At 66.6% G+C, this 115,343-nt stretch carries 64 protein-coding genes, 9 pseudogenes and 1 riboswitch (2 of these 74 only partly in view); of the genes and pseudogenes, 46 read left to right on the top strand and 27 right to left on the bottom strand.

What is annotated here, in order from left to right; translation table 11 throughout:
* A protein-coding gene (locus G6N68_RS21560) for an alpha/beta fold hydrolase (RefSeq protein WP_163716695.1) crosses the window boundary here: on the top strand, window positions 1-471 show its 3' portion. The gene continues 432 nt to the left of window position 1, outside the view; only the last 471 of its 903 coding nucleotides appear in the window; the start codon falls outside the window, past its left edge; the stop codon is at window positions 469-471.
* The gene (locus G6N68_RS21555) at window positions 468-1,709 is read left to right on the top strand and encodes a WS/DGAT domain-containing protein (protein WP_240355555.1); all 1,242 of its coding nucleotides are present in this window, start codon (window positions 468-470) and stop codon (window positions 1,707-1,709) included. Before G6N68_RS21560 ends, G6N68_RS21555 begins: the two co-directional genes overlap by 4 nt.
* A 1-nt stretch (window position 1,710) precedes the next feature.
* Here the strand turns inward: G6N68_RS21555 and G6N68_RS21550 are convergent, their stop codons facing one another.
* Together G6N68_RS21550 and G6N68_RS21545 are read right to left on the bottom strand one after the other, a co-directional pair.
* Complete coding sequence (locus G6N68_RS21550) at window positions 1,711-2,316, bottom strand: MarR family transcriptional regulator (protein WP_163716690.1); 606 nt, start codon at window positions 2,314-2,316, stop codon at window positions 1,711-1,713.
* The gene (locus tag G6N68_RS21545; protein WP_240355554.1) at window positions 2,313-3,884 is read right to left on the bottom strand and encodes a pyruvate, phosphate dikinase; all 1,572 of its coding nucleotides are present in this window, start codon (window positions 3,882-3,884) and stop codon (window positions 2,313-2,315) included. The genes G6N68_RS21550 and G6N68_RS21545 overlap by 4 nt, the downstream gene beginning before the upstream one ends.
* 182 nt (window positions 3,885-4,066) lie before the next feature.
* Between G6N68_RS21545 and G6N68_RS21540 the strand changes: the two genes are divergently transcribed.
* The gene (locus G6N68_RS21540; RefSeq protein ID WP_163716687.1) at window positions 4,067-4,576 is read left to right on the top strand and encodes a DoxX family protein; all 510 of its coding nucleotides are present in this window, start codon (window positions 4,067-4,069) and stop codon (window positions 4,574-4,576) included.
* Between the two features lie 123 nt (window positions 4,577-4,699).
* Here G6N68_RS21540 and G6N68_RS21535 read toward each other — a convergent pair whose 3' ends face one another.
* From G6N68_RS21535 to G6N68_RS21520, 4 genes and pseudogenes are all read right to left on the bottom strand, one after another.
* Complete coding sequence (locus G6N68_RS21535; protein ID WP_163716685.1) at window positions 4,700-4,960, bottom strand: PE family protein; 261 nt, start codon at window positions 4,958-4,960, stop codon at window positions 4,700-4,702.
* Entirely contained in the window at window positions 4,884-7,442 is a 2,559-nt protein-coding gene (locus G6N68_RS32395; protein WP_163716681.1) for a PE family protein, read from the bottom strand. Before G6N68_RS32395 ends, G6N68_RS21535 begins: the two co-directional genes overlap by 77 nt.
* Window positions 7,443-7,784: 342 nt before the next feature.
* A pseudogene (locus G6N68_RS32205) lies at window positions 7,785-9,251 on the bottom strand (PE family protein); the annotation flags it as partial.
* A 223-nt stretch (window positions 9,252-9,474) separates the two neighbouring features.
* Window positions 9,475-12,741: a helix-turn-helix transcriptional regulator gene (locus tag G6N68_RS21520; RefSeq protein ID WP_163718847.1), complete on the bottom strand. Its 3,267-nt coding sequence runs from the start codon at window positions 12,739-12,741 to the stop codon at window positions 9,475-9,477.
* Window positions 12,742-13,002: 261 nt separating this feature from the next.
* Between G6N68_RS21520 and G6N68_RS21515 the strand changes: the two genes are divergently transcribed.
* Window positions 13,003-14,802: a PPE family protein gene (locus G6N68_RS21515; RefSeq protein ID WP_163716675.1), complete on the top strand. Its 1,800-nt coding sequence runs from the start codon at window positions 13,003-13,005 to the stop codon at window positions 14,800-14,802.
* Window positions 14,803-14,903: 101 nt separating this feature from the next.
* On the opposite strand, the gene G6N68_RS21510 is transcribed toward G6N68_RS21515, so the two are convergent.
* The gene (locus G6N68_RS21510) at window positions 14,904-18,170 is read right to left on the bottom strand and encodes a helix-turn-helix transcriptional regulator (protein WP_163718846.1); all 3,267 of its coding nucleotides are present in this window, start codon (window positions 18,168-18,170) and stop codon (window positions 14,904-14,906) included.
* Between the two features lie 361 nt (window positions 18,171-18,531).
* Between G6N68_RS21510 and G6N68_RS21505 the strand changes: the two are divergent.
* From G6N68_RS21505 to G6N68_RS21495, 3 genes and pseudogenes are all read left to right on the top strand, one after another.
* Window positions 18,532-19,038 (top strand): annotated as a pseudogene (locus G6N68_RS21505) (PPE family protein); the annotation flags it as partial.
* A gap of 8 nt (window positions 19,039-19,046) precedes the next feature.
* The gene (locus G6N68_RS21500) at window positions 19,047-20,171 is read left to right on the top strand and encodes a PPE family protein (RefSeq protein WP_163716669.1); all 1,125 of its coding nucleotides are present in this window, start codon (window positions 19,047-19,049) and stop codon (window positions 20,169-20,171) included.
* 168 nt (window positions 20,172-20,339) lie between these two features.
* Window positions 20,340-21,527 (top strand): PPE family protein, encoded by a 1,188-nt coding sequence (locus G6N68_RS21495; RefSeq protein ID WP_163716666.1) that lies wholly within the window; start codon window positions 20,340-20,342, stop codon window positions 21,525-21,527.
* A gap of 27 nt (window positions 21,528-21,554) precedes the next feature.
* Here the strand turns inward: G6N68_RS21495 and G6N68_RS21490 are convergent, their stop codons facing one another.
* Together G6N68_RS21490 and G6N68_RS21485 are read right to left on the bottom strand one after the other, a co-directional pair.
* The gene (locus G6N68_RS21490; protein WP_163716662.1) at window positions 21,555-22,925 is read right to left on the bottom strand and encodes a flavin monoamine oxidase family protein; all 1,371 of its coding nucleotides are present in this window, start codon (window positions 22,923-22,925) and stop codon (window positions 21,555-21,557) included.
* A 131-nt stretch (window positions 22,926-23,056) separates the two neighbouring features.
* A pseudogene (locus G6N68_RS21485) lies at window positions 23,057-23,149 on the bottom strand (short-chain fatty acyl-CoA regulator family protein); the annotation flags it as partial.
* 41 nt (window positions 23,150-23,190) lie between these two features.
* On the opposite strand from G6N68_RS21485, the gene prpD reads away from it, so the two are divergent.
* Both prpD and G6N68_RS21475 read left to right on the top strand, forming a co-directional pair.
* Complete coding sequence (gene prpD, locus G6N68_RS21480) at window positions 23,191-24,699, top strand: 2-methylcitrate dehydratase PrpD (protein ID WP_163716660.1); 1,509 nt, start codon at window positions 23,191-23,193, stop codon at window positions 24,697-24,699.
* Window positions 24,700-24,819: 120 nt separating this feature from the next.
* Window positions 24,820-26,325 carry a cobyric acid synthase gene (locus tag G6N68_RS21475; RefSeq protein WP_163716657.1) on the top strand — a complete coding sequence of 502 codons (1,506 nt, stop codon included), beginning with the start codon at window positions 24,820-24,822 and terminating at the stop codon, window positions 26,323-26,325.
* A 4-nt stretch (window positions 26,326-26,329) separates the two neighbouring features.
* Here the strand turns inward: G6N68_RS21475 and G6N68_RS21470 are convergent, their stop codons facing one another.
* Window positions 26,330-26,545, bottom strand: a complete 216-nt coding sequence (locus G6N68_RS21470) for a hypothetical protein (protein WP_163716655.1) — start codon at window positions 26,543-26,545, stop codon at window positions 26,330-26,332.
* Window positions 26,546-26,667: 122 nt separating this feature from the next.
* Here G6N68_RS21470 and G6N68_RS21465 point away from each other — a divergent pair, with 122 nt between their 5' ends.
* Window positions 26,668-28,431 carry a DUF3556 domain-containing protein gene (locus G6N68_RS21465; protein WP_163716653.1) on the top strand — a complete coding sequence of 588 codons (1,764 nt, stop codon included), beginning with the start codon at window positions 26,668-26,670 and terminating at the stop codon, window positions 28,429-28,431.
* Between the two features lie 136 nt (window positions 28,432-28,567).
* Window positions 28,568-35,155 (top strand): PE family protein, encoded by a 6,588-nt coding sequence (locus G6N68_RS21460; RefSeq protein WP_163716650.1) that lies wholly within the window; start codon window positions 28,568-28,570, stop codon window positions 35,153-35,155.
* A 99-nt stretch (window positions 35,156-35,254) separates the two neighbouring features.
* Here the strand turns inward: G6N68_RS21460 and metE are convergent, their stop codons facing one another.
* Window positions 35,255-37,546: a 5-methyltetrahydropteroyltriglutamate--homocysteine S-methyltransferase gene (gene metE / locus G6N68_RS21455; RefSeq protein ID WP_163716646.1), complete on the bottom strand. Its 2,292-nt coding sequence runs from the start codon at window positions 37,544-37,546 to the stop codon at window positions 35,255-35,257.
* A 138-nt stretch (window positions 37,547-37,684) separates the two neighbouring features.
* Window positions 37,685-37,922, bottom strand: a riboswitch (cobalamin riboswitch).
* Window positions 37,923-38,213: 291 nt separating this feature from the next.
* Here metE and G6N68_RS21450 point away from each other — a divergent pair.
* Window positions 38,214-42,863: a PE family protein gene (locus G6N68_RS21450; protein ID WP_163716643.1), complete on the top strand. Its 4,650-nt coding sequence runs from the start codon at window positions 38,214-38,216 to the stop codon at window positions 42,861-42,863.
* A gap of 29 nt (window positions 42,864-42,892) precedes the next feature.
* Here G6N68_RS21450 and G6N68_RS21445 read toward each other — a convergent pair whose 3' ends face one another.
* The 5 genes from G6N68_RS21445 to G6N68_RS21425 form a co-directional block, all read right to left on the bottom strand.
* The gene (locus G6N68_RS21445; protein WP_163716640.1) at window positions 42,893-43,534 is read right to left on the bottom strand and encodes an SDR family oxidoreductase; all 642 of its coding nucleotides are present in this window, start codon (window positions 43,532-43,534) and stop codon (window positions 42,893-42,895) included.
* Between the two features lie 46 nt (window positions 43,535-43,580).
* Complete coding sequence (locus G6N68_RS21440; protein WP_163716637.1) at window positions 43,581-44,837, bottom strand: TetR/AcrR family transcriptional regulator; 1,257 nt, start codon at window positions 44,835-44,837, stop codon at window positions 43,581-43,583.
* Window positions 44,838-45,028: 191 nt separating this feature from the next.
* The gene (locus G6N68_RS21435; RefSeq protein WP_163716634.1) at window positions 45,029-45,958 is read right to left on the bottom strand and encodes an SDR family NAD(P)-dependent oxidoreductase; all 930 of its coding nucleotides are present in this window, start codon (window positions 45,956-45,958) and stop codon (window positions 45,029-45,031) included.
* Complete coding sequence (locus G6N68_RS21430; RefSeq protein WP_163716630.1) at window positions 45,955-47,046, bottom strand: acyl-CoA dehydrogenase family protein; 1,092 nt, start codon at window positions 47,044-47,046, stop codon at window positions 45,955-45,957. Before G6N68_RS21430 ends, G6N68_RS21435 begins: the two co-directional genes overlap by 4 nt.
* Window positions 47,043-48,182 (bottom strand): acyl-CoA dehydrogenase family protein, encoded by a 1,140-nt coding sequence (locus G6N68_RS21425; protein ID WP_163716626.1) that lies wholly within the window; start codon window positions 48,180-48,182, stop codon window positions 47,043-47,045. The genes G6N68_RS21430 and G6N68_RS21425 overlap by 4 nt, the downstream gene beginning before the upstream one ends.
* A gap of 129 nt (window positions 48,183-48,311) precedes the next feature.
* Here G6N68_RS21425 and G6N68_RS21420 point away from each other — a divergent pair, with 129 nt between their 5' ends.
* From G6N68_RS21420 to G6N68_RS21390, 7 genes are all read left to right on the top strand, one after another.
* On the top strand, window positions 48,312-49,994 hold the full coding sequence (locus G6N68_RS21420; RefSeq protein WP_163718845.1) for a nitric oxide reductase activation protein NorD: 1,683 nt from the start codon (window positions 48,312-48,314) through the stop codon (window positions 49,992-49,994).
* Window positions 49,995-50,005: 11 nt separating this feature from the next.
* Window positions 50,006-50,818, top strand: a complete 813-nt coding sequence (locus G6N68_RS21415; RefSeq protein ID WP_163716624.1) for a CbbQ/NirQ/NorQ/GpvN family protein — start codon at window positions 50,006-50,008, stop codon at window positions 50,816-50,818.
* A 92-nt stretch (window positions 50,819-50,910) separates the two neighbouring features.
* A complete protein-coding gene (locus G6N68_RS21410; RefSeq protein ID WP_163718844.1) occupies window positions 50,911-52,023 on the top strand; it encodes an ABC transporter substrate-binding protein in 1,113 nt (370 codons plus the stop codon).
* Window positions 52,024-52,037: 14 nt separating this feature from the next.
* Entirely contained in the window at window positions 52,038-53,171 is a 1,134-nt protein-coding gene (locus G6N68_RS21405) for a spirocyclase AveC family protein (protein WP_163716621.1), read from the top strand.
* A 9-nt stretch (window positions 53,172-53,180) separates the two neighbouring features.
* Entirely contained in the window at window positions 53,181-54,173 is a 993-nt protein-coding gene (locus tag G6N68_RS21400) for an SDR family oxidoreductase (RefSeq protein WP_163716618.1), read from the top strand.
* Between the two features lie 12 nt (window positions 54,174-54,185).
* A complete protein-coding gene (locus G6N68_RS21395) occupies window positions 54,186-55,403 on the top strand; it encodes a cytochrome P450 (protein WP_163716615.1) in 1,218 nt (405 codons plus the stop codon).
* Window positions 55,404-55,549: 146 nt separating this feature from the next.
* The gene (locus G6N68_RS21390) at window positions 55,550-57,034 is read left to right on the top strand and encodes an aldehyde dehydrogenase family protein (protein WP_163716612.1); all 1,485 of its coding nucleotides are present in this window, start codon (window positions 55,550-55,552) and stop codon (window positions 57,032-57,034) included.
* Between the two features lie 100 nt (window positions 57,035-57,134).
* On the opposite strand, the gene G6N68_RS21385 is transcribed toward G6N68_RS21390, so the two are convergent.
* Together G6N68_RS21385 and G6N68_RS21380 are read right to left on the bottom strand one after the other, a co-directional pair.
* Window positions 57,135-57,611, bottom strand: coding sequence for a DoxX family protein (locus G6N68_RS21385; protein WP_163716610.1), 477 nt, complete (start codon window positions 57,609-57,611; stop codon window positions 57,135-57,137).
* A 37-nt stretch (window positions 57,612-57,648) separates the two neighbouring features.
* Window positions 57,649-57,957 carry an Rv3488 family transcriptional regulator gene (locus G6N68_RS21380; protein WP_163716609.1) on the bottom strand — a complete coding sequence of 103 codons (309 nt, stop codon included), beginning with the start codon at window positions 57,955-57,957 and terminating at the stop codon, window positions 57,649-57,651.
* 240 nt (window positions 57,958-58,197) lie between these two features.
* Between G6N68_RS21380 and G6N68_RS21375 the strand changes: the two genes are divergently transcribed.
* Complete coding sequence (locus G6N68_RS21375; RefSeq protein ID WP_163718843.1) at window positions 58,198-58,896, top strand: hemerythrin domain-containing protein; 699 nt, start codon at window positions 58,198-58,200, stop codon at window positions 58,894-58,896.
* 250 nt (window positions 58,897-59,146) lie between these two features.
* Window positions 59,147-61,105: a PE domain-containing protein gene (locus tag G6N68_RS21370; RefSeq protein ID WP_163716606.1), complete on the top strand. Its 1,959-nt coding sequence runs from the start codon at window positions 59,147-59,149 to the stop codon at window positions 61,103-61,105.
* On the opposite strand, the pseudogene G6N68_RS21365 reads toward G6N68_RS21370, so the two are convergent.
* A pseudogene (locus tag G6N68_RS21365) lies at window positions 61,106-61,335 on the bottom strand (WS/DGAT domain-containing protein); the annotation flags it as partial.
* 231 nt (window positions 61,336-61,566) lie between these two features.
* On the opposite strand from G6N68_RS21365, the gene G6N68_RS21360 reads away from it, so the two are divergent.
* From G6N68_RS21360 to G6N68_RS21350, 3 genes are all read left to right on the top strand, one after another.
* Window positions 61,567-62,715, top strand: a complete 1,149-nt coding sequence (locus tag G6N68_RS21360; RefSeq protein ID WP_163716603.1) for a thiolase family protein — start codon at window positions 61,567-61,569, stop codon at window positions 62,713-62,715.
* Window positions 62,712-63,515, top strand: coding sequence for a crotonase/enoyl-CoA hydratase family protein (locus G6N68_RS21355; RefSeq protein WP_163716601.1), 804 nt, complete (start codon window positions 62,712-62,714; stop codon window positions 63,513-63,515). The genes G6N68_RS21360 and G6N68_RS21355 overlap by 4 nt, the downstream gene beginning before the upstream one ends.
* Before the next feature lie 154 nt (window positions 63,516-63,669).
* Window positions 63,670-63,879: an excalibur calcium-binding domain-containing protein gene (locus tag G6N68_RS21350; RefSeq protein WP_163716598.1), complete on the top strand. Its 210-nt coding sequence runs from the start codon at window positions 63,670-63,672 to the stop codon at window positions 63,877-63,879.
* 195 nt (window positions 63,880-64,074) lie between these two features.
* Here G6N68_RS21350 and G6N68_RS21345 read toward each other — a convergent pair whose 3' ends face one another.
* The 3 genes from G6N68_RS21345 to G6N68_RS21335 are packed head-to-tail and all read right to left on the bottom strand — an operon-like array spanning window position 64,075 to window position 66,656.
* Entirely contained in the window at window positions 64,075-65,091 is a 1,017-nt protein-coding gene (locus G6N68_RS21345) for an NAD(P)/FAD-dependent oxidoreductase (protein WP_163716595.1), read from the bottom strand.
* Window positions 65,088-65,588 (bottom strand): isoprenylcysteine carboxyl methyltransferase family protein, encoded by a 501-nt coding sequence (locus G6N68_RS21340; RefSeq protein ID WP_163718842.1) that lies wholly within the window; start codon window positions 65,586-65,588, stop codon window positions 65,088-65,090. Before G6N68_RS21340 ends, G6N68_RS21345 begins: the two co-directional genes overlap by 4 nt.
* A gap of 18 nt (window positions 65,589-65,606) precedes the next feature.
* Window positions 65,607-66,656 (bottom strand): type III polyketide synthase, encoded by a 1,050-nt coding sequence (locus G6N68_RS21335; protein ID WP_163718841.1) that lies wholly within the window; start codon window positions 66,654-66,656, stop codon window positions 65,607-65,609.
* Window positions 66,657-66,799: 143 nt separating this feature from the next.
* On the opposite strand from G6N68_RS21335, the gene G6N68_RS21330 reads away from it, so the two are divergent.
* The 3 genes from G6N68_RS21330 (at window position 66,800) to G6N68_RS21320 (ending at window position 69,289) form a co-directional block, all read left to right on the top strand.
* Complete coding sequence (locus G6N68_RS21330) at window positions 66,800-67,324, top strand: gamma carbonic anhydrase family protein (protein WP_163716592.1); 525 nt, start codon at window positions 66,800-66,802, stop codon at window positions 67,322-67,324.
* Window positions 67,325-67,430: 106 nt separating this feature from the next.
* Entirely contained in the window at window positions 67,431-68,570 is a 1,140-nt protein-coding gene (locus tag G6N68_RS21325) for an NAD(P)H-binding protein (protein WP_163716589.1), read from the top strand.
* Window positions 68,567-69,289 carry a CPBP family intramembrane glutamic endopeptidase gene (locus tag G6N68_RS21320; RefSeq protein WP_163716586.1) on the top strand — a complete coding sequence of 241 codons (723 nt, stop codon included), beginning with the start codon at window positions 68,567-68,569 and terminating at the stop codon, window positions 69,287-69,289. Before G6N68_RS21325 ends, G6N68_RS21320 begins: the two co-directional genes overlap by 4 nt.
* A gap of 4 nt (window positions 69,290-69,293) precedes the next feature.
* On the opposite strand, the gene G6N68_RS21315 is transcribed toward G6N68_RS21320, so the two are convergent.
* On the bottom strand, window positions 69,294-70,094 hold the full coding sequence (locus G6N68_RS21315; protein ID WP_163716583.1) for an enoyl-CoA hydratase: 801 nt from the start codon (window positions 70,092-70,094) through the stop codon (window positions 69,294-69,296).
* Between the two features lie 463 nt (window positions 70,095-70,557).
* On the opposite strand from G6N68_RS21315, the pseudogene G6N68_RS21305 reads away from it, so the two are divergent.
* From G6N68_RS21305 to G6N68_RS21295, 3 genes and pseudogenes are all read left to right on the top strand, one after another.
* Window positions 70,558-72,284, top strand: a pseudogene (locus G6N68_RS21305) (IS1634 family transposase).
* Between the two features lie 121 nt (window positions 72,285-72,405).
* Window positions 72,406-73,488 (top strand): CaiB/BaiF CoA transferase family protein, encoded by a 1,083-nt coding sequence (locus G6N68_RS21300; RefSeq protein WP_163716580.1) that lies wholly within the window; start codon window positions 72,406-72,408, stop codon window positions 73,486-73,488.
* A 42-nt stretch (window positions 73,489-73,530) separates the two neighbouring features.
* Window positions 73,531-74,283: a 3-hydroxyacyl-CoA dehydrogenase gene (locus G6N68_RS21295; protein ID WP_163716577.1), complete on the top strand. Its 753-nt coding sequence runs from the start codon at window positions 73,531-73,533 to the stop codon at window positions 74,281-74,283.
* A 167-nt stretch (window positions 74,284-74,450) separates the two neighbouring features.
* Here the strand turns inward: G6N68_RS21295 and G6N68_RS31605 are convergent, their stop codons facing one another.
* On the bottom strand, window positions 74,451-74,582 hold the full coding sequence (locus tag G6N68_RS31605; RefSeq protein WP_263992004.1) for a hypothetical protein: 132 nt from the start codon (window positions 74,580-74,582) through the stop codon (window positions 74,451-74,453).
* Between the two features lie 1,029 nt (window positions 74,583-75,611).
* On the opposite strand from G6N68_RS31605, the pseudogene G6N68_RS32475 reads away from it, so the two are divergent.
* The 14 genes and pseudogenes from G6N68_RS32475 to G6N68_RS32380 form a co-directional block, all read left to right on the top strand.
* Window positions 75,612-76,409 (top strand): annotated as a pseudogene (locus tag G6N68_RS32475) (PE family protein); the annotation flags it as partial.
* A 656-nt stretch (window positions 76,410-77,065) separates the two neighbouring features.
* The gene (locus G6N68_RS21290; RefSeq protein WP_240355552.1) at window positions 77,066-80,899 is read left to right on the top strand and encodes a PE family protein; all 3,834 of its coding nucleotides are present in this window, start codon (window positions 77,066-77,068) and stop codon (window positions 80,897-80,899) included.
* Window positions 80,900-81,571: 672 nt separating this feature from the next.
* On the top strand, window positions 81,572-83,890 hold the full coding sequence (locus G6N68_RS21285) for an MMPL family transporter (protein ID WP_163716574.1): 2,319 nt from the start codon (window positions 81,572-81,574) through the stop codon (window positions 83,888-83,890).
* Window positions 83,883-84,602, top strand: a complete 720-nt coding sequence (locus G6N68_RS21280) for a TetR/AcrR family transcriptional regulator (RefSeq protein ID WP_240355551.1) — start codon at window positions 83,883-83,885, stop codon at window positions 84,600-84,602. The genes G6N68_RS21285 and G6N68_RS21280 overlap by 8 nt, the downstream gene beginning before the upstream one ends.
* Window positions 84,599-85,237, top strand: a complete 639-nt coding sequence (locus G6N68_RS21275) for a class I SAM-dependent methyltransferase (RefSeq protein ID WP_163716571.1) — start codon at window positions 84,599-84,601, stop codon at window positions 85,235-85,237. The genes G6N68_RS21280 and G6N68_RS21275 overlap by 4 nt, the downstream gene beginning before the upstream one ends.
* Before the next feature lie 955 nt (window positions 85,238-86,192).
* Window positions 86,193-87,911 carry a PE family protein gene (locus G6N68_RS32200; RefSeq protein WP_371871642.1) on the top strand — a complete coding sequence of 573 codons (1,719 nt, stop codon included), beginning with the start codon at window positions 86,193-86,195 and terminating at the stop codon, window positions 87,909-87,911.
* Between the two features lie 2,012 nt (window positions 87,912-89,923).
* Window positions 89,924-93,204 (top strand): annotated as a pseudogene (locus G6N68_RS32390) (hypothetical protein).
* Window positions 93,205-94,389: 1,185 nt separating this feature from the next.
* Window positions 94,390-96,330, top strand: coding sequence for a PE family protein (locus G6N68_RS21260; RefSeq protein ID WP_163716565.1), 1,941 nt, complete (start codon window positions 94,390-94,392; stop codon window positions 96,328-96,330).
* Window positions 96,331-96,481: 151 nt separating this feature from the next.
* Complete coding sequence (locus G6N68_RS21255) at window positions 96,482-97,618, top strand: phosphotransferase family protein (RefSeq protein WP_240355548.1); 1,137 nt, start codon at window positions 96,482-96,484, stop codon at window positions 97,616-97,618.
* 2 nt (window positions 97,619-97,620) lie between these two features.
* On the top strand, window positions 97,621-97,977 hold the full coding sequence (locus tag G6N68_RS31030) for a DUF6285 domain-containing protein (protein ID WP_240355812.1): 357 nt from the start codon (window positions 97,621-97,623) through the stop codon (window positions 97,975-97,977).
* A 272-nt stretch (window positions 97,978-98,249) separates the two neighbouring features.
* Complete coding sequence (locus G6N68_RS31865) at window positions 98,250-99,305, top strand: PPE family protein (protein WP_163716562.1); 1,056 nt, start codon at window positions 98,250-98,252, stop codon at window positions 99,303-99,305.
* A gap of 52 nt (window positions 99,306-99,357) precedes the next feature.
* Complete coding sequence (locus G6N68_RS31860) at window positions 99,358-102,789, top strand: beta strand repeat-containing protein (RefSeq protein WP_163716559.1); 3,432 nt, start codon at window positions 99,358-99,360, stop codon at window positions 102,787-102,789.
* A 146-nt stretch (window positions 102,790-102,935) separates the two neighbouring features.
* Window positions 102,936-105,089 (top strand): annotated as a pseudogene (locus G6N68_RS32385) (beta strand repeat-containing protein); the annotation flags it as partial.
* Between the two features lie 336 nt (window positions 105,090-105,425).
* Window positions 105,426-106,448: pseudogene (locus G6N68_RS32380) on the top strand (PPE family protein); the annotation flags it as partial.
* A gap of 940 nt (window positions 106,449-107,388) precedes the next feature.
* Here G6N68_RS32380 and G6N68_RS21230 read toward each other — a convergent pair.
* Entirely contained in the window at window positions 107,389-108,018 is a 630-nt protein-coding gene (locus G6N68_RS21230; protein ID WP_163716554.1) for a TetR/AcrR family transcriptional regulator, read from the bottom strand.
* Window positions 108,019-108,227: 209 nt separating this feature from the next.
* Here G6N68_RS21230 and G6N68_RS21225 point away from each other — a divergent pair, with 209 nt between their 5' ends.
* A complete protein-coding gene (locus G6N68_RS21225) occupies window positions 108,228-111,209 on the top strand; it encodes a protein kinase domain-containing protein (protein ID WP_163716551.1) in 2,982 nt (993 codons plus the stop codon).
* Between the two features lie 492 nt (window positions 111,210-111,701).
* Here G6N68_RS21225 and G6N68_RS21220 read toward each other — a convergent pair whose 3' ends face one another.
* Window positions 111,702-113,924 (bottom strand): fatty acid desaturase, encoded by a 2,223-nt coding sequence (locus tag G6N68_RS21220; protein WP_163716548.1) that lies wholly within the window; start codon window positions 113,922-113,924, stop codon window positions 111,702-111,704.
* A gap of 74 nt (window positions 113,925-113,998) precedes the next feature.
* On the opposite strand from G6N68_RS21220, the gene G6N68_RS21215 reads away from it, so the two are divergent.
* Window positions 113,999-115,015: a helix-turn-helix domain-containing protein gene (locus G6N68_RS21215; RefSeq protein ID WP_163716545.1), complete on the top strand. Its 1,017-nt coding sequence runs from the start codon at window positions 113,999-114,001 to the stop codon at window positions 115,013-115,015.
* Between the two features lie 185 nt (window positions 115,016-115,200).
* On the opposite strand, the gene G6N68_RS30275 is transcribed toward G6N68_RS21215, so the two are convergent.
* Window positions 115,201-115,343 carry the 3' end of a hypothetical protein gene (locus G6N68_RS30275; protein WP_205351401.1) on the bottom strand. It continues 169 nt past the right edge of the window, so only the last 143 of its 312 coding nucleotides appear in the window; its start codon lies off the right edge, out of view; it ends in the stop codon at window positions 115,201-115,203.

Genomic DNA, 115,343 nt, shown 5'->3' with positions numbered 1-115,343 from the left:
CGACTGGCCCGTGAACTGCCCCGTCAGCTGCTGCGCAGCTGGTACATCTTCTACTTCCAATTGCCCGGGCTGCCGGAGCGGTCCGCCTCCTGGGTGGTGCCGCGGCTGTGGCGGCGCTGGTCACCCGGCTATCACGCCGAGGAGGACCTGCGCCACGTCGACGCGGCGATCGGCACACCGGAGGGCTGGCGGGCGGCGCTCGGGCCGTACCGGGCCACTATCCGCAACACCCGCCCGCCGGCTCGTTACGCCGAATTGCACCGCTGGTGGACCGAGCCGCCCCGGCTGCCGAGCCTGTACCTGCATGGGTACGACGACGGTTGTGCCTCACCGGCATTCACGCACTGGACCGAACGGGTGTTGCCGCTGGGTAGCGACGTGGCCATTGTCGGCCGCGCCGGGCACTTCCTTCAGCTGGAGCAGCCCGAGAAGGTCGCCGAGCTGATATTGAAGTTCATCGGCTCCCAGTGACCGGGCACCGGATGGCGGCCGTAGACGCCCAGTTCCTCTGGACGTCGGCCAAGATCCCGAGCGACGAGTTTCTGCTCTACGCTTTCGCCGGCGAACCCGCCGATCTGGCGCGCGCAGTGGAGCAGGTCTGCGACCGGGCCCGCACCTGCCCCGACCTGAGCATGCGGGTCCAGGAGGGGTGCGCACTGACCTACCCGCGCTGGGTGCCGACGGTGGTCGGGCCGGACTGGGTGCGCCGGCACACGCTGTCTGACGGCAGTTGGCGCGACTGTCTGGCGGTTCTTGCGGGCCTGGCGGCCGACCAGGTGGACGTGCGCGAGACGCCCTGGCGGCTGCACGTTTTCACGCCGGTGTTCGGCATCCCGGAGGTCAGCGACCCCGGCACCGTCGCCGTCCTGCAGATTGCGCATGCTGTGGCCGACGGTGCGCGCGCTTCGGCGATGGCGGCATGGCTGTTCGGACGGGACATCCCAGTTCCCGAAATCCACTGGCAACGAAGGGGTTTCCTGCCATGGCGGGCCCTGCAGGCTGCGCGCGCCCACCGCGATCTGGTGCGCGACATTGAGGCCGGACTGGTTACACCCGGGCCCCAGCCGCGACCGCCGCAGGCCACCAACAACCGACCCGAAGGTGCGCGCGAGATGCGGACGCTGGTGCGCAAGCGCTCACAACTGTCGGGCTCCACCATCACCGTCCGGGTGTTGGCCGCGGTGTCCGAGGCGCTGTCGGGCCTACTGGGTGGGCCTATCGAAACGCTGGGCGCCGAGGTTCCGATGGCTAAATCCGGTGTGCCGCATGCGTATAACCACTTCGGCAATGTGGTGGTAGGGCTCTACCCGCAGCTGTCCTACGAAGAGCGGATGCGACGAATCGCCGACGAGTTGGCCAATGCCCGCCGTCGCCTCGGACATCCGGCAAGCTACTCGGGTAGCAGGGCCTTCGCGGCGGTCCCCGCCGCCCTACTGCGTTGGGGTGTTTCGCAATTCGACGCCGAAGCCCGGCCCACCCAGGTGGCCGGCAATACCGTGGTGTCCAGCGTCCACCGCGGGGCCGCCGATCTGAGCTTCGGCGAGTGCCCCGTGGTGTTGACGGCCGGATATCCGGCGCTGTCACCGTGTATGGGCTTGACCCACGGCGTGCACGGCATCGGTGACACCATCGCGATCAGTGTCCACGCGGCCGAGTCGGTTGTGCCCGATGTCGACGGCTACCTGCAACTCCTGGACGCGGCACTGTAAATCATTGGGCGTCACCGGATCTCGCGGCTTCCTCCCGTGTCAGGCCCACCGCCAGGATCAGCTCCTCGTGCAGTTCGAACCACACGGTGTGATACGAGTCGATGAGGGGGCGGGTCAACCAGGCGCGGTCACCGGCCTTCACCTTGTCTAGCGCCGCGCCCAGTTTCGTTGCGTAAGCGCCCAATCTCGGCAGCTGGGCGGCGGCGGCATGAATGATCGACCCCGCCCGCTGGTGCACGGATTCCAGCCGGGCCAGCACCGCCGCGTCGTAGTCGGGGTCATCGTGGGCGTTGGGCTTGCCGTCCTTGAGTTGCCAGTCCGTCACCAACTCTTTGAAATCGGCATTGACAGAACGGAAGTCGTCGTAGACGGCGGTTAATGCGGCCGGGTCGGCCGCGCGGCGTTCCTCGGCCAGCAGTTCGGCCAGCCTGGCGCGCCCCTCGGGTGTGATGCGCACGGTGGTCGCGTCGATCAGCAGTCCGGATGTGGTGAGCCCGTCAACGGTTTCGGCGATCTCGGCGGGGTCGGTGCCCAACGTCTTGGCCAGGTCGTCGCGACTCACCCGGCCCTTGAGCCGGACGGCCTGCAGGACCGCCAACTCGCTCACGGGGCGTCCTCTCGGGCCATTCGCAACGCTGTCAGCATGATGCGCAGCGGGCTGTCCGACACGACGTCGGTGGTCCCGGCGGTCATCGCAGAGCGCACCGCGGACTCCGAAGGATCGTCGAGGCTCGGGTAATCGCCGGCGGTATGTGCGCGCAGCGGACTGATCCGTCGCGCGATGTCGGCGAGCTCCCGCAGTTCGGCTGTATCGCTCTCCGACCAGGCCGACAGGGGAAGGCTGCCTTCGCGCACCTCACCTTCGTACCCGTCGACGGTGATCTGCTTGCCCTCCAGTGCGGTTACGACGCCCTGACCGCAGCCCACCACCGCAACCCGGCCGAGCTCGCGGCTGACCACGGCCGCATGGCTGGCTGCGCCGCCGACCTCGGTGACGATGCCCTGCGCGGCCAGCATGCCCAGCACGTCTTCGGGCCGGGTGTGGTCGCGCACCAAGATGACCGGTTCACCCCGGTCGGCGGCGTCGAGCGCCTGGTCCACGTCGGTGTATGCCGTTCCGTGCGCCACCCCGGGGCAGGCCGGTAAACCTTTGGCCAGAAGCTTTGCCGCCACCCGGATTTCCGGCTGCAACACGGGCACCAGCAGCGCCTGCACGTGCGCCGGGGTCAGCCGGCGCAGTGTCTCGTGGTCGTCGATAAGTCCCTCGTGTCGCAGCTGCAGCGCCAGTCGAACGGCGGCCTGGGCCGATCGCTCCGCCCCTCGGGTCTGCAGCAACCACAGCTTGCCGTCCTCGACCGTGAACTCGATTTCCTGCACATCGCCGGCCAGCTTTTCCAGCCGGCGGGCGGCGTCCATCAACTCGTCGTAGACGGCCGGTTGTTCGTCCCGCAGCGCGGTGATCGGTTCGACGTCGACCAACCCGGACACCACGTCGTCGCCCTGCCCGCCGGGCAGCCAGTCGCCGAACGGTTGGTTGGCTCCGGTGATCGGGTTGCGCGACGACAGCACCCCGGCGCCGGAGTTGGCGGCCTGGTTGCCGAACACCATCGCCTGCACGACCACCGCGGTGCCGCCCGGTTCGTTGCGTCCGTAATGCTCGCGATAGGTGATCGCGCGCGGCGAGTTCCACGAGCCGAAGACGGCCGCGATGCTGGCGCGCAACTGTGCGTACGGGTCGTCGGGTGGGTCTTCGTCGCCAACGATGCGGCGAAACATGCGGGTAAACCTGTCCCGGGTGTCCCGGGCGAATTCGGGGGAGGTGGCGACGGCGAGGGCCGCTTCGACGTCGTCGTTCATGCCCACGTCCAGGATCGTGTCCATCATCCCCGGCATGGACTGTGTGGCTCCCGAGCGCACGCTGACCAGCAATGGGCTCGGACCCTTGCCGAAGGTGCGGGACGTCTGTCCTTCGAGCCAGCTCATTCGGGACAGCACGTCGGCCCAGATCGCGTCCATCGTCGATTCCGGGTCGGTGAGAAAACGCGTGCCGACCTCGGTGGTGATGCAGAACGCGGGCGGTACCGGCAAGCTATTCCGGCGCATCGTGTCGATGCCGTGGCCCTTGTTGCCCAGGATCTCCCGCGGGTGATTTCCGGTGCCGTCCAGCAACACCACGGGACCTCGCGTAAAACGAGTCGTGGTGCACCTCCTCACGATCTTCGGGCACTTTTCGGGCGGTCGTCGGGCGGGGCCGCGGGGGCTGGTCGGAACGCCCGCTATGGTCCCACATGGACCATTGGAATCACGCGGCTCGCCGCTCCTGTTCGTAGATGCTTCGATGATCTAGGTTTGCATCCATGACTCCGTATGACGTCGGATTGCTGATTCTGCGGCTCGTCCTGGGCCTGACGCTCGCCGCACACGGCCTCAACAAGTTCTTCGGTGGAGGTCGTATACCCGGTACCGCGCGCTGGTTTGAAAGCATCGGCATGAAGCCCGGCAAGTTCCACGCCACCGTCGCCGCAGCCACGGAGACGGCCGCCGGGTTGGGCTTGGCTGCCGGCCTGCTCACACCCATTCCCGCCGCGGGCTTTGTCTCGTTGATGATCGTCGCGGCCTGGACCGTGCACCGGTCCAACGGCTTCTTCATCGTCAAGGAAGGTTGGGAATACAACCTCGTGCTGGCGGCCAGCGCCGTCGCGGTAGCCACGGTGGGCGCGGGCAGGCTCAGCCTGGATTGGCTGATCTTCGGCAAGAACTGGTTCGACGGCTGGCACGGGCTGGCGATCTCGCTGGGTCTGGGGCTTGCCGGCGCGATCGGCCAGTTGCTGATCTTCTACCGGCCGCCGGTCAAAGAATCCGCGTAGTCGGAAGCCGCTTGTCCATCGGGCGTTAGCGTGCGCCCACGAACGTCACGCCAGAGTGGCGCTCGCCCGCGAGCGTCAAGACAGCGTGACGCTGACGCGCGAACAATGCGTAGGCACCGGGGATTACGGCTGGCCGTCGTTCCCGTCAACGCCCAGCAGCGCTCCACCGGTGCCACCGGTGCCACGCCCGCCCGACGGTGTGCCGGTTCCGCCATTGCCGCCATTTCCGCCGTCGCCAATCAGTACGGCGTTCCCGCCGTTACCGCCGCCGCCACCGGCGCCCGTGCCGGCCCCGCCGGCGCCGCCATCACCGCCGTTCCCGATGAGCCCAGCCTTGCCGCCGGCTCCGCCGAGGGCCGCCGATGGTGTTCTGGTTCGGGCCACCCACACCACCGGCGCCGCCGGAGCCGCCGGAGCCGAAGAGCAGACCGCCGTTGCCGCCGGCGCCACCCGCGCCACCGTGGGAGTCGAACGAGCCCTCGCCACCGTTGCCGCCCGCCCCACCGGAGCCGAAGAGCACGCCGCCGTTGCCGCCCATGCCGCCGGTCCCCCCGGTTCCGTTGTTGGCGCCTCCGCCGCTACCGCCCGAACCCCCGGAGGGGCCCGCGGCGAGGAATCCGGCGTTGCCGCCGTTGCCGCCGGTGCCGCCGATGGTGAGGCTGTAGCCGCCGGCTCCGCCGTTGCCGCCGGCGCCGAAGAGGCCGCCGTTGCCGCCGGCGCCGCCGGTTCCGCCGGTCAGCGTGCTGAATCCGCCGACACCGCCGTCGCCGCCGGCGGCGAACAGGCCGCCCGCGCCGCCCGCCCCACCGGCTCCGCCATTGCCGCCGAACCCGCCATAACCGCCGACGCCGCCGCTGGCGAACAGCCCGCCGTTGCCGCCGGCCCCACCGGCACCGCCCGTTCCGGGGCCACCACCGGCCCCACCGGTTCCGGCGGCGCCGGAGAAGAACCCCGCGTTGCCGCCGCGCCCGGCGGCACCCCCGGTGAAGGGGCCGGGGGTGCCGGCCGGAGCCACCGCCGTGCCACCGGCGCCGCCGCTACCGCCGGAGCCGCTCAGGAAGGCCGAGCCGCCTGCGCCGCCGACGCCACCGGTGGTGCCGCCGGGCCCGCCGGCGCCGCCGGTCCCACCGGAGCCGAACAAAATGCCGCCACCGCCACCGTTTCCGCCGGGCCCGCCGGTGGCGCCGGCCGCGCCGGAACCGCCGATCCCGCCGTTGCCGAACAGCCACCCACCGTCTCCGCCGGCCCCGCCGGTGCCCGCAATTCCGTTGGCGCCGTTGCCAATCAGCGGGCGCCCGGTGATCGCTTGGATGGGTGCGTTGATCGCGTTGAGTGCTTGTTGCGCCATGGTGTGCGCGGGCGAGGTACTGGCCGGCGCGTTGAAGCCGTCCAGACCCAATAGCTGACCGCTGACGCCGCCGGCACCCGCCTTGCCCGGGGTGGTGCCGGTCCCGCCATTACCGCCGTTGCCGCCGTCGCCGATCTGGACGCCGTTCCCGCCGACGCCTCCCGCTCCGCCGACCTTGCCGCCCGCGCCACCGCTGCCGCCGTTGCCGCCGTTGCCGATCATCCCGGGGGCGCCACCGCCCCCGCCTGCCCCGCCATTGAGGACTCCGCCTTGACCGCCGGTTCCGCCCGCGCCGCCGTTGCCATTGAGCAGGCCGGCGTTGCCGCCAGCCCCGCCCTTGCCGCCGTTCATCGCGCCGAACCCACCGGCACCGCCGGCGCCGCCGTCGCCGAAGAACATGCTGCCGTTGCCGCCAGCCCCGCCTGGCCCGCCTATGCCGCCGGCCGTGACGCCTTCCCCGCCGATGCCGCCGGCGCCACCGGCGGCCCCGAAGCCGAACATGCCCGCGTTTCCGCCGGATCCTCCGGCCCCGCCGGCAGTTGCGCCGTGTCCGCCCGACCCGCCGGTGCCGCCCGCGCCGAGCATGCCGCCGGCTCCACCGGCCCCTCCGTGTCCGCCGGCGGTGCCGATGCTGTTTCCGCCCGCTCCGCCGGTGCCGCCCGGCCCGAACACGCCGCCGGCGCCGCCGTCACCGCCCGCCCCGCCGTCGCCAAAGCTGAAGCCGCCCACCCCACCGGCCCCGCCGGCGGCAAACACGCCCCCGGCACCACCGGTGCCGCCGGCCCCGCCGAGCGCGGTCAGGCTTTGGGTGGATCCGCCGTTGCCGCCGGTCCCGGCCGCTCCGAAAAGCATGCCGGCACTGCCGCCGGTTCCGCCGGCCCCGCCGGCGCCGCCAACCGAGTTCCCGCCGGCCCCGCCGGCGCCCCCAGCGCCGAACATGCCGGCGGCCCCGCCCCGGCCACCGGCCCCGCCGGCACCCGTCGTACCGGCCCCACCGGTCCCGCCGGCGCCGCCGCTGCCCAGGAACCCGCCGGCTCCGCCGTTGCCGCCGGGCCCGCCGGTGGTGCCGGCTTTCCCGGAGCCGCCGGCGCCGCCGTTGCCGATCAACCACCCGCCCGGCGTCCCGTTTTGTCCGGTCCCCGCCGCGGCGTTGGTGCCGTTGCCGATGAGCGGACGCCCGGTGGCGGCCTGGACTTGTCCGTTGACGCTGTCGAGCAGCCCCTGTAGGGGAGATACGTTGGCTGCCTCTGCGGCGGTATACATCGCCCCACCCGCTCTCAACGCCTGCATGAACTGCTGATGAAACAGCTCGGCCTCGGCGCTGAGGGCCTGGTATGCCTGCGCGTGACCGGAGAACAGCGCCGCCAACGCCGTCGACACCTCATCCTCGGCCGCGGCGAGCAAGGACGTGGTTGGGGCTGCCGCAGCCGCGTTGGCGGCGTTCAACGCCGACCCGATGTTTTCCAGATCCGATGCTGCCGCCGCCAGCATCTCGGGACCCACTACTACAAACGACATCGCTGCCCTCCCGTCGTTACGGAATCGCTACCCCCCAAAGTTCGTTTGGGAACTGAGTTGAGGATCTGGCGCGACGGGGGGAAGAACTTCGGTCAAAGGTCGTAGATGCCGCGCGGCGGGGTCGTAGTTCCTGCGTGCGCTCGTACTCGACGCTCACCGCCTACCCCAAACCGTGTGCCCGTTCAGGTCGGGCAACTGCTCGACGGTGTCGCCCGGGTCGGCGTCTCGCGAAGGGACGCGTCCAACGTGGGCAATCCACCAATCGAATTGCGTTGGGGCGGCCCACCAGGAAGTAGCGGGTATCGCCTAAGGTCCATGCAGGCCAAGCGGTTACGGTAGCCCGTTCATTCCGTCCTGGCCCAGCAACACGCCCCCGGTACCTCCTGCGCCCGCTTTGCCCGGGGTGGGTCCAGTCCCGCCGTTACCGCCGGTACCGCCGTTGCCGATCAGCCCGGCGTCGCCGCCGCGACCGCCATCACCGCCACCGGTCGCGCCGATGCTCTGCCCGCCGGCCCCGCCGGCGCCGCCGTTGCCGATCAATCCTGCCTGGCCCCCATTGCCGCCGGCGCCACCAAAACCGGCGAAGGCGAACCCGCCTGTGCCGCCGGCGCCGCCGTCGCCAGACAGCATGCCGGCCTTACCGCCGGCTCCACCCGTCCCAGCGGCGCCGAAGCGGGACATCCCGCCGGTGCCGCCGGCGCCGCCGTCGCCGTTGAGGACGCCCGCGTTGCCGCCGGCACCGCCGGCGCCGCCGGCCGCGGCGGAGGTGGCGCTGGTCCCGCCGGTTCCGCCGGCCCCGCCGTTGCCGAACACACCGCCGGCTCCGCCGGCCCCGCCGTCGCCGCCGGGCCCAGTCCCGCCGGTGCCACCGCTGCCGCCCAGCCCGCCAGTGCCGAACAGCCCAGCGGCCCCGCCGGTCCCGCCGGCTCCGCCGCTGCCGCCCAGGGACAACTCGCCGGTGCCGCCGGTGCCGCCGGTGCCGCCGGTGCCGAACAACAGCCCACCGGCTCCGCCTGCCCCGCCGGTACCGCCCGAGGCTGTCGCGCTCCCACCGGCACCTCCGGCCCCGCCGTTGCCGAACAGGCCGCCGGCTCCGCCTGCTCCGCCGGTCCCGCCATTGGCGCCGTTGCCGAAGCCGCCGGTGCCGCCTTGCCCGCCGATGCCGAACATCCCGCTGGGGCCGCCGGCCCCGCCGGTCCCACCGCTATACCCGCCAGTTCCGCCGGGCCCGCCGTTGCCGAACAGCAACCCGCCGGCCCCGCCGGCCCCGCCTGCCACGAAGCTGCCGATTCCCCCCGTGCCGCCGGCACCACCGGTGCCAAACAGCCCGGCGGGCCCGCCGTCACCGCCTTTTTGACCGGCGCCCCCCGACCCGCCGGCGCCACCGTCGCCGAGCAACCATCCGCCCGGTCCGCCGTTGGCCCCGGTGAGGGGGGCGCCGTTGGCGCCGTTGCCGATCAGCGGGCGTCCGGTCAGCGCCTGGACAGGAGCGTTGATCCCGTCAAGCAGGCTCTGCAACGGCGTGGCGGCGGCGCCCTCAGCGGCGGCATAGGACCCTGAACCGGCGGTCAGGGTCTGCACAAACCGGTCATGAAACGCCGCCGCCTGCGCGCTGAGCGCCTGGTAACCCTGGCCGTGGGCGGAAATCAGCGCTGCGACCGCGGCCGAGACCTCATCGCCGGCGGCGGCCAGTACACCTGTGGTTTGAGCCGCCGCGGCGGCGTTGGCCGCGTTGAGTGTTGCTCCGAGACTGGCCAAATCCGTTGCTGCACTTTGCATTAGCTCCGGTGTCGCGATCAAGAAAGACATCGCAGACCCTCCCCACAAGGCCCCCCGCGACCTAGCTTACGCCCATGATCGCCCCGCGATTTACCTAATCAACCAAACGTAGCCCTTTGCGGGGTAGGGCACACCAGTTTTGGCGAAAGCTCCCAATTCTTGCGCGCTGCGTGCTGCGCGACCTACGTCATCAAGTTCAGATACCTTGCGCACCAAGTTATTACACGAGAATTCGGTTCGGCCGGCCGTTAAGTCAGAAGTGGCGGGCTCCCTCGTGAACGAGCTGCACGCGCGAGTTGAAGCCCAGCTTCGTGTACACGTGCGTGAGATGGGTTTGTACCGTCCGCCGGGAAATGAAGAGCCGGGCAGCGATCTCGTTGTTGGCCAGGCCATCGACGACCAACCGCACGACATCACGCTCGGTGGGCGTCAGCGATGCCCACCCGCTGGTCGGACGCCTACGTTCGCCACGCCCGCGCCGGACGTATGCGATCGCCTCTTCGACCGACAAACCGATGCCCTCGTTCCATGCGTCCTCGAAGGCCTTTGGACCCATGGCGTCGCGAACCGCCGCGACCGCTTGTTCGTGTTCGGCGTCATAGACCTTGAACCGAACGGCACCCATGTCTTGCCGAATTCGTTGTGCCGCACCGAACAGCCGGGCCGCGTCGCGATAGTTCAGGCCGTCGAGGGTCAACCGGCCGAGGCACTCGAGGATGTCGGGGACGGCCAGGTGCGCCTCGTGTTCCGCCGCACACGCGAGCGCCCTATGCGCGTCCCGTTCCGCATGGTCGGGCTCGGCTCCGGCGATCGCGATGCGGGCGCGCGTAGTCAGGGCCCGAGCCAGGTGCCAACCGGCGGATGCCGCAACTTCTTGGTCGGCCCAACGTCCTGCGGTAGCGAGATCACCACGAGCCAAGGCGATTTCGGCCATCGGGTTGGTATTGGCTCCGGCCAGTTCGTCCTGCACCATGAGCCGCTGTTGGGCGGCTTCGCTCGCTTCGGCCGCCGCTGCTACGTCACCGGCGGCAATGGCCGCGGTGGCCAACACCGCGTAGCTGAAGCCCTCGTTGTACGACCACAGGTCGGCCGCGGCCGCCAACGACGCCAGGGCCGCGGCCCGGGCCCCGTCGGTGTCACCGTGAAAAGCGAGCGCATCGCTCAGTGCCAGCCGGCTGCCCCAGCGAAACAGCACATCATGTGCGGCGTCGGCGTCGGCGGTCACCGCGCGAAACTGGGCTGTCGCGGCCGGAAGATCACCTTTCATCAACTGCGCCAGCCCGAGAGTCCAGCGGCACGAGCGGGCATTGAACTGGTCGCCAATGACCTTGGCGAGATCGAGTCCCCCCTGGGAGGCCGTGTATGCGGCAATCGGGTCGCCGGCGTAAAACGCACCGTAGGCCTGCCAGGTCAGGATCTGGGTGAGTCGCCAGTGGTCGCCGAGTTCGCGCGCGATGCCGAGGGCTTCGGCGAGGTACGGGCGCGCGGCGTCTGCGCAGTAGGAAGTGATTGCGCCGCAAGCGGTCAGCGCCCGGGCCAGCAGAGCCGGGTCGTCGAGCTCGCGCGCAATCGCGACGGCTTGGTGCGCCTGGTCCAGGTTGTCATGGATGCTGCGCGACGCGTCGAGCGTCGCCTTGTCGGCGAGCGCCCGGCCACGCACCACCGCTGAAACCGCGGGAAGCTGGGCACGCTCATCCGTCAAGACCGCGTTGAACCAGGTCAATCCTTCCTGGATGCGGCCCCGCGTCAGCCAGAGCGGCTGCAACGCCGACGTGAGTTCCAGTGCCCGCTGAATTTCGTTCTTTTCGCGGCTGTACAGAAACGCCGCTCGGAGGTTGTCGATCTCGAGCTCCACCTGCTCAATACGGCGTTGCTGGTCGGTGTCGGCGGGACTGTCGAGCAACGCCGCCAGGTGTAGGTAGTGGTCGCGGTGGCGGGCACGGACGTGATCGGCTTCTCCCGACTGACGAAGCTTTGCCAAGGCGTAATGGCGCACCGTCTCCAGCATTCGGAAGCGCGTGCGGTCCGCCGCGGACTCGGCAACCACCAGCGACTTATCCACCAGCTGGCCGAGGCGGTCGAGGACCTGGTGTCGCTGGGGGTCGTCGCCGCAGATGCTGCGCGCCGCGTCGAGGTCAAAGCCGCCGCTGAACACGGCGAGCCTGCGAAACACAATGCGTTCGGGTTCACTCAGCAGCGCGTGGGACCAGTCGACCGATGCTCCTAGCGTGCGGGTGCGGCGTACTGCCGTCGGCGCATCGTCGGTCAGCAGCCGGAAGCGGTTGCGCAGACCGTCGTCGATCTCGGCCAAAGACATCAGCCGTACCGCCGCCGCGGCAAGCTCGATCCCTAGCGGCAGGCCGTCGAGTCGACCGCAGATGTCGCGGACGAGGGCGGTTTCGGCCGCCGTGATGCCGAAGTCCGGTCGGGCCAGCCGCGCCCGGTCGAGGAAGAGCTCGATCGCTTCGTCGGCAAGCGACAACGACGGCACCCGCCAGATCAGCTCGCCGGGCAACCCGATTGGCCCACGACTCGTGGCCAGGATCGTCAGCCGCGGACAAGCACCCAGCAGTTCGCCGATCATCGTCTCGCACGCAGCCGTCAGGTGCTCGCAATTGTCCAGTACCAGGAGAACTTCCCGATGGCCCGCGAACCGAACAATCGTGTCCATCGGCGAGCGCCCAGGCTGATCCGGTAATCCCAGGGCGCGAAGTACGGCAAGCGGCACCACCTCTGGGTCGCTCACCGGCGCGAGATCGACGAACCAGACCCCACCGACGAACTCCGCCACCACCTGCGCGGCGATCTGCGCGGCCAACCGCGTCTTACCGACGCCGCCGACTCCGACCAGGGTCACCAACCGGTTGTCGCCCAGGAACTTCTGTACATCGTTGATCTGCGCGGCGCGTCCGACGAAACGCGTTAGCTGCAGCGGAAAGCCTTGCAACACAATGGCATTGAAGGATCGTAGGGGAGGGAAGTCGACCCGGAGGTCGGCGTGGCAGAGTTGCGCAACGCGCTCGGGGCGCTGCAAATCGGGCAGCTGATAGGTACCCAGATCGGCCAGCCAGACGTCGGTTTGGAGTTGATCAATGACCAGCTCGTGCGTGGTGCTCGACACCAGCACCTGGCCGCCGTGCGCCAGATTAAGCAGCCGCGCGGCCCGATTGAGGGTGGGCCCGGCAAAGTTGCTTGCCTGGCCCAGCGGCACCTCGCCGGTGTGCAGTGCGACGCGTAACTGGATGGGCGCGAGTGGCGCGCGCTGGAGCGCTATGGCGCACTCCAGCGCGTCGGTCGCGCAGGGGAACATGGCTACAAAGCCATCTGCGCGGAGGTCGGCGCCTTGCCACAGCGGCCCGACACCGGCGCTGGCCGCGATGATGCCAGTCACCGTGCGATCTAGGTGCGCGACGGCGGGTGTCATGGCGCTGGGCTGGGCTTCCCATAGCTCGTTCGTGCCCGCGACGTCGGCGACTAGCAGGGTCACCGTTCCCGTCGGCAAAAACTCGCCTACGCACATGTCGATCCGATCCACGGTGATGATTCCGTGACTAACTCAGTGTCACGCACGCGGGCGGGTAACGGTTCAACACGAGTACAAAAATTTGCCGCCAATGCCGCGTGCCCACGGCTACGACCCCCCGTCCGGCGCAAATACGACCCCCGCCGAGCTGAGGTACGTGCCCTGACCGACGTTCGCGGGCCTGCCCAGACCGCATCCTCGACCCAGTTTGACGGAGCGTCGGTTCCGAGCAGCCACGCGTGACGAGGGACGGTTGTGATGAATTTCTTGGTGATGCCGCCGGAGATCAACTCGGCCCGGATGTACCTGGGGGCAGGGCCGGGGCCGATGCTGGCGGCCGCGGCGGCGTGGGATGCATTGGCAGGCGAACTGGGATCCGCGGCGGACGCGTTCGAGTCGGTGACGTCGAACGTGGCGGGTGCGGTGTGGCAGGGTCCGGCGGCGGCGGCGATGGCCCGCGCCGCCGTCCCATATGTGGGATGGCTGACCGCGGCGGCGACTCACGCAGAAGGAGCGGCCGGGCAGGTGCGGGCGGCAGCGTCAGCGTTTGAAGCGGCGGTCTCGGCAATCGTGCACCCAGGGGTGGTAGCGGGTAATCGCAGCCAGTTCGTGTCGTTGGTGATGTCGAACCTGTTTGGGCAGAACGCGCCGGCGATCGCGGCCGCCGAAGCGGACTACGAGCGGATGTGGGCCCAGGACGTGGCGGCGATGGTGGGCTACCACGGCGCTGCATCAGCGGCGGCTGCGCGATTGACACCCTTTGGTCTGCCCCAGATGCTGCAGAGCCTGACAGGGCAGGTCGGTCAAGCGCAGACGGCCGTCGCAAACGCCCTCGGCAATTTCAACCTCGGAACCGGCAATGCCGGTAACGGCAATGTCGGCGGCGGGAACCGCGGCAACGGCAATCTGGGCAGCGGCAACCACGGCAACCAAAACGTCGGCAGCGGCAATATCGGCGACACCAACCTCGGTAACGGGAACAACGGCATCAGCAACGTCGGCAACGGCAACCGCGGTGACCTCAACCTGGGCAGCGGAAACGCGGGCAGCAACAACACCGGGACAGGAAACTCCGGCCTTGGGAACGTCGGCGTCGGAAACCACGGCAACGGCAACCTCGGCAACGCAAACTTAGGAAACTCCAACTTGGGCAACGGAAATCGCGGTGACTCCAACATGGGTGCCGGCAACCGCGGTACCGGCAATACAGGCTTCGGCAATACCGGCAACAACAACTTCGGCTTCGGCAACACGGGCAACAACAACATCGGCTTCGGCCTGACTGGCGACAATCAGATGGGTTTCGGTGCGCTCAATTCGGGTGTGGGCAACATCGGCTTCGGGAACTCCGGCACCGGCAACATCGGCTTCTTCAACTCGGGTACCGGCAATATCGGCTTTTTCAACTCGGGCAACCACAGCTTCGGGTTCGACAACTCCGGAAGCCTCAACACGGGGTTCGCCAACTCGGGTGCGGGAAACACCGGCTTCGGCAACGCCGGCATCAGCAATTTCGGTTTCGGTAATGCGGGTGCCAACAACATGGGCTTCGCGAACGGCGGATCCCAGAACGTGGGCTTCGGAAACTCTGGCTTCCAGAACACCGGCAGCTTGAACGCGGGTTCGGTCAACACGGGCGACCTCAACGCGGGCGACATCAACACGGGTTGGGCCAATTCCGGTTCAAGCAACACCGGAGGTTTTGACTCGGGCAATCTGAACACCGGTTTCGGCAGCGTGATCACCCCTGCCGGGGTGCTGAACTCGGGCTTCGGCAACACCGGGATGGGTAGCTCCGGCTTCTTCAACGCGGGCGGGATCACCTCCGGATTTCAAAATTCCGGGCTCGTCGAGGAGTCGGGCTTCGGGAATTCTGGCAACGGCAACAACGCCGGGTTCAACAACTCGGGCAGCTTCCTGGCCGGCATCGCCAACATCGGCTTCGACAACATTGGGATCGGCAATTCGAACGTCTTCAACTCGGGCGTCGGAAATTCGGGCAACAGCGACTCGGGGTTCTTCAACCGGTCAGATGCGCAGTCGGGATTGTTTCGTTGAGTCCCCGCCGAACGTCACGCTGGCGCGACGCTGGGGTGCGACTGCAACTCTGGCGTGACGCTCGACGCGAGCGTGAGGCGACCGACGAGCGCCCGGCCGCCTCAGCTGTGACCAGCCCCTTCGGTGGCGAGTTGCACCCGGGAAGTGAGGCCGAGTTTCGCGTAGACGTGCGTCAGGTGCGTCTGCACGGTTCGTCGGGAGACGAACAGCCGTGCGGCAATCTCGTTGTTGGCCAACCCATCTCCGACCAGCCGTACGACGTCGCGTTCGGTGGGGGTCAGCGACGCCCAACCGGTGGTCGGGCGTTTCCGCGTCCCACGACCGCGTCGCGCGTACGCGACGGCTTCGGTAATCGACAGGCGCGCCCCCTGGTCCCACGCCTCGTCGAATTTGCGGGACCCCATGGCCCCGCGAAGCCCGGCCACGGCCGCCTCGTGCTCAGCGTCGTAGATCTTGAACCGGGCCGTTCCGAGCCCCCGCCGGATCCCGCTCGCCGCCCCGAAAAGCCGTGCGGCGTCGCGACTTCGGCCATCCTTGGCGGCCAGCACCGCCAGGCACTCGAAGATGTCGGGGACGGCCAGGTGCGCATGCACCTTCGAGGCGCAGGCCAGCGCCTTGTGCGCGTCGCGCTCGGCCGGCACCGGCTCGTCGCTGGCGATGGCAACCCGGGCGCGCATCGTCAATGCCCGCGCCTGATGCCAGCCCGACATCACCGAGACCTGCTCGTCGGCGAATCGCCCGGCCTCGACCAGATCGCCGCGCGCCATGGCGACCTCGGCCACCGGGTTGATGTTCACCATCGCGAGTTCGCGCTGCGCGCCCAGTCGGTGTCGGGCGGTCTCGCTCGCCGCGGTCGCACCTTCGACATCGCCGGCGGCAATGGCCGTCACCGCCAACGCCCCATAGCTGAAGCCTTCGTTGTACCGCCACAGATCACCAGACAGCGTGACCGCCTCGGTGGCGGCGGCCCGAGCCGCATCCACCTCGCCGCGGAAGGCGAGCACCTGGGCAAGGGTGAGCCGGCTGACCCAGCTGAACACCAAGTCGTGCGCCGCGTCCGCCTCGACGATCACCGCGCGAAACTGGGCGGCCGCGTCAGCGAGGTCACCCTTCATCATCTGCGCCAAGCCAAGGTTCCAGCGGCATGCCCGGGAATGGAACTGGTCACCGATCGCGGCGGCGAGTTCGCTGCCCTCTTGCGCCGCCGCGCCGGCGGCCACCGGATCTCCGGCGAAGTAGGCCCCGTACGCCTGCCAGTTCAGGATCTGCGTCAGCCGCCACTGGTCGCCGAGCGTGCGGGCGATGCCGATCGCCTCAGTGAGATAAGGCAGCGCGGTGTCGGCGTTGTAGGAGGCGACGGCTCCGCAGGCCGTGAGCGCACGCGCCAGCAACGCCGGGTCGTTGATCTCGCGAGCGATCGCCACCGCTTGCTCCGCCTGGTCGAGGCTGTGGTGAAAGCTGCGCGTCGCGTCCAGGGTCGCCTTGTCGGCCAACGCCCGGCCTCGGGCCAGCGGCGAGATGCCGTCGGGTTGGTCGTCCTGGTCGCCCAGGGCCGCGTCGAACCACGCGAGCCCCTCCTGCAGGCGGCCGCGGGTCAACCAGAGCGGCTGCAGTGCCGAGGTGAGCTCCAGCGCCCGCTCGATCTCGCCGTTCTCCCGACTCCAGGCGAAAGCCGTTCGCAGGTTGTCGATCTCGATCTCCGCCCGCTCGATCGGGCGTTGACTGCCGTTCGCGGCCTGCCTGTCCAGCCGGGCGGCCATCGCCGCGTAGTGGTCGCGGTGACGAGAGCGAACCTCCGCGGCCTCGCCGGACTCCTCGAGCTTCTCCATCGCGTAGTGGCGCATCGTTTCCAGCAGCCGGTAACGCGTGCGGTCGCCGCAGCGTTCGGCGATAACCAAAGACTTGTCAACCAGCAGCGTCAGCTGATCGATGACCTGGTGCTTCGGCAGATCTGCGCCGACCGCGATGGCATGCACCGCGTCGAGGTCAAAGCCGCCCCGGAAGGCGGCCAGGCGGCGGAACAGGGCGCGTTCGGGGTCACTCAGCAGGGCGTGGGACCAGTCGATGGAGGTGCCCAGCGTCTTGTTGCGACCGGCCGCGGACGGGGTGGCATCGGGAGTCAGTCGGAGGCGACTGCGCAGTCCGTCCAGGATCTCGGTCAGCGACATGACGCGCACCCGCGCCGCCGCGAGCTCGATGCCCAGCGGTAGACCGTCGAGGCGGCGGCAGATCTCGTTGACCGTATCGGCGTCGTCAGGGCCGATGTCGAAGTCCGGCCAGGCCAGCCGGGCGCGGTCGAGGAACAGCTCGATCGCCTCGTCGGTGAGCGACAGCGACGGCACCCGCCAGGTCAGCTCCCCGGCCACGCCGATCGGCTCACGGCTGGTCGCCAGGACCGTCACCCGCGGACAGGCGCCCAGAATCGTGGCCGTCAGTTGATTACACGCGTCGAGCAGGTGCTCGCAGTTGTCCAGGACCAGCAGCATGTGTCGGTGGGCGACGAACCGCAGCAGGGTGTCCATGGCAGAGCGACCCGGCTGGTCCGGGACACCCAGCGCGCGGATCGCGGCGACGGGCACCACCTCCGGATCGGTCACCGGCGCGAGGTCGACGAATGCCGCCCCGTCCGCGAACTCGCTGGCCAGCTGCGCGGCGATCTGCAAAGCCAGCCGCGTCTTGCCGACTCCGCCCGCCCCGGCCAGTGTCACCAGCCGGTTGTCGACGAGGACTTTGCGGACGTCGTCGATCTGCCCGACGCGGCCCACAAATCGCGTCAATTGCATCGGAAGACCATGCGACGCAACGGTTTTGGATGCTCCGTGCAGGGGAGGGAACTCGACCCGAAGATCGGGATGGCACAGTTGCGCGATCCGCTCCGGCCGCGGCAGGTCGCGCAACTGGTGGGTACCCAGGTCGGCCAACCAGAAGCCGGCCGGCAACTGGTCAACGACCAAATCGTGGGTGGTGCCCGAGACCACCACCTGTCCGCCGTGGGCGAGTTCGTGCAGCCGCGCCGCCCGGGCCAACGTGGGATCGGCCTGGTCGGCCCCGTCAGTTGTGTCGGTGAGCGTCATCTCACCGGTGTGCACTCCGACGCGCAACTGGATGGGTGCCAGTGGTGCCCGCTGCAACTCGACCGCGCAGGCCAGCGCGTCGGTGGCACGCGCAAACATCGCCACGAAACCCTCATCGGTCCCCTGCTTTACCGGTCCTATACCACCGTGAGCACCAATAATGTTGAATACCAAGCGATCCAGGCGCGTCAGGGCCGCGGCCATTGCTTCGGGCTGGGTCTCCCAAAGCAGGTTGGAACCTTCGATGTCGGCGAACAGCAAAGTCACTGTTGTCGTCGGCAGAAACTCGTTCACGCCCACGTCACTTCCGTTTCAAGGCGAATGCATCCGTGTCTACCCGGGTTCACGCGCGCGAATCGGCATTGGTTCGACACGGGTTCAGCAGAACCGAAAGTCCTAACGGGTGCCCCGCCGGCTGGCGACCGCACACCCGACCGCAGACTCAGGCCGAATGCACGACAGCTTGCACCATCCGTAGCACGCGCTGACGATGCGCGAAAGCTACGACCCCCAAGCCTTCCCTTTCTACGACCCCCGGTTCCTGCATTTGTACGCCTTATGACCGACGTTCGTCGGCCGGCAGCGACGCATCCTTGCAACGACGGAGTTGGGGAATGTCTTCCCGACCACCTGCTGACGACAAGGGACGGTCACGATGAACTACTCGGTGTTGCCGCCGGAAGTGAATTCGGCACGGATTCACCTGGGCGCCGGAGCGGGCCCGATGCTGCGGGCCGCGACGGCCTGGGACGGGGTCGCCGATCAGCTCGACGCCGCGGCCAGCTCCTTCGGATCGGTGACGTCGGGCCTGGCTAGCGGCGCGTGGCAGGGACCGGCGTCGGCGGCGATGCTCGGGGTGGCTGCCCCGTACGCAGGCTGGTTGGGGGCCGCATCGGCCCAGGCCCAGGGCGCGGCCAGCCAGGCCCGCGCCTCGGCGTCGGCGTTCGAGTCGGCGTTGGCGGCGACGGTGCACCCGGCGGTGGTGACGGCCAACCGCAACGCATTCGTGCACCTGGTGTTGTCGAATCTGTTCGGCCAGAATGCGCCGGCGATCGCCGCGGCCGAGGGCGACTACGAAGAGATGTGGGCGCAGGACGTGGTTGCGATGGCGGATTACCACAGCGGGGCTTCGGCGGTTGCCGCACAGCTGACGCCCTGGCAGAAGGTGCGATGAGCTTTATTGCTTTTCCGCCCGAAATCAACTCGGGCTTGCTGTACGGCGGAGCCGGCGCCGCTCCGCTGCTCGCGGCCGCGTCGGCATGGGACGGCGTGGCCACTGTGCTGCAAGGTTTGGCGCAATCGTTTAATTCGGTGGTCACCGGCTTGACGGCCGGACCGTGGACGGGTCCGGCGGCGGTGGCGATGGCGTCCGCCGCGGTTCCTTACGTCGGTTGGTTGACCGGCGCGGCCGGACAGGCGGAGTTTGCTGGGGCACAAGCTCGGGCGGCGGCGACCGCCTTCGAGACGGCGATGTTGGCCACCGTTCATCCGGCTGCGGTGACGGCGAATCGGGTCTCGCTGGCAGCGCTGGTGGCGACCAACCTCGTGGGCCAGAACACGCCGGCGATCGCCGCCACCGAGTCCGACTACGTGGAGATGTGGGCCCAGGACGTGACCGCGATGATGGGCTACCACGCCGACGCGGCCGCGGTGGTGTCGCCGATGTCATCGTTCGCGGTGCCCCCGGTGAGTCTGTCGGGCATGGCGGCGAGTGTGTCGAGTGTCGTAGCCGGGGTTCAGGGTCTGGCCGGGCAGGCGCAATCGGCGCTCTCCTCGGTGGGCTCGGCGGTGCCCATCGAGTCGTTGGCATCCGTCGGGCAGTTTGCGACGTTGCCAGTCAGCATGCTGATGTCGCCGCTGCTCAGCCTGGCCTCGCAGTCGGCGAATGCGGGCACGGCCGGCGTGGCCGGTACCGCGTCCACGCTGGCTGCCGGCGTGCCGAATCTGGTGGACGCGGTTCCCCTGGCCAATACCGGGGGAGCGGTAGCGGCCGGTGTGGGTAAGGCGAATCTGGTTGGGTCGCTGTCGGTGCCACCGGCGTGGGCCAGGACGGCGCCCGCCGCGGCCGCCGGCTCGGCGCTGACGGGACACCCGGCAGGGCTCGCCGGTGCCTCGGCCGCCGCAGAAATGGCAGGAATGACCGGCGCATCCGGTGGCATGCCGATGATGCCGATGCCGCTGGGCGCCGGGGCCGGAGGTGGGATGCCGCCAGGCATGCTGGGGCGCGGCGGCGGAGGCGGTACGCAGGTGGTGCAGTCGCGGCCGACCGTGGTGCCGCGGGTGGGAATCGGGTGACAGCCGCCCGAACCGGACAACCTTGCCGAAACCTGCCTCGTTCCTGGGGATTTCCTGGACGCGGGCGCTTTATGGCGGTTTTCCTGATGTGATTTTGGTTTGAATCCGACCTGACGGGAAGGTGGGGTTGGCAGTGCCGCCTCGGCGGCTGGGCTGGTTGGGGTTGCGATGTTCTTGGATTACGCGTGGTTGCCGCCGGAGATAAATTCGGCGCGGATCTTCGGTGGTGTGGGCTCGGGTTCGTTGGCGGCGGCCGGGGCAGCCTGGGAGGCGCTGGCGGCCGATTTGCGGACCTCGGCGTCGGCGTTCGAGTCGGTAATCACCGGTCTGGCGAGTGGACCATGGGCGGGTCCGTCGGCGGTGTCGATGGCCGCGGCGGCGATGCCATATGTCGGATGGTTGAGTGGCGCTGCGGCACAGGCCGAGGCGGCGGCGAGTCAGGCTCAGGCGGCCGCCATCGCGTTCGAGACGGCTTTGGTGGCCACGGTGCATCCCCTCGCGGTGACCGCGAACCGAGTGTCGTTGGTGTCCTTGGTGGCCACGAATTTCTTGGGGCAGAACACGCCCGCTATCGCGGCGACCGAATTCGACTACGTGGAGATGTGGGCCCAGGATGTGGGCGCGATGGTGGGATACCAGACGGGTGCGCAATCCGTTGCGGCGGCGCTGGTTCCGTTCAGCTTGCCGCCGCTGGACTTGGCCGGCCTCGCCGCGACGGCCAGTGCCGGAGTGGCCGGGATAGCCGATGGGGTGACGTCCGCGGTGTCACCGGCGGTTCAGGGTGCGTTGGTGGCGGGTTCGGGTGTCGTTGCGGGAGTGCAGTCGTTGGCTTCGGCGGTACCGCTGGACACGTTGATGTCGGTGGGCCAGGCGGCGGCGATGCCGGCGAGCATGCTGATTGGGCCGCTGATGCAGGTGGGGCAGTCGGCGAGTGCCAACACGGCAGCGTTAGCGGGTGCCACGGCGGCGGACGTGCCGAAGTTTGTCGGTGACACCGCTCCCGCGGTCAGTGGACTGGGCGGCGGTGGCGGGCTGGGGGCAGGGATGTCGGCGGGGCTGGGTCAAGCTCGGTTGGTGGGTGCGATGTCGGTGCCGTCGACCTGGCCGGGATCCACGCCGGCGGCCATGGGTAGTTCGGCAGTGCGTGGCTTGGGAGCCGTGAACGCTGCTGAGATGGCGCAGGCCGCTGCCGCCGCCCCCACGACCGGCGGTGGAATGCCGATGATGCCGATGCCGATGGGCGCCGGTGCGGGTGCCGGTGCCGGCATGCCTCCCGGAATGATGGGCGGCCGCGGCGGGGGCAATCCGCATGTGGTGCAACAACGCCCGAGCGTGGTGCCGCGCACCGGAGTTTGACCGCGGGCGCGCTAGGCCGCCAAGGCGCTAAGCGACCACGGCCGAGGCGGTTTCGGCTGCGATCACTTCGGACGCTGCGCGCTCACCGGAGCGAATCGCCCCATCGATCCACCCGCACATCGTGGCCGAGGTTTCACTGCCCGCCCAGTGCAGGCGTCCGCAGGGCGCCCGCAATGCCGGACCATATTCGGTGAGCACGCCGGTCGGGGTGTGGCTGATCATGCCGCCGCCGGAATACTTTTCGACGGTCCAGTTCTGCTCGTGGTATTCCAGCGGGTGCGCGGCTTTGGCGCCGAAGCGGTCGATCAGTTCGCCGGTGATCGCGGCCCTGCGCTCGGCCTCGTCGAGACGGGTCAGCGCACGCGCCGCGGGGCCTTCGGTGATCGCACACATGATCCCGGGAGTACCGGTGTCCGTGCAGGCATCGATGGTCAGCGTAGCCGGAGTTCCCGGCGCGGCCGACTGGCCGGAAAGTCCGTCGGCACGCCAGAACGGTTCGTCATAGACGACCGAGGTCTTGATGACGGCCCCGCCCGGCATCCGCTGGTTCAGGAAGGCCCGATCCGCGGGCAAGGCCGGCTCGTAATCGATCGAGCCGGCGATCGCCATGGGAATCGTCACGACGGCCCGGCGTGCTCGTACCGTCAGGCCATCGGACTGGATCGTCACCCCGTCGGCGTCCTGGCTGATCCGTCGCACCGGACTGGACAGGCGCAACGCATCGCCCAGTTCGGCGACGATCGGGCGATAGATGGCGCCCATTCCCCCGACGGGACGGGCATCTTGGGAACCGCCCTTGCCGCCGAGCACGAAGCCGGGGCCGCCGCCGGAGGCCATCTGCAGCAGCATCCACAGCACAGACGTTTCGGCGCCCGCGCAGGTGTAGACGCCGCCCAGTGCCAGCTCCAGCATTTCGCGGGCGGCCTTGGACGGCACGTTGCGCTCCAGCCAATCACCGAGGCTGATCCGGTCCCATTCGGCGGCATCCCTTGCTTCCCAGGGGCTTTCACGCGGAACTGACTTGCACATCTGCTCCACGGACATCAAGGCCAGCCCGAGATTGGCCGTCGCCCAAGGGCTCATCGTCCACGGGATCTTCCCGGAGTATCGGTGCTTCTTGGCGCCGAGGACCATCATGGCGGCACCATCGTTGTGCTGCTTGTACTCGGCTACGCCGAATTCCTGCATCAGCGCATAGATTCGGTCTTGTCCCGGTCCAATCCAGGCGCCGCCGCGGTCGATCCATACCCCGTCGTCGCGGGTGAAGGTGTATGTGCGTCCACCGACCCGGTCGCGGGCCTCCAACAACGCCACCGAGTGGCCGGCTTGCTTGAGTCGCAACGCGGCGGTCAAGCCCGCGAATCCCGCTCCGACTACGCAATACTCCACATCGGTCACGCCAATCTCCTCAGTCGACCCCTCGGGTCCCACCAACAAGCTACGCCGATTGCCCTGCTTGCGATCGGATTCGACAGATTGACGGGTTGTTCAATTAGTGGTCCTCCCGGGTCAGAAGTGGTGCTCCCGTCCACCACCCAAAGGGGGCAGTTGCCGCCCACCCTGGAGAGGTGAAACGCTCTGGCGGACTGACGTTTAAAGATGTTCTCGGCACTGTCGGCACGAGGCATTTGCGCCTTTTCGCCGGTTGCGTACTCTGCCGGTTATGCAGATCCACGAGGTTCGAGCGCGGCGTAGTGCCGAGGACTTTCCGCGCACCGAACACCTGGCCTGGAAGCTCGCCGAAGTCGCCGTCGATCCGGTGGCCGTGCCCGCGGAGACAGAGTCCATGGTGATCAACCGGATCATCGACAACGCCGCCGTGGCCGCGGCAGCCATTCTTCGTCGGCCGGTGGCGACGGCACGGGCGCAAGCGCTGGCGCATCCCCGGACGACCGGCGGCGCAAAGGTTTTCGGAGTTCTGGGCGACTACTCACCGGAGTGGGCGGCTTGGGCCAACGGTGTCGCGGTGCGCGAACTGGACTTCCACGACACGTTTTTGGCCGCGGAGTACTCCCACCCGGGGGACAACATCGCGCCGTTGATCGCGGTCGCTCAGCAGCTCGGCGTCGGAGGTGCAGACCTGATCCGCGGGCTCGCCACCGCGTACGAGGTTCAGATCGGTCTGGTCAAGGGAATTTGCCTGCACGAGCACAAGATTGACCACGTCGCGCATCTCGGTCCGTCGGTGGCGGCCGGCATCGGGACGATGCTGCATTTGGACACCGAGACCATCTACCAGGCCATCGGCCAGGCGCTGCACCTGACCACCAGCACCCGCCAATCGCGCAAAGGCCTGATATCGAGTTGGAAGGCGTTCGCACCGGCATGGGCCGGCAAGGTCGCCATCGAGGCCGTTGACCGCGCGATGCGCGGGGAGGGCGCCCCCGCACCCATTTATGAAGGCGAGGACGGGGTGATCGCCTGGCTGCTTTCCGGTCCCGGGCACACCTATCGCGTCCCGCTCCCGGAGCCGGGCGAGCCGAAGCGCGCCATCCTGGACAGCTACACCAAAGAGCACTCCGCGGAATATCAGAGCCAGGCCCCCATCGATCTTGCCCGCCGGATGCGAGAGAAGATCGGCGCACTGGACCAGATTGCCTCGATCGTGCTGCACACCAGCCATCACACGCACCACGTGATCGGCACCGGTTCCAACGATCCGCAGAAGTTCGACCCGGACGCCTCGCGGGAAACGCTGGACCACTCGCTCATGTACATCTTCGCCGTCGCCTTGCAGGACGGCAGTTGGCATCACGAGCGCTCGTATGCACCCGAGCGGGCACACAGGCCGGACACTGTCGAGCTGTGGCGCAAGATCTCCACGGTCGAGGATCCCGAATGGACCCGGCGCTACCACGCGGACGACCCCGGGCAGAAGGCATTCGGTGCCCGCGCGGAGGTCACCCTGAAAAGCGGCGAGGTGATCATCGACGAACTCGCGGTGGCCGACGCTCATCCGTTGGGAGCCAGACCTTTTGGGCGAGAACAGTACATCGCCAAATTCACCGAGTTGGCCGACGGCGTGATCGACGGCGACGAGCAGCGGCGGTTTCTTTCGGTGGTCGAGCGGTTGGCGGAATTGGAGCCGGGAGCGGCAGGAGCACTCAACGTCGTCGTCGACCCTGGCCTGTTGAAGAAGGCGCCAACCATCCCATCCGGAATCTTCGGATAAGCGAGACCCCGAAAGGGGACACACGGTCCGCGGCGTGCGCTCGTCTCTACCCGACAGCGCCCTCAATCGGGCACCGGCCATTCCGGGCCATATCGTTGGCTCCATGGGTGCGCACGACTGATGGCGGGTCTGTTGGTCGCCGGCACGACGAGCGATGCCGGCAAGAGCACCGTCACCGCCGGGTTGTGCCGCGCACTGGCCCGGCGCGGGGTGCGGGTCGCGCCGTTCAAGGCGCAGAACATGTCCAACAACTCGATGGTCTGCCCCCCGGCGCATGGTCCCGCCGGGGGCGGTACAGACGGCGCTGGCGTGGAGATCGGGCGGGCGCAATGGGTGCAGGCCCTGGCGGCCAGGGCCACACCCGAGGCCGCGATGAATCCGGTGCTGCTGAAGCCGGGCAGCGACCACCGCAGCCACGTGGTGTTGCTGGGTAGGCCGTGGGGGGACCTCGAGTCGTCGGACTGGTTCGAGGGGCGGCAAGCCCTCGCCGAGGCTGCCCACCGGGCCTTCGACGACCTGGCCGCGCGCTACGACGTGGTGGTAGCGGAGGGGGCCGGTAGCCCCGCCGAAATCAACTTGCGCGCAGGCGATTACGTCAACATGGGACTGGCTCGTCACGGCGGGCTGCCGACCGTCGTCGTCGGCGACATCGACCGCGGCGGGGTGTTCGCCGCATTCCTGGGCACCGTCGCGCTGCTGTCCGCCGAGGATCAGGCGTTGGTTGCGGGCTTCGTGGTCAACAAGTTTCGCGGCTCCCTCGACCTGCTGGCCCCCGGTCTTACCGACCTGGAACGCCTGACCGGCCGACGCGTGTACGGCACCCTGCCGTGGCATCCCGACCTGTGGCTGGACTCCGAGGACGCGCTCGATCTGGCGGGCCGCCGCGCGTCTGGTTCGCTGGCCAAAAAGGTCGTTGTGGTGCGACTGCCGCGGATCAGCAACTTCACCGACATCGACGCGCTGGGCCTGGAACCCGACGTGGACGTCGTGTTCGCCTCCGATCCACGGGCACTGGGCGATGCCGATCTGATCGTGTTGCCGGGCACCCGCGCGACGATCGCCGATCTGGCCTGGCTGCGGGAAAGAGGACTGGACCGTGCGCTGCGAGAACACGTGGCGGCGGGCAAGCCGGTGCTCGGCATCTGCGGCGGCTTTCAAATGCTGGGTCGCACGATCAGCGACCCCCACGGTGTCGAAGGCCCCGCCTGCGACGTCGACGGCCTGGGGGTGCTCGACGTACACACCACGTTCGCCGTCCAGAAGGTGCTGCGGTTACCGCACGGTGAGGGACTGGGGGTGCCGGCGTCCGGGTACGAGATTCACCACGGGCGGATCACCGTCGGCAACGGCGCCCAGGAGTTCCTCGGCGGCGTGCGCGACGGATTGGTGTTCGGCACGATGTGGCACGGCGCGCTGGAAGGCGACCCGTTGCGCGAGGCGTTCCTGCGGGAGGCGCTAGGCCTGGCTCCGTCGGGCATATCGTTCTCGGCCGCCCGCGAGCGTCGTCTGGACCTGCTCGGTGATCTCGTGGAAAAGCACCTCGACGTCGACGCCCTGCTCGACCTGGCACAGCACGGTTGTCCGACCGTGCCGTTCCTCCCGCCGGGAACGCCGGGAGCGCCGTGACGGTCTAGCCCGGACCGCCGTACTGCCACACCAGGCTGTGGTCACCGGTCATGGTGGGGTTGCACCACAACGTCCGGCCGTTCACGTCGTCGGTGGTCGCGTGAAACACCGTGCAGGGGTCGCCCGGCGATGGGGGGTCGGCAGTGGCGGCCGGGCCGGCGACGGTGCTCGCGATGACGAGGCCGATGGCCGTCAGCAACAAAAACCGAAGTCTGGCCATGTGCGCCTCCTCAGCCCGGCAAGACTCCAGCGTATCCGTCCAGGTGGCCGGCAGCGGGCGGATGAGTAAACCATTCGCTACCCGACTGCGCGGGCCCAGCACGCGTCCTAATCTGTCAAACCATGGGATTTCTGAAGCCGCAGTTGCCCGAGGTCGACATCGACGAGTGGAGCAAGGGCACCCGCAGCGAGAAGATCCGTCCGATGGCCAGGCACTGGGCCGAGGTGGGATTCGGGACGCCGGTCGCAATGCACCTGTTCTACGTCGCCAAGATTCTGCTCTACGTCCTCATCGCGTGGTTGATCGTCATAGCCACCAAAGGCATCGACGGCTTTACCAACGTCCGAGCCTGGTACGCCGAGCCGATCGTCTTCGAGAAGGTCGTGCTGTTCACGATGTTGTTCGAGGTGGTCGGACTGGGCTGCGGCTTCGGGCCGCTGAACAACCGGTTCTTCCCGCCGATGGGCTCGATCCTGTACTGGATGCGGTTCGGCACCATCCGGCTGCCACCGTGGCCGGACCGCGTGCCGGGGACGTACGGCACCAGGCGCAAGCCGATCGATGTCGCGTTGTACGCATTGCTGCTGTTCATGTTGGTGACGGCGCTGTTCACCGACGGCGGCGCCCCGGTCCCTGAGATCGGCGCGACCGCCGGGCTGTTGCCGACGTGGGAGATCGTGGTGATCCTGCTGCTGCTGGCGGTGCTGGGCCTGCGCGACAAGGTGATCTTCCTGGCCGCCCGCGGCGAGGTTTACGGATCGCTGACGGTGACCTTCCTGTTCGGCGGGGTGGACATGATCATCGCCGCCAAGCTGGTGTTCCTGGTGATCTGGATGGGCGCGGCCACGTCAAAGCTGAACAAGCACTTCCCTTTTGTCATCTCCACGATGATGTCCAATAACCCGCTGTTCCGGCCGCGGTTCATCAAGCGGTTGTTCTTCGAGAAGTTTCCCGAGGACTTGCGGCCCGGGCTGTTGTCGCGGATCTTCGCCCACGTCAGCACCTTCATCGAGATGTGCGTTCCGGTGGCGCTGTTCCTGGCGCACGGCGGGTGGCCGCTCACCGTGGCCACCATCGTGATGATCTGTTTTCACCTGGGCATCTTGACCGCGATCCCGATGGGCGTGCCGCTGGAGTGGAACGTGTTCATGATCTTCGGCGTGCTGGCGCTGTTCGTCGGCCATGCCGACATCGGCCTGAGCAATGTGGAACACCCTGTGTCGGTGGCGATTCTGTTCGCGCTCCTGGCCGGAACCGTGATCTTGGGAAACCTGTTCCCGCGCAAGATCTCGTTCCTGCCGGCGATGCGCTACTACGCCGGCAATTGGGACACCACGCTGTGGTGCATCAAGCCGTCGGCCAGCGACAAGATCAACCGGGGCCTCGTCGCCATCGCCAGCATGCCGCAGGCGCAGCTGGAGCGCTTCTACGGCAAGGACCGCGCGCAGATCCCGATGTACCTCGGGTATGCCTTCCGCGCCATGAACACTCACGGCCGGGCGCTGTTCACGTTGGCCCACCGGGCGATGGCGGGGCAGAACGAGGACGACTACGTCATCACCGACGGCGAGCGGATCTGCAGTACGGCCGTTGGATGGAATTTCGGCGACGGACACATGCACAACGAACAGCTCATCGCGGCGATGCAGCGACGGTGTGGCTTCGAGCCGGGGGAGGTCCGCGTCGTCCTGCTCGACGCCCAGCCCATTCACCGACAGATCCAGCGGTACCGACTGGTGGATGCGGCGGTCGGAGAGTTCGAGCGCGGCTACGTGCGGGTTGCCGACATGGTGACCCGCCAACCGTGGGACGACGAAGTGCCGGTATACCCCGACGCGCAACCGGACGAGCAGCCCGAACTACGGGCCGATGCGGGAAATGGTTAAGAAATTCGGACAAAAAGGCCGATTCGTGCGTGCATCCGATCCCGTAACGGTAGGGTCCCTGACCTGATCGAGTAGTTCGACTAACCGTCGACTTAGAGCAGTTTCATCTCTGGGGTAATCGAGGGGAGCCTAAGAGTTGTCTTACCTGATCGCGACACCTGAGGTGCTGGCAGCGGCGTCGGCCCACCTGAACGGGATCGGGGCGGCGCTCAGCGAAGCCAACGCCGCGGCAGCCGTTGCCACCACGCAACTGTTGCCCGCCGCCGCCGACGAGGTATCGGCCGCTATCGCGACGTTGTTTGGCACCTTCGGCCAGGAGTATCACGCCCTTTCGGTTCAGACGGCGCTGTATCAGGAGCGCTTCGCGCAGGCGTTGACGGGCAGTGCGACTGCCTACGCGACAGCCGAGTCGATCAACCTGGGGCCGTTGCAGCCGTTGCTGGATCTGATCAACGCGCCCACCCGCTTCCTGCTGGGACGCCCGCTGATCGGCGACGGCTTTGACGGGGCGCCGGGCACCGGGCAGGCCGGCGGCGCCGGCGGCCTCTTGTTCGGCAATGGCGGCAACGGCGGCTCCGGCGCGGACGGTCAGGTCGGCGGCGCCGGTGGGGCCGGCGGGTTCTTGTTCGGCAACGGCGGTCACGGCGGGGCCGGCGGAGCGGGCGCGGCTGGCGGTCCCGGCGGTACCGGCGGGCTGTTCAGCGGCAATGGTGGTAACGGCGGGGCCGGTGGACCCGGCGCTTTCGGCAAAGCCGGCGGGGCTGGCGGTGCCGGTGGGGCTGCCGGTTTCTGGGGTATCGGCGGGGCTGGCGGAGCCGGCGGCGCGGGCGGTAACGGCGGCGCGGGCGGTAACGGCGGCGCGGGCGGTGCCGGTGGGTTGTTCGGCGGCGCCGGCGGGTTCGGCGGAGCCGGCGGTGTCGGTGGCGACGGCGTGATCAACCAAGCGGGTGGCGACGGCGGGGCCGGCGGGGCCGGCGGCCAGAACCGGGCCTTGTTCGGCGGGGCCGGCGGGGCCGGCGGATCCGGAGGCGCCGGCGGCAACGGTGGCGCAGGGTTGGAGGGCGATGCCGGCGGCGGTGTCGGCGGGACCGGAGCGGCCGGCGGTAACGGCGGCGCCGGTGGGGCCGGCGGGGCCGACCGCGCGATCATGGGCGGCGTCGGCGGGGCCGGCGGCAATGGCGGGGCCGGCGGCTTCGGCGGTACGGGTGGCAACGGTGGTACCGGCGTCGGCTCCAACGTGGACGGTGGCAACGCCGGCGCCGGCGGAGCCGGCGGAAACGGCGGTGCGGCCGGCATCGGCGGCACCGCGCCGTTCGGTGCGCCGGGAGCCACGGGCGTGGCCGGCAATGGTGGCCAGGGCGGCACCGGCGGTGTTGGCGGCCAAGGTGACATCGGCACCACGGGTAACAACGGGAAGGCCGGTGGCGCCGGCGGCGCCGGCGGGCAAGGTGGCCAGGGCGGTGCCGGTAACGGCGGCGTCAACGGTTCCGGCGGCGCGGGCGGCACCGGGGGCGCGGGCGGTCAGGGCGGCGCAGGCGCCGACGACACGCTCGGCGGCGTCGGCAGCGCTACCGACGGAGGTAGCGGCGGCGCGGGCGGCGCTGGCGGCAAGGGCGGCGCGGTCGGGATCGGCGGCATCGGCGGGAACGTCGGTGCCTCCGGCACCGGGGGCGCCGGAGGCACCGGGGGCGCGGGCGGCGCCGGCACGCTGGCCGGCTCCGACGGGGGTACCGGTGGCCAGGGCGGACAAGGTGGCCAGGGCGGACAAGGCGCCGACGCCGCGGTCGGCACCATCGGCCACACCGGCGGCATGGGTGGTCAGGGCGGTAAGGGCGGTCAGGGCGGCGCGTCCGACAGCGGGGTTAACGGCGACGGTGGCGCCGGAGGTATCGGCGGCCAAGGCGGCCAGGGTGGCAACGGTTACGCCGACGACGGTCGCAACAACGCCACCGCCGGCGGCGCCGGCGGCACCGGCGGCGCCGCGGGCCTCGGCGGGCTTGCCGGGGCCGGCAATGGCATCGCTGGCAACAACGGCTCGCTCGGCACCGGTGGCACCGGCGGGACCGGCGGAACGGGCGGGGCGGGTGCCCAGGGCGCGGCATCCACCACTCCCGGTGCTGCCGGCGGGACCGGTGGCGATGGCGCCGCGGGGGGTAAGGGCGGCCAGGGTGGCGACGGCCTCGGCGGCACCAACGGCGACGGTGGCCTCGGCGGCACCGGAGGAGCCGGCGGCAAGGGCGGTGCCGGCTTGGACGGCAACGGCAGCAATGCCGCCACCGACGGCGGCAACGGCGGCAAAGGTGGTGCGGCGGGTCTCGGCGGAGATGCGGGCATCAACGGCACTGGCGGCGCCGCGGGCAGCGCGGGCACCGGGGGCGTCGGCGGCCAAGGCGGCACCGGCGGCGCCGGGGCCAACGGCGCCGACGCCACGTCCACCGCAGCCGCGAAGGCCGGCGGCGCGGGTGGGGCCGGCGGGCAAGGCGGGCAGGGCGGTGACGGCAACGGCGGCACCAACGGCAGCGGCGGCGCCGGCGGTCTCGGCGGAGCCGGTGGCAAGGGCGGCAAAGGCTTCAACGGCGCCGGCGATAACGCGGTCACAGCCGGCGGCGACGGCGGCGCCGGCGGCAAGGGCGGCACGGGCGGTGCGACCGGCACCGGTGGCGCAGGTGGAACCGTGGGCGACGGTGGGGACGCCGGGGCTGGCGGTGACGGCGGTGCCGGGGGCATCGGTGCCGTTGGCGCGGCCGGAAAAGACGGCGGTGTCGGTGGTGCCGGCGGGGCTGGCGGTGCCGGCGGCGTGGGTGGCGACGCCGGCGGCGCAGGCGGGAAGAGCGGCAGCGGCGGCGATGGCGGCCGCGGTGGGGACGGTGGCCTTGGTGGTGCTGGCTTCAACGGCACCGCCACCAGTGCCGCCACCGACGGCGGCACTGGTGGTAGCGGCGGCAACGGCGGGGTCGGTGGGGCGGCCGGTTCGGTCGGCACCGGCGGAGAGGTCGGTGACGGCGGGAACGCAGGAGCGGGTGGTGACGGCGGTGTCGGCGGCGTGGGCGCCGCGGGTACGGCTGGCAAGGCCGGCGGTGACGGCGGCGCCGGCGGCGCCGGCGGTCAGGGCGGCGTAGGCGGTAGCGCCGGTGGAGTCGACGGAATCAGCGGTGACGGCGGGTCGGCCGGTAGCGGCGGCAAGGGCGGCAAGGGCGGCGATGGCTTCGACGGCACGGCCACTGACGCGGCCACCGATGGCGGCAACGGCGGCGCCGGCGGCAACGGCGGGGTCGGCGGGCTGGCCGGGGCCGTCGGCAAGGACGGGGTCGTCGGCAACGGCGGTGACGCCGGCGCTGGTGGCGACGGTGGTGTCGGTGGCGTGGGCTCCGCGGGTGCGGCCGGCAAGGCTGGCGGGGACGGCGGTGCGGGCGGTGCCGGTGGCGCTGGCGGCATGGGCGGTGACGCCGGCGGAATGGACGGAACCAAGGGTGACGGTGGGGCGGCCGGGAAAGGCGGGGCCGGCGGCCAGGGTGGCGCGGGCTTTAACGGCGCCGCTACCCAGGCGGCCACCGCCGGTGGCAAGGGCGGTGCCGGTGGTGACGGCGGTGTCGGCGGGCTGGCCGGGGCAGTCGGCAAGGACGGGGTCGTGGGCAACGGCGGTGACGCCGGCGCCGGTGGCGAAGGTGGTGCCGGCGGCGCCGGTGCAGCGGGTGCGGTTGGTAAGGCCGGCGGTGACGGCGCCGCAGGTGGAGCTGGTGGCCAAGGCGGCGTAGGCGGCAACGCCGGTGGATCCGCCGGTGTCAGCGGCAAGGGCGGCTCCGGTGGTGCCGGCGGCGTCGGCGGTCAGGGTGGCGCCGGCGCTGCCGAGGACGCCACCAACAGCGCGACCGCCGGTGGCAGCGGTGGCGCGGGCGGCGACGGCGGCGCAGCCGGCACGGCCGGTTCCGTTGGGACCGGCGGCACCGCCGGCGTTGCGGGCGTCGGCGGCGCTGGCGGGGACGGCGGCGTGGGCGGCAGCGCCACCAAGAGTGGCAGCGTGGCCGGCACCGGTGGCGCGGGCGGCAAAGGTGGCAACGGCGGGCAGGGTGCCGCCAGCTTGGCCGGCGACACCGGATCGGTTGGTGGTGAAGGCGGCCAGGGCGGCCAGGGTGGCCAGGGCGGCAACGCCGTCACCGGCGCGACCAACGGCACCGGTGGCGCCGGGGGCGAGGGCGGTCGGGGTGGCCAGGGCGGCGCCGGGTACGACGACGACGGCAGTGACAACGCCACCGACGGCGGCCAGGGCGGTCAGGGCGGCAAGGGCGGCCTGGGCGGCGCCGCCGGCACTGGCGGCTTAGGGGGCGCCGCGGGCGCGGCGGGCACGGGCGGCGTCGGCGGCACCGGCGGTACCGGCGGCAACACCGACATCGCCGGCCACGCGGCAGGCGCCGGCGGCGTCGGCGGTACCGGCGGCGACGGCGCCCAAGGCGCCACCGCCACCACTGGCAACGTCGGCAGCGAAGGTGGCGCTGGTGGGGCCGGCGGTCTCGGTGGCCAGGGCGGTACCGGTGTCGACATCCACGGCGATGGCGGCGCCGGCGGTACCGGCGGCAAGGGCGGCCAGGGCGGCACCGGGTTCAATGACGACGGCAGCAACAACGCCACCGCCGGCGGTACCGGCGGCAAGGGCGGCGCCGCTGGTCTGGGTGGCGCTGCCGGCGGTGCCGGGGCGGCCGATGGCGCCGTGGGCACCGGTGGTGCTGGCGGCACGGGTGGCACCGGCGGGGCCGGTGCGCAAGGCTCCACCGGAACCGTCGGCAACAACGGCGGCACCGGCGGCAATGGCGCCGCGGGCGGCAAAGGCGGCCAAGGCGGCGACGGAAACGGCGGCACGGCCGGCAACGGTGGCCTTGGCGGCCAGGGCGGCACGGGCGGCAAGGGCGGCACCGGGTACGCCGACGACGGCAACAACAACGCGACCGCCGGCGGTATGGGTGGTACCGGTGGCACCGCCGGACTTGGCGGCCTTGCTGGCGACCCGGGCGTCGGGGGTACCGCTGGCGTCGACGGTAGTGCCGGAACTGGTGGGGACGGCGGTCAGGGCGGCACCGGCGGCGCCGGCGCGAAAGGCGCTACCGCCACCGCCAATAACCCAGGCGGCACCGGTGGCACCGGCGGCGCCGGCGGCCAGGGTGGTCTCGGCGGTGGCGGAAACGGCGGCACCAATGGCAACGGCGGGGCTGGCGGTCTCGGCGGCAAGGGTGGCCAGGGCGGCACCGGCTTCGCCGACACCGGCAGTAACAACGCGACCGCGGGTGGCGCCGGTGGTACCGGGGGCAATGGCGGCAAGGGCGGGGCGGCCGGATCCGGCGGCACCGGTGGTTCTGCGGGCGCTGCGGGTGACGGTGGGGCCGGCGGCGTCGGCGGCACTGGCGGCGCCGCCACTACGGCAGACAGCATCGCCGGTGCGGGTGGTGCGGGCGGCAAGGGCGGCCAAGGTGGCCAAGGTGCCTCCGGCCAGTCCGGCGGGAACGGCCTGTCCGGCGGTAAAGGCGGCGAGGGCGGCGCCGGCGGCCAGGGCGGCAATGCCGTCGCTGGTGCCACCAACGGCAACGGTGGTCAGGGCGGACAGGGCGGTGCCGGCGGCACCGGCGGCGCGGGCTACAACGACGACGGCAGCGGCAACCCCGGCGACGGCGGAACCGGAGGGGTCGGCGGCACTGGTGGCGTGGGCGGAGCGGCCGGCACCGGCGGCACCGGCGGCACCGCGGGCAACGCGGGCGCCGGCGGCGCCGGCGGCACCGGCGGCAAGGGCGGTGCCAACATCACCGACGGCGGTACCGCCGGTGCGGGCGGTCAAGGTGGAACCGCCGGTAAGGGCGGCGCCGCGACCGCAGGGACAAACGGCGGCGCTGGTGGTCAGGGTGGTCAAGGTGGCCAAGGCGGCGCCGACAACAGCGTCGGCGGCGGCACCGGCGGCAAGGGTGGTGCCGGTGGCGTCGGTGGCGAGGGCATCGCCGGAGCCGACAGCAAGGCGTCCGGCGTCGTCGGCGGCAACGGCGGCGCGGGTGGTGCCGGCGGCGCAGGCGGCCAGGGCGGCAATTCCGTCAACGGCACCAACGGCAGCGGCGGCGAAGGCGGTGTCGGTGGTGAAGGTGGCGCCGGCGGCAAGGGCTTCGACGACACCGGCAAGGGCGGTGCCAGCGCTGGTGGCGTCGGCGGCGCCGGCGGTCAGGGTGGTGCCGGCGGTGCGGTGGGCACCGGTGGCACCGGCGGCACCGCGGGTAGCGCGGGCGACGGCGGCAAGGGCGGCGCCGGTGGCGCCGGTGGCAGCACCACGCAAGCCGGTGGCAAGGCCGCGGCCGGTGGCGCGGGCGGCAAGGGCGGCCAAGGCGGCGCCGACGGTGGCGCCGGCGCTGGCACCGGCGGCCAGGGCGGTACCGGCGGCCAGGGCGGTAAGGCCGCGGATAACGGCATCGGCGGTGTCGGCGGCGTAGGTGGCATCGGCGGCACCGGCGGCAGCAGCACCTTTACGAACGGCGGCACCGGCGGCCAGGGCGGCACCGGCGGCAACGGCGGTGACTCCGGCACCAACGGCCAAGGCGGCAACGGCGGAGCGGGCGGTACCGGCGGTACTGGCGGCACGGGCAGCCTTGGCAACGAAGGCGATGGTGGACTACCCGGCGACAGTGGCGGCATCCACACCGACACCACTGGCGGCACCGGCGGCACCGGCGGCGCTGGAGGCGCCGGCTCGCCCTAATCCGGGCTGCCGCGGACGCCGAGCGGTCGCATGCCGTCGCCGAGTGTCACGCCAGCGTGGCGCTGCACGTCGAGCGCCGCGCCAGCGTGACGGTCGGCGTCAGAGTTCCGCGCGGACCTCGCGCGCCGCGGCGACCATGTTGCGCAGCGACGCGGTCACCTCGTCGACGGTGCGGGTCTTGAGACCGCAGTCGGGATTGACCCACAGCCGTTCGGCCGGCACCGCGCGCAAGGCCGCACGCAGCGACTCGGCCATCTCCGCGGTGCTGGGCACCCGCGGCGAGTGGATGTCGTAAACACCCGGTCCCACGCTGTTGGCGAAGCCGACCGCGTTGAGGTCGTCCAGCACCTCCATGCGCGATCGCGCCGCCTCGATGGAAGTCACATCGGCGTCCAGGTCGGCGATGGCGCCGATGATCTCGCCGAATTCCGAGTAACACAGGTGAGTGTGGATCTGCGTCGAATCGGCGACGCCGGAGGTGGCCAGACGGAAAGAGCCTACGGCCCAACGCAAATACTCCTTCTGGTCCGCACGGCGCAGCGGCAGTAGCTCACGCAGCGCGGGCTCGTCCACCTGGATCACGGCAATACCGGCGGCTTCCAGGTCCACGGTCTCGTCGCGAATGGCCAGCGCCACTTGGTAGGCGGTGTCGGCCAATGGCTGGTCGTCGCGCACGAACGACCACGCCAGGATGGTGACGGGCCCGGTGAGCATCCCCTTGACCGGCTTCTCGGTCAGCGATTGTGCGTACGAGATCCAGTCCACCGTCATCGGTTGGGTGCGGGACACGTCGCCGTACAGGATCGGCGGACGTACACAGCGGCTGCCGTACGACTGCACCCAGCCGTTCTGCGTGGCGAAGAAGCCCTCCAGCTGTTCGGCGAAGTACTGCACCATGTCGTTGCGTTCCGGCTCACCGTGGACTAGCACGTCCAGCCCCAGTTGCTCCTGCAACTCGATGACGTCGGCGATCTCGGCCCGCATCCGCCGGACGTACTCGGCATGGTCGATCTCGCCGGCCCGCAGGGCGGCTCGTGCCTTGCGAATCGCCGGGGTCTGCGGATACGAACCGATCGTCGTCGTCGGCAGGGGCGGCAGCTGCAGCCGGGCGTCCTGGCTGGCGCGGCGCTGCGCCGCCTCACCCCGGTGGGTGCCCGACGCGACGATCGAGTCGATGCGGCTTCGCACCTGCTCGTTGCGCAGACGCGGATCGCGCTTGCGCGATGCGACCGCGGCATTGGACGCCGCGATCTCGTCCGCAATCCTTCCGGCGGCGTCGCGTCCCTCGCGCAGTGCCTTCGCGAGCACGACGACCTCACCCACCTTCTCGGCCCCGAACGCCAGCCAGCTGCGCAAGGCGTCGTCCAGGTCGGTTTCCGGTTCCAGCGAATACGGCACATGCATGGTGGAACACGACGTCGACACCGCAATGGCGCCGGCCGATCCGTGTAGCGAAGCCAGCTTGTCCAGCGCCGCCTCCAGGTCTGTGCGCCAGATGTTGCGTCCGTCGACGACGCCCGCGACCAGTGTTTTGTCGGCCAGTTCCGGCGCACCGGCCACCGACGTTTGCGCGCCGGCCACGAAATCGACACCGATGGCCTCGACCGGGGTGCGGGCCAGGGCCGCCAACGCGGGGCCGGGATCGCCGAAATAGGTGGCGACGTAAATCGCCGGCCGGTTCTTCACCTTGCCCAAGGTGTTGTAGACGGCCTCGGCCAGCGCGGGTGCGTCCGGCGAGATGTCGGTCACCAGCACGGGTTCATCGAACTGCACCCACTCGGCGCCGCTGTCGGCGAGCAGTGCGAGCAGTTCGGAGTAGATCGGGAGCAGTTCGATCAGCCGCCCGATCGGTCGAGCCGTGCCGTCCACCCCCTTGCTCAGCAACAGGAAGGTGAGCGGGCCGATGACGACCGGGCGGGCTGGAATGCCTTGCGCCTGAGCCTCTTTCAGCTCGGACAGCACCTTGTCGGGGTGCAGCGCGAACTTGGTCGACGGCCCGATCTCGGGTACCAGGTAGTGGTAGTTGGTATCGAACCACTTCGTCATCTCAAGCGGCGCGATGTCCTCGTTCCCCCGCGCGGCCGCAAAGTACCGATCAAGGTCGTCGGAGATCTTGTCGACCCGCGCCGGCAGCGCACCGAGCAGAACCGCGGTGTCGAGCATCTGGTCGTAGTACGAGAAGGTGTTCACCGGGATCGAATCCAGGCCTGCGGCGGCCAATCCCGCCCAGGTGTCGCGACGCAGGTCGGCTGCGATGGACTCGAGGTCGGAGCGGGTGGTGCGCCCGGCCCAATAGCCCTCGGTGGCGCGTTTCAGTTCGCGGCGCGGGCCTATGCGGGGAGAGCCAATGATGGTCGCGGTGAATGATTTTCGATTTGCCAGCTGGATCACGAGACGGTCCTTCAATCGACGGGGTGGTCACCGCCCGCGGACGAATAGCCGATCCGGTTTGCGGTGCACATCCAGGCGCATAACCACTACCGGTACGACCAAACGCCCATTCCACGAGGCGCTGAGCCGCCGGACGCGGCGCGTCCGGCACAGCCGGCAGGTCTTCGGACTCACAGGCGCGCACCCGGTGGTGCTCCTACTGGCCGTCGCTTCCCAGTCCCGGATTTCTAGGGACCAGTGCCTTATGACGGCGGTCGTTCCTGCATACCGCTGCGGGACAGTCCCGGACTCGCACCGGGTTCCCTCTCACGAGGCGTCATGCTTCGTTTCGATGCCGGCGCCACCTGGGCGTCGGCAGACCGACTGCACGGTCAAGGCTACGCCGGGCCTGCACGTGCGTCTCGGCGGTTCCGTTGGCTCGATCCGATCGTCTGCACCAGGGGGTTTTTCGGTGAGCAAGTCGGCCATCTCTATGGGCCTGTGCAAAGAGCACATTAATTTGCTTACGCGTTAGTGAATTTGACCAATGCTCAGCTGTGCTGCACCCGGAATTGTGACAAATCGCACTTCCGCACCCTGATCGTCCGGGGGTCGGTCCTGCCATTTGTTGTCTCTTTAGCCGGCATTGATCGCAGATTCCGGCTGTCGCCGGCTGGGAGGTCGCGGGATGTCGTTCATCAGTGTTGCACCGGAATTGTTGTCAGTGGCGGCCGCGGATTTGGTAGAGATCGGGACGTCGATCGGTACGGCGAATGCGGGGGCGGCGGCGTCGACCACGGCCGTGCTGGCCGCGGCCGAGGATGAGGTGTCGACCGCGATCGCGGCGTTGTTCGGCGCACACGGTCGGGAATATCAGGTCCTGAGCACCCGGCTGGCGCTGTTTCAGGACCAGTTTGTGCGGGCGCTCGCCACAGGGGCGGATTCGTATGCGAGCGCCGAGTCGGCCAATGTTGCGCAGGTTTTGCTGGACGCGGTGAACTGGCCGACCCAAACGTTGTTGGGGCGTCCGTTGATTGGTGATGGTGTGAGCGGGTTGGCCCCGGGGGAGTCGGGTGGTCCGGGCGGGTTGTTGGTTGGCAACGGCGGTGCCGGCGCGGCTGGCGGCGTAGGCCAGGTCGGCGGAAACGGCGGTGCGGCCGGGATCTTCGGTGTGGGCGGGACCGGGGGTGCGGGCGGAGCTGGCGCCGCCGGTGGGACCGGGGGTGCCGGCGGATGGTTGTTTGGCGCGGGCGGCGCTGGTGGCGTTGGCGGATCCGGTGCAGGCACCGGGGGCGCCGGTGGCAGCGCAGGGATCTTCGGCAATGGCGGGGTCGGCGGCATGGGCGGGGTCGGTGGCGGGACCGGCGGGGTCGGCGGTAATGCCGGGTACTTCGGCAGTGGCGGCGCGGGTGGTGTCGGCGGTACGGGCACAGCCGGTATGGACGGGCTGGTGACGGGTGCCCCCGGTGACCCCGGTTCCGCCGGTAACCCAGCCGGGAACGGGGGCAACGGATCTGGCGGTGGAGCTGGCGCTGCCGGTGGTACCGGTGGAGCGGGCGGCCGCGGGGGTTTGCTGATCGGTGACGGCGGCGCCGGCGGCGCCGGCGGCGTTGGCGGTGCCGGCGGGGTTGGCGCGGCCGGTGGTGTGGGTGGGGCGGGTGCCCATGGCACGGCGAACCCGCTGGGCGCCGGTGGTGACGGCGCGATTGGTGGCAACGGTGGCCTTGGTGGGTCCGGTGGGTCCGGCGGTGACGGTGGTGTGGGTGGCGCCGGCGGCGCCAGTGGTCTGTTGGGGAAGGCCGGGCTGGCCGGAAATGGGGGTGCTGGCGGTTCCGGGGGGCTGGGCGGGGCGGCCGGTGACGGTGGCGCCGGCGGCGATGGGGGCACCGGATTGGTTGCCGGTAACGGCGGGGCGGGCGGCCGTGGTGGTGACGCGGGTATTGGCGGTGCCGGTGGTAAGGGCGGCGCTGCGGGCGGGGTTGGCGGGCGGACTGGCGCGGCCGGTGCGACCGCCGGTGATCACGGAGCGGGTGACGGCGGTAACGGCGGGGCTGGCGGTAACGGCGCGGCGGCAACGGAGGCCGGTGGCGACGGTGGTCGGGGTGGGGCCGGCGGTGATGCCGGCGTCGTGGGCAATGGTGGGGTCGGTGGTAGGGGCGGCGACGGGATGGCCGGGAAGGATGGTGTGTCGCGCGTCGATGCGGGAAGCGGATCGGGCGGAACGGGCGACGTCGGTGGGGCCGGTGGTGTCGGCGGGGCTGGCGGCGCGGGCGGAACCCTGGCCGGTAACGGCGGTGATGGTGGCGCCGGGGGCAAAGGCGGGGCCGGCGGTGCCGGCGGCAAGGGAGCCAACGGTGAATTCCGCCCGGGGGCGGGCAGCAAGGGCGCGGATGGTTTTGATGGCGGCATCGGCGGGGCAGGCGGTTCCGGCGGCGCCGGCGGGGCCGGCGGTGCGGCGCAAGCGACTTCGGGTCACGCCGGCAGCCAGGGTGTCGGAGGCGCCGGCGGTGACGGTGGCGCCGGCGGGATCGCCGGAGACGGCGCCAGGGGCGCAACCGGCTCCTGGAGCGTCAACCAGGGCACCGGCTTTGGCACCGGCGGGGCCGGCGGGAAGGGTGGTGACCCGGGCGCCGGTGGCGCCGGAGGTGCCGGCGGTGCCAGCACCACCGCCGCGGGTGTCGACGGTGCTCATGGCCTCAGCCCGACCACCGGTGGCAACGGCGGCCGCGGCGGCTTCGGGGCTCCTGGCAACGCTACCTCGCCGAATGGAGGCGCCGGCGGTGCCGGGGGCGACGGTGGGCGGGTGGGCAACGGCGGGGCTGGCGGCGTGGGCGGCAACGGCCTGGCCGGTGCAGACGGCACCACGTTCGGGGAAGCGGGTTCCTCCGGTACCGACGGCGGCAACGGCGGAAACGGCGGGGCCGGCGGGGCTGGCGGTAAGGGCGGGGCCGACGGGGGCGACGGTGGGGTCGGTGGGGGCGGTGGTAATGGCGGCTCCGGCGGGATCGGCGGGGACGGGCGAGACGGTGACAATGGCTCAACCTTGGGAGCGAACGGTCAGGACGGGGGGCACGCAGGTAAGGGCGGCAACGGCGGGACCGGCGGAAACGGGGGGACTGGCGGCACCGCGAGTGCGAATGGAAACGCGGGCATCGATGGCGTGGGTGGTGCCGGCGGCAAGGGCGGGGTCGGCGGCGTCGCCGGCAACGGCGGTAACGGCGCCGCCGGCACATGGGGCGTCAACGATGGCGTCGGTGGAAAAGGTGGGAATGGAGGCAACAGCGGTGCCGGCGGAGTCGGTGGGGCCGGCGGCTCCGGCTCCACCAACGGGGAAAACGGCAGCACCAGCACCACGTTCGGCGGCAGCGGGAATGGCGGCAATGGCGGCAGCGGCGCCGACAACACCGCGTTCGGCGCCCCCGGAGCGGCCGGTGGCCGCGGCGGCGACGGCGGTCTGTACGGCAACGGTGGTAACGGTGGCGCCGGCGGCGCCGGCGGCCAGGGCACCCCAGGTCTCTCGTTCGGTAGTAAGGGCCAATCCGGTGGTGACGGCGGCACCGGCGGGATGGGCGGGGCCGGCGGTGCCGGCGGTGATGGCGGCAAGCTGGGCGGCTTCGGCGGGAAGGGCGGTACCGGCGGGGTCGGCGGCACAGGCGGCAACGGCGCCGACGGCGTCGCTGGTGCCGACGCCACCACGCAAGGCGGCAACGGTCAGGCCGGGGGATCCGGCGGTAAGGGCGGTTCGGGCGGCATAGGCGGTGACGGCGGCGCCGGCGGGAAAGGGTACGTCGGTTTAAATGGCCAACAAGGGGTCGGCGGTGCCGGTGGTGCCGGCGGTAATGCCGGAAGCGGCGCCAACGGCGGTCACGGGGCCAGTGCCCCCGACACCGCTATGGGTGGGGCAGCCAACGGCGGTAGCGGCGGCAACGGCGGCAACGCCGGTGCCGCGGGTGTAGGGGGCGCCGGGGGAGGCGGATCCCAACCAGGTCAGAACGGTGCGACCGGCCAGGCAGCCCACGGCGGCAACGGCGGCAATGGCGGCAACGCCGGCATCGACATCCTCAGCGGTAACGGCGGGACCGGCGGCGCCGGCGGGCATGGCGGTGACGGCGGGTCTATCGGCAACGGCGGTACCGGCGGACGGGGCGGCGACGGCGGCTTTCCCTCGACCTTCGGCCAAGCGGGCACGGGTGGCGCGGGGGGCAATGGCGGCAATGGGGGGCAACTGAGCGGCAATGGTGGCACTGGCGGGGCCGGCGGAAGCGGCGGCATCGGCATCCGCCCCGGCCAGGTCGGTGGCGCCGGCGGCGTCGGCGGTGACGGGGGCGCGGCTGGAAAGGTCGGCAACGGCGGGACCGGCGGCGCCGGCGGTACGGGCGGGGGCGGCGGCGAGAACGCCATCGGCGGAACCGGAGGAACCGGTGGCGCCGGTGGCGCCGGTGGCACCACCAACGGCAACGGTGGAGCGGGCGGAGCCGGCGGTAAGGGCGGCACCGGCGGGATCGGCGCCACGGGACAACAGGGCAGCACGGGCGGCAAAGGCACGTTTGACGCTGGCGCCGGCGGCACCGGCGGTGGCGGCGGCGAAGGGGGAGTCGGTGGCACCGGCGCGACCGGTGGTGCCGGTGGAAACGGTGGGGCCGGCGGCACAGCGGTAGCCGGCACGAAGGGCGCTCAAGGCGTGGGCGGGGCCGGCGGCACCGGCGGCCAGGGCGGCACCGGTGGTACGGGCGGCACGGGTGGCGGCGGCGCCGACGGCGACATCTTCAACCCGAAGGGCGGCACCGGTGGGAAGGGTGGCGTCGGCGGACAAGCCGGCGCGGGTGGTTCCGGCGGTGCCGGCGGCGCGGGCTCGACCCCCGGCGCGACCGGCGGGACCGGCGCAGTCGGCGTGGGCGGGACGGGTGGCACCGGTGGGGCCGGCGGTCTCGGCTCGGCGTTGGGACCCGGAGGCACTGGTGGCACGGGCGGCGACGGGGGCTCGAGCTCCGTGGGAGCCGGCGGGACTGGCGGCACGGGTGGCAAGGGTGGTGACGGCCGTGACGGTTCCGCTGGCGGGCTGGGCGGAAACGGCGGAAACGGCGGAAGCGGCCTCCGGGATGGCGGCGACGGTGGCAAAGGCGGCACGGGCGGTAACGGCGGTACCGGCGGCTTCGAAGGCAAAGCCGGTTCCGGCGGTCGAGGTGGCACCGGTGGCTCCGGCGGCTCGGGGCATCTCGGAACCGCTGTGGTGGCGGGCGGCAGCGGTAGTGCCGGCGACTTCGGCGGTCCCGGAAACGGGGCCCAGCCCGGTTCCGGTGGAGGCGGCGGAACGGGCGGCGACGGTGGGCATGTGTAACCAGTGCCCGACCGCGATCGGACCTGCGCTCAGCCTGCCAGCGCCTCCTCGATGGGCACATCGCCATTGTTGAACTCGATGGTGCGACGAATGGTCGAGTCGTCCTGCAGCGTCGCGGCGACGACGAGTGCAACGTCTGCCCGCGACACCTGGCCCTTGGCCTTACCGACTTCGATATGACCGGTCGGCGGCTCCAGCGTGAGCCGTCCCGGCCCCAACACCGTCCAGTCGAGATCACTGGCACGCAGGTGAGCATCCGCGGCCGCCTTGGCTTCCGCATAGTGGAAGAACGAATCAGATTCTGGCACCCCATGATTGGGGCCGGCACCGAAGTACGACACCATCACGAACCGCTTGACGCCCGCCTGCGCGGCGGCGTCGATCACCCGGATGGCGGCGTCACGGTCGACCGCATAGGTGCGGGCCGGGTTTCCGCCCCCAGCGCCGGCGGAGAACACCACCGCGTCATGCCCGGCCAGCAGTTCGGCTAGCGCGTCGGTATCGAGTTGTTCGATGTCGGCGGTGACCGGTGTGGCTCCGGTGGCCGCGACGTCCTCGGTGTGATCGGGATTGCGAAAGACCGAACTCACCGTGTCGCCGCGGTCGCTCAGGATGCGGGCGAGATGCAGCGCGACCTTGCCGTGGCCGCCGATAACGATGATGTGCGCCATCCCCCGACGCTAGCGCGGCACTTGACTTGCGTGGCGGTTGCGGGTGCTATCCGCCGCGGACGGCGGCTCCGCGTAGCACCGTGTCGCGGGCCAGGATGAGCGAGGCACGCGTCCCCGCCGTGCGCACGATGTTCTCCGGAATCCACTGCACGCCGATGACCGCTCGGGCCAACATCGCCGTGGAGGGCGCGTCAATCCGAATTGCGCCCGACCGAATGCCTTCGGACAGTAAGGATTTCATCTGCCGCAGCCGGGTTGTATACGACCAGCCCGGGTTGGCGGTCGGCGGCGATTGCCGCATCCAGGCCAGCTGAATCCGAAACTCGTCGGAAAACTGATCCAGCGCATTGACATTGACCCAACTCAATGCGTCCAGCTTCTCGATCGGCGTCGCGTCAGAGCGCAGGACGCGGATCCAACCGGCTTCCACCTTCTGACCGAACGACCGCATGATCGAGTCGAGCAGTTCATCCTTGGAGCCGATGACCCGGTATACGGTTCCGGTACCGAGGCCGGCCGCGGCGGCGATGTCTCGGATGGTGGTGGACTCATAACCCTTGCGGCCGAACTCGGTTCGCGCGACGGCGCGCAGGTGCGCGGCCTTGTCGCTGGCATCCGCCTCGCCGTCGTCGGCCCACGAAGCGATGATGTCGTTGGCCGCGGTGAAGGCGTTCGACTTGTCCAAAGCCGCGTCACTCGGCGGTTCGGCAGCCAGGCCTTGCAGGATGATGCGGCAGAGCAGGGTGGCGACCTGGTCGGCGGACGCCTTTTCGCGCATCACGTCCAGTCCCACTTGCAGCATCGTCTGGCAAATCCGGTCGGCCAACGTGGGCAGGTCGATGTCGGAGCGGATGTAGCCGCTCCACCGGGCGGCGCGCAGCGTCTGCAGCATCGCCTCTTGGATCGCGGTGGGCCACTGGCGCGTCAACTGCACCAACTCGGGGTCGGAGCTGGGGCCCTCGTAGAAGGACATCTGCAAAGCGGCGCTGTGTCGGACCGCGCATTGGGCGATCTCCGAGCCGAGTTCGGTGATCTGTTCCGCTGCGGGCCGGGCGTCGGCCTCGTCCAAGCGTGCCATCGCGGCCGCCCCGATGCGATTCAGATCGGCCTGGTACCGACGAATCAACTCGACCAGGATCGCCTCTTTGGACTCGAAATGGTGGTAGAGGCTTCCCGGGAGAATGCCTGCGGCATCGGCGATTTCCTGCAGCGAGGTGCGCAAGCCCGTTGAGGCGATCAGCGATGCCGCGGTCTCGAGGATCTCAGTGCGGCGGGTACCGGTGTCGGTTGCGCTGTCGGTCATGGTCGGCCGGACGCCACCCCGGAGGATTCCAGTGCCGGCACCATGCGACTTCGCCCTCCCACCGAACCAAATCTTTGTTAGAGGCTATCAGATTTGCAACGACAAACGCGCTGCTCGAGGCGCTACGGCCAGCATCGTCACCATCCTAGATCGGTCCGCCTTCCCATAGTTTGTGTCCACCTTCGGGACCGTCAGGTCGTTATGCCGAGTTTTGCGATGATGGCGAATACTTCCTCGAAGATCGAACCGGGCACCGTGAACGGCTCAGTCGCCGACACTTCGGACAGGTGCGCCACGATGTCGTCCGCGGTCGGCTCGCTGTCGCGTTCCGCGAACCAGCCGTCGCCGAGTCCGACGAATACCCGGGCAAAACGACCGGCGCACGCCGAGTAGTTCTGATGGGTCAGGTGGCAGTCTCGGCTCGCCAGAAAGGCAATGATGGGCACCACCAGTTCCGGCTTGATCACCTTGAGGAACCCGATTTCCTCCAGAACTTTCGGGTCTCCGACGGTTTCGGTCACCATGCGCGAAAACCCAAATGGCAGCACAGTATTCGACAGGATGCCGTGTTCGGCGCCTTCGATCGCGATGACGTTCGACAGTCCGACCAGCCCGGCCTTGGCCGCGGCATAGTGGGCTGACATCGGCTGTCCGAACATGCCCGCCGAGGAGGAAATGAAGACGAACCGGCCGTACTTCTGCCTCTTCATCACCCGGTACGCCGGCTGGCTCAGATAGAAGCCGCCGTCGAGGTGCACGGCGAGCAGCTTGCGCCAGTCGTCGACCGACAGCTCGTCGAAGGCAACGGTGCCGAAGATACCCGCGTTGCTGATCACCGCATCGAGCCGGCCGAAGCGCTCCACCGCCAAGTCGACGATGGCCTCGCCACCTTCTGGGCTGGCCACCGAATGGTGGGACGCCACCGCCGTACCGCCCGCCCTCTCGATCTCGGCGACCACCTCGTCGGCCACTGTCGTATCGGCACCTTCGCCGTGCATGGTGCCGCCCAGGTCATTGACCACCACCGACGCGCCCCGCCGGGCCAACTCCAGGGCGTACAGTCGCCCCAGGCCGCGACCCGCGCCGGTGACCACCGCGACCTGGTCGGTGAAATCGATCACAGGACGGCACCTTTCGCCGTGGCGAGCTGGGCGCCGAGCTCGGTGAGGTAACGGTCGGGGCTGCCCAGGAACGCGCTCCAGCCCAGCAGGCGCTTGAGGTAGAGGTGAGCGTCGTGCTCCCAGGTGTACCCGATCCCACCGAACACCTGGATCGCGGTGTCGCCCACGGTCGCCAGTCGTCCGGAGAACGCCTTGGCGCGCACCGCGGTCAGGTGCCGCTCGACGGGATCCGCGTGGTCGGCCGCCCACAGGGCATGAATGACACCGCTGCGGCTCAGTTCGACGGCTTCGTACATGTCGACACACAGGTGCTGGACGGCTTGGAACGACCCGATGGCTTGGCCGAACTGCGTTCGGGTCTTTGCGTACTCGACGGCCAGTTGCATGACGGCACGGGCGGCGCCGAGCGCGTCGGCGGCCCTCGCGATGAGCACGTCGTCGACGACCGCGCCGACGTCGTCGGGTGTAAACGCACCCAGTCGCTGCGAGATCACGCCGTCAAGGTTGACGCGAAATTGCTTGTGTGTTGGGTCGATACAGCTTTCGGGTGTCGCCGTAACGCCGGAGTCGCTGGAATGCACCGCGAAGAGCGCACCCCCGGCGACGACAAGGAGGACACTCGCTGCGCCAGCATCAGAAACGGCCGTCAGCTCGCCGCTCAGCAGGAAATCCCCATCCCGATCGACGGCCTCTACCGACGTGCCACTGAGAAATCCGACCGTGGCGATCGTAGTGCCGTCGGCGATTCCGGTGAACAGTTTGGTGGCTGCGTCGCCCGCCCCAAGCCGGCTCAGCGCGCGTGTCGCGGCTACCGCGCTGGACAACCACGGGCCCGGATGCAGGGCTGCGCCCAGTTCTTCCGCGACGATCCCGGCCTCGACCATTGTCATGCCGGCACCGCCGTAATCCGTCGGCACCAACAGCCCGATCGCGCCGAGGTCGGCCAGACCACGCCAGACGTGTTCGGTGGTGCCGGTCGGATCGTCCAGCAGTTGCCGCACATGCCCGGAAACCGGTGCCTTCTCGGCCAGGAAACGCCGCACCGTGTCTTGCAGTGCGACCTGTTCGTCGGTGAATTCGAGGTTCATCGGCGCGGCAACCCCAGTACGCGTTGTGCGGTGATGTTCTTGTTGATCTGGGTGGTGCCACCGGCGATGGTCAGCGAACGCGACGTCAGCCGGTAGTCGCACCACCGGTCGGTGCCCAGGACGTCAAACGCCAAGGCGGCCAATTCCTGTCCGGTCTCACCCCACACCGTCTTGGCCAGGCTCGCGGTGCCGAAGGCCACCACTTCCGAACCACCGTGCAAAGACGCCGATATCGCGCGCTGGCAGAGGATTTCAAGATACTTGATGCGCAGCGCCACCTCGCCTAGGCGTCGTTGTGTCACCGGGTCGCCGCCCACCTTGGCCGCGGCGAAGTCGGCCACCAGTTCCTCCAGGCGAACCTGCATCTCAGCGTAAAGTCGCGCGGCACCCGCGCGCTCGTGACTCAACGTGGTGGTGGCCACCTGCCAACCGCCATTGAGCGGACCGAGCAAGGCGTCCGCGGGCACCCGCGCGTCGTGAAAGAACACCTCGGCGAAGTCGGCTTCGCCATTCAGCGTGACCAGGGGCCGAACCTCGATGCCCGGCAACGTCATGTCGACGATCAAGCAGGAAATTCCCTTGTGCTTCGGGGCATCTGGATCGGTCCGTACGTACAGCTGGCACCATTGCGCCCGATGCCCCAGCGACGTCCAGATCTTCTGTCCGTTGACGACGAACTGGTCGCCGTCGCGGACCGCGCGGGTACGCAGCGAGGCCAGATCCGATCCCGCCTCGGGTTCGGACATGCCCTGGCACCAGATGTCGTCCGCGCGCATCATCCGAGGGAGCAACGTGGTCTTCTGCTCTTCGGTGCCATGTTGCATGATCGCCGGGGCTATGTTGTTCATACCGATGACGTTGAGCGGCAACGGCGCCCGAGCTCGCGTGGTCTCTTCGGTGTAGACCAGTTGCTCCAGTATGGTCGCGCCGCGGCCGCCGTACTCGCGCGGCCAGGACACCGCCGCCCAACCCGCGTCGGCCATCGTCGCGTTCCACGCGCGCAGCTTCTCGAATAGTGCGTCGTCGCTGCCCGGTTGGCGGCGAGCAGTTCGCAGCTCATCGGTCAGATTCTCGGCAAGCCAAGAGCGGAGCTCGTCGCGGAACTGTTCCACTTCCGCCGGGTAAGAGAAATCCACGTGTCTTCTGGGTCCCTCGTCATCGCGGGATTGACTGTGTGCCAAGCTGGACTCTACGGTGGAACAGATATTTGGTCAAACTTTGGAGGGGCGAGGGACGTGGACTCCGAGCGGCTGGCGCGACTGGGCATGCTCGCCTCGGCGCTGGCCAACCGCGCCCTGCAGGTGGCGCCGGTCGAACCCGGTGAACCGACATGGACGGATGGCAACACGGTCTTCCTCGACCCCGCTGCTCCGGCCCGTACCCAACTGCAGGCAATCTCCGTGCAGGCAACGCTGCTGTCCGCAGGCAGCCTGGAACCGGACGTGGTGCGCAAACTCAAGCGCCGGCCGGCTGTGGCTAGGCGATATCTGGCGATCGAAGGCCATCGGGCGCTGGCCGCCAACGACGATTTGTTGCCGCCCGTTGCGCGCGGATTGGTCGACATCGATGTCGCCGCGTGCAGTGAGTCACCGGCCGCCTCCCTGGCGGTAGCACGCAGCGGACGGGAAATCGCCGACCCACCCGCGGTTTTCGGTACCATCGAAGCCCGTAAGCTGTTGGCGGCGAGGAGCCGCAACGAGAAGATCGCCGCTATGCACACTGCTCGTCAGCGCGGCAACAAGCCACTCGAGGAACTCGACGAGGACGAGGACAGCGGGGCCGAGGGTTCAGACATTTTCACCAGCCCGGTAGGCGGCGGGGGCGCGTTGGGCAAGCTGCTGAGCAAATTGTTGCGCCCGGTCCGACGGCTCGGTGAGGGCGGAGAGCCCGGGGCCGACGCCCCGACGCATCGCACGCACTCTGGAAAGCGGGGTAGTGGCGCCAGGTTCTCGACGGCACCGACGGGTGCACTCGACGGACCGGCCGCCAAGGACCCGGGAATTACCTACCCCGAGTGGGACATTCATCAACGCGCTTATCGGCCGAACTGGTGCACGGTGCGGGAGGCGCCGCCCCAGGTGCGTGAGTCTCCGGGCGACGATCACGTGAACGAGTATGGGTTGCGACGTCCGCTGGCGCGGCTGGGCTTGGGGCCGGATTGGCTGCGCCGACAGGTTCAAGGTGACGACATCGACATCGACGCGGCCATCGAAGCGCGCATCGAGGCCATGGCCGGTTCGGCACCTGACGAGGAGGTCTACCTGGCCAGTCTCAAGCGCCGGCGCGACCTTGCCGTGCTGCTGCTACTCGACATTTCCGGGTCGGTGGCGGAGGCCGGTGTGGATGGCAAGACGGTGCACGATCTGCAGCGCGCCAGCGCGGGCGCCTTGGCCGTTGCCTTGCACGGCATCGGGGATCGTCTGGCGCTGTACGCGTTTCATTCTCAAGGCCGTTCGGCGGTGCAGATGATGCCGATAAAGCGTTTCGATGAAACCCTGGACGTGTTCGCACTGCGGCAACTTCGGGGGCTGGTGCCGGGCGCGTATTCGAGATTGGGTGCGGCGATTCGGCATGGGGCCGCCGTACTCGAGGAGCGCGGTGGCACCACGCGCCGGCTGCTCGTCGTCATCTCCGATGGGCTGGCCTACGACCACGGCTATGAACGTGCTTACGGCGCCGCCGACGCCCGCCGTGCGCTGGCCGAGGCCCGCGCGCGGGGCACCGCATGCGTGTGTCTGACAGTCGGCGCGGATACCGATCCCGAGGAGCTGCAACGGGTGTTCGGCAGTGCCGCGCACGCCACCCTGGCGCGACCCGAAGAGTTGAGTCGGGTGGTCGGGCCATTGTTCCGCAATGCGCTGCGCGCGGCGGAGGTACGCCGACCGCAATCCGGACGAAGCTTGAGCCAAATATCTGTTCCGCGCTACGCTGCGCCCAACCCCGCCTGAAGGAGAAACGAGTGTCAGCACCCGCGTCCCGGCCGTTCTACGTAGCGGTCGGCAACGAGGAGAAGGTTTTCAAAGCGGCGTTTCGGCAAGGACTTTCGGTGCTGCTGAAGGGTCCGACCGGTTGCGGGAAGACCCGGTTCTTGGAGGCGATGGCCTACGATGTGGGACGGCCACTGATCACCGTGTCGTGCCACGATGACCTCACCACCGCCGACCTGGTAGGCCGCTACCTGTTGCGAGGCGGTGAAACCGAGTGGGTCGACGGACCGTTGACCCGGGCGGTGCGCGAAGGCGCGATCTGCTATCTGGACGAGGTGGTGGAAGCCCGTCAGGACACCACCGTGGTGCTGCATCCGCTCTCCGACCATCGGCGCCAACTGCCCATCGAGCGCCTCGGTCAGATCCTCGATGCAGCGCCGGGATTTTGCCTCGTGGTCTCCTACAACCCCGGGTATCAGAGCGTTCTCAAGGACCTCAAGGACTCGACCCGTCAGCGGATGGTGGCGATCGAGTTCGGCTTTCCGACGCCCGACGTCGAGGAGAAGATCGTCGCCCACGAGGCCGGCATCGGCGCCGACGCCGCCGCCGAACTGGTGCGCCTGGCGCAGGCGATCCGGCGCGTGGAGAACGGCGGACTGCGCGAAGTGTCCTCCACCAGAGTGCTAATTTCCGCTGGTCGGCTCGTTGCCGAGGGGCTCAGTCCGCGTGAAGCCGCCGCCGCCGCGATCGCCGGTCCGTTGACGGATGACCCGCACGTCTCGAACGGGCTCAGGGAGATGATCGATGCCTATCTGACCGGGCCGGAGGCGGGTCGCGGAAATTGACATTGACGCCGACTTCTGTAACGCGTTAGGGTAGGAACAAATTTTAGGTTTGCCTGCTGTGCGGCCCTGCATCGCAGCCACCGGAGGTGAAGTTGTCCTACGAAAGCACAGCGCAGCCCATCAAGATCGGATACCTGTTCGACTTTCTACTGCCGGAGTTCTACCCGCAGGAGATGCGGGACGACCTGACCCGTCCCTTCGACCTGGTCTTCCGGGAAGGGGTGGAGCAAAGGGTCATCGACCGCCCGGTGGAGATCATCTACCGCGAGGTGGAGGGCCTGCCCAAGGGCACGGTGAAGGCGGTGATCGACGCCTACGGCGAACTCGTCGACGAGGGCTGCCTGGTCGTGTTCGGTCCGCACATCAGCGAGAACGCGGTGCCGGTCAAGGAGGCGATCGAGGAGCGGTTCCGTGTTCCGGCGGTCAACATCTGTGGCAGCGACGACTGGTTGGGGGAGTGGACCTTCGCATTCCCCCAAGGGTCGTTCACCGACGAGCCCATCTTCTGGGCGGATTTGCTCGCCAAGGGCGGACACACCGAGGTTGGCGTACTGGTTGAGCAATCGCTGGTGGGCGAGAGTTATGTGAAGAACTTCCGGAAGGCCGCCCAGCGCAAGGGTATCCGCGTCGTCGCGGAGGCACGACTGGCGCAGACCGCCCAGGACGTCGGAGACGCGATCCGTACGGTGTATGACGCCAAGGCCAGTGCCTTGGTGCACTGCGGCTTCGGCTTCGGGATTCTTTTCGTCAATTCTGCCCTGGCAGAGCTTAATTGGGACCCACCGCGATTCACCAGCACCGCGTTTCAGAACGCCTGGCTCAATCCGGTGCTGTGGCAGGCCTTCATGGGGTGGACCGGTGTCGACCAAAACGACGAGGCAAACGCCGTGGGGCAGCAGTTCCTCGACAGGTACGAAGCGGCATACGGGCGCCGTCCGGAATACTGCGTGCCCGTGGTCAACCGCGATGTCGCCACCACGCTGCTGCACGCTTTCGCCGACGCCCACCCGCTGAGTCCGCGCGGTGTGAAAGAAGCGCTGGAGCGGGTGAAGATGCTGCCGGCGGCTTCCGGTGCGCCCGGGACCCGGGTCTCGTTGGGCAAGTGGACCCGGCGCGCCTGGATGGGTGCCGGGTATCTCGTAGCCCGTCGCCTGGATGCCGACGGCGTGAACTCGCATCTGGTCGACCGGTTCGGTACCGAGTAAGGAGTCACCAACTCATGACCACAGCCCAGACGAGTCCGCCCGCCAAGCCGCCCGAAGTCACCCCGACCGCTGGGCGGCGGAAGGGCGTGTTAGTGGCGGTTTGGGTTGCCGTCGCGATTGCGCTGCTTGGGGTTATCGCTTTCTTCGCGCAAAAGGGTGCGACCTCGGATCGGATCCGCAATCCCGAGGTGACGGGGGCGCCGCGTCCGGTCGAACCGCTGTTCGGCTACCACCACTGGCTGGAGCTGTTCCAGATCTTCACGATCGTCTCGATGTCCATCATCATCGTGGTGTACGTCATCGCCTGGCGAAAGCACGGGCCACATCCGGTGCTGCTGATGGGAATCGTGACGACGCTGATCGTCTGGCAAGACCCGATCATGAACTGGGCACCGTTCGCGGTCTACAACCCGGAGCTGTGGCACTGGCCCGTGGACTGGCCGCTGGTCTCGATTTCGCCCACGGTGGAGCCGTTCCTGGTCATCGGCTACATCATGTTCTACCTCGGCCCCTATTTCCCGGGCATCGCCATCCTGCGCCGAATTCAGGCCCGTAGGCCCGTCGACTCGTTCGTCTGGCGTCACCCGCTGATCAGCCTGGCCCTGATCATCCTGCCGCTGGGCATCATCATCGACGCGATGCTCGAAGTTACGTTGGTGCGCACCGGCTTTTACATCTACTCCCAGGTCCCTCCGTTGGGGTCCGTCTTCGTAGGCGAGACTTACCAGTTCCCGTTCATCTGGGAGACCGTGATGGTCACCTTCGTGATGGTCCCCGCCGGCGTGCTGCTCTACCGGGACGACACCGGTCGGACCGTCGCCGAGAAGTTGGCCCAACGGGTGCGCATCTTCCCCAATCGTCCCGCGCTCGGCATGTTCGTGGTGATGTTTGTGCTGATCAACCTCGCGTACTTCGCCTACGGCACCGGGTTCGCCATTCTCAAGTGGACCCGGACGTCGACGTCGGTGGCCTGCCCGTGGCCCTACCCCGAGGCGAAAGTCTATGATCCGCAAGGATTTTACGAACAGAACGGACAGCCCGGGCCGTATTCGGTCGGGATCTGGTCGACCTATATGAGCGCTCAGCCCAATGGACGTCCCACCGTACAGCTCGGCGAAAAATCGGACCGGTGCGCTCCCAAACAATGAGCCCACGCGATGAGTGAGCCACGCAGCGTCGTCATCACCGGCGCGTCGCGCGGACTGGGTTTCGCCTCGACCGTGCGCCTGTACCGCGAAGGTTGGCGGGTTGTCGCGGCGATGCGCAACCCCGACAACGCACTTCCGCTGCTGCGGGAGGCGACCGGCGCAACGCCCGATGATGCCCGGCTGATCGGCGTGCAACTCGACGTGACCGACCCCGCATCGATCGCCGCGGCGGCAAAGGCAATCGAAGAAGCCGTCGGCGCACCTTACGCACTGGTGCACAACGCCGGGATCTCCGCCGCCGGAATGGTGGAAGAGACGGATATGGCGTTGTGGCAGAGGATGTTCGCCACTCACGTCACGGGTCCGGTCGCGCTTACGCAGGCGTTACTGCCGGCGATGCGGGCGGCGGGGGAGGGGCGCATCGTGTTGGTGGCCAGCGCGGCCGGGGTGCGGGGTCAGCCGGGAACCGCACCCTATTCGGCGGCCAAGGGAGCGATGGAACGCTGGGGCGAATCCATGGCGTGCGAGATCGCACCGTTCGGTCTCGGCGTCACCATATTGGTGGCGGGCACTTACGACACCGACATCATCACCGACGCCGGCACTACCGACGATCGCAACTTCAACGGCCCGTATGCCCGGCTGCACCAAACAATGAACACCCGTGGGCGGTTCGCGGTGAGTTTCGCCCGTAAACCCGAGAAGTTCACGGACGCCCTTGTCAAGGCTTTGGCTGACGAGAAACCGTTCCGCCGGCGTGCGGTGGGTCCGGATGCCGCAATGCTGTTGGCGTCCAACCGGATTCTCCCGGCGGCGGGCATGCACCACATGTCCCGGGCCGTGCTGGGCATACCCAGGCAGGGGTCGATGCGCGGCGGCGCATGGCCGCTGACCACGGGGCAGCGGGCGATGGTGCTTGCCGCGCGCGTTCTTCCGCAGTCGGTGCTGCAGCGATTGGCGGCGCTGGCGGCGCGAAAGTCGACCAAGACGGAGAAAGACTAGAGGGGACTAGCTTTGGTACAGCTTTTCGACGACCTGGAGGACTTCGGCGCCTTCGACGACGCGATCTCCGGTGACGTGCGTGACCCGTACACCGAGTTGGCGCGACTGCGTCGCGAGGAACCCGTGCAACGACTGGAGACGTCCGGGGCGCTGCCGCACGAGGAGTCGCTGCCGATGTTCATCGTGTATCGCCACGAGGACATCCAGCAGATGTTGCGCGACAACGAAACCTTCTCCTCGGCCGCGGTCATCGCGGCGTTCGGGCCGGTACTTGGCGAAGGCGTCATGCTCGGCATGGACGAGCCGGTTCACGGCCGGCTGCGGGGGCTGGTGTCAAAGGCGTTCTCGCAGAAGTCATTAGCGCGCTGGCAGGACGAACTGGTCGCGCGGGTGGCCAACAGCCTCATCGACAAGTTCGCGCCCAACGGCAAGGCGGACCTGGTCAAGGAGTTCACCTTCGACTATCCGAGCCAGATCATCGCCGGCCTGCTGGGCCTACCGGAAGAGGATTATCCCCAGTTCCAACGCTGGTCAATCTCGCTGCTCAGCTGGCTGATGAATCCGGAACGCGGCCTTGCCGCTTCGGCGGCACTGTGCGAGTACTTCGCTCCGATCCTCGAGGCCCGTCGCGCCGAACCGAAAGACGACCTGATCAGCGCGCTGGGTCAAGCCGAAATCGACGGCGAGAAACTCGCGGACGAGGAAATCTACTCGTTCCTGCGGCTGTTGTTGCCCGCCGGGGTGGAGACGACCTATCGGTCATTGGGAAGTCTGCTGCTGGCGCTGCTGTCGAATCCCGATCAGTTGGCAGCGATTCGCCAAGACCGGTCGCTGCTGCCGCAAGCCATCGAGGAGGGTGTGCGGTGGGAGGCGCCACTGCTGACGATCACCCGGGTGGCCACCCGCGACACCGAACTCGGTGGAGTCAAGATCCCCGCGGGCGCCACCGTGATGCCAATGCTGGGTTCGGCGAACCGGCAAGAGGATCGCTATCCCGATCCCGACACCTTTGACATCTTCCGGCAGCCCAAGTCGAACCTCAGCTGGGGGCACGGCGTGCACGTCTGCCTCGGCATGCACCTGGCCCGGCTGGAAATGCGCACCGCGATCAATCTCCTGCTGGACCGGTTGCCGAATCTGCGGCTCGATCCCGACGGAGACGACCCACATGTCCGCGGGCAGGTGTTCCGGTCTCCGACGTCGCTACCCGTGTTGTTCGACCCTCAGTAACAGGGGCCGTCTTATGTTGCACCTTGCCAATCGGCTAGTTTCCAGTAAGGCTCACTGTACGGTGGCCTTCCCGGCTATGGCCCGCGAAGGGCAAATCACGTCCCGGCGCTCCGACCAGCGCCTCGTCGAAAGAGAGCTGAACAGATATGACAAGTAGTGTAAAGGTGCGGTTCGAGTCGAAGATGATGATCGACGGCAAGCTCGTCGACGGCCAAGCCGGCACCTTCACCAACATCAATCCGGCCACCGAGGAGCCGCTCGGCGAGGTGGCCGACGCGTCGAAGGAGGACATGCACCGGGCCATCGACGCCGCCCGGCGCGCCTTCGATGAGACCGACTGGTCGACCAACCGCGAGTTGCGCAAGCGCTGTCTGCTCCAGCTGCACGATGCGATCGAGGCCGAGAAGGAAGAACTGCGCGAGGAGCTCATCCTCGAAGTGGGCTCGCCCCGGGCCATCACCTTCGGCCCGCAACTGGACGCGCCGCTGCAGGACGGGCTGAAGTACCCGGCCAGGCTGATCGATGAGTACGCATGGGAGACCGACCTCGAGGACCGGGTGGTCAGCCTCACCGGCGCCAACACCAGCATCAAGATATTTCGTGAGCCGGTCGGCGTGGTCGGGGCTATCGTGCCGTGGAACTTCCCGTTCGAGGTCACCATCAACAAGCTCGGCCAGGCGCTGGCCACCGGCAACACGGTGGTGCTCAAGCCGGCGCCCAACACCCCGTACAACGCGACTCGCCTGGGCCGGTTGATCGCGGAGAAGACCGACATCCCGGCCGGTGTCGTCAACGTGGTGACCGCGTCGGATCACTTTGTGGGCGAGGAGCTTACGCTGTCGCCGAAGGTTGACCTGATCTCGTTCACCGGCTCGACGGTGGTCGGCAAGCGAATCATGGAAAAGGGCGCGGCGACCATGAAGCGGCTCTTCCTCGAGCTTGGTGGTAAATCGGCCACCATCGTCTTGGAGGATGCCGACTTCGGGATGGCCTGTGCGATCGGCATTGCGCCGTGCATGCACGCCGGTCAGGGTTGTGCGAACCCGACACGGCTGCTGCTGCCGCGGTCGCGCTACGACGAGGGCGTCGCGATCCTGAAGAGCATCTACGAGAACGTCACCTGCGGCGACCCGCAAGACCCCGGAACGCTTTGCGGCCCAGTGATTTCAGAGAAGCAGCGCGAGCGGGTGATGGGTTACATCCGCAAGGGCGTCGAAGAGGGCGCCACGGCGCTGGTCGGCGGACCCGACGCACCCACCGGGTTCGACAAGGGCTACTACGTCCGGCCAACGCTTTTCACCGACGTCGACAACAAGATGACCATCGCCCAAGAGGAAATCTTCGGCCCGGTGTTGGCCGTCATCCCCTTCGACGATGAGGAGGACGCCATCCGCATCGCCAATGACAGCATGTACGGACTGGCCGGCAACGTGATGTCCGGTTCGGTGGAGCATTCGCTGGCGGTGGCCCGTCGAATCAGGGCCGGCTTCATGAGCGCCAACGGCGGCGCTCCGTACGGTGCCGACGTGCCCTTTGGCGGCTACAAGTACAGCGGAGTGGGACGGCAGAACGGTGTGGCCGGCTTCGACCAGTACACCGAGATCAAGTCGGTGGGCTATCCGGCGGGGTAAGCCCCTTCGTCATGACCGCGAGCGTGCGTGTCGGTGCACCGACACGCCGCCGCGGCTGACTTTTTGCGCACGCTCGTCGGCGACCCGGGGCCCCAGTCCCCTAACTGGTCCCGCGTCGCGACAAGTGCTTGTCCAGGGAGAGGGCGCCCGCGCCGACGATCAGCAGGAAAATGCTGCCGCATAGTTGAGCGAGGTCGAGGCGAGCTTCGTGGCTGAAGTCCCACCACCCGCTCTTGGCTGGAAATAACGCGGCGTTGCCCCACAGTATCGGCAACTTGGTGATCGTCAGCGCGCCGATCATGTTGACGATCATCGGAATGGCGACGAGCCGCGTCAGTAGCCCGATAAGAAGCAATACGCCGCAGGTGATTTCGGCAACGCCGTCGAGGTAGGCGAAGAAGCCGGGTGCTGGAATGCCGGCCTTCTCGAAGCGTCCGGTGCCAAGAGTGTCCGGCCGCAGAAATTTCAATATTCCCTCACTGGCGAACACCGCGCCGACGTACAACCGGATCAGCAGCACTGCGGCCGGCGCGGTGGTCGCGGTCAAGCGATTACGCCACGACACTTCTTCGGCCATGAGTGTTCCTCCCCGTTGAATGTGGTTGCCGCGCTGGTTAACGCCCCTGCCGGTGGCCGAGGATCTCAGCAGCCAGTTCGGCAAGTGCGGCGCGCTCCTCGGTTAGTGCCTGCCGCCCCAGGTCGGTGATGTCATAGACCCGGCGGGCGCGACCTTCCACCACCTCTTGCCGGGAGGTCAACAGGCCATCTCTTTCCATGCGGTGCAGCGTTGGGTAGAGCGTGCCCGGCGAGATCTTGTAGCCATGGCCGGCAAGTTCGTCGGCCATGGATGCGCCGTGGATCGACGCGATATTCGCATGGTGCAGTATGTGCAACCGCACTGCACCGCGTAGGAACTGGCTCATCGGTCTAGACCGGCGTATTCGCGGTATTGGATTGCAGGCGAACATGTTTCGACCTGCATCGCCACGATGACGCGGTAGGCATGCGGGCCTCCGGAAGAGCCTTAGACATGATATCTGTTTGCGATATCGGATCACGATATCATCGCGGAGGTGGTCTATCTGCCAACAACGGATGCCAAGACCGACGCAAGGACCGACGCCACGAAGAAAGGCACTGCCGTGATCGAACTGCCCACCGCGATGAGCCGGCGCAGCCTCGTTGGGATGTCAATAACGGCAGTCGGCGGTATCGCGTTGTCAGCATGCGACAGCCCCCCGCCCAAAGACGGCGAAGCCGGCGCACCGCCCGAAGGCGAGCTGCCCGTTACACCGCCGGAAGACTTGATGAACGAACACGGACTGCTCAAGCGCATATTGCTCATTTATAGGGAAGGAATCCAGCGCCTGCAGCGCGGGGACCCGGTTCCAAAGCAGGCCCTCAACGCGGGCGCGGAGATCATTCGAACTTTCATCCACGACTATCACGAACATTCGGAAGAGCAGTACGTCTTTCCCAAGCTCGAGCAGGCGGGCAAACTCACCGACATCACCGCGGTCTTGCGCACGCAGCACCAGCGGGGCCGCACCGTCACTGATCGCGTGCTGTCCCTTACCTCCGGTGCGGGCGTATCCGACCAGTCGCAACGAGAAGCACTGACACAGGACCTGGCGGCATTCATTCGGATGTATGAACCGCACGAGGCGCGCGAAGACACCGTCGTTTTTCCGGCGCTACGCGACGTAGTATCGCCCAAAGAGTTCCGCGACATGGCCGAAATCTTCGAAGACGAGGAGCATCGGCGTTTCGGCCCAACGGGTTTCGAAGGCATGGTCGCAAAGGTCGTCGATATTGAAAAGAGTCTCGGCATCTACGACCTGAGCCAATTCACCCCGGCGTGATGTAGAACGTGAGCCGACGCGGCTAGTGGTGCGTCGAACCGGGGTTGCCACCTTGGGTGCCGACACCGCCCGCTTCCTGGCGGCTAGACGAAGACCTGGCGGTTATTAAAGCCACCTAAGAACCGTCCCGCCACAGGAACCCGGACCACGTTTTGACGCGGGTGAAGAAATCCCTCGGCAAAGCGCGGGGATTGTGTAATTATCCTCTGCGTCAAATTTCCATCGTGGTCTTGCCGAGTGGGAGGGCGCCGTGTCGTACCTAATTGCCGCACCGGATCTGTTGGCGACAGCAGCCGCGAATGTCGCGGGTATCGAGTCCTCGATTCGGGCGGCGAACCTGGCCGCGTTGGGTCCAACCAGCACGCTGGCCGCCGCCGCTGCGGACGAGGTATCGACGGCGATCGCGGCGTTGTTTGCCGCTCACGCAGAGGAATACCGCGCGATCAGCGCACAGGCGGCGGCGTTCCACGCGCGCTTCGTGCAGGCATTGGACGGTGCCAGCCTGGCCTATGCGGCCGCGGAGGTCGCGAGCGCCAATCCGCTGCAGACGGTCGGCGATCAGGTTCTGGGTGCGATCAATGCGCCGACGAACTTCTTCTTGGGACGCCCTTTGATCGGCAACGGCGCCGACGGGACGCCCGGCACCGGCCAAAACGGTGGTGCCGGCGGCATTCTCTGGGGCAACGGCGGCAATGGCGGCTCAGGTGCGCCGGGATCGAGCGGCGGGCGCGGCGGTGACGCCGGGTTGATCGGCAACGGTGGCGTCGGCGGTGCCGGCGGTATCAACCGCGGGATCGGCGGCAACGGCGGCAACGGTGGGTTGTTGTGGGGCAATGGCGGTGCCGGCGGCGCCGGAGGGGTCGGCACGATCACCTATGGGTTTGGCGGGCTCGGGGGCCGCGCCCTGTCCTTCTTTGGCGCACCGGGCGCCAACGGCGAAGGCGGGTTCGGCAACGGACACTTCCTGTTCGTGCCGTCCGACGCGAATGCCCTCCAAGCTCTGCTCGCGACGGCGCCCGACGAGAATTTCCTGTTGATCGGCACCGACGGCGTCAATCTGGCCAGAGTCCTCGCCGACCCCACCGGCACCCCGAACTTCCACGAACTGATGAGCCAGGGCATCACCTCGGCGTCGACGATCATTGGCCACACGACGATCTCCAACCCGTCTTGGACCACCATTCAGACTGGTGTGTGGAGCGAGATCGCTGGCGTGACCAACAACGTCTTCACCCCCTGGACCTATGCCGACTGGCCCACCGTGTACACGCAACTCGAGGGGACCTTCGGAGACGACATCAACACCGCTGTCATCGCGGACTGGGACGTCATCACCAACATCGCCGCTACCGGGCCGTTCCCCGCAGACCACATCGAGTACATCTCTCAGGTGCCGGGCGACGCGCACTGGGAAGCGACGACGAACCTGGTCGGCACTCAGGCCCAGGCCGCGATCATGGCCGCCGATCCAAACAAGGGCAATTTCATCTTCACCTACTTCACCGGTGTCGATGTCAACGGGCATGAATACGGTGGCGATTCACCGCAGTACGCGCACGCCCTTCGGGTCATCGACGCCAATATCGGGTCCCGGACCAACGGCACCGGCCTGATGGGGGCCATAGCCGCCTGGGAGTCCCTACACGGCGAATCATGGGACATACTTGTGACCACCGACCATGGGCACACCGGGGGAGACCCGCTCGGCGCCGGTCACGGTTTCCAATCACCCCTTGAGACCGCGAGTTATCTCATCTGGGATCAAGCGGGCGACATGAGAAACGGGTGGATCAACAACCAGTGGCAGATCGTCAGTATTACGCCGACGATCTTGGATCAATTCGGCATCACGCCGCCGGCGTACATGCAGGGCGCGCCCATAACGTCAACGGCTTTCGACGACTACTACTTCAATCCCGGTTCCAACCTGTACAGCGTGCTCAACCAGTCGTTCGCCACTCAGGGCTATCCCGACGTCCCGGAGAACATAAACCTGTCGGCGCGCACGATCGCGGTCACCATTCCCTACCTGTTGTACGGGCAGATAAACAATCTCCTCGCCGTGACGCCCAGTTTCCTACAGGTGCCGGTCTCGTGGCTCGGCTCGGCCGTCTACCAGACATTCAATATCCCGGCGCAGATCTTTGTCCGGTTCACCGGGGTGACCGGCAACCAGATCATCCCGCCGGACCTCAACCCATTCATCTGATCATCGAGGTTTGTCAACGGTCACCAGTGGCATAGCGGAGTCGAGTTCGGTCAGATCACTCGATTGTTCCGGGGCAGAACGTATTTCGCGGAACGCCTCTGCACCATGGCGTCACTCGCCTCGTGCGGGTCGGCGAGCGCGGCGTCGTCGGCGATCACCGAGATGTTGAGCTGGTCGACATAGCCCCAGACGGTGATGTTGATGCCACATGCGGCCATCGGTGGACCGACGAGCGATCTTCAACGTGTGCGTGTGCAGATTTGGCGTCTCGGTGTACAGCAGCATGGCGTCCATGCCGTTAAGCCGCTTCACGTGACCATTATCACGAAGCCGCGATTACCCCCACCGAACAATCTCCTGCTTTATTAATAGGAGCTCTAAGTAAAATCGACCCCGCCCCCGGGCCGCCGACCCCTTTGGTCGACAATCGACTAACAACACGTGTCAAAGGAGACATTCTTATGGCTGAAGCCGTCATCGTCGAGGCAGTGCGTTCCCCTGTCGGCAAGCGCAACGGCGGTCTGTCCGGTATCCACGCGGCGGACCTGTCGGCGCAGGTACTCAATGGGTTGGTCGAGAAGGCCGGCATTGATCCCGAGATCGTCGACGACGTCATCTGGGGCTGCGTGATGCAGGCCGGCGAGCAGGCCCTCGACATCGGCCGCACCGCGCTGCTGACCGCCGGCTGGCCGGAGAGCGTGCCCGGCGTGACCGTGGACCGCCAGTGCGGTTCGAGCCAACAGTCCGTGCACTTCGCCGCGGCCGGTGTGGTGGCCGGCCACTACGACGTGGTGGTCGCCGGCGGCGTCGAGTCGATGTCGCGGACCCCGATGGGTGCGTCGCTGGCCAACGGCGGGCGGCCTTACTCCGAGGCTTTCCTCAACCGCTACAACGGCCAAATCCCCAACCAGGGCATCGGCGCGGAGATGATCGCCGAGCAGTGGGGCTTCTCCCGCCTGGACCTCGACCAGTTCTCCCTGGATTCTCACGAAAAGGCCGCCGCCGCACAGGATTCCGGTGCGTTCGATGACCAGATCGTGGGGATCAAGGACCAGGACGGCAACGTCGTGCTCAAGGACGAGGGCATCCGCCGCGGCACTCCGATGGAGAAGATGGCCTCGCTGAAGCCGGCGTTCAAGGAAGACGGCGTGATTCACGCCGGCAACTCCTCGCAGATTTCCGACGGCTCGGCCGCCCTGCTGTTCATGTCCGCCGAAAAGGCCAAGGAGCTCGGCATGAAGCCGATCGCCAGGGTGCACACCGCCGTCCTGGCGGGCGCCGACCCGGTGATCATGCTCACCGCCCCGATTCCGGCCACTCAGAAGGCGCTCAAGCGTTCCGGCCTGTCGATCGGCGACATCGGCGCGTACGAGGTCAACGAGGCGTTCGCCCCGGTTCCGCTGGCCTGGCTCAAGGACATCGGCGCCGACGAGAAGAGGCTCAACCCCAACGGTGGCGCGATCGCTCTGGGGCACCCGCTTGGTGGCTCCGGCGCCAGGATCATGACCACGCTGCTGTACCACATGCGGGACAAGGGAATTCAGTACGGCCTGCAGACCATGTGTGAGGGTGGGGGCCAGGCCAACGCCACCATTCTGGAGCTGCTGTGACCGTAGCCGGTGACGGCCAGCCCGGAGCGCTCGCCGAGCGTCAGGGCAACGTGTTGATCATCACGATCAACCGGCCGGAAGCCCGCAACGCGGTCAACGGTGCCGTCAGCATCGGCGTCGGGGACGCGCTGGACCAAGCCCAGCGCGACCCCGACGTTCGGGCGGTCGTCATCACCGGATCCGGCGACAAGTCGTTTTGCGCCGGCGCCGACCTGAAGGCGATCTCGCGGCGGGAGAACATCTACCACCCGCACCACCCCGAATGGGGTTTCGCCGGGTACGTGAGCCACTTCATCGACAAGCCCACCATCGCGGCGGTCAACGGCACTGCGCTGGGCGGTGGCACCGAACTGGCGCTGGCCAGCGATCTGGTGGTGGCCGACGAGCGCGCTCAATTCGGGTTGCCCGAGGTCAAGCGCGGTTTGATCGCCGCCGCGGGCGGGGTTTTCCGGATCGTGGATCAACTGCCCCGCAAGGTGGCGATGGAACTGCTGATGACCGGAGAGCCGCTGTCGGCGTCCGACGCGCTCAGATGGGGCCTGATTAACGAGGTGGTTGAGCAGGGCACTGTGCTGGATGCCGCCCTCGCGTTGGCCGCGCGGATTACCGCGAACGCGCCGTTGTCGGTGCAGGCCAGTAAGCGCATCGCCTACGGGGTCGACGACGGCGTCATCACCGGCGACGAACCGGGCTGGGCCCGCACCATGAAGGAGATGAGCGTGCTGATCCGGTCCGAGGACGCCAAGGAAGGACCGTTGGCGTTCGCGGAGAAGCGCGAGCCCGTCTGGAAGGCGCGCTAACTCGCTGACTATCCACCGGTGGCTTGCGCTAGACGAGCGACTGGTGAAAAGCGGCTGAGTCAGAAGATTCGTTTCCAGTTGAGGACTCTTTCGGATTCGACACCGAGCAAGTTGAACTCGTCGTAATCTCTTGTACTGCAAAGGAGGTTATGAGATGCAGATCCGCGATCTGCTGGCCGCCGTGGCCACTGTCATTGGTTTCCTCGGTATCGGTGTATTTGGCGCACCAATGGCCCAAGCAGACCCGCCATACAAGAACTGCACCGAGGCCCACAAGGATGGTCGGTACAACATCCCGAAAGATGACCCCGCCTACGCGCCAAAGCTGGACCGTGACAAGGACGGCATTGCCTGCGAGGGGTAGGCCCTTGCACGAACCTCGCTTTAGGCGCTGTCCTCCGATCACCCGCCGTCGGCTGTCAATTGAACGGCAGCAAGGGATTTCGTTGGCCCGGACAGCTGTCGCTCAAAGGCGGGCAGCACGCCTGCCTCCCGCGCAAGGGACCAGTGGGGCTGGTGTGACTCGCGACCCCAGCTCGACGCGCGCTAGCGCCCCCCTCTAGCTCGCCAGGATGTTCACGCCCCAGCGGAACAGTGGGGGCAGTGACGCGCACGCCGGCACGATCGCGCGGCGCATCGCTCGTGGCGTGCTGGCGAGCACCAAGCCGCGAGTGAGCAGCCGGTAGTCGCGGGTAACCCGGTGCCAGGCAGCCTCATACGATTCCGGTGAGTCGTCGACAATGGCGCGGACCGCTGCCGCGGCCTGCTTGACGGCGAGGCTGATGCCTTCGCCGGTCAGGGCGTCCTCGTAGCCGGCCGCGTCGCCAACCAACAGCACTCGCCCGGCCACGCGTCGCGAAACCACCTGCCGCAACGGTCCGCACCCGCGAGCCTGCCCGCGGCTGGCGCCGTCCAGGTAGGGACGCAGCGTTGGGAACCAATCGATTTCGGGTTTCTGACGGGACAAGACCGCCACACCAACCAGATCCGGCTCCACTGGCGTCACATACGCTTCGCCCCAACGGGACCAGTGCACCTCGACAAACTCAGACCACACCGGCACGCGGTAGTGCCACCGCACGCCGTGGCGTCGCGGTGTTCCCGTCGTCGCCTGGATGCCTACCGCACGCCGGACCGGCGAGTGCAGTCCGTCGGCCGCGACCAACCACTTCGCGCGCACCCCGGCGGCCGTCACACCGTGCGCGTCCTGCTCGACGGCGGTCACCCTGGCTCGGATCCATTCGGTGTCTTGCTCTTTGGCGCGGGCCGTCAGCGCTGCATGCAGCGTGGTGCGTCGCACCCCGCGGCCCGGTCCGGTGCGGAAGCGAGCCTCCGCCCGGCGATGTTCGTTGACGTAGGCGATCCCGCGGAACGGCACGCCCACCGGGTCCACGCCGAGTGAGGTCAATTCGGCCAGGCCGCCGGGCATCAGGCCCTCGCCGCACGCCTTGTCGACGGGGCTCTCCCGGGGTTCGGCCACTATCACCGACAGCCCCTGACTGCGCGCTTGTAACGCCGTCGCAAGCCCTCCCGGGCCACCGCCGACGACCAACAGGTCGGTGTCGTAGGACGTCATCGGTAACCCAGCGCGACGTTCTCCACCCGCACGCGCACGGTCAGCAGGATCGCATTGGCCACGCTGAAAAGCAGTGCAGTCAGCCAGGCCGTATGTACTAGTGGCAGCGCGAACCCTTCGGCCACTACCGCAACGTAATTCGGATGGTGCATAAAGCGGTAGGGGCCCTTTCGTACCAACTGTGCATGGGGCAACACGATGACCCGAGTATTCCACCGCTTGCCCAGTGACTTGATGCACCACCAGCGCAGGGCTTGGCTCAGTACCAGGATGGCGACCATCGGCCAGCCCAACCACGGGATGAACGGCCTGTGCAGCGCCCATGGCTCGATGAGGCAGCCGAGTAGCAACGCCGTGTGCAGGGCTACCATGACCACGTAGTGCCGTTGTCCAAACTCCTTGCCCCCCTGGGCAAAAGCCCAACGCGCGTTGCGTTGGGCTACCACCAGCTCCGCGAGGCGCTCGATGACAACCGCCAGGATCAGCAGGTAATAGATCATCGTTCTACCATGCACCTACCATTGCAGGAGCACCAACTCTGAGCAGAACGCCGGCCCCATCGCGATCATCATGCCAAGCGAGCCGGGCGGCGGCGGATCCGTCATCGTGGCCCGCAACACATCCAGCACCGACACGGACGATAGGTTACCGTTGTCGCGCAATGAATTTCGGGTACAAGTCAGAGCCTCAGACGGTAGCTGCAGGATCTTCTCGACGGCCTCGATCACCCGGGGTCCGCCGGGGTGGCAGACCCACGTCGTGATGTCGTCGGTCGTCAGGTCGTGGTCAGCGAGGAATCGTCGGACGTCCCCGCCGAGGTATTTCTCGGTGACGGTTGCCACGTCGACCGACAGGACGATACGAAAACCGTCGCTGCCGATTCGCCAGCCCATGACTTCTTCGGTGTTCGGGTAGATACGGCTGCGGGTCGCCAAGACCCGGGGACTGGTTGACCCGGTCCCGGTGCGCTCGGCGCCCTTGGTGACAACAGCGGCCGCACCATCGCCAAACAGGCTGGACGCCACCAGGTTTGCCACTGAGCGGTCTTCGCGCTGAATGGTCAGTGAGCACAGTTCCACCGCCAGCAGGACACCCACCTCGTCGGGGAATGCGAGCAGGTAGTCATGCATACGCGCCACCCCGGCCGCCCCGGCGACGCAACCCAGACCGAACAGCGGTACGCGCTTGACGTCTTGGCGCAGTCCTACCCGGGTGGCCAGTCGCGCTTCCAGCGTCGGCACGGAAAGCCCGGTGACCGTCGTCGAAAAAACGATGTCGACTTCCGAGGGTTTGATATTGGCTTCGTGCAGTGCCGATTTGAGCGCTTGCTCGCCCAGGTCCAGGGCGATGTCGACGAAAGCGTCGTTGGCCTCGGTGAACCCGTCGAGTTCGCTGTAACGCGATAGTGGCAGCGCGGTGTGGCGTGCCTGCACGCCGGTGCTCATCGCGAAGCGGCGGAAGTCCGGTCCGGCAAAGTCGGTCAACGCCTCGATGGTCTCGCCCTGACTGTGCCGGTGGCGTGGAAACTTCACGGCCACACCGGCTATCGACGGATGTCGAGACATGGTGCTCGTCGGCGCCCGCCCACCGCGACGTTCGGACTCTCCCCCTGGCATGGTGCTCATGTAGGAGTCACGTTACGGCCGCCGCATAGGTTCAGTGCCCGGCAGGTATGGACATTGACCTGCGCAGACTTACGATGGCCGGCATGGCCGTGCCGTTGATCGTCTCCATCCGAGGGCACACGCCTCAACTGCACGCCGAAGCTTGGGTGGCACCCAACGCCAGCGTCATCGGGAAGGTCAGCCTCGCGGCCAGGGTCAGCATCTGGTACGGCGCGACCTTGCGCGCCGAGGCTGAAATGATCGAAGTCGGCTTCGGCAGCAACATCCAGGACGGCGTCACGATCCACGTCGACAAGGAATTTCCGGTACGCATCGGAACCGGCGTCAGCGTCGGGCACAACGCCGTCGTACATGGCTGCACCATCGAAGACGACGCATTGATCGGCGCCGGAGCGGTGGTCCTCAACGGCGCGACCATCGGGTCCGGAGCACTGGTCGCCGCCGGCGCCCTGATCCCGCAGGGGATGGTGGTGCCCGCCCGCTCGTTGGTGACCGGGGTGCCCGGCCGGGTCCGCCGGGAGCTCAGCGCCGCCGAAGTGGCCAACAATCAGTACAACGCGGAGGTCTACCGGCGCTCGCTCGACTTGCACCGTGCTTCGACCGACTAGGCGCTTCGGTTCCGTTGGCCGCGGTTCGGGGTATCAGACATTCCGAGCGGCGCGTCGTCGCCGCGAGCCTTCGAGGCTTCGAATCGTCTACGGATAGGTTGAAAACATGCGAATCCTGGTGACTGGTGCCACCGGATACATAGGGTCACGGCTGGTCACAGCGTTGTTGGCGGAAAACCACGAGGTGGTGACCGCGACCCGCAACCCAACTCGTCTCAAACAATTCGGTTGGTACTCCGACGTGATCCCGGTGCGTCTCGATGCGGGGGACGCCGACTCGGTACGCGCGGCGTTCTCGGCCGAAGGTCCGATCGACGTGGTGTATTACCTGGTCCACGGCATCGGGCAGGCGAATTTCCGCGAAGCCGACAACGCCGCAGCGGCCAACGTCGCTACCGCGGCCAAGGACGCGGGCGTGCGCCGCATCGTCTACCTGGGTGGCTTCGTGCCCGAGGGCGAAGCGCTGTCCGAACACCTGACCAGCCGGGCCGAAGTCGCCGAAGCGCTGACCATCGAGGGCGGTCCCGAGCTGGTGTGGTTGGGCGCGGCGCTGATCATCGGCGCGGGGTCGACGTCGTTCGAGATGCTGCGCTACGTCGCCGACCGGTTCCCCTTCATGCCCATGCCGGACTGGATGCACAATCCGCTCGACCCGATCTCCATCCGCGATGTGCTGCACTACCTGGTCGCTGCCGCCGACTCCGAGTTGGTTCCCGCGGGGGCCTACGACATCAGCGGTCCGGACAGCACCTCCTATCGCGACCTGCTGAAGCGCTATGCCCGCATCTCGGGGCGATGGCACGCGAGTGTCCGGGTGCCCCGCGTCGATACCGCAGTCGCTTCACTGTTTGCCGCGTTAGCGCTGCCGGTGCCGCAGGGTCTGTCCGGCGATCTGGTCGAATCGCTGGATCACCCCATGCGGGCCTCCGGTCACGGCCTCCAAGGGCACGTGCCCGACCCGCCCGGCGGTTTGCTGGAGGTCGACGATGCCATCGCGCTGGCGGTGGCGCCCCATAAGGCCCGGCCGGTGAATCAGCTGGCGGACCCCCACCACCTCGCAGACACCGACCCGGTGTGGGCAGGTGGTGACGCGCTGCGTATCCGGCGCCTTGCCCAGGCGGTCACCCCGTCGTTCGCACGGCCTACGCTTGGTCTGGTGAACTTGGTGCCCGGCCCGCTGGCCGGTGCGCTGCGGACCAGTTTGGACATCCTCCTGACGCTGAAACCGAAGGCACTCATGGCATGACTCAAGCCGCGAAACCCCGCCGAGCCACCGCGCTTGAGGAGGTTCGTCGTGCGATTACCCATGTCGCTGTGCCCCATCATGAACCGCCCGCTCTCGTACTGCGCCGGCGCATCGTGGTCGTCATCACCCTCGTCGTCGGCGCGGTCGTACTGGGCTTTTCGCTACGAGTGGAAGCCGGTGACTCGAGTTTCTATTGGCTGACGCTGTTGCTCGCCGCGGTGTGGTTCGTCGGCGGATTCCTGTCCGGACCGCTACATCTGGGCGGCATTTGCTGGCGGGGGCGCAACCAGCGGCCGGTCATCACCGGAACCACGGCCGGCTTGCTGTTGGGTGGTGTCTTCGTGGTGGGTGGGCTGATCGCCCGCGAAATCCCCGTCATCGCCGAATTCGTCACCCATGTGTTGAAGTACGCCAACCAGGGGTCGTTTGCCCTGGTCGTAGCGATCACACTGATCAACGGCGTGGCCGAAGAGGTGTTTTTCCGAGGTGCGCTCTACACGGCATTAGGACGGCACTATCCGGTGGTCATTTCGACCGTCTTGTACATCGCCGCCACCTTGGCCAGCGGTAACCCGATGCTCGGCTTCGCGGCGATCATTCTGGGAACCGTGTGCGCGTTGGAACGCCGGGCCACCGGCGGAGTGCTGGCACCGATGCTGACCCACTTCATGTGGGGCCTGATCATGGTGCTGGTGCTGCCGCGACTGTTCGGGATCTAGCGGGCTAGATCACCGAGTCGGTAAAGACGGGGGAGCGGCGCTGCTGGAAAGCCGTTGCGCCCTCGATGAAGTCGTGTGATCCCAGCAGGCCCACCTGACCGTCGAACTCCCGCTCGAGGGTGGGCTCCAACTCGGTCAGTGTGGCGGCGTTGATCGCCTCTTTGGTCTTGGAGAACGCCACCGCGGGACCGGCGAGCAACCTGGCGATCACCGCGTCCACCTCCGCCTCGAAGTCGTCGGCCGGGTACACCGCACTGACCAGACCGTAGGACAGCGCTTCGGCGGCAGGCAGTCGCTCGGGCAGCAGCGCCATCCGCATCGCCCGGACCCGGCCGATCGCGGCGGCCACCAAGGCGGACGCGCCGCCGTCGAGCATCAGCCCGATCTTGGTGAAAGCGAGCATGAAAAACGCTTTGTCCGAAGCTAATACGAGATCGCAGGCCAGGGCCAGGGAAACGCCGACACCGGCTGCCGGACCGTGCACGACGGCCACGACCGGATGGGGCAGCGCGGTGATGATCCGGATCGTGCGGTTGATTTCGGTGAGGGTGTCAACGCCCGAATGGCCGTCGCCGACATCGTCGGCGCTCATGCCGGCGCCGGAGCAGAAGCCGCGACCGGCGCCGCCGATGCGCACCACCTTGACCCGCGGATCGGTGACCGACCTTTCCAACGCGTCGGCCATCCCCTCCAGCACGGGTGCCGTCAGCGAATTCAGGCTGTCGGGGCGGTCAATCGTCAGCGACAGAACGCCGTCGTTCAGTGTGACTTGCAGCCCGGCCACGGGCGTAAGCGAATCCAGCATGGCCCCACCCTATTTGGATGGTGGCGACCCGCTTCGCCCGGCTCCGCCGCGCTCGCGATCCCCAACGAGGTTGGATGGGTGGCGACCCGCTTCGCCCGGCTCCGCCGCGCTCGCGATCGCCAACGAGGTTGGATGGGTGGCGACCCGCTTCGCCCGGCTCCGCCGCGCTCGCGATCCCCAACGAGGTTGGATGGGTGGCGACCCGCTTCGCCCGGCTCCGCCGCGCTCGCGATCCCCAACGAGGTTGGATGGGTGGCGACCCGCTTCGCCCCACCCTAAGCGACGGCCGCTAAGCCGTAGTTCCCCCCGCTGAGTGGGTTCTGAATCCCCGATGTTGTTCGTGAGCAGGTGTTTGGCGTTCATGCGGGCGTACTAATGTAGTCATGTATTATGCATGGCATTGCTCGGCGTGTTAACTTGGCATATCGTAGATATAGCGCGGATAAGTTGATATAAAGTAATCATGTACGTGACTCGGGTTCCCAACCGTGGGTCACCGCCAGCGGTGCTGTTGCGGGAGTCCTACCGCGACAACGGCAAAGTCAAAACACGCACCCTGGCCAACTTGTCACACTGGCCCGAGCGCAAGGTGGAAAAGCTACAGCGTGCCCTCAAAGGCCTGCCGCCACGCGGGATCTGGCCGAGTCGTTTGAGGTCTCCCGCAGCCTGCCCCATGGGCACGTGGCCGCAGTGCTGGGCACCGCCCGGACCCTGGGCGTCGAAGATCTCATCGACGCGACACCATCGCGGCGGCGCGACCTGGTCACCGCGATGCTGGTAGCCCAGGTCATCGCCCGGAATCCAAGCTGGCCACCGCACGCGGTTTGCGCACCCAGACCGCCACCAGCTCACTGGGCGAGGTGCTGGGGGTCAGTGGGGCCGATGAGGACGACCTGTACGCGGCGATGGACTGGGCGCTGGCCCGCAAAGATGCCATCGAAACCGCGCTGGCCGCCCGGCATCTGAACGATGGCACCCTAGTGCTCTACGACGTGTCCTCGGCGGCCTTTGAGGGCCGCACCTGCCCCCTGGGCAAGATCGGACACGCCCGTGACGGGGTCAAAGGACGTTTGCAGATCGTCTACGGGCTGCTGGCCACCACCGCCGGGATACCGGTTGCCATCGAAGTGTTCGACGGCAACACCGCTGACCCGAAAACGTTGACCGCCCAAATCAATAAGCTGAAAACCGGTTCGGACTGTCGCGGGTGGCCCTTGTCGGCGATCGCGGCATGATCACCAGCGCGCGCATCACCGAGGAACTACGCCCTGCCGGTCTGGACTGGATCACCGCGCTGCGCGCCCGCAGATCAAGGCCCTTGTGCAAGCCGACGCCCTGCAGCTGAGCTTGTTCGACGAACACGACCTCGCTGAGATCAACTCCCCGGACTATCCCGGCGAACGCCTGGTCTGCTGCCACAACCCGCTCTAGCTCAAAAGCGCACCCAAAACGCCAAGACCTGTTGGCCGCCACCGAAAACAACTCACCGCCATTACCGACGCCACCACCCGAACCCGCCGACCCTTGCGCGGCAAAGACGATATCGCGCTACGGGTAGGCAAGGTGATCAACCACTACAAGATGGCCAAACACTTCCACATCACCATCACCGACAACTCATTCACCTTCACCCGCAACGAAGACGCCATCGCCGCCGAAGCCGCCCTCGACGGCATCTACGTGCTGCGTACCAACCTGCCCAAATCCGCCCTGGGCCGTGACGATGTGGTGTTGCGCTACAAGGGACTCGAAGACGTCGAACGCTTCTTCCGGACCCTCAACAGTGAACTTGACGTGCGACCCATCCGCCACCACCTCGCCGACCGGGTCCGCGCCCACATGTTCCTACGCATGCTGTCCTACTACATCAGCTGGCACATGAAACAAGCCCTGGCCCCCCTGCTGTTTCGCGACCACGACAAACCCGCAGCCGCCGCCAAACGCACCAACCCTGTTGCCCCCGCTCAACGTTCCGATGCCGCCCTAGCCAAAGCCTCCCGCAAACGCACCACCGACGACACCCCGGTGCACAGCTTCACCAGCCTGCTCGCCGACCTAGCCACCATCTGCGCCAGCCACATCCAGCCCGCCGACGACATGCCCACGTTCACCAAATTCACCACCCCCACCGCACTACAACACCACGCCTTCGAACTACTCGGCCTCACCCACCGCCTGGGCTACAAGTAGTCATGCAGACAACACAAAACCCCAGGTCACGGCACACTCATCACCAAACCAGGGGGAACTACGGGCTAAGGGCAGCTGCGAAGATGCATAGGAAGTCAAAGTAGACGAAAGGTCGATTTTCATGTCGGGACCACTCAGCGGGTTGCGTGTTGTCGAACTCTCCGGGATCGGGCCGGGTCCGCACGCGGCAATGATCCTCGGCGATCTCGGCGCCGACGTGGTGCGCGTCGACCGTCCCTCCGGTTCCCCGGGTGGCGTGGTCAAGGACGCCATGAACCGCAACCGACGCGTGGTGACCGCGGACCTGAAGTCCGAAACTGGCCGCGAACTGGTGCTCAAGCTCGTCGCCAAGGCCGACGTGCTGATCGAGGGCTACCGCCCCGGTGTCACCGAGCGCCTCGGCTTGGGCCCGGAAGACTGCGCCAAGGTCAACGACCGGCTGATCTACGCCCGGATGACCGGCTGGGGCCAGACCGGGCCGCGCAGCCAGCAAGCCGGCCACGACATCAACTACATCTCGATCAACGGCATCCTGCACTCGATCGGCCGGGTCAATGAGCGGCCGGTGCCGCCGCTGAACTTGGTCGGCGACTTCGGCGGCGGCTCGATGTTCCTGCTGCTGGGCATTCTGTCGGCACTGTGGGAGCGGCAGACCTCGGGCAAGGGACAGGTTGTCGACGCCGCGATGGTCGACGGGTCCAGCATCTTGGTGCAGATGATGTGGCAGATGCGGTCCGCGGGGCTGTGGACCGATGTGCGCGGCACCAACATGCTCGACGGCGGGGCGCCTTATTACGACACCTACGAGTGCGCCGACGGCCGCTACGTGGCGGTCGGCGCGATCGAGCCGCAGTTCTACGCCGCGATGATCGAAGGGCTGGGACTGGACGCTGCCAGTTTGCCGCCGCAGAACGACGTCACCCGCTGGCCCGAACTGCGGGCGGTGCTGACCGAGGCCTTCGCCGCCCACGACCGGGACCACTGGGCAAAGGTGTTCGCGGATTCCGACGCGTGTGTGACCCCGGTGCTGGCCTTCGGCGAAGTGCAGACCGAGCCGCACATCACCGAGCGGAACACCTTCTACGAAGTCAATGGCGGGTTGCAGCCGATGCCCGCCCCCCGCTTCTCGCGTACCTCGCCGGGCACGCCTCGACCGGCGCAGGATGTGGGGGACATCGAAGCGATTCTCGACGACTGGGTATAGTCCCAACCAACCAGTAGGTTGGCTAATGGAGGGAATACGCACGTGGAGATCAGGGACGCCGTCGCAGTCGTCACCGGAGGTGCCTCAGGTCTGGGCCTGGCAACCACCAAGCGACTGCTAGACGCCGGCGCGCAGGTAGTGGTGATCGACCTCAAGGGTGAGGAGGCGGTGGCCGAACTCGGTGAGCGCGCGCGGTTCGCGCAGACCGACGTCACCGATGAGGACGGAGTCGCCAAGGCGCTTGACATCGCCGAGTCCCTCGGCCCGGTGCGCATCAACGTGAACTGCGCCGGCATCGGCAACGCCATCAAGACGCTGGGCAAGGACGGCCCGTTCCCGCTCAAAGGGTTCCGCAAGGTCGTCGAAGTCAACTTGATCGGCACGTTCAACGTGCTTCGCCTGGCCGCCGAGCGGATCGCCAAGACCGAGCCGATCGGTGAAGAGCGCGGCGTCATCATCAACACCGCCTCGGTCGCCGCCTTCGACGGCCAGATCGGCCAGGCCGCTTATTCGGCATCCAAGGGCGGCGTTGTGGGCATGACGCTGCCGATCGCGCGCGACCTTTCCCGCGAGCTCATTCGGGTGGTCACCATCGCGCCGGGATTGTTCAAGACGCCGCTGCTGGGCTCGTTGCCCGAGGAGGCGCAGAAGTCGCTGGGCAAGCAGGTTCCGCACCCCGCCCGGTTGGGCGACCCGGACGAGTACGGCGCGCTGGCGGTGCACATCATCGAAAACCCGATGCTCAACGGCGAGGTGATCCGTCTCGACGGCGCCATCCGGATGGCGCCGCGCTGAGCACGCGGTAGGCCAGTCGCAATACGAACTGCAAACGGAAAGCCCCCCGCACCTAGCGGGGGGCTTACCTGTACGCCTTTACGACACGAAGTCGGTTATCGACGGAACCACCGGGTGATGTCTGGTTCGGCCATGAGGAGCCGTGCAATTACGCCCATGATCTTTCCTTAGCTCGCGTTGGGCAGCTCAGCCCATTCCTCGAACTGCTCCGAGGTCTCGCCCTCCACGAGCATGTCGCCGTGGTAGAGAGCCTCGAAGTCAGCCTTGATGACATCGGCACTGGTGTCGTCGATCCACATGACACTGAGCCTAGGAGTCGCGGTTAAGGATTCCTTGAGTCACGATTCGGAAAATGATGGCAATTCTTACCGGCGGGTAGGTTGCGTCGGGGAGGCGCAAATATACGAATCCTTACGGCCGCGCCGCCGCTTGCTGCAACGTCACAGTGACGATATGTGGGGGATGGGTGTGTTGCTCCTATCGGCAAACTCTGACGGTCTGATGCTGGCGGGGGGTTCGGGCCTCGTTTTTGTTGTGGTTGCGGTGAGTGTTGGCCGGTGTTGCGGGTTGTGGTGGGTTTTTGGCCTTGTGGGGTGGGGGTGGGTTGGGTTCGGTTGTGTCGGCTGGGTGTGTGGCGGTGTTGTTGGTGTTGGGTGGTTGTGTGTGGGGTTGGTCTGTGGTGGGTGGGGGGTTGTGGTGTGCTTGGTTTGGAGCGTGCTGGATTAAAGGGTGTGGAATGTGTCGGCCTTGTTCTTTGATTAGGGCGCTGTATCTATAAAGGGCTGTTTGATATGGCGCTTAAAACTTTTTCAGATGCTTGGTCTAGTGGAGTTTTCGCTTGTTGTGGGGAAGTCTGTGGGGTGAAGGTGTGGCCTGCGGGTGTCCGGTTTTTTTGAGTTTGCTGAGCGGTGTCCGTGTGGTGGTTGGCGGGTATCGATGGGCCCTGTTGGGGGTGGGTTTGGCTGGGGTGATTGACGGTGGGGGGTTGGGTCGTGGGGTGGCGCGGCGGGTCTGTTCTGTGTTGTGCGGCGGCGTCAATGGGTTTGGGGGTGCTGGGCATAGCGTTGTGTGGTGGTGGTCGGCGACGCGCGTAGCGAGGCCAAATATGGGGTTGCTCCGGGGCTCGGGACTCCGAGATTGGCGCCAACAAACGGCGCTGTAATGCTGTAAATGGCTCATTGTGCGTGGTAGCTGTGGTTTGACCTGTGTGATCAATTCGCTTATCTTCATGCGCACGCATATTCGGGCGATATGAGTTATTGTCCCCATCCAGCATGCTTTTTCACCCGGGCGATTGCCGGGTCGTTGCAACTGTGAGGAGTAGTTCAGTGTCTTTTGTTTCAGTGTCGCCGGAGTTGTTGGCAGCGGCAGCGGCTGATCTGACGAATCTGAATGTTGGTGTTGCTGCGGCGAACGCGGCTGCGGCGGATGCGACGACGGTGTTGGCGCCTGCTGCTGCTGATGAGGTTTCGGTGGCGATCGCGACGTTTTTTGGTTTGCATGGTCAGTCCTACCGGGGGGTGGCGATGCAGATGGAGGCTTATCATGCGCAGTTTGTCTCGACGTTGCGCGCTGGTATCGGGGCGTATGCCTATGGTGAGTTGGTTAATGCTCAGCTAACTGTTCTGGGGGTGATCAACACCCCGACGCAGGTGTTGTTGGGGCGTCCGCTGATCGGTGATGGCGCCAATGCGACCACCCCTGGTGGTGCTGGTGGTGCTGGCGGGTTGCTGTATGGCAATGGTGGTGCTGGTGCTGCGGGGCGGAGGCCAGGCTGGTGGTGCTGGTGGGGCCGCGGGTTTGTGGGGTAACGGCGGTGCTGGTGGTGCTGGTGGTGCCGGGGCTGCTGGTGGTCGTGGTGGTGATGGTGGCTGGTTGTTGGGGCTGGGCGGTACGGGTGGTACCGGCGGGTTCGGTGGGGGTACCGGCGGTGCCGGCGGTAATGGTGGTTTGTTGTGGGGTGGTGGCGGTACTGGTGGTGCCGGCGGTTTTGGTGGCGGCACCGGTGGTGTTGGTGGGCGTGCGCAGTTGTTGTTCGGTGCTGGTGGTGCTGGTGGTGCCGGGGTGCGGGTTTTGACGCTGGGCCTGGGTTTGATGGCGGGGCCGGGGGGCGTGGTGGTGCTGGTGGTGAGGGTTGGCTGCTTTCGGGTGGTGGCGCTGGGGTGCTGGTGGTGTTGGGGTGCTGGGGTGTGGGTGCTGCGCCCGGCGCTGATGGTGGTGTCGGCGGTGCTGGTGGTGCTGGTGGTGCTGGTGGGGCTAGTGCGTGGCTGCTCGGGCTGGGTGGTCAGGGTGGTGTCGGTGGTGATGGCGGTGTCGGCGGGCTGGTGCGGCTGGTGCTGATGGTGCTGTGGCCGGTTTGGGTGGTGTCGGTGGTACTGGTGGTACCGGTGGTACGGGTGGGGCTGCCGGTGCTGGTGGCGCCGGTGGTGTCGGGAAGTTGTTGAGCTTTGGTGGTGGGCATGCCGGTGGTACCGGAAACGGTGGGGCCGGTGGTGTTGGTGGTGTGGGTGGCACGGGTGCTGCCGGTGTTGATGCTGCTGCTGGTAGTGGTGCTGCTGGTGGTGTCGGGTTCGCTGGTGGCGCTGGGGGTGCCGGCGGCGCGGGTGGTGCTGGTGCGGTGCAGGGCGCTGGTGGTGCTGGGGGTGCTGGCGGTACCGGTGGCCGCGGTGGTGCTGGCGGTTCGGGTGTTGACAGTGTGGATGTGGCGGTTGCCGGGGGTACCGGTGGTGCTGGCGGCGCCGGTGGTGTCGGCGGTGTTGGTGGTGCTGGTGGTGTCGGGTCGGTGGTCGGCGCCCAGGGTGCCGGTGGTGATGGTGGTGCTGGTGGTGTCGGTGGTGCCGGTGGCCGGGGTGCGGACTACACCGCTGCTGTCGGTGTGGGTGAGCAGGGCGGTACCGGTGGTGCTGGTGGTGCTGGTGGTGTCGGTGGTGCTGGTGGTGAGGCCGGTGGTGCCGGTGGTGTCCGTGGTGTCGGTGGCGCTGGTGGTGTCGGCGGTACCGGTGGTAACGGCGGTACCGGTGGTAGAGGACTTGATGGTGTGACTCCCGGCGAGGCTGGTGGTACCGGTGGTGTCGGTGGCACCGGTGGTGTCGGCGGTGTTGGTGGTGCTGGTGGTGAGGGCTCGGTGGTCGGCGCCCAGGGCGCGGCCGGTAACGGCGGCACCGGTGGTGTGGGTGGTGCCGGTGGCCGGGGTGCGGACAACACCTCGATCGTCGGCCCTGGTGCGCAGGGCGGTACCGGCGGCGCTGGTGGTGCTGGTGGTGTCGGTGGTGCTGGTGGTGAGGCCGGTGGTGCCGGTGGTGTCCGCGGTGTCGGTGGCGCTGGTGGTGTCGGCGGTACCGGTGGTAACGGCGGTACCGGTGGTAGAGGACTTGATGGTGTGGCTCCCGGCGAGGCTGGTGGTACCGGTGGTGTCGGTGGCACCGGTGGTGTCGGCGGTGTTGGTGGTGCTGGTGGTGAGGGCTCGGTGGTCGGCGCCCAGGGCGCGGCCGGTAACGGTGGCGCCGGTGGCCGGGGCGGCACTGGTGGTGCCGGTGCTGTGGGTGCGGCTGGTGTCCTGGGTGTTGACGACGGTGCTGGTGGGACCGGTGGTGCTGGCGGCTGGGGCGGTACCGGTGGTGCTGGTGGTAAGGCGGGTGCTGGGATCGGCGGTATCGACGGTGCCGGCGGTCAGGGCGGTGACGGTGGTGTCGGCGGTGCCGGCGGTATCGGCGCTAATGGCGCGGACAGCGCCGACCCGGCGGTGGCCGGTGGTGCTGGCGGTCGGGGCGGTAATGGTGGTGTCGGTGGTGGTGCCGGCGCTGGTGGTGTGGGCTCGGTTGTCGGCCTGGGTGGTACCGCCGGTGATGGTGGTGTCGGCGGCACGGGTGGCACCGGTGGTCGGGGTGCTCAGGGCGTGACGGGCAGCACGCCGGGCGCGAACGGTGGTGTCGGTGGCGCTGGTGGTGCTGGTGGTGCTGGTGGTGATGGTGGCGCTGCCGGTGACGCCACCAATGGGTTCGCCGGCAAGCAGGGTGCTGGTGGTAACGGCGGTGACGGTGGTGTCGGTGGCCGCGGTGGTGACGGCGCCAACGGCGCGGACAGCACCAACCCGCTGGTGCCGACCGGTGGTGCTGGTGGTAACGGCGGTAATGGTGGTGTCGGTGGTGCCGCGGGCGCGGCCGGTTCCGGCTCGGTCAATGGTGTGGGCGGCACCTCCGGTGACGGTGGTGTCGGCGGTAACGGTGGCACCGGCGGTAAGGGCGCTGCGGGATTCAACGGCATCACGCCGGGTGAAACTGGCGGCACTGGTGGTGCTGGTGGCGCCGGTGGTGCTGGTGGTGACGGTGGCGCCGCCGGTGACGCCACCGATGGGTTCGCCGGTAAGCAGGGTGCTGGTGGTAACGGCGGTAACGGTGGTGTCGGCGGTACCGGTGGTACCGGTGCCAACGGCGCGGACAGCACCAACCCGCTGGTGCCGACCGGTGGTGCTGGTGGTAACGGCGGTAATGGTGGTGTCGGTGGTGCCGCGGGCGCGGCCGGTTCCGGCTCGGTCAATGGTGTGGGCGGCACCTCCGGTGACGGTGGTGTCGGCGGTAAGGGTGGCACCGGCGGTAAGGGCGCTGCGGGTCTCAACGGCATCACGCCGGGTGAAACTGGCGGCACTGGTGGTGCTGGTGGTGCCGGTGGTGCTGGTGGTGATGGTGGCGCCGCCGGTGATGCGTCCAACGGGTTCGCCGGCAAGCAGGGTGCTGGTGGTAACGGCGGTGACGGTGGTGTCGGCGGTACCGGTGGTACCGGCGCCAACGGTGCGGACAGCACCGACCCGGCGCTGCCCGGCGGTGCTGGTGGTCGAGGCGGTAACGGTGGTGTCGGTGGTGCCGCGGGCGCGGCCGGTTCCGGCTCGGTCAACGGTGTGGGCGGCACCTCCGGTGACGGTGGCACCGGCGGCAAGGGCGGCACCGGTGGTAAGGGCGCTGCGGGTCTGAACGGCAGCACGCCGGGTGCCCATGGTGGTACTGGTGGTGCCGGCGGTAACGGTGGAACCGGTGGCGATGGTGGCGCGGCTGGTGATGCGACCAACGGGTTCGCCGGTAAGCAGGGCGTAGGCGGTCAAGGCGGTAACGGCGGTGTCGGCGGTACCGGCGGTACCGGCGCGGACGGAGCGGCTTCGTCGGATCCTGCCGTCGTCGGCGGCACCGCTGGTAACGGCGGCGACGGTGGTGTTGGCGGCAACGCCGGTGCTGGCGGTACAGGTTCCGTCGATGGTGCTGACGGCAACGCCGGCAACGGTGGTGCTGGCGGCAACGGTGGTAAGGGCGGCGCGGGCGCAAATGGCGCTGATGGAGCCACACCCGGCGCTAACGGTGGTAACGGCGGCGCTGGCGGTCGTGGTGGAAATGGTGGTAATGGCGGTGCCGCGGGTTTGGGGGCCAACGGTGAGCAGGGTGTTGGCGGCCACGGTGGCGCCGGCGGCCGCGGTGGGGACGGCGGTAATGGTGCTAACGGTGCCGACGGGGTCACGTCAGGACAGGCTGGCCAAAACGGTGGTAAAGGCGGTGCCGGCGGCACCGGCGGCAGCGCCGGTTATGGGGGTGAGGGGTCTACACGCGGGTATATGGGCCCTTCGGGTCGCGGTGGGGATGGTGGCCGTGGCGGTGATGGCGGTAACGGCGCCGACTACACGGATCCGGTGGGCGCGGGCCTGCAGGGTGGCACCGGTGGGGCTGGCGGGCGCGGCGGCGACGGCGGCTTGGGCGGTATGTTCGGTGGAGGCCTAGGTGGGGAAGACACAGGAACTGGTAAGTCCGGGGATGGTGGCAATGGTGGCAACGGGGGCGCGGGTGGTACTGGCGGCATAGATGGTGGCCAAGGTGGTACTGGCGGCGCAGGTGGCGCTGGCGGCAATTCGCCCAACGACAGCGTTCGCGGCAGCTTCGGAAAAGGAGGCAACGGCGGTGTTGGCGGTGCAGGGGGTAAGGGCGGTGACAACGTCGACGGTGACGGAGGGACTGGCGGCACCGGTGGCGCTGGCGGTAACGGCGGTAACGGCGCAAACCCCGGTGGTTATGTCCGGTGGCCTGCCGGTAACGGGGGCACGGCTGGGGCCGGAGGTGTCGGCGGTGACGGCGGTAATTCCGTCAACGGGATCGGCGGTGCAGGCGGAAAAGGCGGTCAGGGCGGCACCGGGGGCAATGGCGGAAGCTACTCCAGCGGTATTGAGCCCCTCCCCGGGGGTATTGGCGGCGATGGCGGTGCCGGAGGTGCTGGCGGTAACGGCGGTGACTCCGTGAACAGTGCTGGTGGCTCTGGTGGCGCCGGCGGTAACGCTGGTAATGGCGGTAAGGGCGGCAATAGCGGTGCATGGCTGGCCGGGGCCGACGGCGGTAACGGGGCAGTCGGCGGTCAGGGCGGCAACGGCGGCAATGGCGGCACGGTCGGTGGTAACGGTGGGGCTGGCGGCGCCGGATCGGCCGGCGGCGCAGGAGGGTATGGGAACGGGTCCTTCACCCCTTCCATCCCCCCGACGCCCGGTGGACCCGGCGTTCCTGGTGATGACGCCGACGGACCCACCGGTGGTATTGGTGGTGCCGGTGGTGCGGCGGGTACCGCGGGTAAGGGTGGTCCGGCCTCGTAGCCAGGGTTAAAAGGGGCATCCCGACGTCTTGTGCTGTCGTCGGGATGCCTCTTGCTTTATGCACAGGTTGTGACGAGGCTTTATGGGCAGGTTGTGACGAGCGGGTCGGAGTATCGGCCGCTGGCTGTTGATAAAGGTCTGGCGGGCTTGTTCCTTCTACGGCAGCGCGGTGTTGCCCGTGGTGGTTGGCCTCTGACTTGGCTGCGGTTGGCGGTGGTTTCGGTGTGCCGCTTCGGTCCCACCGTCACCGTGAACGGTTGCCAGTCCACGGGCGTTGTTCGCGCAGAGTTAGCGTTGGCGGCGGTGAGTCCTTGGCTTGTTTCGGCGCCCCTGAAGGGGGGTGGCCGATCCCGGTGGGGCGGGCCTTCCGGTAGGTAACGGCGCGGCAGGCGGGGCTGGGACCGAATTCCTATTAAAATCCGTGGTACCAACTGAGTATGCCTCGTCCCGGGCGGTGCTCACGATCCGGGAAATGGGGTCCAATTCTTCCCGGTAGGTAGGTTGTGTCGACCAGGCGTGCGTGCAGCCACGTCGTTCCGACGTTGAACCCTTTTTGAACTGCATCCGTCAACAGGGCGGTGTTGTTTGATGCTTGTCAGTTAGCGTTGGTAAGTTATCGCGGATACGGTGCGGGTCCATTGGGGGTATCGCGCCTGCGGTGGAGGGACGCGCATGCTTGGGTTGATAGCTCGATTGGCTATTGCGTTCCCGCGACGAATCATCGCGGTCGCGCTTTTGGTTCTCGTGGGTGCTGCGGTCTTCGGCGTTCCGGTCGCCAAAAGCTTGTCGACGGGTGGTTTTCAGGACCCGAACTCTGAGTCGGCTCGCGCGATTGATGTCTTGACCGAGAAGTTCGGCCAGAGTGGGCAGAAGATGCTGGTGCTGGTGACGGCACCGGGTGGTGTCACCAGTGATCAGGCCCGCAAGGTGGGTACTGATCTGGTAAGCGAGTTGCGGCGGTCCCCGCTGGTGTATGACGCCACCTCGCCGTGGACGGACCCCGCGGCGGTGGCTGAGTTGACCAGTCGGGACGGCAAGTCGGGGTTGATCGTGGTCAATGTCAAGGGTGGTGAGAACGACGCGCAGAAGAACGCCCAAACGTTGTCTGACGAGATCATTCACGACCGTGACGGCGTGACGGTACGCGCCGGCGGCGCGGCGATGGAGTACGCCCAGATCAACAGCCAGAATCAGGATGACCTGCTGGTTATGGAGCTCATCGCCATCCCGTTGAGTTTCGTGGTGTTGGTCTGGGTCTTCGGTGGGTTGCTGGCCGCTGCGTTGCCGATGGCGCTAGGTGCGCTGGCCGTGGTGGGCTCGATGACGGTGCTGCGGTTGGTCACCTTCACCACCGAGGTGTCGATTTTCGCGCTCAATCTCAGCACCGCGTTGGGTTTGGCGTTGGCCATTGATTACACCTTGTTGATCGTCAGCCGTTACCGCGACGAGTTGGCCGAGGGTGTCGACCGCGACGAGGCGCTGATCCGGACGATGGCGACGTCCGGTCGCACGGTGTTGTTCTCCGCGGTCACGGTCGCGTTGTCGATGTCGGCGACGGCGTTGTTCCCGATGTACTTCCTGAAGTCGTTCGCCTATGCCGGGGTGGCCACCGTGGCCTTTGTGGCGGCGGCGTCGGTCGTGATCACTCCGGCGGCGATCGTGCTCCTCGGCAACCGGCTGGACGCACTGGACGTGCGCCGCCTGATCCGTCGGGTCCTGGGTCGGCCCGAACCGGTGCACAAGCCCGTCGAGCAGCTGTTCTTTTACCGGTCGAGCAAGTTCGTGATGCGCCGCTGGCTGCCCCTTGGTGGGGCGGTGGTCGCGGTGCTGATCCTGTTGGGCTTGCCGTTCTTCTCGGTCAAGTGGGGTTTCCCGGACGACAGGGTGCTCCCGCATTCGATGTCGGCGCATCAGGTCGGCGACGAGCTGCGCACCAACTTTGAGCACGATTCCGCGACCGCGGTGCCCATTGTGATCTCCGATGCTCGCGGCCTGAACCCGGTGGACCTCGACGCCTATGCCGTGGCGTTGTCGAGGGTTGCTGACGTGTCGGCGGTCAGCGCTCCGGGCGGGACCTTCGTGGGCGGGGAGCGCAAGGGGGCACCGACCGCACCGACGGGCGTGGCCGGCGGTAGCGCGTTCGTCACGGTGAGTAGCGCTGCGCCGCTGTTTTCGGATGCGTCCGACGCCCAGCTCAAGCGCCTGCACGAGGTGGCTGGGCCTGGGGGTCGCGCGGTCGGAATGGCCGGCGTCGCGCAGGTCAACCGCGACAGTGTCGATGCGGTGACCCATCGGCTTCCGCTGGTGCTGGGCCTGATGGCCGTGATCACCTTCATTCTGCTGTTCCTGCTCACCGGCAGTGTGGTGCTGCCAGCTAAGGCGTTGGTGCTCAACGTGCTCTCGTTGACTGCGGCGTTCGGCGCGCTGGTGTGGATCTTCCAGGACGGTCACCTCGGCGCGCTGGGCACCACGCCCAGCGGGACACTCGTCGCCAACATGCCAGTGTTGTTGTTTTGCATCGCTTTTGGCCTGTCCATGGACTACGAGGTGTTTTTGGTCTCGCGGATCCGCGAGTACTGGCTGGCTTCTGGGGCTGCTCGTCCGGCCAGGCCGACCCCGGCCCAGGCGCACGCCGCCAACGACGAAAGCGTCGCGTTGGGCGTGGCACGAACCGGGCGGGTGATCACTGCGGCCGCGTTGGTGATGTCGATGTCGTTCGCCGCGCTGATAGCCGCGCACGTGTCGTTTATGCGCATGTTCGGCCTGGGACTGACCCTTGCCGTCTTCGCCGACGCCACCTTGGTGCGGATGGTCCTGGTGCCGGCGTTCATGCATGTCATGGGCCGGTGGAACTGGTGGGCGCCCAAGCCGTTGGTGTGGTTGCACGAACGGTTCGGCATCAGTGAGGCGGGTGCCTTGGCTGAGCGCGGTGCCGTCGAGGACCCGTGGGATGAAGAGCCGATAGCCGCCACGGTGAGCCGCGGTGGTTGACGTTTCCGCGGAGGGTGTTCGCCGGTCTCGTGCGCGACGGGGGTCCGGTGATCTGCTGCGGCAGCAAATTCTGGATGCCGCGACGGCGTTGCTGCTGGAAACCGGTCAGGCCAAGGCCGTGTCGATCCGGTCGGTTGCCCAGCGCGTCGGGGTCACACCACCGTCGATCTACCTGCATTTCGAAGACAAAGAGTCGCTGCTGGACGCGGTCTGTGCTCGGTTCTTGGATCGGCTCGATGAAGCGATGGAGCGGGCCGCCGCCGGCCAGCCGCCGACGGTCGAGGTGTTGCGTGCGCAGGGTATGGCCTATGTGCGGTTTGCGCTGCAGACTCCTGAGCTGTACCGGTTGGCGACGATGGGCGAGTTCCGCTCCGGCCGCCATGTCGACATCGCGCTGCACAGCTCCGCCTTCAAACACATGCGGGCCTCAGTGCAGACCTTGATGGACCAAGGTGTCTATCGCAGCGACGACGCGACGACGATCGCCCTAGAACTGTGGTGCGTTTCGCATGGGATCGCGGCGATGTTCATCTCCAAGCCGCACCTTCCGTTCGGCGACGTCGAGGCGTTCGCCGACCGCGTGTTCGGGGCGGTAATCTGCGGCCACATGGTCGCTGGCTTGGTCGGCACCGGCGCGACGTTCCGAGAGCTCACCGACTGGGCCCTGGCTCATCGATCCTGCCACCCACCACACGAGGAGTGCCCGGCATGACCGCCGTGCCGTCAGAAGTCCACCACCCGCTTTTCGCCAGGTTTTGGTCTGTCTTCGTCGCCCACGAAGCCGAGGCGGTGAAGGCGTTGCGCCGCGAGAATCTGGCCGGCCTTTCGGGACGGGTGTTGGAAGTCGGTGCTGGGGCGGGGACGAATTTCGCCTACTATCCGGAATCCGTCGAACAGGTCGTCGCCGTGGAGCCTGAACCGCGGCTGGCGGTGATCGCGCGGGAGGCGTCGTGCGGTGCGGCGGTTCCGGTGGTGGTGAAGTGTGAGACGGTGGAGGCGTTCAGCGGCGGGGGGTGGTTTGACGCGGTTGTGTGTTCGTTGGTGTTGTGTTCGGTGCGTGATCAAGGTGTTGTGCTGCGTCGGTTGCACTCGCTGCTTCGCCTGGGCGGGGAGTTGCGGTATCTCGAGCATGTGGCCGGCGGTGGGGGCCGTGGCCGGTTTCAGCGGTTGGTTGACGCTACGTTCTGGCCCAGGGTGATGGGTAATTGTCATACCCATCGGGATACCGAGCGTGTGATTGTTGGTGCGGGTTTTGAAGTGGTTCGGGCTCGGCGGGTGTGGGTGTTGCCGGTGTGGGTGCCGTTGCCGGTGTCGGAGTTGGTGCTGGGTCGGGCGCGGAAGGGGTGAGCGGGGCGCCGCTTTGTGGTGCGGCCGGGTTAGGCGCCGGCGGCCTTTTCCCTGCCTTTGGCCGGAGTGTCACAGTGACGATATGTGGGGGCTGGGGGGTGGGGGTTTGTGGTTTGTTCGGCAAACTCTGACGGTCTGATGCTGGCGGGGGGTTCGGGCCTCGTTTTTGTTGTGGTTGCGGTGAGTGTTGGCCGGTGTTGCGGGTTGTGGTGGGTTTTGGCCTTGTGGGGTGGGGTGGGTTGGGTTCGGTTGTGTCGGCTGGGTGTGTGGCGGTGTTGTTGGTGTTGGGTGGTTGTGTGTGGGGTTGGTCTGTGGTGGGTGGGGGGTTGTGGTGTGCTTGGTTTGGAGCGTGCTGGATTAAAGGGTGTGGAATGTGTCGGCCTTGTTCTTTGATTAGGGCGCTGTATCTATAAAGGGCTGTTTGATATGGCGCTTAAAACTTTTTCAGATGCTTGGTCTAGTGGAGTTTTCGCTTGTTGTGGGGAAGTCTGTGGGGGTGAAGGTGTGGCCTGCAGGTGTCCGGTTTTGAGTTTGCTGAGCGGTGTCCGTGTGGTGGTTGGCAGGTATCGATGGGCCCTGTTGGGGTGGGTTTGGCTGGGGTGATTGACGGTGGGGGTTGGGTCGTGGGGTGGCGCGGCGGGTCTGTTCTGTGTTGTGCGGCGGCGTCAATGGGTTTGGGGTGCTGGGCATAGCGTTGTGTGGTGGTGGTCGGCGACGCGTAGCAGGCCAAATATGGGGTTGCTCCGGGGCTCGGGACTCCGAGATTGGCGCCAACAAACGGCGCTGTAATGCTGTAAATGGCTCATTGTGCGTGGTAGCTGTGGTTTGACCTGTGTGATCAATTCGCTTATCTTCATGCGCACGCATATTCGGGCGATATGAGTTATTGTCCCCATCCAGCATGCTTTTTCACCCGGGCGATTGCCGGGTCGTTGCAACTGTGAGGAGTAGTTCAGTGTCTTTTGTTTCAGTGTCGCCGGAGTTGTTGGCAGCGGCAGCGGCTGATCTGACGAATCTGAATGTTGGTGTTGCTGCGGCGAACGCGGCTGCGGCGGATGCGACGACGGTGTTGGCGCCTGCTGCTGCTGATGAGGTTTCGGTGGCGATCGCGACGTTTTTTGGTTTGCATGGTCAGTCCTACCGGGGGGTGGCGATGCAGATGGAGGCTTATCATGCGCAGTTTGTCTCGACGTTGCGCGCTGGTATCGGGGCGTATGCCTATGGTGAGTTGGTTAATGCTCAGCTAACTGTTCTGGGGGTGATCAACACCCCGACGCAGGTGTTGTTGGGGCGTCCGCTGATCGGTGATGGCGCCAATGCGACCACCCCTGGTGGTGCTGGTGGTGCTGGCGGGTTGCTGTATGGCAATGGTGGTGCTGGTGCTGCGGGGGCGGAGGGCCAGGCTGGTGGTGCTGGTGGGGCCGCGGGTTTGTGGGGTAACGGCGGTGCTGGTGGTGCTGGTGGTGCCGGGGCTGCTGGTGGTCGTGGTGGTGATGGTGGCTGGTTGTTGGGGCTGGGCGGTACGGGTGGTACCGGCGGGTTCGGTGGGGGTACCGGCGGTGCCGGCGGTAATGGTGGTTTGTTGTGGGGTGGTGGCGGTACTGGTGGTGCCGGCGGTTTTGGTGGCGGCACCGGTGGTGTTGGTGGGCGTGCGCAGTTGTTGTTCGGTGCTGGTGGTGCTGGTGGTGCCGGGGGTGCGGGTTTTGACGCTGGGCCTGGGTTTGATGGCGGGGCCGGGGGGCGTGGTGGTGCTGGTGGTGAGGGTTGGCTGCTTTCGGGTGGTGGCGCTGGGGGTGCTGGTGGTGTTGGGGGTGCTGGGGGTGTGGGTGCTGCGCCCGGCGCTGATGGTGGTGTCGGCGGTGCTGGTGGTGCTGGTGGTGCTGGTGGGGCTAGTGCGTGGCTGCTCGGGCTGGGTGGTCAGGGTGGTGTCGGTGGTGATGGCGGTGTCGGCGGGGCTGGTGCGGCTGGTGCTGATGGTGCTGTGGCCGGTTTGGGTGGTGTCGGTGGTACTGGTGGTACCGGTGGTACGGGTGGGGCTGCCGGTGCTGGTGGCGCCGGTGGTGTCGGGAAGTTGTTGAGCTTTGGTGGTGGGCATGCCGGTGGTACCGGAAACGGTGGGGCCGGTGGTGTTGGTGGTGTGGGTGGCACGGGTGCTGCCGGTGTTGATGCTGCTGCTGGTAGTGGTGCTGCTGGTGGTGTCGGGTTCGCTGGTGGCGCTGGGGGTGCCGGCGGCGCGGGTGGTGCTGGTGCGGTGCAGGGCGCTGGTGGTGCTGGGGGTGCTGGCGGTACCGGTGGCCGCGGTGGTGCTGGCGGTTCGGGTGTTGACAGTGTGGATGTGGCGGTTGCCGGGGTACCGGTGGTGCTGGCGGCGCCGGTGGTGTCGGCGGTGTTGGTGGTGCTGGTGGTGTCGGGTCGGTGGTCGGCGCCCAGGGTGCCGGTGGTGATGGTGGTGCTGGTGGTGTCGGTGGTGCCGGTGGCCGGGGTGCGGACTACACCGCTGCTGTCGGTGTGGGTGAGCAGGGCGGTACCGGTGGTGCTGGTGGTGCTGGTGGTGTCGGTGGTGCTGGTGGTGAGGCCGGTGGTGCCGGTGGTGTCCGTGGTGTCGGTGGCGCTGGTGGTGTCGGCGGTACCGGCGGTACCGGCGGTACCGGTGGTAGAGGACTTGATGGTGTGACTCCCGGCGAGGCTGGTGGTACCGGTGGTGTCGGTGGCACCGGTGGTGTCGGCGGTGTTGGTGGTGCTGGTGGTGAGGGCTCGGTGGTCGGCGCCCAGGGCGCGGCCGGTAACGGTGGCGCCGGTGGCCGGGGCGGCACTGGTGGTGCCGGTGCTGTGGGTGCGGCTGGTGTCCTGGGTGTTGACGACGGTGCTGGTGGGACCGGTGGTGCTGGCGGCTGGGGCGGTACCGGTGGTGCTGGTGGTAAGGCGGGTGCTGGGATCGGCGGTATCGACGGTGCCGGCGGTCAGGGCGGTGACGGTGGTGTCGGCGGTGCCGGCGGTATCGGCGCTAATGGCGCGGACAGCGCCGACCCGGCGGTGGCCGGTGTTGCTGGCGGTCGGGGCGGTAATGGTGGTGTCGGTGGTGGTGCCGGCGCTGGTGGTGTGGGCTCGGTTGTCGGCCTGGGTGGTACCGCCGGTGATGGTGGTGTCGGCGGCACGGGTGGCACCGGTGGTCGGGGTGCTGCGGGTCTGGCCGGTGTCGCGGCGGGTGAGCACGGTGGTGTCGGTGGCGCTGGTGGTGCTGGTGGTGCTGGTGGTGATGGTGGCGCTGCCGGTGACGCCACCAATGGGTTCGCCGGCAAGCAGGGTGCTGGTGGTAACGGCGGTGACGGTGGTGTCGGTGGCCGCGGTGGTGACGGCGCCAACGGTGCGGACAGCGCCGACCCGGCGTTGGCTGGTGGTGCTGGTGGTAACGGCGGTAATGGTGGTGTCGGTGGTGCTGCGGGCGCGGCCGGTTCCGGCTCGGTGGCCGGTGTGGGTGGTACCGCCGGTGATGGTGGTGTCGGCGGTAAGGGTGGCACCGGTGGTCGGGGTGCTCAGGGCGTGACGGGCAGCACGCCGGGTGAGCACGGTGGTGTCGGTGGCGCTGGTGGTGCTGGTGGTGCTGGTGGTGATGGTGGCGCTGCCGGTGACGCCACCGATGGGTTCGCCGGTAAGCAGGGTGCTGGTGGTAACGGCGGTAACGGTGGTGTCGGCGGTACCGGTGGTACCGGTGCCAACGGCGCGGACAGCACCGACCCGGCGCTGGTCGGCGGTTCTGGTGGTCGAGGCGGTAACGGTGGTGTCGGTGGTGCCGCGGGCGCGGCCGGTTCCGGCTCGGTCAACGGTGTGGGCGGCACCTCCGGTGACGGTGGTGTCGGCGGTAAGGGTGGCACCGGTGGTCGGGGTGCTGCGGGTCTGGCCGGTGTCGCGGCGGGTGAGCACGGTGGTGTCGGTGGCGCTGGTGGTGCTGGTGGTGCTGGTGGTGATGGTGGCGCCGCCGGTGACTCCGCCAATGGGTTCGCCGGTAAGCAGGGTGCTGGTGGTAACGGCGGTGACGGTGGTGTCGGTGGCCGCGGTGGTGACGGCGCCAACGGTGCGGACAGCGCCGACCCGGCGTTGGCTGGTGGTGCTGGTGGTAACGGCGGTAATGGTGGTGTCGGTGGTGCCGCGGGCGCGGCCGGTTCCGGCTCGGTGGCCGGTGTGGGCGGTACCGCCGGTGATGGTGGTGTCGGCGGTAAGGGTGGCACCGGTGGTCGGGGTGCTGCGGGTCTGGCCGGTGTCGCGGCGGGTGAGCACGGTGGTGTCGGTGGCGCTGGTGGCGCTGGTGGTGCTGGTGGTGATGGTGGCGCTGCCGGTGACTCCGCCAATGGGTTCGCCGGCAAGCAGGGTGCTGGTGGTAACGGCGGTGACGGTGGTGTCGGCGGCCGCGGTGGTGATGGCGCGGATGGTGTTGCCTCAACGGATCCTGCGTTGAGGGCTGATGGTGGTGTTGGCGGTACCGGTGGTGCTGGCGGGAATGCCGGTGTTGGCGGTAAGGGTCTTGTCGATGGTGCTGACGGCAACGCCGGCAACGGCGGTAATGGTGGCAACGGCGGCACGGGCGGCGCGGGCGCAAGGGGCTTTGATGGAGCCGCGCCTAGCGCTGATGGTGGTGTCGGCGGTGCTGGCGGTCATGGTGGCGCCGGTGGTGATGGTGGTGCCGCGGGTGTGGGTGCCGGCGGTGTGCAGGGCAATGGCGGTAACGGCGGTAACGGTGGTGTCGGCGGCCGCGGCGGTGATGGCGCCGACGGAGCGCAAGGAACGGATCCCAGCGTGCAGGCTGACAATGGTGGTGTTGGCGGTACCGGTGGTGCTGGCGGGAATGCCGGTGTTGGCGGTAAGGGTCTTGTCGATGGTGCTGACGGCAACGCCGGCAACGGCGGGCGGGGCGGTGACGGCGGCACGGGCGGCGCGGGCGCAAGGGGCTTTGATGGAGCCGCGCCTAGCGCTGATGGTGGTGTCGGCGGTGCTGGCGGTCATGGTGGCGCCGGTGGTGATGGTGGTGCCGCGGGTGTGGGTGCCGGCGGTGTGCAGGGCAATGGCGGTAAAGGCGGTAACGGCGGTGTCGGCGGCCGCGGTGGTGATGGTGCGGATGGTGTTGCCTCAACGGATCCTGCGTTGAGGGCTGATGGTGGTGTTGGCGGTACCGGTGGTGCTGGCGGGAATGCCGGTGTTGGCGGTAAGGGTCTTGTCGATGGTGCTGACGGCAACGCCGGCAACGGCGGTAATGGTGGCAACGGCGGCACGGGCGGCGCGGGCGCAAGGGGCTTTGATGGAGCCGCGCCTGGCGTTGATGGTGGTGTCGGCGGTGCTGGCGGTCATGGTGGTGCCGGTGGTGATGGTGGTGCCGCGGGTGTGGGTGCCGGCGGTGTGCAGGGCAATGGCGGTAAAGGCGGTAACGGCGGTGTCGGCGGCCGCGGTGGTGATGGTGCGGATGGTGTTGCCTCAACGGATCCTGCGTTGAGGGCTGATGGTGGTGTTGGCGGTACCGGTGGTGCTGGCGGGAATGCCGGTGTTGGCGGTAAGGGTCTTGTCGATGGTGCTGACGGCAACGCCGGCAGCGGTAATGGTGGCAACGGCGGCACGGGCGGCGCGGGCGCAAGGGGCTTTGATGGAGCCGCGCCTGGCGTTGATGGTGGTGTCGGCGGTGCTGGCGGTCATGGTGGTGCCGGTGGTGATGGTGGTGCCGCGGGTGTGGGTGCCGGCGGTGTGCAGGGCAATGGCGGTAACGGCGGTGACGGTGGTGTCGGCGGCCGCGGCGGTGATGGCGCCGACGGAGCGCAAGGAACGGATCCCAGCGTGCAGGCTGACAATGGTGGTGTTGGCGGTACCGGTGGTGCTGGCGGGAATGCCGGTGTTGGCGGTAAGGGTCTTGTCGATGGTGCTGACGGCAACGCCGGCAACGGCGGTAATGGTGGCAACGGCGGCACGGGCGGCGCGGGCGCAAGGGGCTTTGATGGAGCCGCGCCTGGCACTGATGGTGGTGTCGGCGGTGCTGGCGGTCATGGTGGCGCCGGTGGTGATGGTGGTGCCGCGGGTGTGGGTGCCGGCGGTGTGCAGGGCAATGGCGGTAACAGCGGTAACGGTGGTGTCGGCGGCCGCGGCGGTGATGGCGCCGACGGAGCGCAAGGAACGGATCCCAGCGTGCAGGCTGACAATGGTGGTGTTGGCGGTACCGGTGGTGCTGGCGGGAATGCCGGTGTTGGCGGTAGGGTCTTGTCGATGGTGCTGACGGCAACGCCGGCAACGGCGGGCGGGGCGGTGACGGCGGCACGGGCGGCGCGGGCGCAAGGGGCTTTGATGGAGCCGCGCCTAGCGCTGATGGTGGTGTCGGCGGTGCTGGCGGTCATGGTGGCGCCGGTGGTGATGGTGGTGCCGCGGGTGTGGGTGCCGGCGGTGTGCAGGGCAATGGCGGTAAAGGCGGTAACGGCGGTGTCGGCGGCCGCGGCGGTGATGGCGCCGACGGAGCGCAAGGAACGGATCCCAGCAAGGCTCCCTATGGTGGTGCGGGCGGTACCGGTGGTGTCGGTGGGAATGCCGGTGTTGGCGGTAAGGGTCTTGTCGATGGTGCTGACGGCAACGCCGGCAACGGCGGGCGGGGCGGTGACGGCGGCAAGGGCGGCATGGGCGCAACGGGCCTTGATGGAGCCACACCCGGCGCTAACGGCGGTGCCGGCGGTGCTGGCGGCAGCGGTGGAACCGGTGGTGACGGCGGTGCCGCAGGCCTGGGTGCCGGCGGTAAACAGGGCGCAGGTGGGAGAGGCGGTGACGGCGGCACCGGCGGCACCGGTGGTAGGGGTGCTGACGGCGCCGACGGGGTTACGTCAGGACAGAATGGCCAAAACGGGGGTAGTGGCGGCAAAGGCGGCCAGGGTGGCAACGGCGGCAGCGGCGGTAAGGGGTCGACTAATGGGTCCCAGGGCTACTTGGGCCATGGTGGCAACGGCGGTAAAGGCGGCAATGGCGGCAATGGCGCCGACAACACCGACGTGGTGGGGTACGGCGAGACGGGTGGTACCGGCGGGGCTGGAGGCCTCGGCGGCAACGGCGGCCTTGGTGGTTTATTCGGAAGTGGGCTTCCAAACGGCCTGATCGTAGGTCACTCTGGCGACGGGGGTAATGGTGGCAACGGCGGCGCCGGCGGCCCCGGCGGCGAAGGTGGTGGCACAGGTGGTGCCGGCGGCGCAGGTGGCGCGGGCGGTAATTCACCAAACTCGGGCAACACGTATGGCGGGCTAGGAAAGGGGGGTGACGGCGGTATCGGCGGTGCAGGCGGCAAGGGCGGTGACAACGTCGACGGTGATGGTGGTGCTGGCGGCGTCGGAGGCGTCGGCGGCAACGGCGGCAATGGTGCCATTGGCGGTAACTATGGCACTCAAGACGGAGGTCCCGGGGGCAATGGTGGGACCGGTGGTGTTGGGGGTGACGGCGGCAATTCCGTCAATGGGTCTGGCGGTGTAGGTGGGGCTGGTGGCCAGGGAGGCACCGGCGGTAAAGGCGGAAACGGGCGCATAAATAACGCCGGTACCGACTATGTAGGCGACGGCGGTGACGGCGGCGCTGGCGGGGCCGGAGGTGCTGGTGGTAACGGCGGCAATTCCGTGAACGGTGCCGGTGGCGATGGTGGCGTCGGTGGTGAGGCTGGTGTCGGTGGTCAGGGCGGTATTAGCCGTGAGGGGAAGGCCGGGGGCAACGGTGGTGATGGTGCCGTCGGCGGTCAGGGCGGCAGCGGCGGCACCGGCGGTACGGTTGGTGGTTACGGTGGCGCAGGCGGAGCCGGATCGACTGGCGGTGTAGGTGGAATGGGGAACAACAACACCACTGTTCCTACCCCCCCGACGCCCGGCGGACCCGGCAAGGCCGGTGATGACCCTGTCGGAACCACCGGTGGTGCTGGCGGTGACGGTGGTGCGGCGGGCACCGGAGGTCAGGGTGGTCCGGCCTCGTAGCCAGCTGTAGAAGGGGCATCCCGACGTCTCGTATGTGCTGACGTCGGGATGCCCCTTTTTTTGCTTTATGAACAGGCTGTGACCAGTGAGTCGGAGCATTGGCCGCCGACTTTCGATATAGATCTCGAGGGACTGTTGCCGTTGGCCCTTGACCGCTGGCCGGACCTAGCTGATGGCTGACATCGCTTTCTGCGTGCCACTCCGCGCCAGGGTCACCTTGAACGGTCGCCCATTCACCGGCGGCACTCGCGACAGCGGCGGCACCGGGGTGAGAATCCAGGAGCAGCCTTCGCGGCGGGCCTACCGGTAGGTAACGGGCTGAATACCCCCTCCAATCCAAGCCAACGGAACCGGTGGCCATGCCTCGTCCGGACCTACACACGCTTGGGATATCTGACGGTTGAGTTGTGCGTGGACCTGCCATGTCACCACTAGCGAACTCCCCGCCGGGACCTACGAATCCTCGGCCCGTCCTCGAATATGGTGCTGTATTAGGGGGCCATCGCCCTACCGCGGCCGGCGTGGTGGCGTTGTCCTCAACTCATAGCTGGCAAATTTGTCCACGCGATCGAGCAAAGCCATGTCATGGCCCGCTTCCGGAAGTGGACAAAGGTCGCGGCCCATATCGTCGCCCGGCTTCCACAACTTGGCTACCCATGGCATGTGGGGTGCCGGGGCGCGCCTTGTTCCTTCCCCCGGATGGTGTTAGCCAGAACTGCGTTTGCCAATACAGTGAGGCGTTATAACTCCATATTGATTAATGTCTAGATCCGCTACATAAAATTCGTCAATGCAACGATGGCTTACGGCATCAAAAATTGACGAAGACCGGGCAAGATAGCGCGATTGTGATTCGCGGCTTTGCGTTGCATTCCACTGGGCCAAGGAGTCGAGTGGATCAGGTTCACGCGCCTGCGCCGCGGCGCCAGCGCTAGCACAAGTACGGTTGTGAACTGCCGATTTATCGGGAATGTGCATCCCGCAGAGTGGCTGCCATGGCGTGGCGGAGAGCCTCGGAGGGCTCGGTGAGCGTGCGGCGGTTCGGTCAACACGCGTGCAATGCGATCGCTCAAAAGAATCGCTCTGGACCGACCTCTCGTTTTAGTTAAAGTATTGGCATACTGATTGTGATTGGGCTAACATCCAGTCACTTGTATGGCGTGTACCACTTTGTGGAGGATGGCGATGTCGTTTTTGCTGGTAGCACCGTCGGAGCTGGTGATGGCCGCAACGCAGCTGGACGAGTTTGGGGCGGCCCTCGGCATCGCCAATGCCGCGGCGGCGGCACCGACCACCGCGTTGGCGGCGGCTGGTGCGGATGAGGTGTCGGAGGCGATCGCCGCCTTCTTCGCCACCTACGGGACCTCTTACCAGCAAATATTCGCCCAAGCCGAACAGTTTCGCGAGCAGTTCGTTCGGACGCTGCAAACCGGCGCGGATTCATACCTTCGGACCGAACTGGCTAACGCCGGACAGAACGTGTTGAACGTGATCAACGCCCCCACCCAGGCCGTGCTCGGACGTCCGCTGATCGGAAACGGCACCGACGGGACGGCGGCTGTTCCCAACGGCGGGGCAGGTGGATTGCTCTACGGCAACGGCGGCAATGGGTACTCCGCAACTGCCCCCGGACAGGAGGGCGGTAATGGCGGGGCGGCCGGGCTGATCGGAAACGGTGGTGCCGGTGGGGCCGGCGGAAGTGGGGCCAAAGGTGGTTCGGGCGGCTCAGCCTGGCTCTTCGGAACCGGCGGGGCCGGCGGGGTCGGCGGCGTCGGCGCCGACGGCGGGAACGGCGGGAACGGCGGATTCTTCTACGGAAGTGGTGGCGCAGGCGGGGCCGGGGGCATCGGCGCGCCAGGCATTGCGGGCGGCAGGGGAGGCAGCGGCGGGAACGCAGGATGGTTCGGTGATGGCGGGGCCGGGGGCGCGGGAGGCAACGGCGCCAACGGAGCCATCGGTACCGGCGATGGTGGCCCCGGTTCCGATGGGAGCGATGGTGGTGCCGGAGGCAACGGCGGAAGCGGCGGATCGATCTCAGGCCAAGGCGGTGCCGGCGGTGCTGGCGGGGTGGGCGGTGAAGGTGGGTTCGGCGCTCAGCACTCCTACTCCTATCCCGCGTTCGGCGGCCACGGAGGAGCCGGCGGCAATGGCGGTGTTGGCGGACAGGGTGGTCACGCCATCGGGTGGTTCGGAAATGGCGGTGCCGGTGGCGCTGGCGGAGCCGGGGGAGTCGGTGGCACGGGCGGATCCGTCGCCTTCATTGAGGCTGACAACGCTATAGGTGGTACGGGCGGCACCGGCGGCGTCGGTGGGAACGCGGGAGCCGGAGGTAATGGTGGCCATAGCGCCTTCTTCTCGGGCAATGGCGGGGCTGGCGGCATCGGCGGTGCGGGCGGCAAAGGGGGTTACGGCGGTGAGGCTGGTGGCAGCATATATATCGCTGGTCAGGGTGGGGATGGAGGTGCGGCCGGCGCCGCAGGCGCGGGTGGCAACGGCGGTAACGCCAGAGGGCTGATCGGCAACGGCGGCGCGGGCGGTGACGCGGGCGCTGCGGGCGACGGCGGCTGGGGTGGCTACGGCGCGGTCGGCGGTTACCAGGGTGGCATGGGTGGCCTTGGCGCGAATGGGGGCCAGAGTGCGGCCGGCGGCAATGGTGGATCGGCCGCGAGCCTGATTGGCGACGGTGGGGCCGGCGGCCGGGGAAGCCATGGCGGCGCTGGCGGAGAGGGGGGCCAGCCCGGTATCGCGGCAATGATCGGAGGCGCATGGGGTGTTCCCGGCGATGGTGGCGACGGTAGCGCGGGAGGCACCGGCGGCAATGGTGGTACCGGTGGCGGACTGATCGGCAATGGTGGCAAGGGCGGACAAGGTGGTGCCGGCGGTGATGGGGGCCGGGGCGGTGGCATTGAGTGGCTGACTGCGGTCGGTAACGGCGGCAACGGCGCCGCCGGTGGTGATGGCGGTGATGGCGGGAACGCGCAATCGATCGGCGCCGGCGGCAGTGGAGGCGTAGGAGGTGTGGGTGGCTCGGCCACCGACCCTGGCACCGCAGGACTTGACGGATCCAATGGGTCTAGTGGACAAGGCGGAGCAGTCTTCGGCGCTTCCGGCGTGACGCGACGCTAGCCAACGTGTACCCAGTGATCTCTTACCAGTGTGAGCTGCCGCCGTGGCAGCGCGATCTCGCGAGATGTGCCTCCATGCGTAGCTCGATGGCGGGAAGCTGACGATGCTGGCTGTCCAATATCCACGGACTGACTCGGCGCAATCGCCCCGAATGAGCCAGCTGGACGACCATGATGAAAGCCGGAGCCGTCAGCGCGGAGCGCACGAAACACGTGCGCCGCATTTCCATGACGGCGCGCGGAAGGACGGCGTCAGGATGAGCTTGAGTACTCGTGAAGAACTTCAGGCCGCGGCCAGCAAGCTGCCAGATCGGTTACGGGCCGTGCTTTCCAGCGCCTTGAGTGTCGATGCGGCCAGCATCACCGTGCAAAACCTGCGTCTGCTCAAGCAAAGTAGTGCGCGCGTCACCTGGAAGTTCGAAGCCGCCACCTCATACGGGCGCAGCGAACTGATCCTGAACATGAATGTGGGCGAAAGAAACCCGGTGCGCGCCAACGCGGAGTTTCAGGCCGGGGCTCAAGTTGCCGCTTCAACTCGGGGTGTACCAGTGCCGCGGATGATCGCCGCCTCCAATGCCGCAGAAATACTGGGGTACCCCTTCGTCATCAGCGAATTAGCCAGGGGCAAAACGTATTACGACGATGTCTCTCCTGGGTTGGACGCAGCAGATGCGCAGGGAGGCCGGCGCAGGCTGCTGCGGCAGTGTGCGCAGGCGTTGGTCCGCATCCACCAGGTCGAGATCGATGACCGCGAAAGCCTTCGCCAAGACCGACTGGCCATATACCGTGAAGCTTTCGACGCGCTCGGCCACACCACACCCACCATCGAGTGGGCATTTCGCTGGCTGGCGGCTCATCAGCCGCCCCCCGCCCCCGCCGTCCTGGTGCACGGCGATTTTCAGCTGCAAAATCTTCTTGTCGATGGATCTCGTCTGGTTGCCGTAATCGACTGGGAATGGGTCCATGTCGGGGACGCTTATGAGGACCTGGCGTGGTTCTGCCACCGGGCGTGGCGACGCGGTGCACCGCGCAGCATGGGCGCGGGCGGTCTCGGCAGCATCGAGGAATTCTTGCGCTGCTATGAGGAGGCCGGCGGGGAAAAGATAGACAGAACGAGGTTTCACTGGTGGCGAGTCATGGCCGTGTTACTCGGCGGCATGACCAACATGGCTTACGCGCGTGACTATCTGGTTGGCAAAGGCCCCATGGTGAAGTCGGCAATATCGAGCCGACAACTGTGCGAAGCTGAGTGGGAACTGCTCAATCTGATGGATGAAGCAGGGCATTGATCGTGTCCGAGATGTCCGTCTACCGAGGCCCAGAGTCGCTGGAGCTTCTTGCAGTGGTTGCCGATTTTCTGGAATCCAAGATCGCGCCGGCCTTCGCCAAAGATCGCCGCAAGTATGACGCGGTCTGCGAGGCGGCCGCCGCGCTGCGCATAGTAGAGCGCGAAATACTCGAAAATTCGGCCCACGAGGCCCAGCGCCGCGACGCCCTGGCGGAACTCGGCTACTCCGATGAAGCGCAGCTGGCGGCGGCAATCCGTTCTGGTGATCTCGACGACCGCGCCGCCGAGGTCGTCGCATGTCTGCGAACGCTGACGAGTCATCACCTCGCCACCACAAATCCGGGATATCGGGACGAATAATCCATGAAGTTGGTCCAGGTGCCACCAAGAGCTGGCCGCGAATTTCGTCAACGGCATGGCAGTCATCGATTCGTGCTGCCGGCAGTTGTTCTGCCTACCCGCCGGGTTGGTTGCCGACGGGGCGATGAGTTGCGGCGCAATCTCGTTGCAGCCGAAGCAGATTGGTGGCAGCGATCTTGCGGTCGCACGTTTGCGCCGTCGAGCAGTGCGATGCCTCAGGGTGATGAGTGCTGGAGCGCCGGGCCGAGAACGCTAGGGGGACGGGGCTAGAGATGAATTTCACGATTCTGCCACCAGAGATCAATTCAGCGCTGATATTCGGCGGTGCGGGTACGGGCTCCATACTGGAGGCGGCGGCCTCGTGGGAAACGTTGGCTTCCGAATTGGATTCCGCAGCAAGGGCATTCGCGTCGGTCACCACAGCTTTGGCCGGAAACTCTTGGCAGGGACCAGCTTCGGCCGCGATGGTCGACGTCGCCGGACACTATCTGCACTGGCTGGTCGCGAGTGGAACGCAGGCGCAGCAGTTCGCCAATGAGGCTCGGATGGTTGCCGCCGCATTCGAGGCGACCATGGCCGCAACCGTCGATCCCGCTGCAGTTCTGGCCAACCGTGCCCGGTTCCTGTCGCTAGTGACGTCGAATCTGTTGGGCTTCAATGGTCCGGCGATCGCTTTGGCTGAAGCCGAATACGAGCAAATGTGGGCTCAGGATGTGGCAGCGATGTTCGACTACTACATCGGAGCATCCGCCGCTGTGTCGGCGCTCGCCCCTTTCCCGCCGATAATTCAAAACCTGGCTGGTGGGGCGGCCGCTACCAGCCCGATCGCTGACGGAGCCTTCTCGAATCCGCCGGGACGTGCCAGCATTTTCAACTTGGGCTTGGCGAATTTCGGTACGGGGAATTTGGGGTTTGGCAGCATCGGTAACTGGAATGTGGGTGCGGGTAATGTTGGGGTGTTGAATGTTGGGTTCGGTAATCTGGGTGATTTCAATTTGGGTTCGGGTAATGTTGGTGGGTTTAATCTGGGTTCGGGGAATCTGGGGTCGTACAATTTTGGGCCGGGGAATTTGGGGTCGTTCAATGTTGGGTTCGGGAACCTGGGTGATTACAACTTTGGGTTGGGTAATGCCGGGGTTGGCAACATCGGGTTTGGTAACACGGGGTCTAACAACATTGGGTTTGGGTTGACTGGTGATAACCAGGTTGGGTTTGGTGGGTGGAATTCCGGTAGTGGGAATGTGGGGTTGTTCAACTCCGGTACCGGCAATGTCGGGTTCTTCAACTCTGGTGAGGGAACTGGGGTATTGGTAACTCGGGGAGTTTGAACACCGGGTTGTTCAACTCCGGCGGCTGAACACTGGGGTGTTCAATACGGGGTTGTCGAACACGGGGTTTGCTAACCCGGGTAGTTACAACACGGGCAGTTTCAATGTCGGGGTGTCCAACACCGGGTCGTTCAACCCGGGCAACATCAACACCGGTTGGTTCAACACCGGTGACCTCAACACCGGTATCGGTAATACCGGCAACATCAACACCGGGGCGTTCAACCAGGGCAACCTCAACAACGGGTTCTTCTGGCGCGCCGACGGCCAGGGCCAAACCAGCACCGAGTACAGCCTCACAATTGGCAGGATTGGGGTGGGCCTGGAAGTCGATATTCCCATCAACATCCCCGTAACGGGCGCACTCGGGAACATCGTGGTCCCCTCATTCACCATTCCAAGGTTCTATATCCGCGGCGATGAGATGAGCGGGTCCATCGGTCCGATTGTGGTGGATCAGATTACGGTGACTGGTCCGTCGTTGAATTTGTTGGTGGGTGGTCCTGGGGAGTCGTTGCATTTGTCGTTGTCGGGTCCGGGGTTGGGTCCGATTGTGGTGCCGTTGCAGTTGTTGGGTGGGGCGGGGTTTGGGAATTCGACGTCGGGTGGGGCGTCGTCGGGGTTCTTTAATAGTGGTGAGGGGAGTGCGTCGGGGTTTGGGAATGTTGGTGGTGGTTCGGGGTGGTGGAATTCGGGTGGGGGTTATTCGGGGTTTGGGAATGTGGGTGTGTTGGGTTCGGGTGTGTTGAATGTGGGGGATGGTTTGTCGGGGTTGTATAACACGATTTCGGCGGTGGGTTCGGGTGTGGGGAATGTGGTGGGTGATTCGGCGGGGTGGTTCTCGCAGGGTGGTGGGTTGGCGAGTTTGGCCAGTGTTGGGTTCGCGAATCTGGGTGGGATGAACCTGGGTAATGCGAATGTGGGTGATTTCAACATTGGTAGTGGGAATGTGGGGGTGGGTAATTTCGGGTCGGGGAACTTGGGGGACTTCAACGTCGGGTCGGGGAACGTGGGTGGGTTCAACCGGGGTTGGGGGAACATCGGGTCGTTCAATGTGGGTCCGGGGAATCTAGGGTCGTTCAATGTCGGGTTCGGGAACCTGGGTGATTACAACTTTGGGTTGGGTAATGCCGGGGTTGGCAACATCGGGTTTGGTAACACGGGGTCGAACAACATTGGGTTTGGGTTGACTGGTGATAACCAGGTTGGGTTTGGTGGGTGGAATTCCGGTAGTGGGAATGTGGGGTTGTTCAACTCCGGTACCGGCAATGTCGGGTTCTTCAACTCTGGTGAGGGTAACTTCGGGATCGGTAACACCGGCAGCTTCAACACCGGTTTTGCCAACTCTGGTTTGGGTAACACGGGGTTGTTCAACTCTGGTGTGTTCAACACCGGGTGGGCCAACCCGGGTGGTTACAACACGGGCGGGTTCAACGTTGGTGATTTCAACACTGGGTCCTTCAACCCGGGGCAGTTGAACACCGGGTGGTTCAACACCGGTGACCTCAACACCGGTATCGGCAACACCGGTGACATCAATACCGGGGCCTTCATCTCCGGAAACATGAACAACGGCCTGTTCTGGCGCGGCGACCGCAACGGCCTCATCGGCGGCCAGTTCAGCTTCACCATCCCCGAGATCCCCATCACCCTCAGCGGGGGCGGCATCCTCGAACTCCCCATCACCGGCGAGATCACCGGACTCACCGTCCAGCCATTCACGGTGCAGGGCCCCTCCGGCGGTCATATTCCGGTCGATATTGAAGTCAACGTTCTGGGACTGAGCACCGGTGGGCTTGACGTTGAGATAGACCTTCCCTGGCCGGTCGGTTCGGTAACCATTCCCATACCGCCGTTGCCGCTTAATATTCGTGTTGATATCGACGACACGCTGACTCGATTCCAGTTGCCGGCCATCTATTTCCGGCCCATTACGTTTAACAATGTGGTGTTGGGGGGTCCGTCGACGCCGTTGACGGTGATGATTGGTGGGAATGCCGGTCCGGTTAATGTGGACTTTTATCTTCCGCCGATGCCGGGGTTTGGTAATTCGACGTCGACGCCGTCGTCGGGTTTCTTTAATTCTGGTGTGGGGGGTTCGTCGGGTATTGGTAATGTCGGGGAGGGTTTGTCGGGGTTCTGGAACATTGCGTCGCAGGCGTCTGGGTACAAGAACCTGGGCAGCATGGTGTCGGGTTTTGCCAATCTTGGCGATTTCGTGTCTGGGTTTAGCAACACGAACGTGATGGGGTTGTCGACCTCGGGTGTGGGGAACACGGGTGGGAATCTGTCCGGCCTTGGTGTGTTGAATGTCGGACTGGGCAGCATCGGGTATGGGAATGTGGGTGCGGGTAATGTTGGGGTGTTGAATGTTGGGTTCGGTAATCTGGGTGATTTCAATTTGGGTTCGGGTAATGTTGGTGGGTTTAATCTGGGTTCGGGGAATCTGGGGTCGTACAATTTTGGGCCGGGGAATTTGGGGTCGTTCAATGTTGGGTTCGGGAACCTGGGTGATTACAACTTTGGGTTGGGTAATGCCGGGGTTGGCAACATCGGGTTCGGTAACACGGGGTCTAACAACATTGGGTTTGGGTTGACTGGTGATAACCAGGTTGGGTTTGGTGGGTGGAATTCCGGTAGTGGGAATGTGGGGTTGTTCAACTCCGGTACCGGCAATGTCGGGTTCTTCAACTCTGGTGAGGGGAACTGGGGTATTGGTAACTCGGGGAGTTTGAACACCGGGTTGTTCAACTCCGGCCGGCTGAACACTGGGGTGTTCAATACGGGGTTGTCGAACACGGGGTTTGCTAACCCGGGTAGTTACAACACGGGCAGTTTCAATGTCGGGGTGTCCAACACCGGGTCGTTCAACCCGGGCAACATCAACACCGGTTGGTTCAACACCGGTGACCTCAACACCGGTATCGGTAATACCGGCAACATCAACACCGGGGCGTTCAACCAGGGCAACCTCAACAACGGGTTCTTCTGGCGCGCCGACGGCCAGGGCCAAACCGGCTTCGACTACACCCTGACCATCCCCAGGATCGGCATCGGCCTGGAAGTCGACATCCCCCTCAACATCCCCATCAGCGGCAGCCTAGGCAACATCGTCGCCGATTCCTTCCAGATTCCCCAACTCCGGCTGCGCGGCGATGGCCTTAACGCGGACATCGGTCCGATTGTGGTGGATCAGATTACGGTGACTGGTCCGTCGTTGAATTTGTTGGTGGGTGGTCCTGGGGAGTCGTTGCATTTGTCGTTGTCGGGTCCGGGGTTGGGTCCGATTGTGGTGCCGTTGCAGTTGTTGGGTGGGGCGGGTTTGGGAATTCGACGTCGGGTGGGGCGTCGTCGGGGTTCTTTAATAGTGGTGAGGGGAGTGCGTCGGGGTTTGGGAATGTTGGTGGTGGTTCGGGGTGGTGGAATTCGGGTGGGGGTTATTCGGGGTTTGGGAATGTGGGTGTGTTGGGTTCGGGTGTGTTGAATGTGGGGGATGGTTTGTCGGGGTTGTATAACACGATTTCGGCGGTGGGTTCGGGTGGGGAATGTGGTGGGTGATTCGGCGGGTGGTTCTCGCAGGGTGGTGGGTTGGCGAGTTTGGCCAGTGTTGGGTTCGCGAATCTGGGTGGGATGAACCTGGGTAATGCGAATGTGGGTGATTTCAACATTGGTAGTGGGAATGTGGGGGTGGGTAATTTCGGGTCGGGGAACTTGGGGGACTTCAACGTCGGGTCGGGGAACGTGGGTGGGTTCAACCGGGGTTGGGGGAACATCGGGTCGTTCAATGTGGGTCCGGGGAATCTAGGGTCGTTCAATGTCGGGTTCGGGAACCTGGGTGATTACAACTTTGGGTTGGGTAATGCCGGGGTTGGCAACATCGGGTTTGGTAACACGGGGTCGAACAACATTGGGTTTGGGTTGACTGGTGATAACCAGGTTGGGTTTGGTGGGTGGAATTCCGGTAGTGGGAATGTGGGGTTGTTCAACTCCGGTACCGGCAATGTCGGGTTCTTCAACTCTGGTGAGGGTAACTTCGGGATCGGTAACACCGGCAGCTTCAACACCGGTTTTGCCAACTCTGGTTTGGGTAACACGGGGTTGTTCAACTCTGGTGTGTTCAACACCGGGTGGGCCAACCCGGGTGGTTACAACACGGGCGGGTTCAACGTTGGTGATTTCAACACTGGGTCCTTCAACCCGGGGCAGTTGAACACCGGGTGGTTCAACACCGGTGACCTCAACACCGGTATCGGCAACACCGGTGACATCAATACCGGGGCCTTCATCTCCGGAAACATGAACAACGGCCTGTTCTGGCGCGGCGACCGCAACGGCCTCATCGGCGGCCAGTTCAGCTTCACCATCCCCGAGATCCCCATCACCCTCAGCGGGGGCGGCATCCTCGAACTCCCCATCACCGGACAAATCACCGGACTCAGCGTCGACCCAATCAGGTTGCACGGGATCGGTTCCAGTGAGACGCCAATCCCGATTACGGGTCAATTGACTGTGCTCGGCAGCACCGCCGATGCCACCATTAGTTTCCACTTCCCCGGCGGTGTCGGGACAATCAGCATCCCGATACCCAGTGTGCCCGTTGCAATAGAAGTCAATGTGCAAGAAGTTCTTAGTGCGATTACAACGCCGCGGATCAGCATCCAGACAATTACGTTTAACAATGTGGTGTTGGGGGGTCCGTCGACGCCGTTGACGGTGATGATTGGTGGGAATGCCGGTCCGGTTAATGTGGACTTTTATCTTCCGCCGATGCCGGGGTTTGGTAATTCGACGTCGACGCCGTCGTCGGGTTTCTTTAATTCTGGTGTGGGGGGTTCGTCGGGTATTGGTAATGTCGGGGAGGGTTTGTCGGGGTTCTGGAACATTGCGTCGCAGGCGTCTGGGTACAAGAACCTGGGCAGCATGGTGTCGGGTTTTGCCAATCTTGGCGATTTCGTGTCTGGGTTTAGCAACACGAACGTGATGGGGTTGTCGACCTCGGGTGTGGGGAACACGGGTGGGAATCTGTCCGGCCTTGGTGTGTTGAATGTCGGACTGGGCAGCATCGGGTATGGGAATGTGGGTGCGGGTAATGTTGGGGTGTTGAATGTTGGGTTCGGTAATCTGGGTGATTTCAATTTGGGTTCGGGTAATGTTGGTGGGTTTAATCTGGGTTCGGGGAATCTGGGGTCGTACAATTTTGGGCCGGGGAATTTGGGGTCGTTCAATGTTGGGTTCGGGAACCTGGGTGATTACAACTTTGGGTTGGGTAATGCCGGGGTTGGCAACATCGGGTTCGGTAACACGGGGTCGAACAACATTGGGTTTGGGTTGACTGGTGATAACCAGGTTGGGTTTGGTGGGTGGAATTCCGGTAGTGGGAATGTGGGGTTGTTCAACTCCGGTACCGGCAATGTCGGGTTCTTCAACTCTGGTGAGGGGAACTGGGGTATTGGTAACTCGGGGAGTTTGAACACCGGGTTGTTCAACTCCGGCCGGCTGAACACTGGGGTGTTCAATACGGGGTTGTCGAACACGGGGTTTGCTAACCCGGGTAGTTACAACACGGGCAGTTTCAATGTCGGGGTGTCCAACACCGGGTCGTTCAACCCGGGCAACATCAACACCGGTTGGTTCAACACCGGTGACCTCAACACCGGTATCGGTAATACCGGCAACATCAACACCGGGGCGTTCAACCAGGGCAACCTCAACAACGGGTTCTTCTGGCGCGCCGACGGCCAGGGCCAAACCGGCTTCGACTACACCCTGACCATCCCCAGGATCGGCATCGGCCTGGAAGTCGACATCCCCCTCAACATCCCCATCAGCGGCAGCTTAGGCAACATCGTGCTGGATTCTTTCCAGCTCGGAACGCTGCAGCTGAGTGATGACGGTGGCGGCAGCGGAATCTTCGGAACGATCGGCCCACTCGTTGTCGATTCGATCGTCATCAACGGTCCGTCGTTGAATTTGTTGGTGGGTGGTCCTGGGGAGTCGTTGCATTTGTCGTTGTCGGGTCCGGGGTTGGGTCCGATTGTGGTGCCGTTGCAGTTGTTGGGTGGGGCGGGGTTTGGGAATTCGACGTCGGGTGGGGCGTCGTCGGGGTTCTTTAATAGTGGTGAGGGGAGTGCGTCGGGGTTTGGGAATGTTGGTGGTGGTTCGGGGTGGTGGAATTCGGGTGGGGGTTATTCGGGGTTTGGGAATGTGGGTGTGTTGGGTTCGGGTGTGTTGAATGTGGGGGATGGTTTGTCGGGGTTGTATAACACGATTTCGGCGGTGGGTTCGGGTGTGGGGAATGTGGTGGGTGATTCGGCGGGGTGGTTCTCGCAGGGTGGTGGGTTGGCGAGTTTGGCCAGTGTTGGGTTCTCGAATCTGGGTGGGATGAAAATGGAATGGGTGATTTCAACATTGGTAGTGGGAATGTGGGGGTGGGTAATTTCGGGTCGGGGAACTTGGGGGACTTCAACGTCGGGTCGGGGAACGTGGGTGGGTTCAACCGGGGTTGGGGAACATCGGGTCGTTCAATGTGGGGAATCTAGGGTCGTTCAATGTCGGGTTCGGGAACCTGGGTGATTACAACTTTGGGTTGGGTAATGCCGGGGTTGGCAACATCGGGTTTGGTCGAACAACATTGGGTTTGGGTTGACTGGTGATAACCAGGTTGGGTTTGGTGGGTGGAATTCCGGTAGTGGGAATGTGGGGTTGTTCAACTCCGGTACCGGCAATGTCGGGTTCTTCAACTCTGGTGAGGGTAACTTCGGGATCGGTAACACCGGCAGCTTCAACACCGGTTTTGCCAACTCTGGTTTGGGTAACACGGGGTTGTTCAACTCTGGTGTGTTCAACACCGGGTGGGCCAACCCGGGTGGTTACAACACGGGCGGGTTCAACGTTGGTGATTTCAACACTGGGTCCTTCAACCCGGGGCAGTTGAACACCGGGTGGTTCAACACCGGTGACCTCAACACCGGTATCGGCAACACCGGTGACATCAATACCGGGGCCTTCATCTCCGGAAACATGAACAACGGCCTGTTCTGGCGCGGCGACCGCAACGGCCTCATCGGTGGCGAATTGGGCCTCGCCATCCCCGCGCTCCCCCTCACCCTCAGCGGCAGCGCCGCCCTCGAACTCCCCATCACCGGGGACATCACCGGGCTCAGCGTCAACCCGTTCTCCATTCACGGACTGTTCGGTGACTCGATACCCCTCGACCTAACTCTGATCGGCGATGGTGATACCGACGGTTTCGACCTCGTCTTCGACCTCGGCACCATCAGTATCCCTATTGGTATCGATACCATTCGTATCAGCTTGGGAAGCTTCACCATTCCTATTTCAGGCCTACCGATTACCTTGTCGGTTCCCATGGAATCTGAAATGGACCCGATCCGGTTCCCCGCCATCAGCCTCGGCAGAATTCCCGTTGACCTGTCGCTGGGTGCGTCGACTCTCGATGTCGATATCGACGCAACGGTGGGACCAATCGTCGTGTCGCTCTTCCAGGCCCTGCCGCAACCCGGTTTCGGAAACATGACTTTGCTTCCGTCGTCTGGTTTCTTCAACATCGGTGATGGCGGCTCATCAGGCTTTGGCAATATCGGCAGCGCTCTGTCCGGCCTATGGAATATCGGTTCGCAAATCTCCGGGTTCGAGAACTACGGCGGCAGCCTCCTGTCGGGCCTCACCAACCTGGGCAGCGTTATATCGGGAATCGGCAATACCAGTACCCTTGGCTTAGCCCTAGCCAGCTACATCTCGGGCATTGGCAATGTGGGCAAGCAACTATCTGGTATTGGCATTGCCGGTTCCGTGCCCTAACCTCCGCGCAGCTGTTCTTGGATGGTTGACTAATCCAGGTCTGGACCACGTCTGGACCATGCCGGCCTTGTAGTGGCCGGCTCTGGTCTTCAAAACCGTTGCCGCGCTTGAGAAACCAACTCTGAGCCATTGGCCGTCCGCAGCGCCTTCGACAGTCCGCCGGCGTGGCGAGCGCCGCTTGCGTTCGGTGACCAGACGTTCGGCGGTGATGGAGCGCGCTCCGCAATGTTCCGCAGCCACGTTTCGCAGCAACCGGGTGTTATCAGAGATCGCTGCGAATGCTGCGCGCAGCGGCGACAGACATCTCGGTGATTTCGTCGACAAGGTCTTCTCTTGAGATGGAAATTCGGCCATCCAGCCAGCTGGTGAAGGCTCGAACACTGCCGGTTACGATGACCAACGCGGCGAGTTGCATTCGATCGTGTTGACTCTTGGTGATCTCGCGTCCGGCGAGAATCAACTCGATAAGTAGCTGGGCGATTCTATGCTCGGCCGGGCCAACGGTGTCTTTAAGTAGCTCCTTGCCGATCACCTCGCTGAAGAACCGCGCACTGCGCGGGTCGTCGAATAGCAGGGTGGTAACACTGTCGATTGCGCAGTGAATTCGGTCGCGCAGATCCATCATGTCATTGGGAAACGCAGCCAAGATTTTCTCGGTGATATCGGCGATCAACTCGTCCGCCAATGCTGCAAATGCATCGTTGCGCGACGGGAAGCTCTCGTAGAAATACCGCTTCGTAAGGCCAGCACTTCGGCAGATTCCGTCGATGGTGGTTCCTGCTATGCCGCAGGTGCCGACCACGTCCAGACAAGCCTCAAGGAGCTGGGCGCGGCGAGTGTCACGCCGCTCGTCGGCGCTGACGCCCCGAAACGGTCTAACAATCTGTTGCATGACCAACATCTTGACACGGAAGCGTTCCAACTTCTATCGTCCAGTAGGAACTTGTGAGTTCCTACTTTACTGGCCGGCTGGTCGTAGACCATTCGGCCTCGGCGGGTCGTTTGCGCTCAACGTGGTGTGCGCCACGAACCGCCACTAGCGGAGCCGCAACAAGAAACTCAGTGCCGTCGACCCGGTGACAGTCGAGGAAGGATGCTGACGTGGTTGATCTGGTTGAAGAGCTGGCACGGGACCGGGCTTCGGGGGGGATGGCGGGTGTCGATCCCACGGTTGCCGCTGAGTTGCTTGAGGTTGGCTTCGAGGTCGATCAGGAGATTGGGCGCAGTGCGTCCGGGGTGGTGTATCGCGTAAGTGAGGTGGCGCTGGGGCGCCCGGTGGCGGTCAAGGTGTTGACCGCGCCGACGGCGGATAACCGGGACCGGTTTACGCGGGAGCAGCAGGTCATGGCCCGGTTGGTCGGGCATCCCAACATCGTGCCGGTGCTGCGGTTCGGTAATACGGGTTCGGGGTTGCCGTACGTGGTTACGCCGCTGTGCCAGCGAGGTTGCCTGGATGGGCTGATCAGGCGGCGGGGCGCGTTGCCGTTGGCCGAGGTGGTGCGGGTGGCGGCAGAGATCGCCGCAGCGTTGGAGGCCGCGCAGCAGTTGGGGATTGTGCATGGCAACGTCAAGCCGGCAAATGTCTTGGTGACCGATTTCGGTGGGTATGCGCTGACCGATTTTGGGATCTCGCTGGGCTTTGGGTGGGCGTCGGGGGTGCCGTTGTCGGGGTCGGGGTTGTTCGCCCCAGAGGTGAGTCTTGGTCAGACGCCGAGGGCTGCGGCTGATGTCTACGGTCTGGGTGTCACGTTGTTGTGCGCGTTGACCGGGCATGCGGGGCAAGAGTTGGGTCGTGGTGAGCACCCGCTGGCGCAGTTGTTGGAGTGGCCGTCCTCGTCGGTGGCGTATTTGTGCGAGTTGGGGGTGCCGCGGGAGTTTGCGGAGATAGTTGCTCAGGCGGTAGCGCGGTATCCGGGTGATCGGCCACTGGCCGCCGAGTTGCGTGCGGTGGCCGAGCAGATGCGCTCGGAGTTGAGGGCGGCCGGTGATGGTGAGGCCCTGTCGGTGGCGCGGGTACGTCGCAATTCGGGCAACTTGCCAGTGCCTGCGGGATTGGTGGGGCGTGAAGCGCAGCTGGCGGAGTTACGTGATCGGGTGGTGGCGTCACGGTTGGTCACCCTGTTGGGCCCTGGCGGAGTGGGTAAGACGACCTTGGCATTGAACGCCGCGCATGCCGAGTTGGCGTCGTTTCCTGATGGTGTGTGGTGGGTGGAGTTGACCGACGTGCGGGAGGGCGCGTTGGTAGCTGAGGTGGTGGCGGCCAAGTTGGGACTGAGTCCCGGTCTGGGCGTGTCGCCGACGGATGCATTGGTGGCGGCGTTGTCCGAACGGAATGCGTTGTTGGTGTTGGACAACTGTGAACATGTGATTGGCGATGCTGCGGAGTTGCTCGACACTTTGCTGCGTCGCTGCCCGCGGTTGCATACCGTGGCGACTAGTCGCGAGGTGCTGCGGGTGGATGGGGAGTCGGTGCTGGCGCTTGAGCCGATGTCTTATCCCGCGCTGGGTGGGGAACTCGATGCGGCGGGGGCGACTGATTATGACGCGGTGGCGTTCTTCGTCGATCGTGCCCGCAGCGTTCAACCGGGCTTTGCTCTGACGGAGGGCAATGTCGAGTTGGTGGCGACAATTTGTGCGCGCTCGGATGGGCTGCCCTTGGCGATTGAGTTGGCCGCGGCGCGGTTGCGGGCGATGCCGCTGGACAAAATTGCTGAGCGTCTTAGTGATCGGTTGGCGTTTCTCACCGGCGGTAGACGTGCTGCGCCGACGCGTCAGCAGGCCCTGAATTACTGCATCGAGTGGAGTTATGACCGGTGCACGGCCAGCGAGCAGCGGTTGTGGCAGCGGTTGTCGGTGTTTGCCGGTGGTTTTGACATCGAGGCCGCCCAACAGGTGTGCGCTGGTGCGGGTCTAGAGCGCGATGCGGTGGTCGACGAATTGTGCTCGTTGATCGATAAGTCGATCGTGATGCAATCCGAGCATGACGGTGTGCGGCGGTATCGGCTGTTGGAGGCCATCCGTGACTACGGGAGGGCGCGCATCGAATCTGTGGCCGAGCAGCAGCAGTTGAGTCGAACGCATCTGCAGTGGTGCCGTTCCCTTTTAGCTCAGGCCTGGACGGAATGGTTCAGCGACCGCCAGGTTCATTGGTTGCGTCGGGTGGAGCAGGAGATGCCCAACGTGCGCGAGGCTCTGCAATTCGCCCTGCAGGACGCTCCTGACATCGCCCTGGAAATGGCGGCCGGCTTGCGCCGGATCTCGATCGCGCAAGTGGGTCTGCTTGGGGAGGGGAGGCACTGGCTGGACCTCGCGCTGGCCGCAGCCAAGCCCGAGCCCAGCGTTGAACGGATCGAGGCCATGGCATCAGCGGCGTTGCTTGCGGCGTGGCAGGAAGACGTGTCATCTGCGAAACCTCTGATCGCGCAGGCGCGAAGCCTTATGGAAGAGGCGTCCACGCCGTACCTCGAAGGTTTGGCGGACTTGGCTGAGGGGCTGGAGGCCTTGCAGCAGCGTGACACCCAACGGGCGAAAACGTGCTTGCTGCGCGCGGTGGACAGCCCTGATGTGGAGACACAAGGGTGCGCGATGGCATTGCTAAATTTCGCCGCGAGCGTGTCCGGCGACGAGGATGAGGCCTTGACCTGGCTTGCCGAAGCCCTAGCACTCGCTGAAGCTCACAATGAAACGGTGCTCCGCACCCGCGTTCTCGCGGGCGCAGCGTTGGTGTGCAGGCAGAAAGGGGAATTCGCCCGCGCCGCACACTTCAACCGTCAAGGTTTGCGGCTGTGCTTACTCATTGGCGACAGCTGGTTGGGCGCGATGTACCTAGAGGGAGCCGGGTGGTTCGCCCAGGCAGACAGCCAGTGGCGTCGAGCAGCGACGCTATTGGCTGCCGCGTCGGCGCTGACGCTGAATGCCGGACTCGGCGTCCCCCCCTACGTCAACTGGCAACAGATCCACGACAACTGCGAAAGCCGTATCCGCAACGAACTTACCGTCCGAGAACTTCATGCCGCTACCGCCGAAGGGTACGGGATGAACCTCGCGCAGGCGGTGGCCTACGCACTCGAAACAACCGCCTAACCTATTAGGACACAATCAAATACATTGATTGTCTGAGTCGCGAACGCCGCATCGCCCTGGTTCTGATGGAGGCTCTGCCTCTTGGATTTCGATCCGATGATGTTCCGTCGTTGACCGTCTCGGCCAGGGCGTGGTCGAAGCTGTCACCGACGCTGTCGATGGACACCAGATCGGCATGCCGTAGCGCGCCGGGATTAGATTGGGTGGTGGGTACCCGTTCGTCGCGCCGGCCCCCGAAGACCCAGTTTCTCGTCAGAGTCGGGCGAGCTAGCCACGACGAAACCGTCAGATGGTTTCAGGATTTCGTTGGCGCGCCGTAGTTCTCGGTTCTCTGTCCGAGCTCCTTGATCTAGGGTGCTCCACTGGGCCGCTACGGGTGGATACCGCTGGGGGAGTAACCGTGCCACGAACCGCGAACATCGCCGACAACCCGGGGGTCGTCGGCGATGTTCGACTGTCGGCCAACCGAAATTACGGGGGTGCTGGGTGAAATTACAGGTCCAGGTCTAGGTCCGAACACGCAAAGCTGGTGCACAACGTGATGTGTTCCACGCGTTCTACCTCGGCGCGGTCATCGTCGGGCCTGGTGGCGCCGCGAAGCTTCGGCGTAACGCACGCCCGGCACAGGCCACGTTCGCAGCCGACGGCAACTCGGATGTCGGCTTGCCTGGCAGCCTCTAAAAGAGTTGTAGCGCGGCTAATTTCGGCTTTGCGACCGCTGCGTAGGAACCGGACCGTGTACCGTTGGCCGTCATCGGCGGGGCGGTCGACGGTCGGCGGGGTGAACGACTCGGTATGGAAGCGGTCAGGGGCAAGGCCAAGGCCATGAACGTACTGCTGCGCGAGTTCAATCATCGCAGGAGGCGCGCACACATAGGTTTCGCGGTCCGCAATGTCCGGAACATATTGCTGGAGGAGAGTTTGGGAGATCTGCCCGTGCGCGATGTTCCTACGGCGCGAACGTGTGTCGGTGAAGAAGTGGACCTTGATACCCGAGTCATTGGCAAGGCGACGCAACTCGCGCTCGAAGATGATCGAGCGATCGTCACGGTTGAAGTACAACAACACCGCGTCGGACGCCGGTGCGTCCCGAGCGATCTTGCGCAGCTGGCTAATGATCGGGGTGATCCCCACCCCGCCTGCGATAAAAAGCGACTTACGCGGTACTGCCGTCATCGTCAGGCCGCCGGTGCTGGTGGGTCGGCCAACCAACGTCACATACTTTCCGGCGCGCAGGGTGTCGTTGAGCCGGTTGGACACTCGCCCGCCGGCGACGCGCTTGATGCAAATCTCCATGACGTCGGAGCCGGCGCTGTCGTGAAGAAGGCTGTACTGACGAACCAGCACGTCGCCGTCAACTTCGACTCGGAGCGAGACGAACGCACCGGCATCCCAGGAGATGTCGTCCCAGCCGCGAGGCTTTTGCAATCGGACGTGGATCGCCTGACCCTGTCCGACCGGGCGAGCCGACAGCACCTTGACCGGCACGTTGTAAAACTTCGGCTTGTCCAGGTAGGGCCCCTCGGGCAGCGGCTTGTACGCGGCACCGAACGCCAGTCGCCGGAGCAGCGACACCGGTTGCGTCAGAAGGCGCAGTGGGTTATCGATCTCTCGCTCGCCAAACGGGATTGACAGGCCGGTCAAGGCCTTCACCAAGAGGCTGAACGCTTCCTCAAGCGGTGTTTCATGGTAGGGCAGGCCGTGCCGCGCTGCTATTTCGCGTACGGCGGGAACGATTTCGCGCTGCCGGTTGGGGGGCAGGTCCGGGAACAGGTGGTGTTCGATGTGGGTGTCGAGACCGCCGTAGAAGACACTGAAATCGGGCCTGTTCTCAAAAGGAACCTCCTCGATGAGGATGCGTTCCAAGAAGTTGTTGACGCGTGGACTGTGAATGAAGTTCCGCGTTGCACGGATTTGACGTTCGTAGTACTCATCTGGCGTTTCGTCGGGGCCGGGGTCGGGAAACATCTCCACCTCACCGGCGTGGTGCTCGATCGCGACAAGGAAGAACACCGACATGTACCCGGCAACCCCGCCGGCGTAGTTGGCCAGCAGTGACGGTAGGAACTTGATTCCGGCGGCCAGAGGTTCGCGCAGATAGCGCTGCTGCGCATCGCGCAAGGCGATACGCGCGGGAGCGGCCAGCGTGTTCCGGCTGAAGAAGCGTTGCCCTGCTACCTGCCGCGTGATGTTGGCGAGAATGAACGGTGCGGCTTGGGGTGCCGTCGAAGCGAGCGCCCAGATGATCGCGAGCTGCACGGCGTGATGGCCAAACCAGTCTTGACCGGCCATTGCTCGGGCGAGGCTGTAACCGAGGTCGTGATCGCGGCCGGCGACGTTGGTGTGGGGGTGATGTCCCTGGTGGTGCATCACCTTCCATTGGTTCGTGTCGACGTTGAAGTCCCACTCGTAACGCTCCGAGTGGTATTCCCCGCAATTCGGCAGGTGGTCATAGCTCCCGTGCACGATGTTGTGGCCAAGTTCTGAGAACTGGAGCGTTCGATACAGCATCTCGAGGATTGCGGCACGGCCGATGGCCTGCGGTGAACCGTCACGCAACAACTCAAGCCGACGAGCGTTGATCGCCTCGCCGTACGCGGTCACGTTGCGGATATGGGCGAGGTCTTCATCGCCTATCTGCGCCTTGGTGCGGCGGTACAGGTCTTGGAGTTCGTCGGCAAGGCTTGCCTTTTGGCTAACAACGGCGGTAGTCATACCGCCACGCTAGGTAGCGAACGCGTGTACGGGAATGTTCCTAAGGGACAACGATTTGGTATTTTCGGACAGTGATGACGGCCCCGGTCTGGGCGGTGCCTCGGGGCACCGAAGGTGTTCGAATCATGGTGCGTGCCGGCATGGCGTACCAGATGACACCGGCGGAATGCCTTGCGGGCAGCGGATTGACGGAGGCAGACCTAGAAGACGAGAACTCCGAGATCTGGGTCCATCAGGAGTTCACCGTCATCCGCAATCTGATTGGCCGGCTCGGCGATCGACCGGGCGTCGGTGTCGAGGTGGGGCTGCACTCTACGTTGGGCCGCGCCGGGGTTATCGGGTTCATGGTCCTGGCCGCACCCACCCTGCGGCAGGGTGTGGAGTTGGCCCTGCCCTTCCTCGCTCTCTCACCGACACACCTCCGGCTCTCGGTGGAGGATGACGAGGAGCACGTGTACTTGGTCGGTGACGACAGCGAGCTGCCGGGTGACATCCGGGCGTTCATCGTGGAACGTGACCTGGCCGGATTGGTCACCGCAATGCGGGCCGCGAACATCGAAGTGGCGCCGCTTCAATTGGAAACGACACTCGACGCGGAGCGGGCCGCCAAGCTTGCGGATGTCCTGCAAGTTCCGGCGAGTGCGATCACGGCGGGCAGGCGCACGAATCGGATCGTAGCCGCGCGAGATTTTCTGGATCAGCCGTCTCCACTTGCGGATGCGAACACGGCTCGTATGCTCGCCCACCATTGCCGGGAACTGTTGGATCGCAGACTGTCTCGGGTCGGAGTTGCTGGACAGGTACGCAGCCGGTTGTTGCACAACTCCAGCGAACTGCCCTCGATGCAGACTGTGGCGGACGAATTGCATGTCGATCCACGGACCCTGCGCCGCCGTCTGGTCAGCGAAGGGACTTCGTTTCGGGCCCTGCTCGAGGAGGTGCGGCGCAAGTTGGCGATCGAACTACTAGCGCAAGACGCGTCGGTGGAGGAAATTGCCAAGCGACTGGGGTATGCCGAGACTGCGAACTTCACCCGCGCATTCACGCGCTGGGAGGGCATGGCGCCCAGTCACTTCCGGAAGTTGAGCTGAGTCCCAGGTAGCCGCCCTGCTGGCGGCATGGGTGTGCCACTGGCCGGCTTGGAGGGTGGGCGACGCAATACAGCGCTCATGTTGACACGCGATAGTGCCAACTCCTATTCTCCACCAGGAACTACGTCGTTCCTACTTTGTCTCGTGGTAGTCGGCCGGATCACACGACGTGCACCTGCCATGTGTCATGACCCGACGAGCGAGAAAGGCGCCATGTGGACATCGATCACCCCCTGTCCATCGATCTCCTCGGTGACGATGGAAGGCGCTACCAACTCCGCTTCCGCGGCGAGGTCTCCGGTGCTGGCCAACTCGTCGGCGTCATTGT

Source organism: Mycobacterium bourgelatii (genome assembly GCF_010723575.1).
In the GTDB taxonomy this organism is placed as follows: domain Bacteria; phylum Actinomycetota; class Actinomycetes; order Mycobacteriales; family Mycobacteriaceae; genus Mycobacterium; species Mycobacterium bourgelatii.
Note: the sequence above shows the minus strand (reverse complement) of the source record. Positions and strands in the feature narration are given on the sequence as shown.

Excerpts from the sequence above, each read along its gene's own strand:
- G6N68_RS21540 (WP_163716687.1), top strand. The coding sequence starts at position 4,067 with ATGACTCCGTATGACGTCGGATTGCTGATTCTGCGGCTCGTCCTGGGC.
- G6N68_RS32395 (WP_163716681.1), bottom strand. The coding sequence starts at position 7,442 with ATGTCGTTTGTAGTAGTGGGTCCCGAGATGCTGGCGGCGGCAGCATCG.
- G6N68_RS21520 (WP_163718847.1), bottom strand. The coding sequence starts at position 12,741 with ATGTGCGTAGGCGAGTTTTTGCCGACGGGAACGGTGACCCTGCTAGTC.
- G6N68_RS21515 (WP_163716675.1), top strand. The coding sequence starts at position 13,003 with ATGAATTTCTTGGTGATGCCGCCGGAGATCAACTCGGCCCGGATGTAC.
- G6N68_RS21500 (WP_163716669.1), top strand. The coding sequence starts at position 19,047 with ATGAGCTTTATTGCTTTTCCGCCCGAAATCAACTCGGGCTTGCTGTAC.
- G6N68_RS21495 (WP_163716666.1), top strand. The coding sequence starts at position 20,340 with ATGTTCTTGGATTACGCGTGGTTGCCGCCGGAGATAAATTCGGCGCGG.
- prpD (WP_163716660.1), top strand. The coding sequence starts at position 23,191 with ATGCAGATCCACGAGGTTCGAGCGCGGCGTAGTGCCGAGGACTTTCCG.
- G6N68_RS21475 (WP_163716657.1), top strand. The coding sequence starts at position 24,820 with ATGGCGGGTCTGTTGGTCGCCGGCACGACGAGCGATGCCGGCAAGAGC.
- G6N68_RS21470 (WP_163716655.1), bottom strand. The coding sequence starts at position 26,545 with ATGGCCAGACTTCGGTTTTTGTTGCTGACGGCCATCGGCCTCGTCATC.
- G6N68_RS21465 (WP_163716653.1), top strand. The coding sequence starts at position 26,668 with ATGGGATTTCTGAAGCCGCAGTTGCCCGAGGTCGACATCGACGAGTGG.
- G6N68_RS21450 (WP_163716643.1), top strand. The coding sequence starts at position 38,214 with ATGTCGTTCATCAGTGTTGCACCGGAATTGTTGTCAGTGGCGGCCGCG.
- G6N68_RS21445 (WP_163716640.1), bottom strand. The coding sequence starts at position 43,534 with ATGGCGCACATCATCGTTATCGGCGGCCACGGCAAGGTCGCGCTGCAT.
- G6N68_RS21440 (WP_163716637.1), bottom strand. The coding sequence starts at position 44,837 with ATGACCGACAGCGCAACCGACACCGGTACCCGCCGCACTGAGATCCTC.
- G6N68_RS21430 (WP_163716630.1), bottom strand. The coding sequence starts at position 47,046 with ATGAACCTCGAATTCACCGACGAACAGGTCGCACTGCAAGACACGGTG.
- G6N68_RS21420 (WP_163718845.1), top strand. The coding sequence starts at position 48,312 with ATGCTCGCCTCGGCGCTGGCCAACCGCGCCCTGCAGGTGGCGCCGGTC.
- G6N68_RS21405 (WP_163716621.1), top strand. The coding sequence starts at position 52,038 with ATGACCACAGCCCAGACGAGTCCGCCCGCCAAGCCGCCCGAAGTCACC.
- G6N68_RS21400 (WP_163716618.1), top strand. The coding sequence starts at position 53,181 with ATGAGTGAGCCACGCAGCGTCGTCATCACCGGCGCGTCGCGCGGACTG.
- G6N68_RS21390 (WP_163716612.1), top strand. The coding sequence starts at position 55,550 with ATGACAAGTAGTGTAAAGGTGCGGTTCGAGTCGAAGATGATGATCGAC.
- G6N68_RS21385 (WP_163716610.1), bottom strand. The coding sequence starts at position 57,611 with ATGGCCGAAGAAGTGTCGTGGCGTAATCGCTTGACCGCGACCACCGCG.
- G6N68_RS21380 (WP_163716609.1), bottom strand. The coding sequence starts at position 57,957 with ATGAGCCAGTTCCTACGCGGTGCAGTGCGGTTGCACATACTGCACCAT.
- G6N68_RS21375 (WP_163718843.1), top strand. The coding sequence starts at position 58,198 with ATGAGCCGGCGCAGCCTCGTTGGGATGTCAATAACGGCAGTCGGCGGT.
- G6N68_RS21360 (WP_163716603.1), top strand. The coding sequence starts at position 61,567 with ATGGCTGAAGCCGTCATCGTCGAGGCAGTGCGTTCCCCTGTCGGCAAG.
- G6N68_RS21350 (WP_163716598.1), top strand. The coding sequence starts at position 63,670 with ATGCAGATCCGCGATCTGCTGGCCGCCGTGGCCACTGTCATTGGTTTC.
- G6N68_RS21345 (WP_163716595.1), bottom strand. The coding sequence starts at position 65,091 with ATGACGTCCTACGACACCGACCTGTTGGTCGTCGGCGGTGGCCCGGGA.
- G6N68_RS21335 (WP_163718841.1), bottom strand. The coding sequence starts at position 66,656 with ATGTCTCGACATCCGTCGATAGCCGGTGTGGCCGTGAAGTTTCCACGC.
- G6N68_RS21330 (WP_163716592.1), top strand. The coding sequence starts at position 66,800 with ATGGCCGTGCCGTTGATCGTCTCCATCCGAGGGCACACGCCTCAACTG.
- G6N68_RS21325 (WP_163716589.1), top strand. The coding sequence starts at position 67,431 with ATGCGAATCCTGGTGACTGGTGCCACCGGATACATAGGGTCACGGCTG.
- G6N68_RS21320 (WP_163716586.1), top strand. The coding sequence starts at position 68,567 with ATGACTCAAGCCGCGAAACCCCGCCGAGCCACCGCGCTTGAGGAGGTT.
- G6N68_RS21315 (WP_163716583.1), bottom strand. The coding sequence starts at position 70,094 with ATGCTGGATTCGCTTACGCCCGTGGCCGGGCTGCAAGTCACACTGAAC.
- G6N68_RS21300 (WP_163716580.1), top strand. The coding sequence starts at position 72,406 with ATGTCGGGACCACTCAGCGGGTTGCGTGTTGTCGAACTCTCCGGGATC.
- G6N68_RS31605 (WP_263992004.1), bottom strand. The coding sequence starts at position 74,582 with ATGTGGATCGACGACACCAGTGCCGATGTCATCAAGGCTGACTTCGAG.
- G6N68_RS21285 (WP_163716574.1), top strand. The coding sequence starts at position 81,572 with ATGCTTGGGTTGATAGCTCGATTGGCTATTGCGTTCCCGCGACGAATC.
- G6N68_RS21275 (WP_163716571.1), top strand. The coding sequence starts at position 84,599 with ATGACCGCCGTGCCGTCAGAAGTCCACCACCCGCTTTTCGCCAGGTTT.
- G6N68_RS21260 (WP_163716565.1), top strand. The coding sequence starts at position 94,390 with ATGTCGTTTTTGCTGGTAGCACCGTCGGAGCTGGTGATGGCCGCAACG.
- G6N68_RS21255 (WP_240355548.1), top strand. The coding sequence starts at position 96,482 with ATGAGCCAGCTGGACGACCATGATGAAAGCCGGAGCCGTCAGCGCGGA.
- G6N68_RS31865 (WP_163716562.1), top strand. The coding sequence starts at position 98,250 with ATGAATTTCACGATTCTGCCACCAGAGATCAATTCAGCGCTGATATTC.
- G6N68_RS21230 (WP_163716554.1), bottom strand. The coding sequence starts at position 108,018 with ATGCAACAGATTGTTAGACCGTTTCGGGGCGTCAGCGCCGACGAGCGG.
- G6N68_RS21220 (WP_163716548.1), bottom strand. The coding sequence starts at position 113,924 with ATGACTACCGCCGTTGTTAGCCAAAAGGCAAGCCTTGCCGACGAACTC.
- G6N68_RS21215 (WP_163716545.1), top strand. The coding sequence starts at position 113,999 with ATGACGGCCCCGGTCTGGGCGGTGCCTCGGGGCACCGAAGGTGTTCGA.